Genomic DNA, 113,791 nt, shown 5'->3' with positions numbered 1-113,791 from the left:
CCACTACGCGGACACGGTCTACCGCTACATCTACTACCGGGTCGGCGGCCGGGCCACCGCCGAGGACCTCACCAGCGAGACCTTCCTGCGGGCCCTGCGGCGGATCTCCACCTTCACCTGGCAGGGGCGCGACTTCGGCGCCTGGCTGGTGACCATCGCCCGCAACCTGGTGGCCGACCACTTCAAGTCCAGCCGCTTCCGGCTGGAGGTGACCACCGGGGAGATGCTCGACGCCAACGAGGTCGAGCGCAGCCCGGAGGAGTCCGTGCTGGAGTCCCTCTCCAACGCGGCCCTGCTGGACGCGGTCCGCAGACTCAACCCACAGCAGCGCGAGTGCGTGACGCTGCGCTTCCTCCAAGGGCTCTCGGTCGCCGAGACCGCCCGGATGATGGGGAAGAACGAGGGGGCCATCAAGACCCTCCAGTACCGGGCGGTGCGCACCCTCGCCCGGCTGCTGCCCAGCGACGCCAGGTGACCCACGCGAGGATGAATCAGAGATCACATGATCGGGCGTGCGTAACCGACGCCCGAGGCTGCTCGTTGCCCAGCCAGAGCAACAGTCCGGCCGTCCGGGGTGTCGACAACGACGAGAGGAGGTGCGACCCGTGACAGCGAACGTGCTCGAGAACCGGCGGGCCAAGGCCTTCGCCGAGGTGCTTGCGGCGCACCAGAGCACCGACCGCCGGAACGGGGCCGTCGAGGGCGGCCCCGCACGCGGCCACTCCACCGCCATGGCGGAACTGCTGGCGGCAGCCGACACGCTGACGGCCGCCGCGGTCCCGGCGCCCGTCCTCGACGCGGAGGTGCGCGCGGTCCAGCGGGCGGAGCTGGTGGCCGCCTTCGAGCGGGAGTTCGCCGCGGGCACCGGCTCCGGCGTTCCGGAGCAGCGCGGCCGCGGCGCCCACCGGGCGGCCGCCGCCGTCGGCGGCGCGGCGGCCCGGCTGCGGCCGCGGTCCCGCTGGGGCCGCCGCCTCGCGGCGGGCGGCCTGGCTGCCGGCATCGCGGTCGGCGGCCTCACCGGGGTGTCGATGGCCAGCACCGGCGCCCTGCCGGGCGACACCCTGTACGGGATGAAGCGCAGCCTGGAGGGCTGGCAGCTGGACTGGGCCGGCTCCGACGGCGAGCGCGGCGCGCTGCTGCTGGACCACGCCTCCACCCGGATGCGCGAGGCGCGGGAGCTGGTGGTCCGCTCCGGCGGCGACGGCTCCTCCGCCCCCCTCGCCCCCGCCACCGTCGAGCAGATCCGCACCGCGCTGGCCGACATGCACGCGGAGGGGGCGACCGGCCGCCGGCTGCTCTGGGCCGTCTACCGCAGCAACGGCTCGCTGGACCCGATGCGCCGCCTGGCGGGCTTCGCCCGCTCGCAGGACGACCAGTGGACGCAGCTGCGGCGGCAGCTGCCCGAGCAGCTCGCCCCGGTCGCCTCGCAGGTGACCCAGCTGCTGCACGACATGACGGCGGACGCCACGCAGCTGCACATCCTCCCGCCGCAGGACCACGGCGGCGGCGGGGGGACCGGCACGCCGGGCGCCGGTCCGCGCTCGGGCGGCCCGGGCACCACCACCGGACCGGACCGGACCGGGACGACCGGGCGGCCCCCGTCCGACGGCCCGTCCAGCCCGGCCGCCGAGCAGCGTGACGACACCTCCCCGTCGGCCACCGCGGGGGCCTCCGCGACGCCGGGCAGCACCCCGGCCGGGGGCCCGGTCGGCGGCCTGGTGGACGGCATCACCGGCGGCCTGACCGGCCGCGGCTCCGGGGCGGACGGCAGCACCGGCACGGCGGCCCCGGGCTCCACCCCGGCGGACGGGTCCACCGCGACCGGCGGCGCCAAGCCCGGGCTGACCGTTCCACCGCTGATCCCGGGCCTGCTGCCCGGGGTCGGCCTCGGGCTCGGCTGACGGCGCGGCACACGCGCGGCACGGGGCCGCCGCCCGCACGGTTGCGCGCGGCGGCCCCTCGGCGTGCCCGGCCCTGCGGCACACCCGGCCCTGCGGCGCGTCCGGCCCCACGGCGCGTCCGGCGCCGGACCGTGTCCGGCGTGTCCGGCCGGTTCCGGGGCGTGTCCGCCCCCGGGGCGCGCCTGTCCCCGCCGGGACCGGCCGGCCCCGGGGCGGGAACGCGGAAGGGGCCGGGGGGACGGCTCAGAAGAAGACCGAGCGGCGCTGCACCAGCAGGCGGTAGAGCGTGTGCTGGATGGTCTCCCGGACCTCGTCGGTGAGGTCGAAGACCAGCATCGGGTCGTCCGCCGCCTCCGGCGGGTGGACGTCGGTCGCGATCGGCTCGCCGAACTGGATGGTCCACTTGGTGGGCAGCGGCACGGCGCCGAGCGGCCCCAGCCAGGGGAAGGTCGGCGTGAGCGGCACGTACGGCAGGCCGAGGAGCCGGGCGAGGGTCCGGGCGTTGCCGATCATCGGGTAGGTCTCCTCGGCGCCCACGATCGAGCAGGGCACGATCGGCACCTGCGCCCGCAGCGCGGAGGCGACGAACCCGCCGCGGCCGAACCGCTGGAGCTTGTAGCGCTCGGAGAACGGCTTGCCGATGCCCTTGAAGCCCTCCGGCCAGACCCCGACCACCTCGCCGCGCTCCAGCAGCCGCTGGGCGTCCTCGTTGCAGGCCAGGGTGTGGCCGGCCTTGCGGGCCAGCTCGTTGACGCCGGGGAGGACGAAGACCAGGTCGGCGGCGAGCATCCGCAGGTGGCGGCGGGCCGGGTGGTGGTCGTGGACGGCCACGTGGGTCATCAGGGCGTCCAGCGGGACCACCCCGGAGTGGTTGGCGACGATCAGCACGCCGCCCTCGGCCGGGATGTTCTCGATCCCCCGCACCTCGACCCGGAAGTACTTCTCGGCCAGCGGGCGCAGCAGCGACAGGAACACCTCCTCGGTGAGCTCCCGGTCGAAGCCGAACTCGTCCACCTCGTAGTCGCCCGTGATGCGGCGGCGCAGGAAGGCCAGCCCGTTGGCCGCCCGGCGCTCCCAGCCGCGGCCCAGCAGCCGCTCGGCGGCCCCGCCGAGCGGCCCGGCGAGGGCGTGGCCGACCGCGTCGGCGATCCGCTCGGCGGCCGCTCCGGCCCGGTCGGCGGCCCCGCCGACCGCCTCCCCGACGGCCGCCGCGCCCGCGGCGGCCGGACCGGGCAGCGGGCCCTGGGGCAGGGCGGAGAGCGGCGGCAGCCGCCGGTGGGCGGCGCGCCGGTCGTCCTCGGGCCCGGCCGCGGGCGGGCGCACCGGCCCCCTGGCGCGCCGGGCGTCGCGGCCCTGCGCCGGCGGCCTGGTGCCCGGCCGGGTCCGGTCGGCCCCCTCCCGGCCCGGGGCGGACCGGTCGGCGGTGGACCGGTCGGCGGCGGTCCGGTCGGCGTCCGGCTGCGCGGCGGCCTCGCGGTCGCGGGAGGGGGGCTGCGCCGCACCGCCGGTCCGGGCGGACTCGATCGGGATGACCTTGGCATCGCCCATGGCGTACTCCCTCGCGGCGCTCATCGCAGGTCCAGCTCCCATGTGCCCGATTCCGCGGGGCCCGCTCCCGCGGGGCCCCCTTCCGTGGTGCGTCCCGCCGCCGCGGGGGTGCGGCCGGCGGGCGGCAGCATCCCCGCCAGCCGGTCGGTGGCGGCCGCCAGGCGCTCCGTGGGGAGCAGGCCGGCCGCCGCGGCCGCCGCGAAGTCCGCGAAGGCCTCGGCGGTGCTGCGTACGGGCGTGTACCCGAAGGTCTCGTGAAGGTGCCTCACATCGACGACCCGGCCGTGGGTCAGGAGCCGGATCTGCTCCGGGGAGAAGTCCGCGACCCGGGTCTGCCGGATCAGTCCGGCGACCCAGCTGATGGCGGGGAGCAGCAGCGGGACGGTGGGGCGGGCGAGGCGGCGGGCGCACTGGGAGAGCAGCAGCACGCCCTCGCCGGCGACGTTGAAGGTGCCGCTGTTGGTGGTGCCGCGGCGTGGTTCGAGGGCGGCGAGCCGGAGCACCTCGACCGCGTCGTCCTCGTGGACGAACTGCATCCGGGGGTCGTAGCCGAGCACGGTGGGGAGCACCGGCAGCGAGAAGTACTCGTTGAGCGGGGTGTCCGCGGCCGGGCCGACGATGTTGGCGAACCGCAGGACGCAGACGGCCACGTCGGGGCGGCGGCGGGAGAAGCCGCGGACGTACCCCTCGACCTCGCAGGCGTCCTTGGCGAAGCCGCCGGAGGGCAGCGCCCGGGGCTGCATCTGCTCGGTGAAGACGGCGGGGTCGCGCGGGGCGGAGCCGTACACGCTGGTGGTGGACTTGACCACGAGCCGCTGCACGGTGGGGGCCTTCTGGCAGGCGCCGAGCAGCTGCATGGTGCCGATGACGTTGGTCTCCTTGACCGTGCCGCGGCCGCCGGAGCCCAGCGGGGTCGCGGTCACGTTCAGGTGGACCACGGTGTCGACGGAGTGCTCGGCGATGATCCGGGCCACGGCGGGGCGGCGGATGTCGGCGCGGGCGAAGACGTAGTCGGCGACGCGGCCGCCGGACCCCTCGGGGGGCGCCTGCTCCAGGCCGTACGGGGACGGCTGGACGTCGACGCCGACGACCAGGTCGACGTCCGGCTCCCGCCGGATCTCCCGGACGAACCGGGCGCCGAGGTGGCGGGCCACCCCCGTGACGAGCACGACCTTTCCCACGGTGGAAGTCCTCCCGTCCGAAAACCCCTGCCCGCACAGCACCGTATCGCCTGGTTGTTTCAGGGGGACGACCCGGCGTCACCGGTGTGGCGGCGATCACCGGGGCCGTGCCGCCCGGCGGCACGCCGTCTCCGTGATCCTACGACAGCGGAGGGTGTCCGGGGCGGAGGGCGTCCGGGCCTCCCCGGCGGGCCGGACGTCCCGGGGACCGGACCCGGGGGGTCCGGCCCGGCAGCGGCCCCCGGCGCGGAGGGGGCCGCCGGTGCAGGGGCGGCGGCCGGCCCGGACACGCCGACGCCCGCCCCGGCGGTGGGCCGGGGCGGGCGTCGGGCTGATCGGGGCGCTGCTTACTTCTTGTTGCGCCGCTGCACACGCGTCCGCTTCAGCAGCTTGCGGTGCTTCTTCTTGGCCATACGCTTGCGGCGCTTCTTGATGACAGAGCCCACGGAACAACCCTCGCTCACTGGGACTCTCTCGCGACCGCGGCGCGGTGCTCTGGAGTCCGGATACGACTGACGGAAGCCATAGCCTACCTTCCGCACCCCGCGTGCCGTAATCGAGTCGCACACACGGGTGCGGCGGACTCCCGCCGGGCCCGTCCCGGCAGCGCCGCGCCCCGGGTCCGCTAGGCGGTCTCCCTCCCGACGTAGGACTCCCGGAGGTAGTCGTGGACCGCCTGCTCGGGGACCCGGAAGGAGCGTCCCACCCTGATGGCGGGCAGCTCCCCGCCGTGCACCAACCGGTACACGGTCATCTTGGACACCCGCATGACCGCGGCCACCTCCGCCACGGTCAGGAAGTTCACCTCGTTCAGAGGCCTCTCACCAGACGCCATGTCAGCACCGACCTTTCGCATGTGCTGAGCACCGGCTTCCCCTCCGGTGACTGAAGCCAGCACACCCGTATCCCCAGAGTAGTTGCGGGTGGTGCGGGTGGGAAGAGGGGTGAGGCCGCCTCCGTCACCGTGGCCGCACGATCCGTCGCAGCAGGTGAGCGCCGGGCGGGCGGGCGCGGACCGGTGGCCCGGCGTCGCCGGGGGCCTCCCGCGCCCCCGGTCCCGGCGTCGGCTCGCGGAAGCGCGCGGCCCGCGCGGGAGCGCGGAGGGCGCGCCCCGGCCGCCGTCCGCGCGCCGGTCGCACGCCCGGCGCGCGGACGGCGGTGGGAACAGCGGTGCGGACGGCGGTGGGAACAGCGGTGCGGGCGGACGGCGGTGCGGCCGGACGGGTCAGGGGAGCAGGCCGTGGTACGGGAAGACCTCGCGGCGGGCCGCGAGGATCGCCTGGTCGAGCCGGTCGGCGGGGTCGTAGCCGCCCTCCGCGAAGTCGGGCCAGACCACCGGGTGGCGGCCGTCGGTCATCCGCAGCGGCGCCTGCCGCCGGGTGCGGCGGTACACCTCGGCGCGCCACTCGGCGGGCGTGTCGGACTCCGGGTCCAGGGGGCGCCCGGCGGCGATGGCCGTGAGGTGCGTCCAGATGCGCGGCACGACGTCGACGACGGCGTACCCGCCGCCTCCGAGCGCGACCCAGCGGCCGTCCGCGTACCGGTGGGCGAGGTCGTGGAGGGCCTCGGCCATGGCCCGCTGGGCGTCCAGCGAGACGGCGAAGTGCGCGAGGGGGTCCTCGGCGTGGGTGTCGGCGCCGTGCTGGGTGACCAGCACCTGCGGCCGGAAGGCGGCCAGCAGCTCGGGGACGGTGGCGTGGAAGGCGCGCAGCCAGCCCGCGTCGCCGGTTCCGGCGGGCAGCGGGACGTTGACCGCGCTGCCGGGCGCGTCCGGGCCTCCGGTCTCGCCGGGCCAGCCGGTCTGCGGGAAGAGCGTGGCGGGGTGCTCGTGGACCGAGACGGTGAGCACCCGGGGGTCGTTCCAGAAGACGTGCTGCACGCCGTCGCCGTGGTGGACGTCCACGTCGACGTAGGCGACCCGCTCGACGCCGAGTTCCAGCAGGCGGGCGACGGCGAGCGCCGCGTCGTTGTAGACGCAGAAGCCGGAGGCCCGCTCGGGCATCGCGTGGTGCAGGCCGCCGGCGACGTTGACGGCGTGCAGGGGGCGCGGCCGGTCGCCGGGGGTGCCGGGCGCGGGCCACACGGCCTCGGCGGCGGCGACCGACTGGCCGGCGATCAGCGCGGAGGCGGTGTGCATGGCGGCGAAGGCCGGGTTGTCCTCGGTGCCGAGGCCGCGCCGCACGTCCTGCCCGGCCGGGTCGTCCCAGTGCGCGGCGGTGCGGCGGACGGCGTCGATGTAGGCCTGGTCGTGCACCAGCCGCAGCGTGGAGTCGCCGGCGGGGGCGGCCGCCCCGACGGTGACGCCCGGCGCGTCGGGGATGCCGAAGGCCTCCACGAGCCGCATGGTGAGGGCGAGCCGCACCGGGTCCATGGGGTGGCCGGGGCCGAAGTCGTAGGCGGTGACGGCCTCGTCCCACTGCAGGCGGAGGCCGCAGGGGACGGTTCGGGGCCGGGCGGCGGGGGCGGACATGGCCGCCACGGTAGCGGAGGGGCCCGCGCCGGGCCGGTCAGCCCGCCCCGGCGACCGCGCCGGTCCCCGCGTCCGGGTCGGGGCCGGCCGGGGCGGCGGTGGGGGCGGTGGGGGCGGTGGGGGCGGTGGGGGCGGTGCCGGGGTCGGCGGCCCGACGCGGTGCGGGGCCGAAGGCCCGGGAGACCGGCAGGACGGCGAGGACGAGGACGAGCGGGATCGCGAGCGCCGCCCGGTAGGAGGCGGCGTCGCCGACCGCGCCGACGAGGGGCGAACCGACCAGGAAGCCGGCGTAGTTGAAGAGGTTGAGGCGCGCCACCGCCGTCTCCCGCGCGTGCGGGAGGCGCCGGGCCCCCGCGGCGAAGACCTGCGGCACGACGGCGCACAGCCCCGCGCCCAGCAGGGCGAAGCCCAGGACGCCGGTCCAGGGGCCGGGCGCGGTCGCGGCGGCCGCGAAGCCGAGCGCGGAGAGCACGGCGCCCGTCCGCACCACCGCGGGGGCGCCCCAGCGCTGCACGGCCGCGTCGCCGAAGGTCCGGCCCGCCAGCATGGCCGCCGTGTAGGCGTTGTACGGGACGGTGGCCAGGGCCTCGGAGGCGTGCAGGGTGTCGTGGAGGTACTTGGCGCTCCAGTTGGAGACGGTGGCGTCGGCGATGTACGCGGCGGTCATGGCGAAGCAGAGCGGCAGCAGCGGCCGCCAGGGGACGGGTCGGCGCGGGGCGGCGGACCCGTCCCGCGCGGCCCGGTCCTCCTGCACGGCCCGGTCCTCCCGCGCGGCCGGGGCGCCACCGGCGTCCGGACCGGCCGGCCCCAGGTGCCGGGTGCCCGCCGCCAGGACCACCGGCAGCAGCACCGCGGCCGTGCCGCCGAACAGCACCGGCAGCGGGAGGTGCCCGTGCGCGCCGGCCCAGGCCAGGGTGGCCCCGGCGATGCCGCCCAGGCTGAAGGCGGCGTGGAAGCCGAGCATGACGGAGCGTCCGCAGCGGCGCTGGAGGTCGACGCCGAGCATGTTCATCGAGGCGTCCAGCGCGCCGACGGCCAGGCCGAAGGCCGCCAGGGCCAGGGCCAGCTGCCACAGGGCGGTGCCCGCCCCGGTGCAGGCGAGGGCGAGCAGGGTCAGGGGCTGCGCGGTCCGCAGCACCGCGCGGGCGGAGGTGCGCCGGGCGAGGTGCTCCGAGGCGGCGCTGCCCGCTCCGGCGAGGACGGGCACCGCGGCGAGGAGGGCCGGGAGGAGCGCGTCCCCGACGCCGTACCGGTCCTGGACGGCCGGGATGCGGGTGACGAGCAGGGCGAAGGCCGCCCCCTGGCAGAGGAAGCAGGCGAGCAGGGCGGTCCGGGCCCGCCGCAGGCGGCGGGCCGCCTCCGCGGGCGCCGTCTCCCGGGGCGCCCCTCCCGCCGGCGCTCCTCCCGCGGGAGCTCCCTCGGCGGGAGCTGCCCCTGCGGGAACTCCCCCCGCGGGGGCCGCGCCCGCGGCTCCCCGCCCCTCCGTGGCGGGCCTCCCCTCCATGGCCGGGCTCCCCTCCGTGCCGCCGCCCCTCGTGCCGCCGTCCGGCGGGCGGTTCCGGCGTGAGCGTAGGGGCGCGGGGCGGGCCGCGGAAGGGTCCGGACGCGGCGGTTCCGCTGGATTCCGCCATCCCTTGTGACTCCCTTCGGGTGAGTTGCCATGTTTTGCGCTCATCGGTGCTTACGGTGAGAGTGTGTGCCGTAGGTGACGGCCCCCCGGGAGAGATGAGGACACGTCGTGGGGATGGTGCGCGCTCTCGGTCCCCAGCTCCTGCACGTCCGCCGCCGCCAGGCCGTCGACCGGACCCTCCAGGACCTGCTCACCGCCGTCCTGACGGCGCCTCGGCTCCCGCGGTCCGTCTTCGCCCCGGAGCTGCTGGAGCGGGTCCCCGTCGACCGGCTGCAGCTGATGGTGGACCAGCTCCGCGAGCGGCACGGCGCCGTGCGGTCGGTCCAGCCCCACGAGGGCCTGTGGCGGGTGCACTGCGCCGACGGCGGCGAGCTGCTCTGGGCCGGCCTGGACGGCGACGGCCTGCTCACCTCGCTGGTCCTCGGACCGGCCGCGCTGACGGCCCGCCGCACCGCCGCCGAACCCCCCGGCCCCCGGCGGGCCGCCGAGCGCCGGGTCGCCGGCCCGTCCACCCGTCCGGTCGCCGGTCCTGCCGCCGCCGCACGGCCGGCCGCCCCCGCGCCGCCCGCAGCGCGCCCGGCCCCCGTCTCCACCGCCGCGCAGGCCCGGCAGGAGGCCGCCCGCCGGTACGCGCTGGCCGCCGCCGGGACCGCCGGCTGGGCGGTGCTCCAGCTCGCCCTGGCCCTGGCCGCGGTCTCGGCCACGCAGTGGCTGCTGCTCCTGCTCGCCGCGGCCGCCGCCGCCTGGTGCCTGCTGCACGTCGGCCCCTGGCACGCCCTGCCCCCGTACGCCCGGCTGCTGCCCGGCGCCGCCGTGGCCGGGACCGCCGCCGCCGGCCTGCGCGTGCCCGCCGCCGACCTGGCCTGGGACCTGCGGGCGCCGCTCGCGCTGCTGCCGCCGCTGGCCGTCCTGGCCGCCGCCGCCTGGACCGCCGCCCGCTGCCGTCCCCGGACCGACCCCGCGGACCCGCCGCTGGTGCTGGCCTCGCCGCTGCGCGGCGGCACCCTCTGCCTGCTCCAGGCCGGCGGCCCCGCCCTCAACCGGCACGCGGCGGACGCCTACGGCCGCGCCGCCCGCCTCGCCGTCGACCTCACCGTGCTCGGCAGCGGCCTGCGGTGGCGCCGCCGCCGCGCCCTGGGCCTGATGCCGGCGGAGAACGACGCCTACGCGGCGTACGGGCACCCGGTGCGCAGCCCCTGCGACGGCGTGGTGGCGGTGGCCGTCGACGGGCTGCCCGACAACGAGCCGGGTGCCGTCGACCCCGCGCATCCCCTGGGCAACCACGTCGCCGTGGACACCGGCCGGGCGCTGGTGGTGCTGGCGCACCTGCAGCCGGGCAGCGTCCGGGTGCGGGCGGGGGCGCGGGTCTCGGCGGGGACGATGCTCGGCGCGGTGGGCAACTCCGGCGACACCGGGGGCGAGCCGCTGCTCCACCTGCGGGCGGAGACCCGGACCTCGACCGCCTCCCCCGGGTCCGGAACGGCCCTGCCGCTGCTCCTCGGCGAGCTGCGCGGGGCGCCGCTGCGCGGCCGCCGCCTCACCGTCGAGGGCTGAGGGCCGCGGGGGCCGGGAGCCCGTGGCCCGGGGGCGGCCGGACCGGTCCGCCGCCCGGTCGGGTACCGGTCCGCCGCCGGGTCAGGCCCCGGCCAGGCCCAGCAGTCCCGGCAGCTCCGCCATGTCGGCGAACAGGCGCGTCGCCCCGGCCGCGGTGAGCCGGTCGGCCGGGGTGAGCGCGGCGTAGCCGAAGACGTCCATCCCGGCCGCGCGGGCGGCGAGCACGCCGTTGGGGCTGTCCTCGACGACGGCGCAGCGGTCCGGCGGCGTGCCCAGGGTGCGGGCGGCGTGCAGGAAGAGGTCGGGGGCGGGCTTGCCCCGGCCGACGTCCTGGGCGCTGAAGATCCGGTCCTCGGGGAGGTGGCCGCGCAGTCCGGCGAGGTCCAGGGCGGTGCGGATCCAGGTGTGGTGCGCGGAGGACGCCAGGCAGTAGGGCGTCCCGGACGCGGCCAGGGCCTTGAGCAGCCCCTCGGCCCCGGCGACCGCGGTGAGCTCCGCCTTGAAGGCGGCGAAGACCCGGGCGTGGAAGAGGTCGTCGAAGCCGTCGGGCAGCGCCCGCCCCGACCGCGCGCGGACCACGTCGTGGATGTGGTGCGCCGCCGTGCCGAGGAAGTCCCGCACCGAGTCGTCGAAGGTGGTGGGGTGGCCGAGCTCGGTGAGGTACTCGGCCAGCACCCGGTTGGAGAGGGGCTCGCTGTCGCAGAGCACCCCGTCGTTGTCGAGGATCACCAGGTCGTAGCGCACCCGGACACCCTATGCGGCGCCGGCACGGGCGGGGGCGGGCTCCGGCGGGGGCGGGGGCGGGCGCCCCCGCCCGGGGCGGCGCTACCGCCCGCCGGCGGCCAGCTCCCGGGAGCGGTCCCGGGCGGCCTCCAGGGCGGCGAGGAAGGCCGCGCGCACGCCGTGGTTCTCCAGCTCGCGGATGGCGGCGATGGTGGTGCCCGCCGGGGAGGTGACGGCCTCCCGCAGTTTGACCGGGTGCTCGCCCGAGTCGCGGAGCATCGTGGAGGCGCCGACAGCCGACTGCACGATCAGGTCGTGGGCGACCGCGCGGGGCAGGCCGAGGAGGATCCCGGCGTCGGTCATGGCCTCGACGAGGAGGTAGAAGTAGGCCGGCCCGGAGCCGGAGAGGGCGGTGGCGGCGTCCTGCTGGGCCTCGGGGACCCGCAGCGTCCTGCCGACGGGCCGGAAGATCTCCTCGGTGCGGCGCAGGTGCTCCTCGGCGGCGTGGGCGCCCGCCGAGATGACGCTCATCGCCTCGTCGACCAGCACCGGGGTGTTGGTCATCACCCGCACCACGGGGGTGCCGGGCGCGAGCCGCTCCTCGAACCAGGCGGTGGGCACGCCCGCCGCGCCGGAGACCACGAGGCGGTCGGCGGGGACGTGCGGGGCCAGCTCGTCCAGCAGGGCGGCCATGTCCTGCGGCTTGACGGTGAGGATCAGGGTGTCGGCGGCCTTGGCGGCGTGCTCGTTGGAGACGGCCTCGACGCCGTACCGCTCGCGGAGCTCGGCGGCGCGCTCGGCGCGGCGGGCGGTGACCAGGACGTCGGCCGGGGCCCTGCCGGCGCGCAGCAGGCCGGAGACCAGCGCCTCGCCGATCTTGCCGGCGCCGAGGACGGCGACTGTCTGGGTCATGGGCGGCTCACCTCGTCGTGTTCCGGGGGGCGTGCGCCCCCGGTCGTCTTCCGGACGGTGTCGGGCCCATCCTCGCACCGGGGAGGCGGGGGCGGCGGGGGCGTCCGCCTGCCGGTCGGGGCCGCCGGCGCGGCCCCGGGCCCCCGGGGCCGCGCCGGGGCGTGCGGCCGCTCAGGGCGTCCGGCGGCGCAGGGTGGCGGCGCCCAGGGCGAGCGCGGCGGCGATGCAGCCCGCGGTGACGGACGTGTCGCGGACGAACGCCCCGCCGAGGTCCGCGTGCACGGTGACCTCGGTCATGGCGTCCACCGCGTAGGAGAGCGGCAGCACGTCGGAGACGGCGCCGAGGACGGGCTGCATCTGCCCGCGCGGCACGAAGAGCCCGCAGAGCAGGAACTGCGGCAGCACCACCGCGGGCAGGAACTGCACCGCCTGGAACTCGGTGCGGGCGAAGGCGCTGGTGAAGAGGCCGACGGAGGTGCCGAGCACCGCGTTGAGGACGGCCACCAGCAGCAGCGCCCAGAGCGGCCCGGCGACGTCGAGGCCGAGCAGTCCGACGGCGAGGGCCGTGGCGAGCCCGGCCTGGAGCACGGCGAGGCCGCCGAAGGCCAGGGCGTACCCCAGCAGCAGGTCGAGACGCCCCAGCGGCATGGAGAGCAGCCGCTCCAGGGTGCCGGAGGAGCGCTCGCGGAGGGTGGCGACCGAGGTGACCAGGAACATCACGGTGAACGGGAAGACGCCGAGCAGCGGCGCGCCGATCCGGTCGAAGACCTGCGGGGAGCCGTCGTAGATCCAGGAGAGCAGGGCGAGCAGCAGGCAGGGGACGACCAGCAGCAGGGCGACGGTGCGCGGGTCGTGGCGGAGCTGGAGCAGCACGCGGCGGGCGGTGGCGCCGGCGCGGGCGGCACCGGCGGCGAGGGGGCGCGGGGCGGCGGTCACGGCCGGACCTCCCGGGGGCGGCGGGCGGAGGGGGTCCCGGCGCCGCCGGGAGCAGCGGGACCGCCGGGAGCCGCGGGACCAGCAGGGCCCTCGGGGCCCGCCGGGGCCTCGACGAGGCGGAGGAAGGCGTCCTCGACGGTGGCGGCGCCGGTGCGGGCGCGCAGCGCGTCGGGGGTGTCCTCGGCGAGCAGCCGGCCCTCGCGCAGGAGCAGCAGGCGGTCGCAGCGCTCCGCCTCGTCCATGACGTGGCTGGAGACCAGGACGGCGGCGCCGTCGGCGGCGAGCCGGTGGAAGAGCGCCCACAGGTCGCGGCGGAGCACGGGGTCGAGGCCGACGGTGGGCTCGTCGAGGACGAGCAGCTCGGGGCGGTCGCCGGTGCCGGCGCCGAGCAGGGCGACGGCGAGCGAGACGCGGCTGCGCTGGCCGCCGGAGAGGCGGGAGGCGAGCGTGCCCGCGTACCCGGCGAGGTCGACCTCGGCCAGTACCCGGTCCACGGCCTCGGCGCGGGCCGCGCGGCGGGCGCGGCCGGGCGCGAGGACGGCGGCGTAGTAGGCGAGGTTCTCCCGCACCGAGAGGTCGGCGTAGACGGAGGGCGCCTGGGTGACGTACCCGACACGGCGGCGCAGGCCGGGGTCGCCGGCGGGCAGGCCGAGGACCTCGGCGGTGCCGGTGGCGTTGGCCTGGACGCCGGCCAGGACGCGCATCAGGGTGGTCTTGCCGCACCCGGAGGGCCCGAGGAGTCCGGTGACGGTGGACCGGGGGACCGTGAAGCCGAGGCCGTCGAGCACGGTGCGGCCGCCGCGGACGACGGTGAGGGCCTCGGCCCGCACCGCCACGGTGTTCGTCATGCGGAGAACATCCCCTCCGGGGAGGGCCGGGTCAAGGGAGGCGTGCGGGACAAATCAGGGTTGTCCCCTATGGTGCGGACCCCGCCGCAGGCGCACCGTGAAGGCATGACAGCACACGGAGACATGACCCCGGGTGAGAACCGCCAGCTCGCCGTCGCCTCGGCGACGCTCGGCCCCTGGCGGACCGCGGCGGCCGTCGGCACGCTGGGCGGCGCCGCCGCCCTGGGCGTCGACGTGCTCACCGGCGACTGGTCGCTCGGCATCCTCGCCGGGCCGGTCAGCCTCGCCCTCTTCCTCTTCTTCCTGGTCGGCGGCGTGGGCTCGGTCACCGGCCGCGCCGGCGGCGACCGGCGGCTGCGCCGCTGGGCCGCCGAGCACCCCTGGCGGGTGGCGGCCGTCCCGGCCGTCCTGCTGCTGGTGCTGGACACGGCGGCGCGCAGCCTGCTCTCCTCCGCGAGCCTCGCCGCCGCGCTCTGGGACGGCGTCTGGCACGCGGTCCTGCTGGCAGCGGTGGTCGGGGTCGTCGGCTCGGTCGCGGGGGCGCGCGCCCGCCGGTAGGCGGGGGCCGGGCCGCGGCTCAGCGGCGGGGCCGGCGCCCTCCCGGCGCGCGGCGGGCGCCGGGGCGGCCGCCGCGGGGGGTGCGGCGGCGCGCGTGGGCGGCGAGGGCCGCCTCGTGGCGGGCGCGGGCGACGCCCTCGCCGGGCGCCTCGACGAGGCTGCGGACGACGTACGCGGCCAGGGTGCCCGCGAAGCCGACGACCATGATCGGGGCGAGCGCACGGTCGTCGGCCATCCAGCCGTCCAGTGCGTCCCGGCCCCGGGACAGGGTCCGCCAGGTGCGCAGCCCCGCCATCAGCGAGCAGCCGCCGACGGCGGCCGCGAGCAGCACGTCGAGGAGGGGGCCGCCGGTGAAGGCGGAGAAGGCGAGCGACAGCGCCAGGAGGCCCGCCGCGAGCGCGGCCAGCGACCCGGCGGCGACGGCGGCGCGCCGCAGCGCGTAGCCGGGGCCGCGGTCCGCCCAGGAGGTGCCGAAGAAGCGGACGGGCTCCGGCCGGGGGGCGTCGGTCGGGGCGGCGGGGGCGCGGTCGTCGGTCACGGGGCCGATTGTCCCCGACGCGGGGGCGGGGCCGGGAGGACGGTCGTCCTCCCGGCCCCGCCGGTGCTCCGTGCCGTGCCGTCCCGGGCCCGGGACGGCACGGGCCTCAGCCCTCCAGCCGGGACAGGTCGCGGACCGCGCCGCGGTCCGCCGAGGTGGCCATGGCCGCGTAGGCGCGCAGCGCCGCCGAGACCTGCCGCTGCCGGTCCTTCGGCCGGTAGCCGCCGGACGCCTCCAGCCGGGCGCGGCGCGCGGCCAGCTCCTCGTCGGGGACCTCGAGCCGGATGGAGCGGTTCGGGATGTCGATGGAGATCGTGTCGCCGTCCTCGACCAGGGCGATGGTGCCGCCGGACGCCGCCTCCGGGGAGGCGTGGCCGATGGACAGGCCCGAGGTGCCGCCGGAGAAGCGCCCGTCGGTGACCAGCGCGCAGGACTTGCCGAGGCCCCGTCCCTTGAGGAAGGAGGTCGGGTAGAGCATCTCCTGCATGCCGGGGCCGCCCCGGGGGCCCTCGTAGCGGATGACGACGACGTCGCCGGCCTTGATCTGCTTGGCCAGGATCTTGTCGACGGCCTCCTCCTGGGACTCGCAGACCACGGCCGGCCCGGAGAAGGTCCAGATGGACTCGTCGACGCCCGCGGTCTTCACCACGCAGCCGTCCTCGGCGAGGTTGCCCCGGAGCACGGCGAGGCCGCCGTCCTTCGAGTAGGCGTGCGCGGCGTCGCGGATGCAGCCGTTCGCGGCGTCGGTGTCCAGCGAGTCCCAGCGCTCGGACTGGGAGAAGGCGGTCGCGGAGCGGACGCAGCCGGGGGCGGCGTGCCACAGCTCGACGGCCTCGGCGGAGGGCGAGCCGCCGCGCACGTCCCAGGTCTTCAGCCAGTCGGCGAGCGAGGGGCTGTGGACCGTGTGGACGTCCTCGTCGAGCAGCCCGGCGCGGTACAGCTCGCCGAGGATCGCGGGGATGCCGCCGGCCCGGTGGACGTCCTCCATGTAGTAGGTGCCGCCGGGGGCGACGTTCGGGGCGACCTTGGCCAGGCAGGGGACGCGGCGGGAGACGGCGTCGATGTCGGCGAGCCCGTAGTCCAGCTCGGCCTCCTGGGCGGCGGCGAGCAGGTGGAGGATGGTGTTGGTGGAGCCGCCCATGGCGATGTCGAGGGCCATGGCGTTGTCGAAGGCGGCGCGGGTGGCGATCGAGCGGGGCAGCACGGTGGTGTCGTCCTGCTCGTAGTGGCGCCGCGTGATGTCGACGACGGTGCGGCCGGCCCGCTCGTACAGGTCCCGGCGGGCGGTGTGGGTGGCGAGCACCGAGCCGTTGCCGGGCAGCGAGAGGCCCATGGCCTCGGTGAGGCAGTTCATCGAGTTGGCGGTGAACATGCCCGAGCAGGAGCCGCAGGTGGGGCAGGCGTTCTCCTCGATGCGGAGGATGTCCTCGTCGGAGACGTCCTCGTTGACCGCGTCGGAGATGGCGTTGATCAGGTCGAGCTTGCGGACGGTGCCGTCGACCAGGGTCGCCCGGCCGGCCTCCATGGGGCCGCCGGAGACGAAGACGGTCGGGATGTTCAGGCGCAGCGCGGCCATGAGCATGCCCGGGGTGATCTTGTCGCAGTTGGAGATGCAGATCAGGGCGTCCGCGCAGTGCGCGTTGACCATGTACTCGACCGAGTCGGCGATCAGGTCGCGGGACGGCAGCGAGTAGAGCATGCCGCCGTGGCCCATGGCGATGCCGTCGTCGACCGCGATGGTGTTGAACTCGCGGGGGACGGCCCCGGCCGCCTTGACCGCCTCGGAGACGATCCGGCCGACCGGCTGGAGGTGCGTGTGGCCGGGCACGAACTCGGTGAAGCTGTTGGCCACCGCGACGATCGGCTTGCCGATGTCCCGGCTGTCCACGCCGGAGGCCCGCATGAGGGCCCGGGCGCCCGCCATGTTGCGGCCGTGGGTGACGGTACGCGACCTCAGCTCGGGCACGGTGCTCCACTCCCTTCGCGCCGCGGCGGCGGTGTGTGCGACGCGGGCGGTCCTGCTCTGCGGCTTCTGCGGACCGGTGGGGCGCACCGGGTCCGTGACGGTCGAGCGTACGCCTCCGGCGCCGCCATCCGGACATGGCGTCCGGATGGCGGGACCGCGTCGCGGCGCGGGAGGGCGCGGGCCGGGCCGCGGGGGCGCGGGGTGCGCGGCGGGGGCGCGGGCGGGGGTCAGCGCTCCGTGAGGTAGCGCTGCAGCACCGGCGCGACCAGCCGGACCAGCTCCTCCGGGTCGGCCGAGGCCAGCGGCTCCACCCGGATCACGTACCGGGCGAGCGCGAGGCCGACCATGTGGGAGGCGGCCAGCTCGGCCCGCAGCTGCGGCTCGGGGACGTCCAGTCCGGCCGCGATCCGCTCCATCAGCTCGCGGGAGACGAACTCCCTGAGCATGACCGTGGCCTGGTCCTCCGTCAGGGCCGAGCGGATGACGGCGATCAGCCGCTCCCGGACCTCCGGCTGCTCCCAGAGCGACAGGAAGGAGCGGGCCAGCCGCTCCCCCACCCCCTCGGGGCCGCCCGCCACCGCGTCGTGGACCATCAGCGCCGGGGCGAAGGTGATCTCCAGTGCGGCGGCGAAGAGCTGATCCTTGCTGCCGAAGTGGTGGTGGACCAGCGCCGGGTCCACCCCCGCCGCCCGGGCGATGCCGCGGATCGACGCCTTGGCGTAGCCGCGGGCGGCGAACTCCGACCGGGCGGCGGCCAGGATCGCCTCCCGGGTCCGCGGCGCCCCGGCCCGCGAGCCCGCCGGGCGGCCGCGGCGGCGGGCCGGCGCCTCCTCCGCGCTCACCGGCGCGCACCCCCGTCCGCGTTCGCACTCCCGTCGGCGCTCCCGTCCACGGCACCGGCACCGGCACCAGCGACGACGCCGACCACGAGCTCCACCACGTACGGCTCCACGACCACGCCGTCGGGGAACGCGGCCAGCAGCGCCTCCCGCTCGGCGGCCAGCAGCCGCTCCCGGTCCGCGGGGGCGAGCACCGCCACGTACGAGCGCGACGCCTGGTCCAGCAGGGCGGTCCCGAGCGGCACCCGGCGCTCCCAGCGGACCGCGGCGGTGGAGACCCGCAGGCCGGAGCGGGACAGGTCCTCCGGGGGCCCGCCGTACGGCCGGTGCCCGTGGTACCGCGGGCAGGCCGCGCGCATCCGGGCGGACTGCTCCCGCACCCACGGGACCCCGCGGTCCTTGAGGTTCCACCACAGCGCCAGCGCGCCGCCGGGCCGCAGCACCCGGACCGCCTCGGGCACCGAGCGCGCCGGGTCGGTCCAGTGGAAGGCCTGGGCGTAGGTGACCAGGTCCGCGGAGGAGTCCCGGAACGGCAGGGCGTTGCCGTCGGCGCGCACCAGCGGCAGCCCCGGGCTGACCGCGCGCAGCCGCCCGGCCATGCCCGCGGTGGGCTCGACGGCGGTGACGCGGGCGCCGCGGGCGAGCAGGGCGCGGGCGGAGATGCCGGTGCCCGCCCCCACGTCCAGCACGTCGGCGCCGGCCAGCGGGCGGCCCGCCAGCTCCTCGACGGCGTCGAGGAGCGCAGCGGGGTAGGAGGGCCGGGCGGCGTCGTACTCGGCCGCGACCGCCCCGAAGGAGGAGGCGAGGTCAGCCCCTCCGTTGGCTCCCATCCGCCCGTCCCCTTCCCCTGCGGCGTCCGCCGCGGTGCTCCCCGCGGTCGTGCCTCAGCCTACGTGCGCCGAGGGGGCGAGGTGCTTGCGCGTGAAGGCCAGCGCCTCCGCCAGGTCGGCCTCGCGCTCGTCGGGGGTCGCGGCGCGGCGGGTGTTGACCTCCAGGACGACGTGGCCGTCGAAGCCGCCGGCGGACAGGCGGTCCAGCAGCTCGGCGCAGGGCTGGGTGCCGCGGCCGGGGATGAGGTGCTCGTCCTTGGCCGAGCCGCTGCCGTCGGCGAGGTGGACGTGCGCCAGCCGGTCGCCCATGCGGTCCACCATGGCCAGGGCGTCGACCCGGGAGGTGGCGGCGTGGGAGAGGTCGACGGTGAAGTGCCGGTAGTCCTCGTCCGTGGGGTCCCAGCCCGGCGCGTACGCGAGGACCTCGCGGTCGCGGTAGCGCCACGGGTACATGTTCTCCACCGCGAACCGGACGTCGGTCTCGTCCGCCATCCGCCACACGCCCTCGACGAACTCGCGGGCGTACTGCCGCTGCCAGCGGAACGGCGGGTGGACCACCACGGTCCCCGCGCCCAGCTTCTCGGCGGCGGCGCGGGCGCGCTCCAGCTTGGTCCACGGGTCGGTGCTCCACACCCGCTGCGTGATGAGCAGGCAGGGGGCGTGCACGGCCAGGATCGGGACGCCGTGGTCGTCGGAGAGGCGGCGCAGCGCCTCGATGTCCTGGCTGACCGGGTCGGTCCACACCATGACCTCGACGCCGTCGTAGCCGAGGCGGGCGGCGGCCTCGAAGGCGGCGGCGGTGTTCTCCGGGTAGACCGAGGCGGTGGAGAGGGCGACCCTGGCGCCCGGCCCGCGGCCGCCGGCCGGGGCGGGGGCGGCGGGGAGGCGGGGGGCGGCGGTCGCGGCGGGGCGGCCGGCCGGGGCCGGTGCGGGTGCCGGTTCCGGTGCCGGTCCGAGGACGCCCGGCGGCTGCGGCAGGGACCGCCCGTCGGGGCCGCGCAGGGTGCCGGGCGCGACGGCCGTGCCGGCGGGGCGGTCGGAGGCGGTGGCGGCGGGGGTGCCGGCGTCCGGGGGCGGCGTGGGCGCGGGCGCCGGGGCGGCGGGTGCCGGGGTCGCCGCGGACCCGGCGGCGCCGGGGAGCGCGACCGCCCGCGCCGCGCGCGCGGCGTCGGCGGCCTTCGCGGCGGCCCGCTTCACGGCGGCGGTCTGCTTCACCGCGGCCTGCCGGGCGGCGGCGGCCTGCTTCACCGGGACCCGTCCGGCGCCGCCGGTACCACCGGTGCCGCCGGCGCCCCCCGGGCCGTGCGGCCGGCCGCCGGCGTCGGCGGCCGCGTCGTCCGCGGACTCCGTGCCGCGCCGGGCGGCGGCCCGGCGGGCGCGGGCGGCCTCCAGGGCAGCGCCCGCGACCTCCCGGGTCGCGGCGGCGCGCTTGGCCACCACGCGCCGGGCGGCGCGGGCCGCGCGCCGCGCCTCGGTGTCGGGGCCGTCCGTGCCGGGGCCGCCGCTGCCGGGGCCGTCCGGGACCGGGCCGTCGCCGGCCGGGCCCCGCCGGTCCGGGGCGTCGCGGTCCGGCCCCGCCGTGTCCTGGTCCGCTGGGTCCGCCACGGAAGACAGACTATGCGGCTCCCGTGCGCCGCGGGACCCCGCCCGGCCGCCGGTCGGGGGTGCTGCGGCCCCGTCCGGGGCCTCGGATGGTCCGGTCATGCGCATGCCGCCGAGTCGTCGAGGGTCTCTCCTGCCGCCGGGTCCGGGCTCGCACCGGCCCCGTGCTCCTGCCCCCGGCGCCCGCCGGTGACCCGTGGCACGGACCTCAGGGGGTCGTCCCTTCACACGCCGCCCGACCCGGTGCCCGTCTCCGTCATCATGTCCAGGCGCCGCAGGATGACGCCCTCGCGCAGCGCCCAGGGGCAGATGTCGACCTCCTCCAGCCCGAAGAGGTCCATCGCGGCGTCGGCGACCAGCGCCCCCGCGAGGAGCTGCCGGGCCCGGCCCTCGGAGACCCCCGGTATGCGGGCGCGCTCGGCCTCCGTCATCGTGGCGATCCTCGGCAGCCACTCGCCGAGGCCGGCCTTGGTGAGCCGCCGCGGCACGTAGGGGCCGGCCTCGGAGCGGGGCGCGCCGGTCATCCGGGCGAGCTGCTTGAACGTCTTGGAGGTGGCGACCGTGTGCCCGGGCGGCCCGAGCCGGGAGACGCCGCCCACGACCCGGGCGATCTCGGCGCGGACCTGGCGCCGCACCTCCCGCACGTCCTCCGGGCTCGGCGGGTCGCCGGGCAGCCGCCCGGAGGTGAGCCGGCCCGCCCCCAGCGGCAGCGACACGGCGACGTCGGGGGACTCGTCCACGCCGCAGGCGATCTCCAGGGAGCCGCCGCCGATGTCCAGGACCAGCAGCCGGCCCGAGGACCAGCCGAACCAGCGGCGGGCGGCGAGGAAGGTCAGCCGCGCCTCGTCCCCGCCGGAGAGCACCCGCAGCGCGACGCCGGTCTCCTGCTCGACCCGGGCCAGCACCTCCTCGCCGTTGGCCGCCTCGCGGACGGCGGAGGTGGCGAACGGGAGCACGTCCTCGACGCCCTTGTCCTCGGCGACCCGCATCGCGGAGGCGACGGCCGCGACCAGGCGGTGCACGCCGTCCGCGGTGATGGCGCCGTCCGCGTCCAGCAGTTCGGCGAGGCGCAGCTCCTCCTTGGAGGAGAAGGCGGGCATCGGGCACGCACCCCGGTGCGCGTCCACCACGAGGAAGTGGACGGTGTTGGAACCCACGTCGAGTACGCCCAGTCGCATAGCGCTCCACGCTACCGGCACGGCGGCGCAGGTCGGAGGGGTTCCCGGACCCCGGGAGGGCGTCCGCGGGCGGGACGGGCGCCGCACGCGCCCCGGCGGCTGCGGCGGGGCCCCGGCCGGGAGGTCCCGCGGAAGCCCGGCAAACACTCCGCTAACGGGACGATCCGCTCCCCCGGGCAGGGCATAGGCTGGCCCCGTGGCAGCAGCAGAGAAGGACCGGGGACACGGCACCGCGCGCGGCACGGGAGCGGCGCGCCGCCGCGAGGTGCCGCTGGACTTCCCCCGGGCGTGGGTGGAGTTCCCCGACCCGGCCGACGAGGACCAGGTCTTCCGCTGCGACCTGACGTGGCTGACCTCCCGCTGGGCCTGCATCTTCGGCCGCGGCTGCCACGGCATCCGCCCCGGCCGCGGCGAGTCCGACGGGTGCTGCACCCTGGGCGCCCACTGGTCCGACGAGGACGACGAGCAGCGCGTGGCGGAGCACGCCGCCCGGCTGACCCCCGAGACGTGGCAGTACCACCACCTGGGCACCGGCCCGGACGGCTCGGTGCTGCTCGACGGCGGCATCACCCAGCTCGACGAGGACGGCGACCGGCAGACCCGCCGGGCCGACGGCGCCTGCGTCTTCCTCAACCGGCCGGGCTTCCCCGGGGGCGCCGGCTGCGCCCTGCACACGCTCGCCCTCAAGGAGGGCCGCGAGCCGCTGGAGACCAAGCCCGACGTCTGCTGGCAGCTGCCGATCCGGCGCACCTACGAGTGGGTGGACCGGCCCGACGACACCCGGGTGCTGGTGGTCTCCATCGGCGAGTACGACCGCCGCAGCTGGGGGCCGGGCGGGCACGACCTGCACTGGTGGTGCACCGGCAGCCCGGAGGCGCACGGCGGCTCCGAGCCGGTGTACGTCGGCTACCGGCCGGAGCTCACCGAGCTGATGGGCCCCGAGGGGTACGCGGTGCTGGCCGGGCTGTGCGAGGAGCGGATCGCCGCCCGCGCCGACCGGACCCTGGCGCCCCACCCGGCGGACCCGGAGCGGTAGGCGGGCGCCGCCGGGCCGGAAAACCGGTGGCGGCCCGGCCGCCGCGCCGCGCAGGCTCGTGGGGACGCACCCGGCGCAGAAGGCGAGGAGAGCGACCGTGACCGACGAGACCACCGCCCCCGACGAGGCCACCGCCCGCGGCGGGACCGGCGGGCACGGAGAACCCGGCGCGGAGGCGGCCGGGAGGCTGGCGCCCGGCAGCGAGGTGACGGTCCTGCTGGTGAAGCACCCCCGGCCGGACGTCCGCTACCCGGCCCTGGTGGACGGGGACGACGGGACGCGGATCACCGTCCGGGCCCCCTGGGCGGGGCCGCCGAGCCGCGACTTCGGCTTCGTCCGGTTCGAGCGGGGCGACGTGTTCACCGAGCACTACTGGCGGGACCGCTGGTACTCCGTCAAGGAGGTGCGCGACGGGCGCGGGGCGCTGAAGGGCTGGTACTGCGACGTCACCCGGCCCGCGGCGGTCCGGGACGGCGCCGTGGTGGTCCACGACCTCGACCTGGACCTGTGGCTGCCGGCCGACCGGTCCGCGGCGCTGCGGCTGGACGAGGACGAGTTCCTCGCGAGCGGCCTTGCGGAGCGCGACCCCGCCGCCGCGGCCCGCGCCCGCGAGGCCCTGGACGAGCTGGAGCTGCTCTCCCGGGACGGCTTCGCCGCCCTGCTGGGCGGCTGAGCGGTCCGCCCGGTGCCGGGCGCGGGGCGGACCGGCCGCCGCCCCGGTGCCGGGCGCGGGGGCGTCAGCCCGTGCCGGGCGCCGTCCCGGAGCCGGACGGCGTCGGGGACGCGGTCCCCGACGGCTGCCCGGACGGCCCGGACGTCCCCGGCGGGGAGGAGGGCGCCGGGGAGGAGGGCGCCGGGCCCGACGGCTGCGGGGACGGCGGCGCCGGGGAGGACGGCGGGCCGTCCGAGGGGGAGGGCCGCCCGGTCGGGCCGCCCGAGGGCGCGGGGGTGGACGGCGGGGAGGACGGCGTCGGGGGCCGGTGCGTGCCCGAGGGGGACGGCCGCGGGCCGCCGCTGCCCTCCAGGGTGACGACGGACTCGGAGGGCTGCAGGGCCACGTGGGCGGTCCAGCGGCCGCGGGGCACCCGGTCGGGGTCGACCGTGACGATGAGGGTGATCCGCTGCCCGGGCTCCAGCACCCCGGAGTCCCGGCTGAGACGGAGCCAGGAGGCGTCGGTGACGGCCCGCCAGAAAAGGCTGTGGGCGCCGGTGTTGGTGAGGGTGACGACGGTGCGGCTGCCGTACTCGCTCGCCGCGACCGACAGCCGGCCGGCCGCGGCCCCCGCGGCGGCGGGCCCAGCGGCGGCGGGCCCGGCGGCGGGCGGCCCGGCGGGGATCCGCAGGGCCACCGGCACGGCCGCCCGGCCCGGGGCCTGCGCGGTGGCCTGCGGCAGCGGCGCCGGCGCGCCCGCCGCCTGCGGGACCGGCCCGCTCCGCGACGCCAGCGGGCCGAACCTCCGGGCGGTCTCCCGGTCCACCGGTCCCGCCCCGGCCGCGGGGCTCGGACCGGCCGTGGCCGGGCCGCCGGCCGGCGTGGCGCCGACCGTGTCCACCCGCACGGAGGAGACGGCGGCCGGGCCGCCCGCGCCGTCGCCGCCCCGGTGCGCCACCCAGAGCGCGGCCACCGGGGCGGCGAGCACCGCCGCGAGGACCGTCGTGGTCACGGCCCGGTTGCGCAGGGCCGCCGCCAGGTCCGGGGAGTCCGCCCGGTGCCGGGGGAAGCCCTGCCGGTCGAAGCGCGGGTCGGCCGCCGGGGCGGGGGCGCGGTGCACCCGGCCGCGGGCGGGGCCGGGGGCCGGGGCCGGCCCGCGCCCGCGCCGCGCGGCGCGGGCCCGGCGGCCCGCCGAGGCTCCCGCGAGGAAGGCGGCGCCGGCGGTCCCGGCCAGCGCCGCGACGGGCGCGTCCACCAGGGGCAGGGAGACCCCCGCCCCGGTGCCGCCGTGCAGCAGGCCGGTGCCCGGCCAGGCGTCCCCGGGCGCCTGCCGCCCGGCCGTGCCGCGGCAGGTGGGGCAGTCGTCCACGTGCCGCACCAGCTCGCGCCGGAGCGCCGGGACGAGGAGCATCCCGCCGTGGCCGCCGGCCGTGCGGCCGCCGCCGAGCAGGTCCAGCTCGGGGCACTCCGCGGCGGCGAGGACCCGCAGGGCCGTCCGGGTGCGGGCCACCTCGGCGCCGGCCCGGACGAGCAGCGCGGACGCCTCCTCCGGGAGGAGGCCGAGGACCGCGGCGACCTCGGCGGGGGCGAGCCCGTGGCGCATGGCCAGCTCCAGGGCCTCGCGCTGCTGCGGGGTGGTGCCCGCCGCCTCCGGCCAGGCCAGCAGCGCGAGGCGGCGGCGCCGCTCTTCCTGCTGCCCGGGCGGCGGCGGGGGCGGGGCGGCGTCCGCGCCCGGCTCCGGGTCCGGCCGGCCGGGGGCGGCGGCGTCCTCCAGGCGGAGCAGGCAGGCGTACCGGGCGAGCGAGTAGAGCCAGGCGCGCTGCAGGGAGGGGTCGCGCAGCCGTCCGTGGTGCCGGACCGCGAGGTCCCGCACCGACCGCACGGCGGCCAGCGCCGCGTCGTGGTCGCACAGCACGGACAGGCAGTAGGTGAAGAGGCCGTCCACGTGCCGCGCGCACGCCTCGTCGGGGCGCTGCCCGCCGCGCGGCGCGCTCCCGGTGGCCGGGGGGATCCGGATGTCGGCACTGGTCGTCACCCTGCCGACGTTAGGGGCGGTGCCCCGCCCGCCCGGTCCGGTTGCGCCGGTCATACTTCTTTCGGGTCACACCTCCACCGCTGAGGGTGACGGAACGGCGGCGGGCGCGTTGTCGGACCCGCCTTGTACGGTTCGGGGCATGGCAGCCCGTACCTCCTCCGGCAAGTCCTCCGCCAAGGCGCGCCCCTCCTACCGCTGCACCGAGTGCGGCAACCAGCTCCCCAAGTGGGTGGGCCGCTGCCCCGAGTGCAACGCCTGGGGCACGGTGGAGGAGTACGGCGCCGTGCCCGTGCGCACCACCGCGGCCGGCCCGGTCAGCGCCCCGGCGCGGCCGATCGCCCAGGTGGACGGGCAGGTCGCCACCGCCCGCCCCACCGGCGTCGACGAGCTGGACCGCGTGCTCGGCGGCGGCCTGGTGCCCGGCGCCGTGGTGCTGCTGGCGGGCGAGCCGGGCGTCGGCAAGTCCACCCTGCTGCTGGACGTCGCCGCGAAGGCCGCGACCGACCGGAACCGCACGCTGTACGTGACCGGCGAGGAGTCGGCGGGCCAGGTGCGGCTGCGCGCCGACCGCATCGGCGCCCTCTCCGACCACCTCTACCTGGCGGCCGAGACCGACCTCGGCGCCGTCCTCGGCCACATCGACCAGGTCGGCCCCTCGCTGCTGGTGCTGGACTCGGTGCAGACCATCGCCTCGGCCGAGCTGGACGGCGCGCCCGGCGGCATGGCCCAGGTCCGCGAGGTCGCCGGGGCGCTGATCCGCGCCTCCAAGGAGCGCGGCATGGCCACCCTGCTGGTCGGCCACGTCACCAAGGACGGCTCCATCGCCGGCCCCCGGCTGCTGGAGCACCTGGTGGACGTGGTGCTGAGCTTCGAGGGCGACCGGCACGCCCGGCTGCGGCTGATCCGCGGCGTCAAGAACCGCTACGGCGCGACCGACGAGGTCGGCTGCTTCGAGCTGCACGACGAGGGCATCGCGGGCCTGCCGGACCCGTCCGGCCTCTTCCTGACGCGCCGCGCGCAGCCCGTGCCGGGCACCTGCCTGACGGTCACCCTGGAGGGCCGCCGGCCGCTGGTGGCCGAGGTCCAGGCGCTGATGGTGGACTCCCAGATCCCCTCTCCGCGGCGCACCACCTCGGGCCTGGACTCCCCCCGGATCGCCATGGTGCTCGCCGTGGTGGAGCGCCACGGCGGGGTGCGGCTGGGCAAGCAGGACATCTACACCGCGACCGTCGGCGGGGTCCGGCTGACCGAGCCCGCCGCCGACCTGGCCATCGCCCTGTCGGTGGCCAGCTCCGCCGCCAACACCCCGCTGCCGAGCAACCTGGTCGCGATCGGCGAGGTGGGCCTGGCCGGCGAGGTGCGCCGGGTCACCGGCGTGCAGCGGCGCCTCGCGGAGGCCCACCGGCTGGGCTTCACCCACGCCCTGGTGCCGCAGGACCCGGGGAAGGTCCCGCCGGGGATGCGGGTGGTGGAGGTCGCCGACATCGGCGAGGCGATGGCGGCGATCCCGGGCCGCCACCCCTCCGCGGGGTCGGGAGGATCCGGCCCCGCGGCGGAGGACCGCACCGCCGGGGGCGGGCGCCCCGCGCGCCGTCCGCGCTCCCGCGCGTCCGCGGGCGCCGGTCCGGACGCCGGTCCCGCCGCCGGTGCCGGACCCGCGGACGGGGCCTGGGAGCTGGTCGAACCCGAGGGGGCGCCGGAGCCCTTCTGACGCGCGCCGCACGCCGCTCCGCCGCGGTCTCCAGCGGTCCCCCGCGCCTTCTTGACCCGCCCTGCCCCGACCCGCCACCCTCGCGGGCCGCCCGACGGTAAACTTTGCCCTGATCGCAACAAGGCAGGAACGGCAGAACGTCGGCAGACCGCACCGCCGGCCGACCGAGGGAGTCCAGTGGCAGCCAACGACCGGGCGGAGAAGTCCCCCCGCGAGGAGGCCCTGCTGCGTGCCTCCCTGAGCGCCGTCGCCCCCGGCACCGCCCTCCGCGACGGCCTGGAACGGGTGCTGCGCGGCAACACCGGCGGCCTGATCGTGCTCGGCTTCGACAAGGCCGTGGAGCCCATCTGCACCGGCGGCTTCGTGCTGGACGTCGAGTTCTCGGCCACCCGGCTGCGGGAGCTGTGCAAGCTCGACGGCGCGGTGGTGCTGGACAAGGACATCACCAAGATCGTGCGCGCGGGCGTGCACCTGGTGCCCGACTCCTCCATCCCCACCGACGAGACCGGCACCCGGCACCGCACCGCCGAGCGCGTCAACAAGCAGACCGGCTACCCGGTCGTCTCGGTCAGCCACTCCATGCGGCTGATCGCCCTCTACGTCAACGGCCAGCGCCGGGTGCTGGAGGACTCCGCCGCGATCCTCTCCCGCGCCAACCAGGCGCTCGCCACCCTGGAGCGCTACAAGCTGCGCCTGGACGAGGTGGCCGGCACCCTCTCCGCCCTGGAGATCGAGGACCTGGTCACCGTCCGGGACGTCACCGCGGTCGCCCAGCGGCTGGAGATGGTCCGCCGGATCGCCGCCGAGATCGCCGGGTACGTGGTGGAGCTCGGCACCGACGGCCGCCTGCTCTCCCTCCAGCTGGACGAGCTGATCGCGGGCGTCGAGCCGGAGCGCGAGCTGGTCGCCCGCGACTACTTCCCGGAGCGCGCCGCCAAGCGGGGCCGCACCGTCGGCGACGTCCTCGCCGACCTGGACGCGCTGAGCCAGACCGAGCTGCTCGACGTGCAGGCCGTCGCCAAGGCGCTCGGCCACCCGGGCACGCCCGAGGCGCTGGACTCCGCGGTCTCCCCGCGCGGCTACCGCCTGCTGGCCAAGGTGCCGCGGCTGCCCAACACCGTGATCGAGCGGCTGGTGGAGCACTTCGGCGGCCTGCAGAAGCTCCTCGCCGCCAGCGTCGACGACCTGCAGGCCGTGGACGGCGTCGGCGAGGCCCGCGCCCGCTCCGTGCGGGAGGGGCTCTCCCGGCTCGCGGAGTCGTCCATCCTGGAGCGCTACGTCTGATCCCGGCCGGTGCCCGGCCCGCGCCCCGGCGCGCGGGAGGGGGTGCCGCTGCGGCATGCGTCACCGTGCGGCACGAAGCCCGGCGGGCCTGGGGCCCGCCGGGCTTCGTCGTGCGCGGGGGCCGGGCGGGCCGGCCTCCCGCGGTCAGCTCTCCAGGCGGAAGGAGGCGCGGGCCGTGACGGGGGTCCCGGCGACACCGCCCAGGCTGGCCTGGACGAGGTAGACGCCGTCGCCGGCCGTGCCCGCGGGCGGGGGGCTCGGGCACTGGGGGGTGCTGCGGGTCCGGTCCCAGACGAAGGTCTCGGTGACGGCGCCGCCGGCGGGTACGGCCACCCACTGGGAGGTGCGGTCGGTGGGGCAGTCGCCCGAGGACCAGACCCGGCCCGCGCTGGCCTCGCTCACGGTGAGCACCGAGGCCGTCCGGCCGAGGTCGGCCCGGCAGGCGGGGCCGGAGTTGCGGACCGTCAGCTCGAAGCGGGGCCGCTCCTTGGGCTGGTACGCGTTGCTGGTCGTGGCCAGTTCGAGGGAGATCTGCGAGGTGGGGCAGATCGGCAGGGCGCGGGCCGCGGGGGTGTTGACCTGCACGCCGCCACTGCCGCTGCCGCTGCCGCCACCGGTGCCGCTGCCGCTGCCGCTGCCGCCGCCGGAGCCCGTGCTGCCGGCGGCGTCGTTCGACGTGGAGCCGGTCGTGCCGCCGGAGAGGCTGACGTCGCTGCCGCCGGTGCCGCCCGCGCCGCCGCTGCCCCCGTCGGCGCCACCGGTGCCCCCGGCGGTGTCGGAGCCGCCGTCGGCGCCCGGGCTCTCCCCCGCTCCCGGGGAGCCCGTGCCGCCGGAGCCGGAGCCGGTGTCGCCGCCGGTACCGCCGGGGACGCCCGAAACGCCGCCGGGGCCGCCCGGCCGGCCGGTGACCGCCGGTCCGCTGGGTCCGGTCCCCGGGGTGATGGAGGGGACGGGCGCCGGGTGCTTCCCGCTGGCCCTGTCGTCGCCTCCCCCGCCCGTGGACAGCCAGACGACGAGAGCCGCGATCGCGAGCAGCACGACGAACACGGCGAACCGCCGCCGCCAGTAGATGGACGCGGGCAGCGGTCCCACGGGATGGCGCAGAGAGGGCACGCGCAAACTCTACGAGAGACCGCACGCGCCCCACTGCATCAACACCGCTGCCAGGCGGCTTCTTTCAGATCATCAGCCTGATCCACCGACCGGGCGGCGGCCGTTCGGCGGCCCGTGGGAGGATCGGGGGGAGATGTCCGGAGAAACCGCCCTGCCGCTGCCCCTGCTGCACTCGACCGTCCTCGACTGGTACGCCGAACACGCCCGCGACCTGCCGTGGCGTGCACCGGACGCCACGCCGTGGGCGGTGATGGTCAGTGAGTTCATGCTCCAGCAGACCCCCGTGAAACGGGTGCTGCCCGCGTACGACGCCTGGCTGGAGCGCTGGCCCACGCCCGCCGCGCTGGCCGCCGACCCCCCGGGCGAGGCGGTGCGGATGTGGGGCCGTCTGGGCTACCCCCGGCGCGCCCTGCGGCTGCACGCCGCCGCCGCCGCGATCACCGAGCGGCACGGCGGCGCGGTGCCCTCCGACCACGCGGAGCTGCTGGCGCTGCCCGGCGTCGGCGAGTACACCGCCGCCGCCGTGGCGTCCTTCGCCTTCCGGCAGCGCCACGCGGTGCTGGACACCAACGTGCGACGGGTCTTCGCCCGGCTGGTCGAGGGTGTGGAGTACCCGCCGACCGCCACCACCGCCGCCGAGCGCCGCACCGCGACCGCGCTGCTGCCGGACGACGAGGAGACGGCCGCGACCTGGGCGGTGGCCGTGATGGAGCTGGGGGCGCTGGTCTGCACCGCCCGCACGCCGCGCTGCGGCGGGTGCCCGGTGGCGGCGGGCTGCGCCTGGCGCCTGGCGGGCAGCCCGCCGCACGACGGCCCGCCGCGGCGCGGCCAGACCTACGTCGGCACCGACCGGCAGGTGCGCGGCCGGCTGCTCGCGGTGCTGCGGGAGGCGCACGGCGAGGTGGCGCAGGCCGCGCTGGACGCCGTCTGGGACGAGCCGGTGCAGCGGGCCCGGGCCCTGGACGGCCTGGTGGCCGACGGGCTGGTGGAGCCGGTGGGGCAGGGCCTGTACCGGCTGCCGGGGGCGGCTGCGGCGGACTGAGCCCCCGGAGGGCCGGGCCCCGAGGACCGTGCCCCGGACGGAGGGAGGGCCGGACACCCCGTGCGGGGTGTCCGGCCCTCCTGGCGCGGTGGGGCCGCCGGCGTCAGAGCGCCGCGGCGGGCTCGGGCACCGCGCCCTCGGCGCCGTCCGCCGCGGGGGCCCCGGACTCCGTCCCGGCGCCGCGGAGCGGCACCTCCTTGAGGAGGACGGCCGCGGCGATGCCGAGCACCGAGACCGCCGCGCCCCACAGGAAGACCGCGTGGATGCCGTTGGAGACGGCGTGGTGGTAGGCGTCCTGGAAGGCGGCGGGCAGGGTCCGCAGCACGGACGGGGTGAGCTGGGCGGTGCCGTCGGCGGCCCTGCCGCCCGCCGCGCCGAGGCTGTCCCGCATGGTGTCGGCGACCCGGTCGGTGAAGAGGGCACCGAAGAGCGCGACGCCGAAGGAGCCGCCGATGGTGCGGAAGAGGGTCGCGGTGGAGCTGGCGACGCCCATGTCCTTCGGTTCCACGCTGTTCTGCGCGACCAGCATGGTGATCTGCATGAGGAAGCCCATGCCGGCGCCGAGCACCACCATGTAGGCGCCGGAGGTGAACCGGCCGGTGTCGGTGGAGAGGGTGGAGAGCAGCAGTGCGCCGCCCGCCATGACGCCGGTGCCGAGGATCGGGAAGACCCGGTAGCGGCCGGTGCGGGTGACGGCCTGCCCGACGACCAGCGAGACCACGAGCATGCCCAGCATCATCGGCATGAGGAGCAGGCCGGAGTTGGTGGCGGAGGCGCCCTGGACGGTCTGCTGGTAGAGCGGCAGGAAGGTCACCGACCCGAACATGGTGAAACCGACCAGGAAGCCGATCACCGAGACGAGCGTGAAGTTGCGGTTGCGGAAGAGGCCCAGCGGCAGCACGGGCTCCTCGGCCCGGCGCTCGACGGCGGTGAAGCCGGCGAGGGAGAGCACGGCGAGCACGGCCATGCCGAGGATCTGCACGGACCCCCACGCGTACTCCTGGCCGCCCCAGGTGGTGATGAGCACCAGGGCGGTGATGCCGACGGTGAGCAGTGCGGCGCCGAGGTAGTCGATCCGGGCGGTGGAGCGGGTCCTGGGCAGGTGCAGCGTGGCGGTCACGACGGCGAGGGCCACGGCGCCCAGCGGCAGGTTGATGTAGAAGGTCCAGTGCCAGTTGAGGTGGTCGGTGATGAACCCGCCGACCAGCGGCCCGCCGATCATGGCGATGGCCATGACGCCGGCGAACATGCCCTGGTAGCGGCCGCGGTCGCGCGGGGGCACCAGCGCGCCCATGATCGACATCACGCCGACCATGAGGCCGCCGGCACCCAGGCCCTGGACCGCGCGGAAGCCGATCAGCTGGCCCATGGTCTGCGAGAGGCCGGACAGCGCCGAGCCCGCCAGGAAGACCACGATCGAGACGACGAAGACGCCCTTGCGGCCGTAGAGGTCGCCGAGCTTGCCCCAGATCGGGGTGGAGGCGGCGGTGGCCAGGGTGTAGGAGGTGACCACCCAGGAGAGGTGCTCCGCGCCGCCGAGGTCGCCGACGATGGTGGGCATCGCGGTGCCGACGATCAGGTTGTCGAGCATCGCCAGCAGCATGGTGATCACCAGGCCGACCATGACGACGCGGATCTCCCGCGGCGAGCGGGACTCGGAAGCGGCCGCCCCCTCCTGTCCGGCCGCCCTCTGCGGCGGTACCGACTGCTCCAGCGACGCCGCCTGTTTCCGCGACACGTTGCCCTCCCTGCGACGGCCGGCCGGCGGTGCCGCCCCCTGGTGACTTACTTGCCGACCGGCTAGTGAACTTTTCCTCCGCAAGCTAGGCTGCCTGCCTGCCGGCCGTCAAGTTGATTTCCGTCCAGCACCCTCCGCGCGGAAGACTGACCCCGGACACCCGGCCGGCATCCGCCGGCCACGCACGGACGAGGGACACGACCGAGGCGATGAACAAGCGATGAGCACCCGCACGCCGCGCGGCGACACCAGGGCCCGCATCCTCGACGTGGCCCTCGAACTCTTCGCCGAGCAGGGCTACGAGAAGACCTCCCTGCGCGAGATCGCGGACCGGCTGGGCGTGACCAAGGCCGCCCTGTACTACCACTTCAAGACCAAGGACGACATCGTCCGCGGCATCGTGGAGTCCGCCGCCGCCCCCCTCGACGAGGTCATCGCCTGGGGGGAGGGCCGGCCCTGGTCCCCGGAGATGCGCGACGAGGTGGTGCGCCGCTTCGCCGAGCGCATGGCCGAGCGCGTCCGGCTGCTCCGCTTCTTCCACGAGAACCAGCCCGCGGTCCGCGAGCTCAACGCCGGCGCCCTCTTCAAGCAGCGGATGATCTCGATGATCCGCCTGATCGAGGGCCCCGAGCGGACCTTCCAGGACCGCGTGCGGGCGGCCATGTCCCTGTTCGCGATCAACGCGGGGCTGTTCCTGCTGCAGGAGGACCCCGAGGAGCCGGACTCCGGCGACGCGGCCGAGCGGCAGGCGGCGGCACTGGAGGTGGCGCTGGAGATCGCCCGCCTCATCCGGCCGGGGACCGGCGGAGCGGGAGGCGGCGGGACCGGGGGCGCCGAGGCGGACGGGGACGCCGGGACCGCCTAGGAGCTGTCCGGCCGATCACGTGGAGGTGGAGGAAAAGGGCGGGCCCGGGGCTGTGGACCCCTGGTAGGACATGAGCCGATGGGTATTCAGGAACGTGACCGCAAGGTGTACCGGCCTCTGCGGCGAGCTGGCCTCGAGGTGATCCCCAACGCTGTGCCAGGGGACACGATGCCGTTCGTCCGCGGATACGGTGCGGAGGACGTGGCCGGAGGCTTCTCGCACCGGTACGACACCTTGCGGCTGGTCGAGCGGCTCAATGCGGACTGGTACGACCTGGCGGTCTCCTCGGGCCTCTTCGACCACCGGCGGGAGTTCCTCGTGCAGCTTCCGCAGGGCACCCGTTCGCACCGGGCCGCTCTGGAGCACCTGCACAGCGGCAACACTGCACCGGCGCTCTGGACCCGGGTCCGGCTGCTGGATCGCTGGGACATCATGGGCCGAGGCGCGGCATCGGCGTTCCTGGGCGTGCACTCAGGCCACCCGGGCTTCGGCATGATGGCTCTGGATGGCAGCGTGTACATCGAAGCCTCGACGGGCGAGACCGGCATCGACGTGCTCGCGGTGCATCACCCGGACCGCTCAGAGAACGTCCTGCGACACCTGGAGTGGATCACGCGTTACGACAGCCCTTACGCAAACCGCGAGGAAAAGCAGCGTGTTGCCGTCTGGCTCGCCGACCGCGCAGGGAGCCTTCCGGGTCGCTGATGACGAGGTCCCGGACGGTGACTGATCATGTGCGGAGCCAGATGACGAGGGCGGCCACGGTGATGGTGCCGAGGAAGACGTATCCGCGCTTGTCGTAACGGGTCGCGACGGCGCGGGAGTTCTTCAGCTTGTTGATGGCCCTCTCGACAGTGTTGCGCTTCTTGTACCGCTCCTCGTCGAATCCTGGTGGCCGTCCGCCTCGCGATCCTTTGCGCAGGCGGGCGGCTTGGCTGTCGGCCTTCTCCGGGATCGTGTGCCGGATGGCACGCTGCCGTAGGTACTGACGGCAAGGGCCGTTGCTGTAGGCCTTATCGGCCGCAACGCTGTCCGGCTTCTTGCGGGGCCTGCCAGACCCGAGCCGGGGGACCCGGATCTTCTCCGGTACCGGCGCGAACTGGGTGCAGTCGGCCCGCTGTCCTGGCGTGACGACCAGGGACAGCGGGCGGCAGAGGCCGTCCGCACTCAGGTGGATCTTGCTGGTGAAGCCGCCGCGCGAACGCCCCAGGCCCTCGCCTCCCGCACCACCTCCACCAGCCGGCCGACGAGACTCTGCCACGGACTTTCGTCCTGGTGTTCCACCATCTCGGCCCCCTTTGAGCCACCAAGGACCGGCGGCGGATCGATGCGAGCACCGGCCGCGTGCTGGTGCGCGCGCACGATGGTGGAGTCCACCGAGATGTCCCAGTCGATCTCGCCCGCCGCGTCGGTCGCCGCCTGGACTCGCTGCAGCAGAAGCTCCCAGGTGCCGTCCGCCGACCACAACCGATGGCGCTCATAAACGGTCTTCCACGGCCCGAACCGCTCCGGCAGATCGCGCCAGTGCACCCCGGTCCGAACCCGGTGAAGAATCCCATCGATCACCTGCCGGTGATCACGCCACCGCCCACACCGACCGTTACTCACCGGCAGGAACGGCCGCAGCCGCTCCCACTCCGCGTCCGACAGATCACCGCGCTCGCCCCGCCCCATACACGGGACAACGATCCGACCAACCGACAGTCACATGATCGTCCGGACAGCTCCTAGGGGCGGGGCAGCCCGGGGACGGGGCGGGAGCGGCTGAGGACGGGGGGCGGCCGCCGGGCCGGGAACAGCCGAGGGGCGGCCGGGTGTTCCGGCAGTGCCCGACGGCGGTCCCGAGCAGGGCCGGGAACAGCTGCGGGGGGGTCTCCCCCTCCGGAGCGGGGGCAAACCCGTGAGCCCGCTCACACGTATGCCGATGACTACGGGCACCGGTAGTAGCCGGTGCGCAGCCGTGTGGTGCCTGCTCACAGCAGGCAAATCGGCCATGCCTCCACCCACCGCACGGTCCGTATACGGACATGCGTAGTACAGCGGGCGTTTTGGGCCGCCTGCGGGCCTTTGTTACCACTGGTTCTGCCCGACGGGGAGCAGGTCGAAACATCGAAGTTCGGCCTCTCACCCGATCCGCTGAAGCCCCCGCTCAAAGTCGGGGCCCCGGCCCGCGCACCGGCACCTCACCGTGCCCTGCGGCAACCGGGCCGTCGAACCGATAGAGGACCCAGCGTGAAGCGCACCGCCCGTATCCGTCCCACCCGTCTTGCCGCCGCCATCGCCGGCGCCACCATGGCCACCGCCGCCCTCGGCGGCACCGCCTTCGCCGCGGACGACGTCAAGACCCTGAGTGCCCACGAGGCGCACGTGGCCCATGCCACGCACGCGGCGCACGAGGCCCACACCATCCACCTGGCCAACGAGGCCGCCAAGGCCGCCCGGGCCTCCGCCGGCGCCGCGAAGGCCCACGCCGCCCACGAGGCGCACACGATCGCCGCGGCCAACGCCGAGGCCCGCCGGAAGGCCGCCGCCGACGCCCGTGCCGAGGCCTCCGCCGCGCACAAGGCGCACCGGATCGCCGCCGCCAACGCCGAGGCCCGCCAGAAGGCCGCCGCCTCCCGCTCCTCCGAGCGGCAGCAGCTGCACGCCACCGCGGCCACCGCGGCCACGTCCGGCTACGCCTCCCCGGTCCCGGCCGGCACCCCGTTCAGCCAGTCCTTCGGTGTGCCGAACAGCGGCTACGCCGCCGGGTACCACACCGGCGCCGACTGGGCCGTCTCCACCGGCACCCCGCTGTACTCGATCGGCAACGCCACCGTCGTCTCCGCCGGCTGGGCGGGCGCCTACGGCAACTCCGTGACCCTGCGGCTCGCCGACGGCCACTACGCCCTGTACGCCCACATGTCGTCCGTCTCCGTGGGCGCCGGCCAGAGCGTGTCGGCGGGCGAGCAGATCGGCCGCTCCGGCAGCACCGGCAACTCCACCGGCCCGCACCTGCACTTCGAGATCCGCAACGTGAACTCCTACGGTTCCGTGATCGACCCGGTCTCGTACCTGCAGGGCAAGGGCGTCTCGCTCTGAGTCGCACCCCCCTCGCCCGCGGCCCCGCCGTCCCTCCCGGACGGCGGGGCCGCGGGCGTGTCCGCACGGCGTGGGGCCCGTCATCCGCGGCCCGGCCGGGCGCTCCCCCGCCGGGCGGTCCGCCCGTCGGCCCGCGAGCCGGCGGACGGCCGGTCCGGGCCGACGGGGGTGTGCGGACTCAGGAGGACAGGGTCGCCCGGTCACCCATCACCACGACCGGGTGCAGGGCCGGGTCCAGGGTGCGCAGCAGCTGCCGCATGGCCGCCAGGGGCAGGGTGACGCAGGCCGAGGAGCCGGCCCCGGGGTCGAGGTGGAGCCAGATCGAACCGCCCCGGGAGGCGCCCCGGGGGCGGCGGGGGTCCAGGGGGGAGGTGCCGGTCACCCGGTTGTAGTCGACGGCGATCACGTGGTCGAAGTCGTGCCGGTGGGAGGGGCCCCAGGCGGCGGGCGGGGTGAAGGCCGGGTCGTGGTGGTAAGGGAGCCTCGCCCCCGGGTCCGGCAGGACGCCGCCCGCGTCGTGCAGGGTGAAGACCCCCACGGGGCTGCGCTGGTCCCCCTCCCGGTGGTCGGGGGTCCAGCCGCGGCGGCCGTTGTGGGAGCGCCAGGACGCCTCGGCGGTCCAGGTGCCGCCGTGCCGCCGGTAGAGCACGACCCGGCCCGTGGGGGCGGAGGGGCCGTCGCCGTAGACCACGACGGCCTGGCGGGAACGGGCGGGGATGCGGGCCAGCCACCGGTCCGACAGCCCGGCGATCCGGCCGTCGGAGGCCGGTGCGGGCGGCGCGTGCGAGGCGGTGGCCGGGGCCGCGGACCGGGCACCCGCGGCGTCGCCCTGCGGGGCGGCGCCGCCGCCGCACGCCGTGAGCGCCGCGGACAGGACCGCAGGCCCCAGGAGCACCGCCGCCGTGCGTGCGCCGCCGACCCGCATTCCGGCCTCCCGCCCCTGTGTCCTGAACCCTGATGCACCGGTGCCCCGCTGCCCGGGCCTCCCGACGTTAGCAGTGCTGCGGCGGGGCGGCCGCGCGCCCCCCGGACCGGACGGGGGCGACCGGACCGGACGGGGGTGACCGGACCGGACGGGGGCCGGGCCCGGACACGCGGACGCCCCGCCGCCTCCGGAGAGGCGGCGGGGCGTCGCGCCGTGCGGGCCGTGCGCGGCCGCGGACCTACTTGGTGAGGTCCGGACCGGCGGTGGTGACCGGCGGGACGTCGGCGACGGGGACCTTCTCCTCACCCCGGAAGGTGAACTTGGTCTCCTTGCCCTCGCCCTCGGTGTCCACCACCACGATGTGACCGGGGCGCAGCTCGCCGAAGAGGATCTTCTCGGAGAGCACGTCCTCGATCTCGCGCTGGATGGTGCGGCGCAGCGGACGGGCGCCCAGGATCGGGTCGTAGCCCTTCTTGGCCAGCAGCTTCTTGGCCTCGGTGGAGAGCTCGATGCCCATGTCGCGGTCCTTGAGCCGCTCGTCCACCCGGGCGATCATGAGGTCGACGATCTGGATGATGTCGTCCTCGGACAACTGGTGGAAGACCACGATGTCGTCGACGCGGTTGAGGAACTCGGGCCGGAAGTGCTGCTTGAGCTCCTCGCCGACCTTGGCCTTCATCCGCTCGTATCCGGTCTGGACGTCGCCCTGGGCGGCGAAGCCCAGGTTGAAGCCCTTGGAGATGTCCCGGGTGCCGAGGTTGGTGGTCATGATGATGACCGTGTTCTTGAAGTCGACGACCCGGCCCTGGGAGTCGGTCAGGCGGCCGTCCTCCAGGATCTGCAGCAGCGAGTTGAAGATGTCCGGGTGGGCCTTCTCGACCTCGTCGAAGAGGACGACCGAGAACGGCTTGCGGCGCACCTTCTCGGTGAGCTGGCCGCCCTCCTCGTAGCCGACGTAGCCGGGGGGCGAGCCGAACAGCCGCGAGACGGTGTGCTTCTCGGAGAACTCCGACATGTCGAGCTGGATGAGCGCGTCCTCGTCGCCGAAGAGGAACTCGGCAAGGGTCTTGCTCAGCTCGGTCTTACCGACGCCGGACGGTCCGGCGAAGATGAACGAGCCGCCGGGGCGCTTGGGGTCCTTGAGGCCGGCCCGCGTGCGGCGGATGGCCTGGGACAGCGCCTTGATGGCGTCCTTCTGCCCGATGACGCGCTTGTGGAGCTCGTCCTCCATGCGCAGCAGGCGGGAGGACTCCTCCTCGGTGAGCTTGAAGACCGGGATGCCGGTGGCGGTGGCCAGGACCTCCGCGATCAGCTCCTCGTCGACCTCGGCGACGACGTCCATGTCGCCGGCCTTCCACTCCTTCTCCCGCTTGGCCTTGGCCTGCAGGAGCTGCTTCTCCTTGTCGCGGAGGGAGGCGGCCTTCTCGAAGTCCTGCGCGTCGATCGCGGACTCCTTCTCCCGGCGCACGTCGGCGATCTTCTCGTCGAACTCGCGCAGGTCCGGCGGCGCGGTCATGCGGCGGATGCGCATCCGCGAGCCGGCCTCGTCGATGAGGTCGATCGCCTTGTCGGGGAGGAAGCGGTCCGAGATGTAGCGGTCGGCCAGGGTGGCGGCGGCGACCAGGGCGGCGTCGGTGATGGAGACGCGGTGGTGCGCCTCGTACCGGTCGCGCAGGCCCTTGAGGATCTCGATGGTGTGCGGCAGCGACGGCTCCGCGACCTGGATGGGCTGGAAGCGGCGCTCCAGCGCGGCGTCCTTCTCCAGGTGCTTGCGGTACTCGTCGAGCGTGGTGGCACCGATGGTCTGCAGCTCGCCGCGGGCCAGCATCGGCTTGAGGATGCTGGCGGCGTCGATGGCGCCCTCGGCGGCGCCGGCGCCGACCAGGGTGTGCAGCTCGTCGATGAAGAGGATGATGTCGCCGCGGGTGCGGATCTCCTTGAGCACCTTCTTCAGGCGCTCCTCGAAGTCACCGCGGTAGCGGGAGCCGGCGACCAGCGCGCCCAGGTCGAGGGTGTAGAGCTGCTTGTCCTTCAGCGTCTCCGGGACCTCGCCCTTGACGATGGCCTGCGCCAGGCCCTCGACGACGGCGGTCTTGCCCACGCCGGGCTCGCCGATGAGCACCGGGTTGTTCTTGGTGCGGCGGGACAGCACCTGCATGACCCGCTCGATCTCCTTCTCGCGCCCGATCACCGGGTCGAGCTTGGCCTCGCGGGCGGCCTGCGTGAGGTTGCGGCCGAACTGGTCGAGGACCAGGGAGGTCGAGGGGGTGCCCTCGGCCGGACCGCCGGCGGTGGCGGTCTCCTTGCCCTGGTAGCCGGAGAGCAGCTGGATGACCTGCTGCCGCACCCGGTTGAGGTCGGCGCCGAGCTTCACCAGGACCTGGGCGGCGACGCCCTCGCCCTCCCGGATCAGGCCGAGCAGGATGTGCTCGGTGCCGATGTAGTTGTGGCCGAGCTGCAGGGCCTCCCTCAGGGAGAGCTCCAGCACCTTCTTGGCACGGGGGGTGAAGGGGATGTGGCCGGACGGGGCCTGCTGGCCCTGGCCGATGATCTCCTCCACCTGCTGGCGGACCGCCTCGAGCGAAATCCCGAGGCTCTCCAGGGCCTTCGCAGCGACACCCTCACCCTCGTGGATCAGGCCCAGGAGGATGTGCTCAGTACCGATGTAGTTGTGGTTGAGCATCCGGGCCTCTTCCTGGGCCAGGACGACAACCCGCCGCGCGCGGTCGGTGAACCTCTCGAACATCGTTATCGCTCCTCAGAGCGGTCGGGCAGTTAGGGGTCGGTCCCCTCCCTGTCCTTCCGCATGCTAGTCCCGCGCAGCGGGACAGCTCACTTCAACCGTCGACACCCGACGCGGGGCGTTCCCCCGCGGCAGCCGACAACAGTCCCAACCCGATGCTGCGAGACGATGTTCCCGCAGGCCAGCCGGATCCACCTGATACCGCTACGCCCGTGGCGAACGCGCCACGGTGTCACCGTGGTCATACCCGCTGTGACCGCGCTTCGACCCCCCGTCCCGGCGGCCGGGAAGGCCGCCGGGACGGGGGGAGGGCTCCGTCGGGCGGAAGGGCCGGGGCCGGTTCAGGCGTGGGCGTCCTCGTAGGCCTTGCGGACGTTGCTGGGCACCCGGCCCCGGTCGTTGACGGGCATGCCCTGCTCCTTGGCCCAGGAGCGGATCTTGGCCGTCTCCTGGCTGCTGCTCGCGGGCCGCGGGCCCGCGGCGGCGGGGCGGCCGCGGCCGGCGCGGGAACCGCCCACCCGACCGCTCTGCTTGCGGCCCTTCTCGACGAACGGCGCGAGCACCTCGCGCAGCCTGTCCGCATTCTCACTCTTGAGGTCGATCTCGTAGGCAACGCCGTCGAGAGCGAACATCACGGTCTCGTCCGCCTCACCGCCGTCGAGATCGTCGACAAGAAGAACCTGCACCTTCTGCGCCACGGGCTTCCCTTTCCACTAAACGACGGATTGCCTTGGGGAAAGGAAACCGCTTTTCCGCGGAAAACACAAACCCCCCGGCCCGCGGACCGGCGCGGCGGCGCCGGGCGCACGCCCGCGGCGACGGGAGCCACCGTACGGGACGATAACCGCCGCAGTCCCTTCACAGAACCAGGAGCATGCGGGAGTTCCCGAGCGTGTTCGGCTTCACACGTTCGAGATCCAGGAACTCCGCCACGCCCTCGTCGTACGAACGCAGGAGCTCTTCGTGGACATCGCCCTCCACCGGGGTGTCGCCGATCTCGACGAAGCCGTGTTTGGCGAAGAAGTCCACCTCGAAGGTCAGGCAGAAAATGCGCCGCACCCCCAGCCAGCGGGCGGTGTGCAGCAGTTTGTCGAGCAGGAGGTGCCCGATGCCGAGGCCCAGGCAGGACGGGTCGACGGCGAGGGTGCGGACCTCGGCGAGGTCCTCCCACATCACGTGCAGGGCGCCGCACGCCACCACCCGGCCGTCGCAGTCGCGCTCGGCGACCCAGAACTCCTGCACGTCCTCGAAGAGGGTGACGGTGGGTTTGTCGAGCAGAATCCGCTCGCGGGCGTAGCCGTCGATGAGTGCGCGCACGGCCCGCACGTCGCTGGTCCGCGCGCGGCGGATCGTGACCTCCATGACGGAGACGCTATCGCGCCGCATCCGGCGGCGGGCCGCCCTGTCCGGGACCGCGCTCCCCGGCGGCCGGCGCGGGCGGGGGCGAATGTCCGGGCGGAGGGCCGTCCGCGGGGCCGTCCGCCGCTTCCGTACCGGAGGTGCGGCCGCCGGACACGGCCGTGCCGGCCCGTGCGGTATCGGGCCCGCCCGTATCCGGCGTATCCGTATCCGGCGCACCCGTATCCGGCGGGGTGCGGTCGGAGTGCGCGGGATCGGAGGGGGCCGCCACCCGCAATGCGTCGCGCAACGCCTCCTGCTGTTCCGGCGACATCATCCCGAAGAAGTGCACAAGTGCCGCCGCGGGGTTGTCGCTCGTCGCCCACGCGTCGTTCATCAACGCAGCCGTGTACGCCTCGCGGGAGGAGACCGGTTCATATCGGTAGGCGCGCCCCTCGCGTTCCCGGCGCAGCCAGCCCTTCTGGAAGAGCTTGTCCATCACCGTCATCACGGTGGTGTACGCGATCTCCCGTTCCCGGTGCAGGTCCTCCAGCACCTCGCGAACGGTCACCGGGCGGTTCCACTGCCACACCCTCGTCATGACCTCGTTCTCGAGTTCGCCGAGTTGCCGCACCATCCGGAGCACCTCCCTCGGCCGAGTCGGCAGCGCGCCGTACGGAAGCAAGGCGGGCAAATACACCATAGACGGCAATGCGGACGGAGCGCGGCATGCGGCATCCGGCGGGCGGCGCTGCGGGGCGCGGTGCCGCGGTGCCGCAGGGCGCGCTGCCGGGGTGCGGTGCCGCGGGGCGCGCGGCCGGGGGTGAGTGCGGTGCCGGGGGTGCGGGGCTCAGGGGGCGGGAGGACGCCGGAGCCGCCACCGCGGTGCGGTGGCGGCTCCGGTGGGTCGTACGGAGGTCCGGCGGTGCCGGACGGGACCGGGCGGGGGCCCGGGCCCGGGGTCCGCTACTCGGCGGCGCCGCGGGGCGCGTGCGCCGCCTCGGCGGCGAGGGCGTCCGCGTAGGCGTCCTCCTTGGCCTTCTGGACCCCGCCCTGGCTGCGGATGATCGCACGGATGACGAAGCCGAAGCCGACCGCCATCACCAGCGGGGGCACGATCGCGCTGACGTAGTCCACCGTCGTCACACTCCTTCGGGCTTGACCAGGGGGAAGAGGACTGTCTCCCGGATGTTCCTGCCGGTGAGCAGCATGATGAGGCGGTCCACGCCGAGGCCCATGCCGCCGGTGGGGGGCATGGCGTACTCCAGGGCGCGCAGGAAGTCCTCGTCGAGCTGCATGGCCTCGACGTCGCCGCCGGCCGCCAGCAGCGACTGGGCGGTGAGGCGGGCCCGCTGCTCGACGGGGTCGATCAGCTCGGAGTAGGCGGTGGCGATCTCGGTCCCGAAGATCACCAGGTCCCACTTCTCGGCCACGCCGGGCAGGCTGCGGTGCGCCCGGGTGAGGGGGGAGACCTCGACCGGGTAGTCCTTGATGAAGGTCGGCGCGACCGCGTTCTCCTCCAGCAGCCGCTCGATCATCTCCAGGACGATCTGGCCGTGGCCCCACTTCTGCTCGTAGGGGACGCCCGCCGCGTCGGCGAGCTTGCGCAGCTGCTCCACCGAGGTCTCCGGGGTGACCTCCTCGCCGAGGCGCTCGGAGATGCCGGGGTAGACGGACACCTCGCTCCACGGCTCGGCCAGGTCGATCTCGTGCTCCACCCCGTGGGCGTCGGTGCCGCGCACCACGGTGGTGCCGAGGGCGTCGCGGGCCGCGTTGAGGATGATCTCCCGGGTCAGCTCGGCCTGGGTGCCGTAGTCGCCGTACGCCTCGTACGACTCCAGGGCGGTGAACTCCGGGTTGTGGGTCGCGTCGGCGCCCTCGTTCCGGAAGTTCCGGTTGATCTCGAAGACCTTCTCGGCGCCGCCGACCACCAGCCGCTTGAGGTACAGCTCGGTGGCGATCCGCAGGTAGAGGTCGATGCCGTAGGCGTTGATGTGCGTGGTGAACGGGCGGGCGTTGGCGCCGCCGTGGATCGGCTGCAGCATCGGGGTCTCGACCTCGGTGTAGCCGCGGTCCTCGTAGGTGCGGCGGATCGAGCGGACCACCTTGGAACGCAGGTAGAGCATCTCCCGCGCCTCGGGGTTGACGATGAGGTCCACGTAGCGCTGGCGGACCCGGGCCTCGGGGTCCGTGAGGCCCTTGTGCTTGTCCGGCAGCGGGCGCAGGCACTTGGCGGTGAGCTCCCAGCGGTCGACCATCACCGACAGCTCTCCGCGCCGGGAGGTGATCACCTCGCCCTCGACGCCCACGTGGTCGCCGAGGTCGATGTCGCGCTTCCACTCGGCGAGGCGCTCCTCGCCCAGCTTGTCCAGCGACAGCATGACCTGCAGGTCGCCGCTGCCGTCGCGGAGGGTGGCGAAGCAGAGTTTGCCGCCCGTGCGGCTCAGCACGACCCGGCCGGTCACGCCCGCCCGCGCGCCGGTGGCGGTGTCGGGGGCGAGGTCGGGGTGCTCGGCCCGCAGATCCGCGATAGTGGTCGTGCGCGGGAAGCCGACCGGGTAGGGGTCGACGCCGGCTGCGCGCAGCCGGTCCAGCTTCTCGCGCCGGACCCGCATCTGCTCGGGGAGGTCGTCCGGGGCGGCGGGGGCGGAGGTCTGCTCTGTCACCACACCAGGGTATCGACGCGCCGGGGGTGCGGTGCGACCGGATGACGGTCGCGCCGCACCCCCGGCGGAGTCCGCGGGTCAGGCCCGGCGGCGCCGGACGGCGACGAAGAGGCCCGCACCGACCGCCACGGCGGCGGCGCCGGCTCCGGCGAGCAGGCCGGTCCCGGAGGAGCCGGTGGAGGCGAGGTCGCCGCCGCCGGCGGACGATCCGCCGGTGGAGCCGGAGCCGCTGGCGCCCGCCGAACCGGTCGTGGAGCCGCCCGTGGAGCCGGAACCGCCGGTGGAGCCGCCCGTCGAACCGCCGGTCGAGCCGGACCCGCCCGTCGAGCCGCCCGTCGAGCCGGAACCGCCGGTGGAGCCACCCGTCGAGCCGGACCCGGCCTTCGCGGTGACGAGGACCGCCGCCTCGTTGTTGCGCTCCGTCGTCTCGGGTGCGAAGGCCTGGACGAGGAAGTCGCCGCGGGCCCGGTCGAGCGCCCGGGACGCCTTGACGGTGAAGGTCGTCGAGGCGGAGCCGCCCGCCGGGAGCTTGCCCTCGATCCAGCACAGGTAGACGCGCCCGTGCGCACCGGCCCGGGTGCGGGCCGAGCGGACCTCGCCCCGCAGCCGGTCGGCGAGCCGCCTCTGCACCGGGCCGCCCACGGAGGCGGCGAAGGCGCCGGCGGGCGGCTCGGCACAGTACCGGGGCGTCCTCTCCACGGTGACGCCGGCCGGCAGCGCGACCAGGGAGAGGGCGGAGACGGTGGCGGGGGTCCCGCCGGGGAGGCCGAGGTCGGCGGGGACCGCCTGGACGGCGGCGGTGCCGACGTTGCGGACGGTGAGGGTCAGGTCCGCCGGCCTGCCGACGGTGCCGGTGACGGCGGCGGGGAGGGCCGCCAGGTCCGTGGTGAGGCCGGTCTCCAGCGTGGTGAGCGTCACGTTGTCGTCGAAGTCGATGTCCTTGGCGGCGGACCGCACACCGGGCGCGGCCTCCAGGGTCAGCGCAGGGCCGGTGCCGGCGGTGCCGCCGGTGAAGTGTGCGGAGTCGATGTCCCCGCCCGCGACGTCGAAGGCGAGGCCGAGGAAGCCCGTGCCCGCGTCCTTGTCGGCCGCGACCGCCAGCGGCGCGGAGAGCCGGTGGACGGTCCCCGCCGGCAGGACGGCGGCGTCGAAGCGGCAGAGCACGGTCGTGCCGGGGAGCAGGGACTTGTCCTGGGCCGGGTGGACGCCGTAGCGGCAGTTGCTGTGGCTGCCGGCGAACCGGAAGCCGCTCTGCACCTCGGCGAGCATCACGACGCCCCTGGCGTCCTGGTCGCCGTTGTTCGCGACCGCGCCGGGCAGCGGGACGGTGCCGCCCGGGGCGATCCGGGTGGCGGAGGGGAGCTGCTGGACGGCCAGGTCGGGGCCGGAGGCGATGCGGAACCGGGTGGCCACGGCCTCGGGGTCCTGCGCGGCGTGGTCGGCGGTCACGGTGTAGCGGATCGAGCCGGAGGCGCCGGGCGCGGCGCCGGCGGCGGCGCGGATGCCGAGGCCGAAGTGCGCGAAGTCCTTGACGGAGGCGGCGGTGCAGTCGGCGCGCAGCCGGGAGGCGTCGGCGAAGGAGCAGCCGGCGGGGAGCTGCAGCTCGGCCCGGCCGGCCAGGGCGCCGGCGTCGACGGTCAGGCGCAGGCCGGTGACCCGACCCCCGCCCTCGTCGCCCACGGTGAGGTCGAGGGGCTTGAAGGCGTCCGCGGCGCCGGCTGCGGCGGGGCGCGGCGCGACGGTCACGGAGGGGGGCGCGTCGACGAAGAGGAGCGCGTCCGCACCGGACGGAGCGGTCACGCCGGACGTGCCGGCCGCACCGGCGGCGCCGGCCGTACCGGCCGTACCGGTCGCGTGGGCGGGTACGGCGGCGACGAGCCCGGCGGTGAGGAGGGCGGCGGCCGCGGCGGCCGCCGAGGCGGCGGACCGGGCGGTCCGCCGGGTGCGCTGGTGTCCCATGGGGGGTTCCCTGCAGCGGAGGAGTGGAGATCGGAGACCTCGGATCCAACCAGTCCGGCGCCGGGGGGCGAGTGCGCAGTCGGGGCGAATGGGACGACCCGTGAAGCTGTTGCGGAACTGTTGCAGCGATCTGTGGGTGTCCCGGGTGTTGCGCCGGGTCCGGGGCTGTCCGCGGCGCAGCCGGGCGGGGCGGGCGCCTCGGAGCCGGTGTCCCGGGGCGGGTGTCCCGGGGCCGGTGTCCCGGGGCGGGGTCCGCCCGGCCGCCGGACGGCGCGGCCGCGCCGGGGGCCCGGGGCGGTGCGCGGGAGGGGACGGGCGGAGGTGCGGCGGGCCCCGCCGCCGGGAAGGGCGGCGGGGCCCGGGGCAGGGGCCGGTCCGGTCAGCCGGTGCCGGTGGCGAGCTCGGTGTCGTCGTGGTCCTCCGGTGCGGCGGGGGCCGCGGGGCGGGAGCGGCGCGCGAAGAGGTCCGCAGGGGTGGGGACCGGACGGGGGCCGGACTGGCCGCCCCGGTCCCGCTCCGCCCCCTGCTCGGCGGCGGGCTCGGGACGGCGGGGCTCGGCGGTGCTCATCGGGATCGGTCCTCCGTGGCTCGTCGGGGCGTGGCTGGTCGGGGCGTGGCTCGTCGGGGCGAGGCTCGTCGGGGCGGCGCCGCTGAGGGCACGGCCGGTCGGGACGTGGCCGGCGAGGGCGCGGCCGGCGGAGGCCAGGCCGACCGTGGCGCGGCCCGCCGGGGCCGCGGGGGCCGGGACCGCGGGGACGGCGGTCAGGTGCCGCGGCGGCGTCGCCGCGGCGGCGGCCAGGCGCTCCCGCACGGCGGCCTCGGCCAGGGCGTGGCAGCGGCCGGCCAGCCGGGAGCGGCGGGCCTGCTCGCCCCGCCCGCAGGGCAGGGCGGCCAGCCGGCGGAGCGCGCGGAGGTCCTCCGGCCCGGGGAGGTAGCCGTCGGCGACGGCCTCCTCCAGCCGCTCCAGGTAGCCGGGGGCGCCGCCGGGCAGGGCGTCGCGGTAGCGGGCGAGGTCGGCGAGGAGGAAGGCGCGCAGCCGCCCGCCCTCGCGGACGGCCTCGTCGATGGACTGGGCCAGACGCAGGAAGTCCTGGACGTCCTCGGTCCACACGTCGCCGTCCCAGGGTGTCCGGACCACGCCGCTCTGCGAGGGGACGGCCGGATGGAGGACCTGGGTGAGGGCGCGGCGCAGGACCCGCAGCTCGTCGGAGCTGAAGGCCATGCCGCCCCGGGACCCGTGTGGCGTAGGCATGGCTTGACGGTACGTCGGTTATGCCCGGTTCGATGGCATTGACGCGAGGCCGTGTCCCGATTGGCGGATGGTGCGGTGATACGACCTTTCGCGTGACGTGACGGTGTGTCGGCCGCGCCCGGCGGGGTCAGCGGGCGGGTGCGTTGCGCTCGTAGACGAGGCGCAGTCCGATGAGCGTCAGCCAGGGCTCGTGCTCGTCGATGGAGGCGGCCTCGCCGAGGACCAGCGGGGCGAGGCCGCCGGTGGCGATGACCTGCACGTCGTCGGGGTCGTCGGACAGCTCGGCGGCCATCCGGCCCACCACGCCGTCGACCTGGCCGGCGAACCCGTAGAGGATGCCCGCCTGCATCGCCTCCACCGTGTTCTTGCCGATCACGCTGCGCGGCCGGGCCAGTTCGATCTTGCGCAGCTGGGCGCCGCGGACCCCCAGCGCGTCGACCGAGATCTCGATGCCGGGGGCGATGGCGCCGCCCACGTAGTCGCCGCGCTGGTTGACCGCGTCGAAGGTGGTGGCGGTGCCGAAGTCGACCACGATGCAGGGGCCGCCGTAGAGGTGGTTGGCGGCCAGCGCGTTGACGATGCGGTCGGCGCCCACCTCCTTGGGGTTGTCCATGAGGACGTGCACCCCGGTCTTCACCCCGGGCTCGACGAGGACGGCGGGGACGTCGCCGTAGTAGCGGCGGGTCACCTCGCGCAGCTCGTGCAGGACCGACGGGACGGTGGAGCAGATCGCGAGCCCGTCCACCGAGTCCTCGCCGAGCACCGGGTGGGCGCCCATCAGTCCCTGCATGAGCACCGCCATCTCGTCGGCCGTGCGCCGCGGGTCGGTGGAGACCCGCCAGTGCTCGACAATGTCCTCGCCGTCGAAGAGGCCGAGGACGGTGTGGGTGTTGCCGACGTCGATGGTGAGCAGCATGGGGCGAGTCCTGACGGGTCGTGGGGCCTGACGGGTCGTGGGACGTGGCGGGTCCGTGGGACGTGGGGCGTGTCGGACACGGCGGCGCGCGGGACGTGCGGGACGTGCGGGACGTGCGGGGGCGCCCCGCCCGGCGGGCCGCCGGGCGGGGCGGACGGTCAGGCGCGCAGGTCCAGGCCGATGTCCAGGACCGGGGCGGAGTGGGTGAGGGCGCCGACGGCGAGGTAGTCCACGCCGGTCTCCCCCACCGCGCGGGCGGCGGCCAGGGTCAGCCCGCCGGACGCCTCCAGCCGGGCGCGGCCGGCCACCAGCGCGACGGCCTCCTTCAACTGCGGCACGGTGAAGTTGTCCAGCAGGACCAGGTCGGCGCCGGCCTCCAGCACCGGCGGGATCTGGTCGAGGGTGTCCACCTCGACCTCCACCGGCAGGTCGGGGTAGGCCGCGCGGACCGCGCGGAACGCCTCCGCGACGCCGCCGGCCGCCACCACGTGGTTGTCCTTGACCAGGGCGGCGTCGGAGAGGCCCATCCGGTGGTTGAGGCCGCCGCCGCAGCGCACCGCGTACTTCTCCAGGGAGCGCAGGCCCGGGGTGGTCTTGCGGGTGTCGCGGACGGCCGCGCCGGTGCCCTCCAGGGCGTCGGCCCACGCGCGGGTGGCGGTGGCGATGCCGGAGAGGTGGCAGAGCAGGTTGAGCGCGGTGCGCTCGGCGGTGAGCAGGTCGCGGGTGCGGCCGCGGACGGAGAGCAGCACCTGGCCGGCCTCGACCCGGTCGCCGTCCTCCACGTGCCGCTCGACCTCGAACTCGTCCTCGCAGACCAGCGAGACCACGGCCTCGGCGATCCGCAGGCCGGCGACGGTGCCGGCGGCGCGGGCGGTGAAGTCGGCGGTGGCCTCGGCCTCGGCGGGCACGGTGGCGGCGGAGGTCACGTCCTCGCCCCCGGCCAGGTCCTCGGCCAGCGCCAGGGTGGCGATGTCCTCCACCTCGACCGGGTCCAGGCCGGCCCCGGCCAGCAGCTCGGCGAGGGCCGGGTCCAGGCCGCTCTCGTACGCCTCGCCGTCGCCGCAGGCGCAGCCGTCGCCGCAGCCGCCCGCCAGGGGGAGCTCTTCGAAGGGGTGGTCGTGGGACACGGTGCTCACTGCTCCTCGGGGGCGGTGACGGGGCTGTCGGCGGTGACGGGGGCGTCGGCGCCGGCCGGCAGGGTGGTGGTGAGGTGGCGGCGCCAGCGGGCGTCGTCGCGGTCGGGGAAGTCCTCGCGCCAGTGGCAGCCCCGCGTCTCCTCGCGGAGGGCGGCGGCGCCCACGAGCGCGGTGGCGACCAGGTGGAGGTTGGCGGCCTCCCAGGTCTCCACGCGCGGGTCCGCGGACTTCCCCTCGGCGAGCTGCCCGCGGGCCTCGGCGGCGAGCGCCGCCAGGCCGTCGGCGGTGGCGCGCATGGACGCGGCGGAGCGCAGCACGCCCGCCCCGGCCGTCATCAGGCGCTGCACCTCGGCACGGGCCTCGGGCGGCGGCAGCGGAACCGTGCGGGCGGCGCCGGCGGCGGGGGCGCGCTCCGGCAGGTCGCCCGCGGCGTGCCGGGCCGCGAGGTCGGCGGCGATCCGCTCGGCGAAGACCAGGCCCTCCAGCAGCGAGTTGGAGGCCAGCCGGTTGGCGCCGTGCACGCCGGTGCAGGCGACCTCGCCGCAGGCGTACAGGCCGGGCACCGTGGTGCGGCCGCGCAGGTCGGTGCGGACGCCGCCGGAGGCGTAGTGCGCGGCGGGGGCCACCGGGACCAGCCCGGTCACCGGGTCGATGCCGTGCGACCGGCAGGACGCCAGGATGGTCGGGAACCGCTGCTCCCACATCTCCGCGCCGAAGTGCCGCCCGTCGAGGAACATGTGGGGCGCGCCGGTCTCCTGCATCCGCCGCATGATGCCCTTGGCGACGATGTCGCGGGGCGCCAGCTCGGCCAGCTCGTGCTGCCCCACCATGAAGCGGACGCCGTCGGCGTCCACCAGGTGGGCGCCCTCGCCGCGCACGGCCTCGGAGACCAGCGGCTGCTGGCCCTCGGCGTCCGGGCCCAGCCAGAGCACGGTGGGGTGGAACTGCACGAACTCCAGGTCGGCGACCTCGGCCCCGGCGCGCAGCGCGAGCGCGACGCCGTCGCCGGTGGAGACCGCCGGGTTGGTGGTGGCGGAGAAGACCTGGCCCATGCCGCCGGTGGCCAGCACCACGGCGCGGGCGTGGACGGCTCCCACGCCGTCGCGCTGCCCCTCCCCCATGACGTGCAGGGTGATCCCGGCGGCGTGGCCGGAGGCGTCGGTGAGCAGGTCCAGCACGAGGGCGTGCTCGACGACCTCGATGCCGGGGTCCGCGCGGACGGCGGCGACCAGGGCGCGCGATATCTCGGCGCCGGTGGCGTCGCCGCCCGCGTGGGCGATCCGGCGGCGGTGGTGGCCGCCCTCCCGGGTCAGCAGGATCTCGCCGGCGTCCGTGGTGTCGAAGGAGGCGCCGGTCGCGATGAGGCGGCGGACGGCGTCGGGGCCCTCGGTGACCAGGACCCGGACCGCCTCCTCGTCGCACAGGCCCGCGCCCGCGACCAGGGTGTCCTCCAGGTGCTGCGCGGGGGTGTCGCCCTCGCCCAGCGCGGCGGCGATGCCGCCCTGGGCCCAGCGGGTGGAGCCGTCGTCGAGCATCGCCTTGGTCACCACCATCACCCGCCCGACGGCGGCGCGGGCGCGCAGGGCGGCCGTCAGGCCGGCGACGCCGGAGCCGACCACGACCACGTCGGTGGCGGCGGTCCAGCCGGGGGCGGGGGCGGTCAGTCTGTGGGTGGGGGGCATGGTGGCTCCGTGTCAGTGGGCGGCCGGGGCCGCGCCGTGCTCCCCGTCACCGTACGCCCCGCGCCCGGACGGGGCTGCGGGGGCCGGGACGCGGACGGCGTCCCCCCGCACGGTGTCCGTGCCGGGGAGGGCCTCCGCGGGGTCGCCGCCGAGGCCGGTGATGCGGTTGTCCGCGTCGACGAAGACGACCTTCGGCACGTACGCGCGGGCCTCGGCGTCCTCCATCTGCCCGTAGGCGATGAGGATCACCAGGTCGCCGGGGTGGACCAGCCGGGCGGCGGCGCCGTTGATCCCGATCACGCCGCTGCCGCGCGGGCCGGCGATGGTGTAGGTCTCCAGGCGGGCGCCGTTGTCGATGTCGACGATGTGGACCAGCTCGCCGGGGAGGAGGTCGGCGGCGTCCAGCAGGTCCTGGTCCACGGTGACCGAGCCGACGTAGTGCAGGTCGGCCTGGGTGACGGTGGCACGGTGGATCTTGGACTTGAGCATGGTGCGGAGCATGGGTCACGCCTCCTGTGGTGAGTGCATGCCGGAGTGGCTCAGAGCGCGATGCGGACGTTGTCGATCAGCCGGGTGGTGCCGACCCGGGCGGCGACCGCGAGGACGGCCTCCCCGGTGTGGCCGTCCCCCGCCTCGGTGAAGCCGGCGGGGTCGATGAGCGCCAGGTAGTCGAGGTCGACCGGCGGCGAGGCCGAGGCGGCCTGCGCGAGGACGGCCGCGGCCGCCTCCCGCACGGACCGCGGCCCCCGCGCGGCGGCGTCGCGGCCGGCGTGCAGGGCGCGGGAGAGGGCCAGCGCGCTGGTCCGCTCCTCCGGGGAGAGGTAGCGGTTGCGGCTGGAGAGGGCGAGGCCGTCGGGCTCGCGGACGGTGGGGACGCCGACGATCTCGACGGGGAAGTTCAGGTCGGTCGCCATGCGGCGGACGACGGCGAGCTGCTGGGCGTCCTTCTCCCCGAAGAACGCGACGTCGGGCCGGGTGAGGTGGAGCAGCTTGGCGACGACGGTGCAGACGCCGTCGAAGTGGCCCGGCCGCGAGGCGCCCTCGTACCGGTCCCCCATCGGCCCGGCGGCGACCCGCACCTGCGGCGCGCCGCCCGGGTAGACCTCCTCGGCCGAGGGCGCGAAGACCGCGTCGGCGCCCGCGTCCCCGGCGAGCCGCAGGTCGGCCTCCAGGGTGCGCGGGTAGCGGTCGAGGTCCTCGCCCGCCCCGAACTGGAGCGGGTTGACGAAGACGGTGACGACGACGAACCCCTCGCGCCCCACCCGCTCGCGGGCGGCCCGCACCAGCGTCGCGTGGCCCTCGTGGAGGGCGCCCATGGTCATCACCACGGCCGTGCGGCCGGGGGCGGCCGCGCGGGAGAGCAGGTGCTCCAGCGCGTCGCGGTCGGGGACCAGTGCCGCGGCGGGGTCCCCGCCGATCCGGGACATCATCGCTGCTCCCCTTCTCCGCCGGGCCCGTCGGCCAGCACGTCGAGCAGCGCCTCCGCCGCGTCCGCCTTGAGCATCCCCGCGGCCAGCGCGCGGTCGGCGGTGGCCCGCGCCATCGCCCGGTACGCCTCCGCCACCTGCGGCGAGACCCGGCGCAGCTGCTCCAGGTGGCGCCGCACGGTGCCCGCGTCGCCGCGGGCGACCGGTCCGGTGAGCGCGGCGTCGCCACCGCGCAGCGCGTTGTCCAGGGCCGCTCCCAGGAGCGGGCCCAGCATCCGGCCGGGCTCGGCGACACCGGCGGCGGCCAGCAGCTCCTTCGCCTGGGCGACCAGGGTGACCAGGTGGTTCGCGCCGTGGGCGAGCGCCGTGTGGTAGAGCGGCCGGACGTCCTCCGGCACCCACTCGGGCTCGCCGCCCATCTCCACCACCAGCGCCTCCGCGACCGGCCGCAGCTCCTCCGGGGCGGTCACCCCGAACGGGCAGCCGGCCAGCCGGGCGACGTCGACGGCGGTGCCGGTGAAGGTCATCGCCGGGTGCAGGGCCAGGGGCAGCGCCCCGGCCCGCACGGCGGGCTCCAGCACGGCGGTGCCGTGGGCGCCGGAGGTGTGCACCAGGAGCTGGCCGGGCCGCACCGCGCCGGTGGCCGCGAGGCCCGCGGCCAGGTCGGCCAGCGCGTCGTCGGGGACGGTGAGCAGCACCAGGTCGGCCGCCGCCATGACCTGCGGCGGCGTCACCAGGCGGACCCCGGTCAGCAGGGTCTCGGCGCGGCGCCGGGACGCGGCGGAGACGCCGGAGGCGGCGACGACCCGGTGGCCGGCCAGCTGCAGCGCGGCGCCGAGCGCCGGGCCGACGCGCCCGGTGCCGACGACGCCGACGGCCAGGCGGGCGGGCCGGTTGCCGGGGTCGGAGGGGTCGCCGAACTCGAAGTCGGGCAGCCCCGCCGGGCTCGCCCCCTCGTCGGGTGGGTTCACGGCTCTGAATCGACCTTCATCCGTTCCAGTCCTCTTCGGGTACCGGACGTACCCCGCCATCGTACGGAAGTACCGCCCGGGCGCCCACCTCCCCTCCCGGCGCCGGGCGGGGTGCGGTCCGGAACGGGCGCGACACGGCCGGGACCGGTGGGGGATGATGCCCCGCATGGACGGCGACACCGGCAGGGACGGCGACACCGGCGGGGACGGCGGGACCGGCAGGGCCCGGGAGCGGGAGAGGCGGACGGCGGCGCTGCGCGGCTGCGACCGGGTGCTCTCGCAGGGACGGCCGCGGACCGTGCGGGAGCGGCTGGCGGAGCTGGCCGCGCTGGCGGACCGGCCCGACACCGGCGGCGGGGACTGGGGGCTGGACGGGCCGCCGGACGTGTACGGCGACGGTCCGGTGGACCGGCTGGAGCGGCGCACCGCGGAGCTGCTGGGCTTCGAGGACGCCGTCTTCTTCCCCACCGGCACCATGGCCCAGCAGGCGGTGCTGCGCTGCTGGGCGGAGCGCACCGGCAGCCGCACCGTCGCCATGCACCCGCTCGCCCACCCGGAGGTGCACGAGCGGGACGCGTACGCGGTGCTGAGCGGGCTGCGGAGCGTCCACCCGACCACCGCGCCGCGGCTGCCCACGGCGGCGGAGGTGCAGGGCCTGGACGAGCCCTTCGGGACGCTCATGCTGGAGCTGCCGCTGCGCGACGCCGGGTTCGTCCTGCCCACGTGGGACGAGCTGTGCGCGGCGGTGGACGCGGGGCGCGGGCGCGAGGCGGTGGTCCACGTCGACGGCGCCCGGCTGTGGGAGACGACGGCGCACTTCGGGCGGACGCTGCCGGAGATCGCGGGGCTCGCGGACTCGGTGTACGTGTCGTTCTACAAGTCGCTGGGCGGACTGTCCGGGGCGGCCGTCGCCTGCCCGGCGGAGGTCGGCGCGCAGTGCCGGGCGTGGCGGCACCGGTACGGCGGGCAGCTGTTCCAGCAGTGGCCGACGGTGCTCTCCGCGCTGCTCGGACTGGAGCGGGAGCTGCCCCGGCTGCCGGAGTACGCGGCGCACGCACGGGTGGTGGCGGCGGCGCTGGGCGGCGCCTTCGCCGGGGTGCCGGGGGCGGTCGTGCACCCGGACCCGCCGCACACCCACCAGTTCCGGCTGTGGCTGCCGTACCCGGCCGGGATGCTGGAGGAGGCCGGGCTGCTGCTGGCGGAGGAGACCGGGCGGGCGCTGTTCGGCGGGTGGCGGGAGGGGCCGGTCCCGGGGCTGTCGGTGACCGAGGTGACGGTGGCGGCCTCCGCGCTGGAGTGGTCGGCGGAGGAGGTCGCGGAGTCCGCGGCGGGACTGCTGGAGCGGCTGGCGCGGGCGTGACCGGGGCGGAGGCGGGCGGCACGGGCGTGACCGGGGCGGGGGCGGACGGTGCGGGTGCGGGTGCGGGCGCTGCGGGCGTGACCGGGGCGGGCGGGGCGTCCGGTCAGGCCGCGCCGCCGGCCCGGACCAGCCCGGTCTCGTAGGCCAGCACCACGGCCTGCACGCGGTCGCGCAGGCCCAGTTTGGCCAGGATGCGGCCGACGTGGGTCTTCACGGTCGCCTCGGACAGCACCAGCCGCGCGGCGATCTCCCCGTTCGACAGCCCCTGCGCGACCAGCAGGAAGACCTCCCGCTCCCGCTCGGTCAGCCGGGCCACGGCGGGGGGCCCCGCGGCGCGGTGCGGGCCGGGCAGCACGTCGGCGAAGCGGTCGATCATGCGGCGGGTGGTGGTCGGCGCCACCACGGCGTCGCCCGCGTGGACGGCGCGGATCGCGGCCACCAGCTCGGCGGGCGGCACGTCCTTCAGCAGGAACCCGCTGGCCCCGGCCTTCAGCGCGGCGAAGGCGTACTCGTCCAGGTCGAACGTGGTCAGGATCAGCACCTTCGGCGCGTCCGGGCGCGGCGTGCCGTCGGGGGCGAGGCAGATGCGGCGGGTGGCCTCCACGCCGTCGGTCCGGGGCATCCGCACGTCCATCAGGATCACGTCGACCGGGGGCTCCGCCGCCGGACGGCCGGCCAGCACCTCCAGGGCGCGGGCGCCGTCGCCGGCCTCCGCGGCGACCTCGATGTCAACCTGCGACTGGAGCACCATGCGGAATCCCGTGCGCAGCAGCTCCTGGTCGTCGACGAGCATCACGCGGATGGTCATGGGGCGGTTCTCCTCGGTGGTGGCCGGCGGGGACGGTTCCGGGCGGGCGGGGCGGTTCGGGCCGGGCGGTTCGCGGCGGGCGGGTGCGGGCGGGGTCGTCCGGGGCGGTGCTCAGGCCGTGGTCGCCGCCCGGAGCGGCAGGACGGCGCGGATGCGGAAGCCCCCGCCCGGCCGCGGCCCGGCGTCCAGGCTGCCGCCGACCATGCCGACCCGCTCCCGCATGCCGATCAGCCCGTGGCCCTGCCCGTCGGCGCCGCCCTGCTCGTACAGCTCGGCGACCGCGCCGCGGCCGTCGTCCTCGACCCGCACGTCCACGGTGCCGTCGGCGAAGCGGATGCGGACCTCGGCGCGGGCGTCGGGCCCGCCGTGCTTGCGGACGTTGGTGAGCGCCTCCTGCACGATCCGGTACGCGGTGAGCTCCACCCCGCGCGGCAGCGGGCACGGGCTGCCCTCCAGCGCGAAGTCGACGGGCAGGCCGGCGCCGCGGACCTGCTCCAGCAGGTCGGGGAGCTGCTCCACCCCGGGCTGCGGCACGTACTCGCCCTCGCCGGGGTCGGCCGAGCGCAGCACCCCGAGCAGCCTGCGCATCTCGTCCAGCGCCTGGCGCCCGGTCGAGGCGATGGTGGCCAGCGCCTCCCTGGCCTGTCCGGGTGAGGCGTCCATGACGTAGGCGGCGCCGTCCGCCTGGACCACCATCACCGACACGTTGTGCGCCACCACGTCGTGCAGTTCGCGGGCGATGCGGGCGCGCTCGGCGGCGACGGCCACCTTGGCGCGGGCGTCGCGCTCGCGCTCCAGGCGGGCGGCGCGGTCCTCCAGCTCCGCGTAGTAGGCGCGGCGGACGCGGGTGAGGCGGCCCAGCGCCCAGCAGAGCACGAAGGGCACCGAGAGCAGCACGCTGACCAGCACGACCTGGCCGGGCTGGTTCAGGCCGGGGTCGCCGACGCCGCCGAACCGCCACAGCGTGAGGGGCCCCGCGGCCAGGCCGGCCGCCATCGCGGTCCGCGAGGCCCAGCGGGAGCCGAACGCGGCGGCCGTGTAGGCGAGGACCAGCAGGGCGGTGTCGGTGGGGTTGGGCTGCCACCCCGCGGCCACCTGGAGCAGGCCGACGGCGAGGCCGCCGGCCAGGGCCGCGTCCGGGAACCGGCGGCGCACGGCCATCAGTCCGGCGAGCACCGGGGCGACCACGAGGAAGGAGGCCGTGGAGTAGCGGTGCTCGGGGGCGGAGGCCTCGGACAGCACGCCCAGGCCCAGCACCAGCAGCGCCCACCCGGTGTCGGCCACCGTGGGGCGCCTGCGGAGCCACGCGTAGAGGTGCTGCACGCTCTCCAGCCTAGGCAGTCGGCGGGGTGCCCCCGGTCCACCGCCAGGCCGATCCGCCGTACTCCCCAGGTCGGAGAGAGGGCAGGCCGGGTCGGGGACGGCGGGGGGCTCCGGCGGTGCGGGCGGTGCGGATGGTGCGGGCAGTACGGGAGGTGCGGGAGGGCAGGGGGCGGGCGGACCGCCGCGGTGCGGGCGCCGCCGGGTAGCGTCCCGGTCATGACGTGGACGGGTTGGCGGGAGGCCGCGCAGCGGGCGCTGTACGGCGAGGGCGGCTTCTACCGGCGGCCGGAGGGCCCGGCCGGGCACTTCCGCACCTCGGTGCACGCCTCGCCGCTCTTCGCGGACGCCGTGGCCCGGCTGCTCGGCGAGGTGGACCGGGAGCTGGGACGGCCCGCGCGGCTCGACCTGGTGGACGTCGGGGCCGGCCGCGGCGAGCTGCTGTGCGGGGTGCTGGCGGCCGTGCGGCGCGGCGACCCGGCGCTCGCGGCCCGGCTGCGGCTCCACGCGGTGGAGGTCGCCGAGCGGCCCGCCGGGCTGCCCGCGGAGGTCGCCTGGTCGGCGGAGCCGCCGCAGGGGGTCTCGGGGCTGCTGTTCGCCAACGAATGGCTGGACAACGTGCCCGTCGACGTCGCCGAGGCCGACGGCGACGGGGTGCTGCGGTACGTCCTGGTCGACCCCGCCACCGGGGAGGAGCGGCCCGGCGGGCCGCTCTCCGCGGCGGACGCCGCCTGGGCGGCGCGGTGGTGGCCGGACGCGGCCGTCCCGGAGGCGGCCGTCCCCGGCGCCCGGGTCGAGCTCGGCGCCCCCCGCGACGCCGCGTGGGCCGCGGCGGTGGCGTCCCTGGAGCGCGGTGCCGCGGTGGCGGCGGACTACGCCCACGGCGCGGCGGACCGGCCGCCCTTCGGCACCCTCGCGGGCTTCCGCGACGGGCGGGAGGTGCGCCCGGTGCCCGACGGCTCCTGCGACGTGACCGCGCACGTGGCGCTGGACGCCTGCGCCGCGGCCGGGGAGGCGGCCGGGGCCGTCCACAGCCTGTGGACGACGCAGCGCGAGGCGCTCCGGGCGCTCGGCGTCGGCGGGGCCCGCCCCCCGCTCGCCCTGGCCTCCACCGACCCGGCGGCCTACCTGCGGGCGCTGTCCGCCGCCGGGGAGGGCGCGGAGCTGACCGACCCGGCGGGGCTGGGCGGCTTCGGCTGGCTGGTGCAGACGGTCCGCATGCCGGTACCGGGCGGCCTGCGGGGGGCCCGGGAGTGGCAGACTTGCCGCCCATGAGGGAGACCACGGTCGGCATCGGCTCCGGTGCGGAGAACGTCACCGAGCTCGGCACCAGCGACATGGTGCTCAACATCGGTCCGCAGCACCCGTCCACCCACGGCGTGCTGCGGCTGAAGCTGGTGCTGGACGGCGAGCGGATCGTCTCCGCCGAGCCGGTGGTCGGCTACATGCACCGGGGCGCGGAGAAGCTCTTCGAGGCCCGCGACTACCGCCAGATCGTCATGCTCGCCAACCGCCACGACTGGCTGTCGGCGTTCTCCAACGAACTGGGCGTCGTCCTCGCGGTGGAGCGGATGCTCGGCATGGAGGTCCCGGAGCGGGCGGTGTGGCTGCGGACACTGCTGGCCGAGCTCAACCGGGTGCTCAACCACCTGATGTTCCTCGGGTCGTACCCGCTGGAGCTGGGCGGCATCACCCCCGTCTTCTACGCCTTCGAGGGCCGCGAGACGCTCCAGCACGTGCTGGAGGAGGCCTCCGGCGGCCGGATGCACTACATGTTCAACCGGGTCGGCGGCCTCAAGGAGGACCTGCCGGCCGGCTGGACCGGCCGCGTCCGGGCGGCGGTCGCCCAGGTGCGCGCCCAGATGGGCCGGATCGACGACCTGGTGCTGGGCAACGAGATCTTCCGCGGCCGCACCGCGGGCGTCGGCGTGCTGGCCCCGGAGCTGGTCCACGCGTACGGGGTGAGCGGGCCCATCGCCCGGGCCTCGGGCGTCGACTTCGACCTGCGGCGCGACGAGCCGTACCTGGCCTACGGGGAGCTGGGCGACGTGCTGCGGGTGGCCGTCCGGGAGGAGGGCGACTGCCTGGCGCGCTTCGAGTGCCTGCTGGAGCAGACCCACGTCTCCCTCGACCTGGCCGACGCCTGCCTGGACCGGATCGCCGGCCTGGCGCCGGGCCCGGTCAACCTGCGGCTGCCCAAGGTCCTCAAGGCGCCCGAGGGCCACACCTACGCCTGGACCGAGAACCCGCTGGGCGTCAACGGCTACTACCTCGTCTCACGCGGCGACAAGACGCCGTGGCGGCTCAAGCTGCGCTCCGCCTCGTACAACAACATCCAGGCGCTGACCGAGTTGCTGCCGGGCACGCTGGTGGCCGACATGGTGGCGATCCTGGGGTCGATGTTCTTCGTGGTGGGCGACATCGACAAGTAGCCGGCGGGCGGCCCGCGGGGTCCCGCCGACGGCCCGCGGGCGGCCGGGCACGGCGGGGCCCGCGGACGGGCCGCGGACCCCGGCGGCCGCTCCCGGGCGGCGGACTACTGGACGGCGCGCAGCGCCCGCACGTCCATGTGCTCGGTCGCGTCGTGGGGCGTGAGGTCCACCACCGCGGGGTCCTCCGCCGTGCTCCCGGCGGCCGGCCCGGCCGGTGCGGCGTCCGCGTCCGCATAGCGGGCCTGCTCGGCGACGGCCTCGTCGCCCACGACGTCGGTGAGGTCACCCGCGGCGGCCGCCTCCGCGGCGCCCGCGGCCGCCCTCTGCGCGGTGCGGTCGAAGAAGCTGAAGCCCTCGGTACGGGCGACCACCGGGCGGGGCCGCTGCCTGGTGGCGGGCATGACCGCGGCGGCGGGTCCGGTCGGGGTGTGCGCGTGCTCGGAGCGGGCCGGCGGCAGCGCGGGGGCGGTGCGGCCCTCGGCGGCGGCGCGGCGGCGGGCGCTCTCGGCGTTCACCTGGGCGGCGACCCGCTGGGCCTGCGCCACCGCGGCGCGGCGCTCCAGGGTGCGCAGCACGGCCGCGGCCCGGACGTACGCGGTCGGCGTCACGGGGTGGCGGCCGGGCCGCAGGTCGGCGGCGCGGCGGCGGGACGCCTCGGCGTCCCTGACGGCCTGTTCGGCGGCGAGCACGGCGCGCTCGCGCAGCAGCCGGGCGTTCTCCGTCTCGGACCGCGCCAGCCGGGACTTCTCCACGGCCAGGCGCCGGCCGAGGCGGGAGACCCGCTCCTCGGCGACCTCCACCGCGTACTCCAGCTCGGCGACCTGCTCCTCGTGGCGCTCCTCCGCACGCTGCCGCGCGATGGAGGCGGCGTCCAGCGCCTGCTCCCCGGCCCGGTCGCGGCGGCGCAGCAGCACCGCGCCCGCGAGGGCGGCGGCCACGGCGGCGGCGCCGACCAGCCGGAGCAGCGCCGCGTCGTCGCTCAGCAGCACGACCGCACCGGCGGCACTGGTGACCGCCCCGGTGGAGAGCGGGGGGAGGAGCCTGCTGATGGTCGACGATTGACGGTGGCGTCCGCGTGGCATGGCCAAAAACTAGCGCGCCCCTCCGGGCCATGTCAGCCGCCGGAGCGGATCGTGTCGGGACGGGAACAATCGGTGACGCAGAGTGGTCGACACGTGACCCTTCGCAGGGGGAATGCCGCCCCTGCCGGGACCGCGCCCCCGCCGATCGGCGGGGTGGGGACGGGTGGGAGGGCCCGGCCGTCCGCGCGGGCCGGGACGGCCGCCGGTGACGTCGTCGTTGTGGAGGTGGCGCCCGCTCGTCCGCGCGGGGCCGGGACGGCGCGGACGGGCAGGCCCGCAGGGCACCGCGCACCGGCGGGCCCGCGGGCCGCCGCGGGGCGGGCGTCAGCGGACGGCCGGGGCCGCGGGGTCGTCGTCGTTGTCGTTGTCGTCGGGGAGGCGGCAGATCTGCTGCAGCCAGAGCGCGGCGACGACCACGGCGACACCCGCCAGCACGGCGAGGCCCGCCGTCACCGCCTGGGTCCTGCGGGCCGGCTGGTCCAGCAGGGACAGCAGGAAGACGCCCGTCCCCCCGTACACCCCCACCGCCAGGGCCGCGACCAGGGCGCTGGCCTGGCCCAGCACCACCGCGCGGGCCGCGCTCAGCGGGTCCACGCCCCGGGCGTCGGGCTCGCGGTCGCGCTGTGCCCGCAGCCGGGCGCGGATCGAGATCGCCGTGGCGAGCAGCACGACCGCGACCACCGCCAGCACCACCGGCGCGGCGGCGGGCACCCCGGGCAGCTCCCCGAGGGAGTCCCAGAGCTTGGCGCCCGCCCAGGAGAGCACTCCGGAGACCACGGCGATACCGGCCAGCAGGGCTGGGCGAAGCGGCTTCACGCGGAAGGCGTCCTTCCTGGGAGCGGGCGGCGGGCACTGCTTACCGTACTGGGCGGGAACGCGCGGCCCCCGCCGCCCGTTCCCCGCGGCGCTGCGGCGCCGTCCTACTCGGGGAGCCTGAGCTGCAGGTCGTCGCGGCGCCGCACGCCGTCGGTGCCGGCCTGCGCCAGCAGGTCCTCGACCCGGCCGCGGCCGGGCAGCTCGGCGCCGGGGTCGGCGTCGTGCCACGGCGCGAGGACGAAGCCGCGCTCGTGCGCCCGCGGGTGCGGCAGGGTGAGCGCCGGGTCCTCGGAGACCACGCCGTCGTAGGCGACGATGTCGACGTCCAGGGTGCGGGGGCCCCAGCGGACCTCGCGGGTGCGGCTGAAGGCGTCCTCCACCGCGCCGGCCCGCTCCAGCAGGGAGCGGGGGTCCAGGGTGGTGCGCAGCAGGGCCACGGCGTTGAGGTAGCCCGGCTGGCCGGCGGGGCCGCCCACCGGGTCGGTCTCGTAGACCGCCGAGACGGCCTTCACCCGGACGCCCGGGGTGTCCTCCAGCGCGTCCACCGCGCCCTGCAGGTTCTCCAGGCGGTTGCCCAGGTTGCTGCCGAGGGCGATCACCGCCGGCCGGGGGTTGTGCAGGGTGCTGTCCGCGGAGTCGACGGTGTGCTCGACGCCGAGCGGCACCGGCGACGTCGTCGGGTCGCTGCTCATCCGGTTACCTCGCTTCGTCCCGGAGCCGGGTGCCGCGGCGCGTCATCCGCGGCTCCGGTGGATGGTGATGGTCACGTCGTCGAACGGCACGGTGATCGGGGCGTCCGGCTTGTGCACGGTCACCTCCACCTCCTGTACCGGGTCGTGCTTCAGGCACTGGTCGGCGATGCGCTGGGCCAGGGTCTCGATGAGGTCCACCGGGTCGCCGGAGACGATGGCGGTGACCTCCTCGGCGACGATCCCGTAGTGCGCCGTGCGGGTCAGGTCGTCGGCCCCCGCGGCCGGACGGGTGTCCAGGTGGAGCACCACGTCGACGACGAACGTCTGGCCCTCCTCGCGCTCCCGCGCGAAGACGCCGTGACGGCCCCGGGCACGCAGGCCGCGCAGTGCGACACGGTCCAGCAATCGAATCACTCCAGAGACAGAACACCGGCGGGCCCCGTTGCCCGCCGGTACCGAATCTACCTCCGACCTCGGACGGTCCCGGGAGGCCGCCGACCGGGGGGCGGAACCGTCCTACCCGCGCACCGCGGCCCCCAAGCCGGGAACCCGGCCCGGCCGGGTGAACATCCGGTGCAGGGTCCCGCATTCCCCCGGGCGCGCCGCCGGGCGGCGGGCGTCAGCCCTCGTCCTCGGCATCGGTGCTGGTCAGGACGGGGGAACCGTGGTGCGACCAGAGACGCCAGCCGTCGGCGGTGCGGCGGAAGACGTTCGTCGTGACGACCTTGCCGCCGACCAGCGGCCCCAGCCCGCCCTCCTCCTCCGCCCCGCCCCCGGAGAGGATGTTCTCGGTGCAGGTGACGAGCGCCACATCCCCGGCGACCTGCGCCTCCACGTCGGTGAGGATGAACTGGATGTAGTCGGTGTCCGCCATCAGCAGCATGTACGAGCGCAGCACCCGCGCCCGCCCGCGCAGCACCGGCCACCCGGGGTGCACGCACACCACTCCCCCGGCGTCGTCGGCGTCCGCCGCCGAGAGCCAGACGTCGGTGAGGGCGTCCGCGTCGCCCCGCTCCAGCGCCTCGTAGAGCGCGGCGTTGGCCGTGAGGACCGCCGCACGGTCCGCCGCCGCACGGTCCGCGGCGCCGCCGTCGCCGGCCGCGCCGCCGCCCGTCCCCCCGGGCGGCGTCATTCGGCGGCCGCCCGCTGCCAGGCGGCGACGACCCGGACGGCGTCGGCGGTGGCCCGCACGTCGTGCACCCGCACCGCCCAGGCGCCCGCCTGGGCGGAGAGCGCCGAGACCGCCGCGGTCGCGTCGTCCCGCTGCCGGGCCGGGCGCGGCTCGCCGGTGGCCGGGTCGGCCAGCAGCGCGCCCAGGAAGCGCTTGCGGGACGCGGCCACCAGGACGGGCCGGCCGAGCGAGACCAGGGAGTCGAGGGCGCCCAGCAGGGCCCAGTCGTGCGCGGCCTGCTTGGCGAAGCCGAGCCCGGGGTCGAGGATCACCTGCTCGGGCCGGACGCCCGCGGCGACCACCGTCTCCATCCGCTGCTGCAGCTCCTTCACCACGTCGGTGACGACGTCGTCGTAGACCGCGAGGCTGTTCATGTCCGCCGAGTGCCCGCGCCAGTGCATCACCACGAAGGGCACGCCGGTCTCCGCCGCGACCCGGGCCATGTCCGGGTCGGCCAGGCCGCCGGAGACGTCGTTGACGACGGCCGCGCCGGCCGCCACCGCACGCTCCGCGACGGACGCCCGCATGGTGTCGACGCTGACGACGGCGCCGGCCGCGGCCAGTTCCCGCACCACCGGGACCACCCGGCGCAGCTCCTCCTCCTCGGGCACGCGGACCGCGCCCGGGCGGGTGGACTCGCCGCCCACGTCCACCAGGTCGGCGCCCTGCGCGACCAGGTCGAGGCCGTGGGCGACCGCGGCGGAGGGGTCGAGCCACCGGCCGCCGTCGGAGAACGAGTCGGGGGTGACGTTGACGACGCCCATCACGGCGCAGCGGTCCAGCGGGGGGAGGCCGGGAAGCGCCGAGGCGGTGGGGGTGCTCATGGGCCCATTATCGGCGGTGCGGACCGCCGTGCGCCGGGCAGGGCGGGGACGGCCGCCGCGCCCGGCACCGGGCGCGGCGGGGCGTCCGGGACCGGGCCCGTGCGCGGCGGGAGACGCCGCGGCCCGGACACGCCGGGCCCCGGACACGCCGCGGCCCGGACGGCGCTGCCGTCCGGGCCGCGGGGCGTCGGCGGTCAGGCCGCCAGCTGCGCGCGCTTCGGCTCCGAGGGACCGCCCTGCCCCAGCCCGCGGCGGCCGAGGCGGGGCATGCCGAGGGTGATGAAGGCCTCCGCCTGCATCGCGGCCAGGCCGATCCGCGGCAGGTCGCGGGCGGCCGGGTAGACCAGGAACCGCGGCTCCCACTCCGGCTGGAACTTGGCGTTGAACTTGTACAGCGACTCGATCTGGAACCAGCGGGACAGGAAGACCAGCAGCCCCCGCCAGGCGCGCAGCACCGGCCCCGCGCCGAGCCGCTCGCCGCGCGCCAGGGCCGAGCGGAACATCGCGAAGTTCAGCGACACCCGCCGGATGCCGAGGCCCGGGGCGGCCTGGAGCGCGGCCACGATCAGCAGCTCGTTGAGGCCCGGGTCCGCGGCCCGGTCACGGCGCATCAGCTCCAGCGAGATGCCGTCGCGGCCCCACGGCACGAAGTGCAGCACGGCCTTGAGGTCGCCCAGCGCCGGGTCCCCGGCCGGCTCCTCCGGACCGGCCTCCCGGTGCGCGGTCACCACCAGGCAGTCGTCGTCGGTGGGGTCGCCGAAGCGGCCGAGCGCCATGGAGAAGCCGCGCTCGGTGTCGGTGCCGCGCCAGCGGGCCGCGGCGAGCGTGATCCGCTCCCGCTCCTCCGGCTCCAGCTCCGCCACCCGCCGCACCTTGCAGGAATATCCGTTGCGCTCGATGCGCTTGACCATCTGCCGGACGTTGCGCATGGCCCGGCCGGAGAGGGAGAAGGCGTCGGTGTGCACGATGGCCTCGTCGCCGAGCTCCAGCGCGTCCAAGCCGGCCTCCCGGGTCCACACCTCGCCGCCGACCTCGCTGCACCCCATCACCGCGGGCACCCAGGCGTGGGCGCGGGCCTCGGCCATGAAGACCTTGATGGCGCCGGGCCACGCCTCGACGTCGCCGACGGGGTCGCCGGAGGCCAGCATCACGCCGGAGACCACCCGGTAGGAGATCGCCGCCTTGCCGGTGGGCGAGAAGAGCACGCTCTTGTCGCGGCGCAGCGCGAAGTAGCCCAGCGAGTCGCGGTCGCCGTGCCGGTCCAGCAGGGCCCGGACCTTCCGCTCGTCCTCGACGGTGAGCGCCGCCACCGGCTCGGACGGGCGCAGCGCCAGGTAGGCGGTGGTGAGCGCGGTGAGCAGGCCGAGCGCCGCCAGCGAGTAGCCGACCAGGTCGGAGGTGCGCTCGTAGGTGTAGCGGATCGGGCCCTCGAAGCCGAAGAGGCCGTAGACGACGTGCTGGATCCGCTCGCCGAGGCCGGGATTCCCGATCTCGCTGCGCGGGTGGACGCTCACGATGAGCAGGCCGAGCAGGAAGCTGACCGTGCCCATGCCGAGGAGGTTCCACAGGGCGCGCCACCGCGTGCGCGGGTCGGCCCGGGCGTAGAACTCGCGGCGGTGCGCCAGCATCACCACGAAGAGGATCAGCGAGACCGCGGCCGGCGCGGCGGCGTGCCACCGCAGCAGGTGGAGGGCGGCGCTGACCGGCAGCAGCACGACCACCGCCCGCCAGGCGCGCCGCTTGCGGCGGCGCAGGGCGTGGGCCAGGAGCACCAGCAGGATGCCGATCATCAGTGAGCCGGCGGTGGCCAGGGTGGTGACCCCGCCGGGCAGCATCCCGGCGAGCTCGTGCATCCGGGAGCGGCGGAACCGGGGGAAGACGGCGCCGGCGATGTCCAGCAGACCGATGACCAGCGTGGCGTACCCGACGGCGGTGGGCACCCACGCCTGCGGTGCGGCGGCGGCCTGGTGGCGCAGCGTCTGCAGGCCGAAGCGCCGGTCCTGCCGGGGGGACGGCTCAGTGGGCACGGGATCGCTCATGGTTCTTCAGCGTAGGCGTGAAAGCGGAACGCTCCGTAGACCTGAAGCATGAGACGCGATGATTCCCCATGACCACTCCCCCTTTGTACGTACCCGCCGTCCGTGTCCTGGGACGCGGCCGCCCCCGCACCGGTTCCCCCGAAGGGGGGAGCCCGCACCGGGGTGCGGGGGCGGGGGCGGGAGCGGGGGCGGGGGCGGGAGCGGGGCCGCAGGGGTCAGCGGGCCATGATGAGGCTCATCGCCTCGGCGCGGGTGGCGGGGTCGCGGAGCTGGCCGCGGACCGCGGAGGTGGTCGTCTTGGCGCCGGGCTTGCGGATGCCGCGCATCGACATGCACATGTGCTCGCACTCGAAGACCACGATGACGCCGCGCGGCTCCAGTATGCGCATCAGGGCGTCGGCCACCTGGGTCGTGAGCCGCTCCTGGACCTGCGGGCGGCGGGCGTAGACGTCCACCAGGCGGGCCAGCTTGGAGAGTCCGGTGATCTTCCCGCTCGCCGACGGGATGTACCCCACGTGGGCGACACCGTGGAAGGGGACCAGGTGGTGCTCGCAGGTGGAGTACACCTCGATGTCCTTGACCAGCACCATCTCGTCGTGGCCCAGGTCGAAGGTGGTGGTGAGCACGTCCTCCGGCTCCTGCCACAACCCCGCGAAGATCTCCCGGTAGGCGCGCGCGACCCGGGCCGGGGTCTCCCGCAGGCCCTCCCTGTCCGGGTCCTCGCCGACCGCGAGCAGCAGCTCGCGGATCGCGTTCTCGGCCCGCTTCTGGTCGAACGTCCCGACGGCGGTGGCGGCGTCGAGAGTCACCGGGTCGGTCATGCGGTCCTCGCTTCGTTTCGGGGCGGTTCACGGCGGATCGGTACACGGGGGACCGGTTCACGGCGGGGTGCACGGAACGCGGTGCGAGCAGCAGGAATGCCGCACCCCCAGCGTAGAGCGCCGGGGGTGCGGCAGGTCATTCCGGGTGCGGGCCCGGCCGGCGGGCGGTCCGGCGGCCGGGGCCCGGCGGCTCAGCCGGCGGAGGGGGGCTCCTCCAGCGGCGGGAGCTTGACCGTGTCCACCGGGGCGGTGTCCGTGACCGTGGGGGTCGCGGTCTGACTGCCGTTGGTGAGGGCCAGCTCCTTGGGGGACTGCACCGGCGGCCGGGTGGACGGGGTGCGCCGGGTGGAGCCGGTCCAGGCCGGGCGCGGCGGGCGCTTGACGATGGGCTTGAAGATCTCGGCGATCTGCTCCTTGTTCAGCGTCTCCTTCTCCAGGAGGGCCAGAACGAGGTTGTCGAGGACGTCGCGGTTCTCGACCAGGATCTCCCACGCCTCGTTGTGCGCGGTCTCGATGAGCTTCTTGACCTCCTCGTCGACCAGCGCGGCGACCTCCTCGGAGTAGTCGCGCTGGTGCGCCATCTCGCGGCCGAGGAACGGCTCGGAGTTGTCCGAGCCGAACTTGATGGCGCCGAGCCGCTCGGTCATGCCGTACTGGGTGACCATGGCCCGCGCGGTGGCGGTGGCCTTCTCGATGTCGTTGGCCGCGCCGGTGGTCGGGTCGTGGAAGACGAGCTCCTCGGCGGCCCGGCCGCCCAGCATGTAGGCGAGCTGGTCGAGCATCTCGTTGCGCGTGGTGGAGTACTTGTCCTCGTCCGGCAGGACCATGGTGTAGCCCAGGGCCCGGCCGCGCGACAGGATGGTGATCTTGTGCACCGGGTCGCTGTTCGGGGACGCCGCCGCGACCAGGGCGTGTCCGCCCTCGTGGTACGCGGTGATCTTCTTCTCCTTGTCGCTCATGATCCGGGTCCGCTTCTGCGGGCCGGCCACGACGCGGTCGATCGCCTCGTCCAGCGTGGTGTTGTCCACCAGCTTCTTGTCGGAGCGGGCGGTGAGGAGCGCCGCCTCGTTGAGGACGTTGGAGAGGTCGGCACCGGTGAAGCCGGGGGTGCGGCGGGCGACGGCCATGAGGTCGACGTCCGGCGCGATCGGCTTGCCCTTCTGGTGGACCTTGAGGATCTCCAGGCGGCCCTGCAGGTCGGGGCGCTCGACGGCGATCTGCCGGTCGAAGCGGCCCGGGCGCAGCAGCGCGGGGTCGAGGATGTCGGGGCGGTTGGTGGCGGCGATGAGGATGACGCCGCCCTTGACGTCGAAGCCGTCCATCTCGACGAGCAGCTGGTTGAGGGTCTGCTCGCGCTCGTCGTGGCCGCCGCCGAGGCCGGCGCCGCGGTGGCGGCCGACCGCGTCGATCTCGTCGACGAAGACGATGGCGGGGGCGTTCGCCTTGGCCTGCTCGAAGAGGTCGCGCACCCGGGAGGCGCCGACACCGACGAACATCTCGACGAAGTCCGAGCCGGAGATGGAGTAGAACGGCACACCGGCCTCGCCGGCCACGGCGCGGGCCAGCAGGGTCTTGCCGGTTCCGGGGGGGCCGTAGAGCAGGACGCCCTTGGGGATCTTGGCCCCGACGGCCTGGAACTTGGCGGGCTCCTGCAGGAACTCCTTGATCTCGTGGAGCTCCTCCACCGCCTCGTCGGCCCCGGCCACGTCGGAGAACGTGGTCTTGGGCGTGTCCTTGGTGATCAGCTTGGCCTTGGACTTCCCGAAGTTCATCACCCGGGAGCCGCCGCCCTGCATCTGGTTCATCAGGAACAGGAAGACGATGACGATGAAGACGATCGGCAGCATCGAGAAGACGATGCTGAGGAAGGCGTTCTGCTTCGTCGGGGAGACGGTGTAGCCGTCGGGCAGCTTCTTGGCCTCCTGGGCGGCCTGCAGCTTGTCGGCGATCGCGACGCCCTGGTTGCCGATGTACGACGCCTTGACCTTGTCGTTGCCGTCGATCTTCTCGCCCGGCTTGAGCTGGATCTTGACGGTGTTCTCGTCACCGGTGGTGAGCTGCGCCTGCTGTACCTTGCCGGCGTCGATGGCCGCGACCACGTCGCCGGTGTTCGCCGTCTTGTAGCCGTTCGACGAGGTGACGACCTGCATCAGCACGATGACGGCGAGGACGGCCAGCACGATCCACATGATCGGCGCACGGAAGTATCGTTTGACGTCCATCCATGCGGGGCGTCGCCGCCCCGTCCCTCCTGCCATTCGAGGGCGCCGGCCGGTCTGTGGCCCGCCGGCGCTTTCCGGTGAGTGCTTCGACCTTGCGGTCACCGCCCCCCGGTACGAAGAGCGGTTTATTGGACGGTACCGCAGCCGCCCACCTCGGGGACGAATGCCGACCGCTGGAAGTTCAAACGGCGGGGAACGGCGCTCTGTTCCCGCGCCGCTCCCCGCTCGTGCGGATCCCCGCCCCTCAGCCGCCGTACACGTGCGGCGCGAGGGTGCCGACGAACGGCAGGTTGCGGTACTTCTCCGCGTAGTCCAGGCCGTAGCCGACCACGAACTCGTTGGGGATGTCGAAGCCGACGTACTTGACGTCGATCTCCACCTTGGCGGCGTCGGGCTTGCGCAGCAGGGTGCAGACCTCCAGGGAGGCCGGGCCGCGCGAGCCCAGGTTGCCGATCAGCCAGGAGAGGGTGAGGCCGGAGTCGATGATGTCCTCGACGATGAGGACGTCGCGGCCGGCGATGTCGGTGTCGAGGTCCTTGAGGATCCGCACCACGCCGGAGGACTTGGTGCCCATGCCGTACGACGACACCGCCATCCAGTCCATGGTGACGGGCGTGTGCAGGGCGCGGGCCAGGTCGGCCATCACCATCACGGCGCCCTTGAGGACGCCCACGATCAGCAGGTCCCGGCCCGCGTAGTCCTGGTCGATCCGGCCGGCAAGCTCGGCGAGCTTGGCGTCGATCTCGTCCTTGGTGATCAGCACCTTGGCGAGATCGGTGCCCATGTCCTTGTCGTCCACCGCGCGGTACTTCCTCAAGCGTTCGGGGTCTGCGTCCGGAAGAACAGACTGCCACACCTGCGGCGCACCTCGACGCCCCCGGGCAGGTGGAGCGGGCCCTGGCCCCGCCATCCGGTGACCAGCTGCTCGACCGCCTCCACGTGCCGGGCGAAGAGGTCGCCGGGCGGGCTGCCCGCCCGGACGGCCGCGCGGCGCAGCACCCGGCGCCGCACGGCGGGCGGCAGGGCGGCGAGCCGGCCGGTGTCGAGGCCCCCGTCGGGGCCGCCGTCGGCGGTGCACGCCTCCCGGACCTCGCGCTCCGCCAGGTCGGCCCAGGCGTCGAGGGCGTCGGCGTCGTCGCGGAAGAGGCGGGCGGTGCGGGCGAGGGCCTGGACGACGCCGCCGCCGAGGTGCTTCTCCAGGACCGGCAGCACCTCGTGGCGCACGCGGGAGCGGGTGAAGGCGGGGTCGGTGTTGTGGGGGTCGTCCCAGACGGGGACGCCCTGGGCGGCGCAGGCCTGGCGGGTGGCGGAGCGGTCGACCTCCAGCAGCGGGCGGCGGTAGCGGCCGGTCGCGGCGGGCATGCCGGCGAGGGAGCGCGCGCCGGAGCCGCGGGCGAGGCCGAGCAGCACGGTCTCCGCCTGGTCGTCGCGGGTGTGGCCCAGCAGCACGGCGACCGCGCCGTGGCGGGCGGCGGCCTCGTCCAGGGCGGCGTAGCGGGCGGTGCGGGCGGCGTTCTCGGGGCCTCCGTGGCGGCCGACGCCCACGGCGGCGGTCTCGACGGGGTCCAGGCCGAGGGCGCGCAGCCGGTCGGCGAGGTCGCGGGCGCGGTCGGCGGAGCCGGGCTGGAGGCCGTGGTCGACGGTGACGGCGCCGGCGCGCAGGCCGAGCTTGGGGGCCTCGAAGGCGGTGGCGACGGCGAGGGCCATGGAGTCGGCGCCGCCGCTGCAGGCGACGAGGACGAGGGGGGCGCCGGCGGGGGCCTGGGCCCGGGGCAGCCGGGTGGGGTCGGCGGAGACCTGGCGCGGCGGGGTGGGGGGCGGGGCGGCGAAGGCGCCGCCGGGCACCGCGTGGCGGGCGAGGTCGGCGAGGGTGCGGCGGACTGCCAGGCGTATCGCTGCGACGGCGGGGTGCGGACCCACGGCGGGCTCCTCCTTCGGGACGGGTCGGGCCGCGCCCGGGCCGGCGGGGCCGGAGGGGCGTGCCGTTCCACGGGCGGCTGCGGCGGGCCGGGCCACGGCGCTCCCGGTACGCCGGCGCGGGGGCGTCGGGGCGTCGGGGGGTGGTGCCGGGTATGCCCCGCCTGACACAGATCGTCGCAGAAGTGCAGCGTCCGCCGGGGCGCCCGCGCCACCGGTACGACAACGGTCCCACGGACGGGTGAATGGAGAAACGGTCCGCCGGGCAGAACCGTTCACCCGGGCGGGCCCCTGCGGTCCCTTCCCGTCACGTCCGGGCAGGGCGCGCCCGGCGAGGCGCCGGACGGCCGCTCCGCCCGGGGCGCCGCCGGGCACCCGCGCCGTACGGTCCCGGCAGGCGGGCGGCGGACGGACGGCGGTCAGCGGACGGCGGGCGGGCGGCGGACTCCCGACGGACCGTCAGGAGTGCTGCGGGGCGGGCCCTGCGCGGGGGTCAGCCGTGCATGCGGGCGACCCAGGAGGCCGGGTCGTGGATCTCGTCGCGGGTCGGCAGGGTGTTGGGGGACGTCCAGACGCGGTTGAAGCCGTCCATGCCCACCCGGTCGACGACGGCCCGGACGAAGGCGGCGCCGTCCTGGTACTGCCGCAGCTTGGCGTCGAGGCCGAGCAGGCGGCGCAGCAGCACGTCGAGCCGTCCGGCGCCCCGGTCGCGGCGCTGCTGGAACTTCTCCCGGATCTCGGCGACCGAGGGGACGACGTCGGGGCCCACGCCGTCCATCACGACGTCGGCGTGGCCCTCCAGCAGCGACATCACGGCGGTGAGCCGGGAGAGGATCTCGCGCTGGGCGGGGGTCTGGACGGCCTCGAGGAGGCCGCCGGGCCCGGCGGGCCCCTCCTGCGGGCGCCGGTCGCCGCCCAGGCCGGGGACGGGGAGGCCGCCGGCGAGCCCGCGGGCCGCCTCGACGAGGCGCTCCAGCAGGGTGGCGGGGTCGATGTCGGTCTCGGCGAGGAACGCCTGGATCTCCGACTCGACGTGGTCGCGCAGCCAGGGGACGGCCGAGAACTGGGTCCGGTGGGTCTCCTCGTGCAGGCAGACCCAGAGCCGGAAGTCGTGCGGGTCCACGTCGAGCTCCCGCTCCACGTGGACGATGTTGGGGGCCACCAGCAGCAGCCGGCCCGCGGCGGCTCCCCCGGCGGGCCGCTCGCCGGGTCCGCCGAAGAGCGGGGCGGGGCTGTCGGGCGCCTCCGCGGGGGCGAAGGTCTCGTACTGGCCGAGCACCTTGGAGGAGAGGAAGGCCAGCAGGGCGCCGACCTCCACCCCGGTGACCTTCTCGCCGACGCCGCCGATGAGGGCCGCGCCGGGGACGTTCTGCCGGCGGGCCTGGAGCTTGGCGACCAGCGGCTGGACGACGGTGCGGAACCCGGCGACGTTCGCCCGGACCCAGCCGGGCCGGTCGACGACGAGGACCGGCGTCCCGCCGCCGGGCGAGGAGAGGCCGGTGAACGACCTGACGTGCTGCTCGGAGTCCCGGGCGTGGCGGCGCAGCTCCGCCACCACCTCGCGGGCCTCCTCGCGGGTGATCTCCGGCCCGGGGCGCACCAGCCGGGTCGCCGTCGCGACTGCGAGGTTCCAGTCGACCATGTCAGGACTCGCGCTCGTCATGTCTTCACCGTACGTGCTGCCGACCGCTACCGGCAGCCGCATGCGGCGACCCGTACCGCGATCCGGTCCAGGGCCGCGCGGACCGAGGGCGCGTCGGCGCCGCCCCGGGCCATGAGCGCGAAGGAGAGCAGCCGCCCGTCGCGGTCGACGACCAGCCCGGCGAGGGTGTTGACGCCGTTGAGGGTGCCGGTCTTGGCGCGGACCAGTCCGGCCGCGGCGGCCGATCCGGCGGCGGCGGAGTAGCGGGCGCCGAGGGTGCCGGTGAAGGCGGCGACGGGGAGCCCGGTGAGGACGGGCCGCAGCTCGGGGTGGCGGGGGGAGGCGGCGAGGGCGAGCAGGGAGGTGAGGACCCGCGGCGGGATGGCGTTGTCGCGGCTGAGGCCGCTGCCGTCGTGCAGGATCGTTCCGCCGAGCGGCACGCCCAGGCGGGTGAGCGTCTCGCGGACGGCGCGCGCGGCGCCCTCGAAGCTCACCGGCCGGCCGGCGGCCGCCGCGGCCTGGCGGGCGACGGCCTCGGCGAGGTCGTTGTCCGAGTCGGTGAGCAGCCGCTCGACCAGCCGGGCGAGGACGGGCGACTGCACGCGGGCCAGCTCCGCGGCGTGCGCGGGCGCGGTGGCGGGACGGACGGCGGAGACGGTGACGCCGTGGCGTCCCAGCAGCTCGGCGAAGGCCTGCGCGGCCTGGCCGGCGGGGTCGCCCCAGCGGGCGGCGGGACCGGAGGTGTGCGGGTCCGTGCGGCCCTCGTCGACGGTGAGGGCCGTGATCGGGGCGATGTTGAAGCCGTCGTGGTAGGGGTGGCGGACGGGCCCGGAGTACGCGGAGGTGTCGTAGCCGAGGCGCACGGAGGAGGTGCCGGACGCCCTCAGGGCGGCGGCGGTGCGGTCGGCGAGGTCCCGCAGCGAGGCGGGGGCGGTCCGCGGGTCGGCGCCCGCCGGGCGGGGCAGCACGGTGAGGGTGGGGTCGCCGCCGCCGACCAGTACCACCTCGCCGGGGGCGGCGCCGCGCACGGCCCGGGTGGTGATCCGGTGGTCCGGGCCGAGGAGGGCGAGGGCGGCCACCGAGGTGCCGATCTTGGTGGTGGAGGCGGGGGTGGCGGGCACGGTGTCGCCCGAACCGTAGAGCAGCCGGCCGGTCGCGGCGTCGGCGACCGCCGTGGTGAGGGTGCCCAGGGCGGGGTCGGCGACGGGGCCGGCCAGCGCGGCGCGCAGGCCCGCCGCGGTCGGGACCGGGGCCGGACCGCCGGCGGGTGCGGTCCCGGCGGCGAGGAGGACCGGGACGGCGGGGCGGCGCCGGGGCGCCGCGGCCGGCGGCGCGGCGGGACCCGCGACAGCGGGGCGCGTGACGGCGGGGCGCGGGGCGTCGGCGGCCCGTTCGGCGGTGCGGCGGCCGCCCTCCCAGGGGCCTGCGGCAACGGCGGAGGCCAGCGCGAGGGCGAGGCCCAGCACGCCGGCGACCGCCGCGGTGCGGGCCGGGGTGGCGGCCGTCAGCCGGCCGGCGCACACCCGGGCCGTGCGCCCGGTGGCGCTCCCGGCGGCGCGCAGGGCCGGGCGCAGGGCCGGGCCTCCCGCCCGTCCGGCGGCCCGCCCGGCCTCCAGGGCCGCACGCGCCGCCCTGCCGGCCGCCCTGCCGGCCGCGCGCCCCGCCCGCCCCGCCGCCCGCACGGCCCTCCCCGCGGCCCGCGCGGCGTCTTTCGCCCGACCCGCCCACTGCCCCGCCCCGTCCACCCGACGGCCCCTTTCCCGAGCACTCCGTACCGTAGGAGACACTTGATTCTGACAGTGCCGAATCTTGGAGGACCCGTTGGAGTTCGACGTCACCATCGAGATCCCGAAGGGCTCGCGGAACAAGTACGAGGTGGACCATGAGACGGGCCGTCTCCGCCTCGACCGGATGCTCTTCACCTCGACCCGCTACCCGGCCGACTACGGCTTCGTCGAGGGCACCCTCGGCGAGGACGGGGACCCGCTGGACGCACTGGTGATCCTGGAGGAGCCGACCTTCCCCGGCTGCCTGATCAAGTGCCGCGCCATCGGCATGTTCCACATGACGGACGAGGCCGGCGGCGACGACAAGCTGCTCTGCGTCCCGGCGTCGGACCCGCGCTGGGAGCACCTGCGCGACATCCACCACGTGTCGGAGTTCGACCGCCTGGAGATCCAGCACTTCTTCGAGGTCTACAAGGACCTGGAGCCGGGCAAGTCGGTCGAGGGCGCCCACTGGGTCGGCCGGGTCGAGGCCGAGGCCGAGATCGAGAACTCGGTCAAGCGCCTGAAGGAGTCCGGCCACGCCCACTGAGGCACGGACGGAAGGAGGGCCGAGACCCGCGGAGAGCCTCTCGCGGTCCCGGCCCTCACTGCTGTCCGGGCGCTGCCGCACCGCCGCACCCCGCCGGGGCGGGGGCGGGGCGGCCTCAGCGGCGGGGGTGGGGCTGGTGCAGCGGGCGGCGCGTCGGCCGGGGGGCGGCGTCGCGGGGCTCGGGCCTGCGCGCCGCGGGGGCGAGCTCGGCCTCCAGGCGGGCGGCGATGCGGCGGGCCGCGTCGGCGTCCGCGCCCGGCTTGGAGGTCAGTCCGCCGTGCGCCGGGGGCACCACGCGGGGGGTCACGGCGCGCCGGACGGCCTTGACGACCTCCTGCGCCAGCTCCTCCAGCTCCTCGCCGGTGGCGGCGAGGCAGTGGTCGGCGGCCCAGGCCTCGATGACCCGTGTCGCCGCGCGGCGCGCCTCGCCCGGACGGGGGCGGCGGCCGCCCGGCTCGGTCCGTGCACCGATGGTGGTCTGCATGGTTCCTCCCCGGGACGGGCGGTCCTGTGCGGAGTCCTACGCATCCGGGCCCGAAGCTGTTCACGGGCGACCGATCCGGGACGGGGGACGACCGGTGCCGGGCGGCGGAGGCGGGCGGACGGCAGGGGCGCGCAGGCGGGGACCGGCCGCTCCCGGGCCCGGGCCGGGAACCGCGGGATTCGAAGGGCCGGGGCCGAGGCCGGGACCGGGACCGGAGCGGGTCAGCGGGGGGTGCGGGGGCCCCGCCGCAGGGTGCGGGTCCGGCCCGCGGCGACGGTGCGGCGGCGGGCGGCGGACAGGTCCCGGCGGGCGGCGGGCGGCGCCGGCGGCCGGCCGTCGGCGGTACGGCCGGGCGGGAGGGGCGCGGACGGGGAGGGCGCGGGCGCGTCCCGGCCGGCCGGGGCACGGCCGGCGGGCACGCGGCCGACGGGTCCGCGGCCCGCGGGTCCGCGGTCGGACCGGCGGGCGGCGAGCAGGGCCAGCCGGCGCGCCTCGTGGGCGTCCAGGTGGGCCGTCATCCGGGCGGCCATCCGCTCGGCGACCCGCCGGGTGGCGGCATGGTGCGGCGCGACCTTGTCGGGGGCCCCGGCGATCAGGTCGAAGAGCCGGGTGCGGGCCAGGTCGGCCCGCCGGTGGAGCCGCCGCTCCCGGCGCCCGGCGCGGGCCGCGCGGCGCGGCCGGGTCCGGTAGCGCCACCGCGCCCACGGGCTGGCGGGGCGGGCCAGCCGGACGGCGCCGACCAGGGACAGGCCGGGGACGAGGATGCCGAGCAGCCCGGTCCACACCTTGCCCTTGAGCAGGGTGACCACGGACAGCAGGGCGTTCACGGAGAGGCCCACGACCAGGCCCCACCGGGTGGACTCGCTAGGCACGACGCCCAGCGGGACGTACCCGGTGAGCAGCAGGCCGGTGACGAGGATCCCGATGATCACGGCGTCCACCGACTTGCGGCCCTGCTCGCTCCAGTAGACGTCCTCCAGGTGCAGGAGCAGCGCGAACTCGTCGAGCACCAGCCCGCAGCCGATGCCGAAGAGCAGCCCGAACAGGCCCAGCCGCGCCCCGCCGGTGGTGAACACCCCGAAGCCGCCCGCGAGGAGGAATCCGAGGCCGAAGACGACGTGGTGGATGTGGAGCCCGCCCGGCGTGACGTTCCCCGGCCACCAGCGCACCCCGCGCCGGATCATGCGCACGCTGAACCGGATGAACAGGAACGACCCGATGAACCCCACCAGCAGCAGGAACAGCGGCTCCTTGCCCTGCTCCAGGATGTGGTGGCGGTAGGCGTCCACCAGGCCGCTCCAGTGCACCGGCGGCCTCAGAAGCCCCGGGTGCGCTTGGCGGCCGGCCGCTGCGCGGCGCCCACGCCCGCGCCCACGCCGGCCGGCATCCGCATGAACAGGCGGGCGACCTCGCCCCCGAGGTTCACCCCGACCGCGAGCGCCAGCGCGAGGGCGGCGGCGCGGCTGACCGCGACCAGGCCCTCGGTGGCGTCGCCCTGCGCGACGGAGAGCATGCCGAGGTACATGGCGGAACCGGGCAGCAGCGGGCCCAGCGCGGCGGTGACGTACGGCAGCGCGGAGGCGTAGCGGTAGCGGGAGGCCAGCTGGCCGAAGAGGCCGACGATGCCGGCCGCGACGCCGGTCGCGACCACCGGGGAGACGTCCGCGTCGACGGTGAGCGCGCCGTACACGGCCCAGCCGACGCCTCCGTTGAGGGTCACCAGGAGCAGCGTGCGGCGGTGGCTCTGCAGCATGACGGCGAAGGCGAGGGTGAGCAGCATCGCCGCGGCGAGCTGCAGCACGGGGTAGCTGTGGGAGAGCAGGCTCTGCTCCGGCCGCAGCTCGGCGCCGAAGCGGACCCCCACGTACAGGACCAGCAGGACGCCGGTGATGATGCCCGCGACCAGGTACAGGACCTCCAGCAGCCGGGCCGCGGCGGTGATGTAGAAGCCGGTGAGGCCGTCCTGCACGGCGGAGACCAGGGCCCGGCCGGGGATCAGCGCGAAGAGGCCACCGGTGATCACCACCGATCCGCGCAGGCCGGTGCCCGGACCGGCGAGGGCGAGGATCACGCCGGTGCCGGCGGCGGGCATGGCCGCCAGGACGAACTGGTAGAACTCCGGCAGGCCGCGTCCGGCGACCAGCCACGCCAGCCGGTCGCCGAGGACCGCCGCGGTGAACGCGGTGGCGAAGACCAGCCACGCCCGGGCGTCGAGCTGGCCGCCGACGAGGAGGGAGGCCGCGCCGGCCAGCCCGCCCGCGCACAGGGAGAGCAGCCAGCCGGGGTAGGGGTGGCGGTTGCGGCGGATCTCGGCGAGCCGGCGGTAGGCGTCGTTGACCCCGGCGCGCTCGGCGGTGATGTCCGCGACCAGGCGGTACACGGCGGCGAGCCGCGTGTAGTCGGAGGCGCGGCGGCGGACCGTGCGGTCGGCGGTGACGGGGGCGTCCACCAGCGACGGCTGGTAGGAGATGGAGATCATGATGAACGTGACCTGGGGCTCGCACCGGTCCAGGCCGTAGGCGTGGGTGACGCCGAGCATCGCGGCCTCGACGTCCTCGGCGCTCTCGCCGCTGGCGAGCAGCAGCTCGCCGATGCGCAGGGCGAGGTCGAGGACCCGGGGCACGTTCGGGCCGGAGCCCTCCGGCTTGTCCTCCTGCTGGGTGCGCTCGAAGAGGGGGCGCTCCGACATGGGGGTGCGCAGCAGGGTGCGCATCCGGTCCGGCCAGGGGGCGGCGCCGGGGGCGCCGATCTGCAGCGAGGGCACGGGGATGCCGGACGGGGGGGTGTAGCCGAGGGTGCGCCAGTCGTCCCCGGCGGGGGCGGGGTCGCCGACCGGGCCGAGCAGGCCCTGGGTGGGGGGCGCCTCGGAGGGGTGCGGCAGTCCGGCGGGCGCGGGCCCTGCGGGTTCGGGCCCGGAGGAGCGGGGCCCGGAGGAGCGGGGCCCGGAGGGCCTTGCGTCGGAGGCGGGGGCGTCGGAGGGGGACGGCCCGGAGGGGGACGGCCCGGCGGGGGACGGCCCGGCGGCCCGGGTCCGGACCGCGTCCGCCCGCCGGTCCTGCCCCGTGCGCCCGCCGCGTCCGTGTCCGGCCGGGCCGCGCCCGTCCGTCCTGCTGCTCTCCGCCTCCCGCTCGCCGTCCGCCTGCCGGGTCGTCCCCCGGCCCGTACGGTCCGCCGCCTCCGGCACCTGCCCGCTCCTCGCCGCTCCGGCGGACGGCTCCTGCCGGGCCGCCCCCACCGGTTGTGATCTTTTCCTACACTTTGCCTGATCACCGGCGGGAATGCACACACCCCTCGTGGGCGGTGCGGCCGGGCCTGCGGACGGGGCGCCCGTCCGCCCGGGGACGGGCGGACGGACGGCCGGGGACGGGCGGACGGACGGGGCGGGCTCAGAGGCCGTAGCGCTCCACGGTGTCGCGGTGGGGCGCCGTGTCCGCGCCCGCCGCCTCGGCCAGGCCGGGCCAGGCCAGCGGGTGCTCCCACCCGGCGGTCAGGCGCGCCAGGTGGGCGTCGGCCTCGGCCGCGGAGGCCAGGGGCGGCACGCCCACGGCGGCGTAGAGGCCGGGCAGCGGCTCGCCGCCGCCGGGGTCGGTGACCCGGTACCCGCCGCCGCTCCAGGCCCAGACGCCGTAGCCCAGCCCCCGCAGCCCGTCGCGGAGGGCGGCCCACGCCTCGTCGCCGGGCCAGGCCCCGTCGATCCAGTACGTGGTGTACCCGGCGGGGTCGAGGAGGGCGACCATGCCGAAGAGCGGCCGCCAGTGCCGCAGCTCCTCCTCGGTCTGCGGCCGGGGCTCCAGCAGGCTGGGCTCGAAGACCACCGTGTCGCCGTGGTTGACCGGCACGTCGTCGCCGGTGACCGGGAGGATCCGGGCGGTGGCGGGGCCGGTCCGGACCGCCGGGAGGTCGGTGTGGGTGCCCCGGTCGCCGGTCACCCGGACGGCGACGACCTGCCACTCCTCGTCGACGGGGCCCTCGTCGGAGTCGAACTCCATGCCGAGGCGGCCGGCCGCCGCGCGCACGGCGGCCCAGTCCCGGTTGACGGTGGCGGCGACCACCAGGGCCCACAGGTCGGCCCCCTGGACGGTCCGGTGCTCCTCCTCCGGCCCCGCCCCGCCGTCCGGCAGCGCGTGCTCGAGGATCTCCTCGCAGAGCCGCTGGACCGCGGCGTGGTCGCCGAGCTCGGCGGCGGCGCGGGCCCAGAGCCGGCGGGTGTTGATGCGGTCCGGGGCGCGGGCGACGATCGCCGCGCACTCCTCGGCCACCTCGCTCCAGCGGGCCTCGGCGGCCGCCCAGCGGGCGCGGGTCCAGTGGGCCTCCTCGGCCCGCCCGGCCGCCGCCAGGCGGTCGGCGAGGCGGCGCACGCCGTCCCCGTCGCGGGCCTCGACCAGGGCGCCGGTCAGCGCCCCCGCGAGGTGCTCGTCGTCCGGGTGGGCGTCCAGCCCGCGCCACATCAGGTCGGCGGCGGGACGCGCCAGGCCGAGGGCGCCCAGCAGGGACGCCTGCGCCACCAGCAGGCCGGAGTCGCCGGGGCGCTGCGCGCGGGCCGCGGCCACCAGGTCGAGGTGGGCCTCCGGGTCGTGCGGGGTCCGGGCCCCCGGGCCGTCCCCGTCCTCCGCCGCGGCGTCCTCCGCCGCGGCGTCCTCCACGGGCCCGTCCTCGCCCGGCCCGTCCTCGCCCGGCCCGTCCTGTGCGGACAGCCACGCGAGCAGCCCCTCGGCGGGCACGGGGAGCCCGGGCACCGGCAGCGCCTCGGCGGCGGCGCGCAGCGCGGCGGTCCGGTCGGCGACGCCGTCGGTGCAGCGCAGGTCGGCGAGCTTGCGCTCCGCGGTGTCCGCCAGCGCGAGGGCGACGGTGCGGGCACCGCGGGCGACGGCGAGCCGTCCGGCCACGAGCACCAGGTCCAGGCAGGGGCGGTGGGAGCCGACGTCGTCGAGGTACCCGGCCCAGCGGGCGAGGCGGGCGCCGAGCGCCGCGTCGGCGGGCACCGCGCCGAGCCCGGCCAGGACCTCCACGGTCTCGGCCCAGTGGGCGCGCAGGTCGGGGTACTCCTCGGCGTCCTCCGCGGAGGGCAGCAGCTGCGCGGCCTCCTCGGCGCGGCCGAGGGCGGCCAGGGCGCGGGCGCGGGCGAGCGCGAGGGAGCGGCGGTCGTCCTCGTCGGGCTTCAGGCCGCGGGCGAGGCGGCCCTTCTCCGCCTCGTCCAGCGCCGTCAGCACCTCCTCGTGGCGGCCGAGCAGGTGGAGCGCGCCGGCGCGGGAGAGGTGGAAGTCCAGGGAGGGGTGCTGGCCGGCGGCGTGCATCCGGGCGGCCGCGGCGTCCAGGTGGGCCAGGGCGTCCGCGGGGCGGCCGTCGTCCTCCAGGGTGTCGGAGTACTCGCGCGACAGGCAGTCGAAGCACGCCCGGGAGGGCTCGACGCGCTCCAGCGTCTCGTCCAGGACCGCGAGGCGCTCGGCGACGTAGCCGGGGCCGTCGATGCGGGCGTGGCAGATGGCGAAGTCCTGCACCGTGCAGACGGACTGCGGGCAGTCCGCGGTCTCCTCGCGGTGGGCGAACTCCAGCAGCGAGACGGCCTCGGCGAGGGCCGCCTCGCCCTGCTGGCGCTTGTTGAGGAGGCTCTGCAGCCGCCAGTGCCGCAGGTAGACCTCGACCCAGGGGAGGTCCAGGGCGCGGGCGGCGGCCAGCGCCTCGGGGTGGACCGCGTCCAGCTGGGCGCTGCGGCCGTCGGTGGCGTGGCCGGGTATGTCGACGATGGCCTGCGCCAGGCGGTGGTGGCCGGCCTCGGCGAGGCTGCCGTGGGTGTCGCGGACCCAGGCCCAGATGTCGGTGCCGCTCATACGGTGTCCTCCCCGTGGTCGGTGGCGGTGGCGGTGGCGGTGGTGGCGGTGGCGGTGGCGACGGCGGGCGCCGCGGCGGGTGCGGTGGGCGCGGGCGCCGCCGGGGGCGCGGGCGCGGTGAGGGCGGCGACGGCGTCGCCGAGCGCGGCCAGGGCGCCGGTGAGGTCGCCGCGCCCCTCCCCCGAGGCCGCGGCCATGACCACCTTCATCGAGCGCAGCAGCCCGGCCGCGGTGGCGGCCCCCGGGTGGCCGGCGCGGTAGGCGTCCAGCAGGCTCCGCACCGCGGGGCTGTCCAGGTTGAGGTGGAGCCGTGCCGTCACGCCGCCGTCGGTGCGGGCGGTGAAGGCGCGGGCGAGCCGGAGCGCGGCGCCGGGGATGCGGGCGTCGGCCCGGTCGTCCTCGATCCGCTGCTTGAGCTCGGCCTCCCGGTCGGGCACCAGGACCAGCGGCAGCTCCGCGGGGGCGAAGCGGACGGGGACGAGCTGCTCGCCGTCGTCGGCGAGGGCGGCGGAGAGCCAGGCGGCCTCGTCGGCGGCGAGCGGCCGGTCCGGGTCCCGGAAGAGCGCGCGGTTGCCGTCCTCGCTGCCGAGCTCCACGACCCGGCAGCCGCGCAGCTGCCCGTAGCGGCGCAGGAACGGCAGCACGGCGTAGCGGTCGCCGCGGGCGATCGGCACCTGCATGGCCCGGTACAGCATCTCCTCGAAGCCGCCCGAGGAGCCCAGCGCCACGTGCACGGTGCCGCCGCCGGCGGCGCGGAGCGCGCCAGCGGTGAGGTCGCCCTGCGAGGTGGGCACGGGCACGTCGTCGGCGAGCAGGGCGAAGAGGCGGTCGTCGCAGAGGGCGGCGCCCAGCAGCTCCTGGCCGTGCCGGGCCAGGATGCGGCGCCAGGCGCCCGGCTGCAGGCGCGCGGTCTCGTACAGGCCGTCGACGACGGCGTCGGCGAGGGCGGCCTGCACGGCGCGGTAGTGGTCGTCGCGCTGCAGGTCCTCGCGGCTGGCGGTGGGGGTGAGGCGGGCGGACTCGACCACGCCCCCGACGAACCCGGCCCAGCGGGGCAGCAGGTCGCGGGCGTCCTCGGAGAGGAGCATGCCGCGCAGGTAGACGGCGAGGTCGCGGTTGTCGCTGGTGCCGTAGGTGGAGCCGTCCTGGACCCAGAGCAGGCCGGTGGCGTCGGAGTCGCCGCGCGGGGTGACGGGGAGGGTGGCGAGCGGTTCGAAGCGGCGGCCGAAGCGGGCCGCGAAGGCGGTGCGGGCCTGCTGCGGGTCGGCGGGCTGCGGGTCGAGGCGCCACGGGACGGGGACGGCGTTGAGCGGCTGCGGGTCGTCGCCCAGGTGCACGGGGACGGGCAGCAGCACGCAGTACCGGGTCAGCACCTCGCGCAGCACGTCCTCGTCGGCGACGTGGGCGTGCTCGGACTTCAGGCGCAGCTCCACCAGGGTGCCGGGGGCGCGGGGCGGCACGGGCGCCACCTCGTACCGCTCGCCGCCCACGCTGCGGTAGCGGTGGCCGGCGGCGGGCTCGCGGTGCGAGGTCGTGGTGACGGTGACCTCGTCGGCGACGGCGAAGGCGGAGAGGAAGCCGAGCCCGAAGGCGCCGATCAGCTCGTCGCTGCCGGTGACCTCGCGCAGCAGCCGCGTGTAGCCGGTGCCGACGGTCGCCAGGTAGGCGTGGATCTCGGGCTCGGTGAGTCCGGCGCCGTCGTCCTCGACGGAGACGGTGCCGCGGGCGCGGTCGCCGCGCACCGTGATCCGGCCGGCCCCCGGGTGGGCGGGGTCCTCCAGGCGGCGGCGGGTGAGGGAGTCGTGGCCGTTCTGCACGAGCTCGCGCAGGGCGACCAGCGGGGTGGAGTAGAGGTGCGAGGCAAGCACGGTGACGAGGCCGCCGAGGTCCACCTCGGTGGCACGCAGGCCCTGGGACATGGGGCCACAGTGTGCCAGGACGGCACCCGGACGACCAGCGGTTTCGGGGCGGTGCGGATCTTGCCCGCCGCCCTCCCCGAACGAGGCGGGGCGGGGAGGTTTGGACGTCCCGCCATGACACGGTCGGGCGAACGGGGGCCGGACCGGTGGTGCCGGTCCGGTCCCTCGGTGGAGCCTTGCGGTGCGACGCCGACAGGACCACCTCCACCAGCACAGGGAGAACGCGTGTCACGCTTCCGCACACCGGCGGCCCTCGCCGTCGCCGCCCTCCTCACCGCCCTCGGCCCGGGATCCGCCCCGGCGTCCGCCGCTCCCCCGCCCGCGGCGGGGAGGGGCTCGGCCGGCAGCGCCGTCGTCGGCGGCGGCTGGGGCAACCTCGTCGGCCCGCTGCAGGGCGACGCCGCGGGCCTGCTGCAGACCGCCACCGGTTCCCAGGCGTCCGACCAGGGGAACACGGCCGCCGTCGACGGGAGGTCCGGCACGGTCGGGTCCGTCCAGGGGAACGGCAACGTCACGGGCCTGCTCCCGCCGGCCGCCCCGAACTGAGCCGCACGCACGGCGCCGGGGGCGGGCGGGGGTCCCGTCCGCCCCCGGCGTGCGCCCGCGGGTCCGGGTCCGGTCCCTCCCCGCCCCGCCGGTCCCCCGTCAGCGCAGCAGGCCGTGCAGCCGGGTGCGCCACGGGTGGCGGCGGGCGGCCACGATCCGCACGACGGTGGCCCCGACGCCGGCGGCGCCCACCACCGCCGCGGCGGCCAGCAGGGTCCTGCGCCGCCCCAGCCGGTCCGCCGCCTGCTCCACGGCGTCCGTCAGGTCCTCCACGGTGTCCGGCAGCCCGGAGCCCCCGTCCTCCGCCACCGCGCCGGGGGCGGCGCCGCGGTCCGCCCTGACGGCGGCCGCGCCGTCGCCGCCGGGCAGGTCCGTGCCGTCGGGTCCGGCGCCGTCCAGGGGATCGGCGTGGCGCCTGGCGCCTGCCTCGTTCATGGGGGTCCCTCCCGTCGCCGGATCTCGTCCGGCAGGGCGCGTACCCGCCCTTCCCCCCACCAAGGGTGACGGTCCGCCACCGGAACGGGACAGGGGCGGACGCCCCCGCGGCGGTACCGGGGGCGGCGCCCCGTGGTGCTCCCGGGCCGTCCCGGCGCGGCTCAGGCACCGGAACGGGACAGGGGCGGACGCCCCCGCGGCGGTACCGGGGGCGGCGCCCCGTGGTGCTCCCGGGCCGTCCCGGCGCGGCTCAGGCCGCCTCGGGGATCCCGGCGACCGCTCCGACCCCCGCCTGGCCCGGGATCTCGGCCAGGCCGGACGCCCCCGCGGGACGCTCGTCGTGGCGGACGACCACGAAGGCGTCGAGGGCCGGGTCGTAGTGGTCGTGGTGCGCCAGCCCGGTCAGCTGCGCCTCCTGGTGGGCGCGGGCGGACGCCTTGGCGGCGGGCGCGTCACCGGGGTACCTGGCCACCACCGTGCCCCCACCGGGCGGACAGAGGCGGCAGGTGGATGTCTCGGCGGTGACGGGGGCCATGGTCGTGCTCCTTCTCGGTGTCGTACGGGACGACCGGACCGGCGGCCGTGGTTCCCGCCGGCCGTGGCCGGCGCGGTCACCCGCGGCGCCCTCGACGTCCGTACTGAGCGTGCAGCGTACAGAAGAGTCCCCGAGTGCAGGGAGTGATCTGCAGGGGGGCACGCGAACGGGTGAACGGGGAGGGGCGGCCGGGACGCCCGGTGCGGGACCGGCCCGGGGCGCCGCCGGGCGCCGGGGCCCGCCGGCCACCGGGACGGCCTGCCGGGGGGCGCGGGCGGCCCCCCGGCGGTCCGGCAGGTCGCCGCCCGCGCCGCGCCCCGGGAGGTGCACACTCGAACAGTGCAGCAGGACACGGGCGCAGATCCAGACGGACAGCAGGCCGGCACCGGGGCCGGGGCCGGCGGCCCGGCGGCGGACGGCGGCGGTGCGGCGGACCGCGCCCGGGCGGCGGACGGCGGTACGGACGGCGGCGGCTCGGACGGCGGCCGGGCGGCGGACCACGACGAGCCGCACCGGGCGGGCGGTCTCGGCACCCGGCTGAACTGGCTGCGCGCCGCCGTCCTCGGCGCCAACGACGGCGTGGTCTCCACCGCGGGGCTGGTCGTCGGCGTCGCCGGCGCGACCGACTCCCGCGCCGCCCTGCTCACCGCGGGCCTCGCCGGCCTGCTCGCCGGGTCGCTCTCGATGGCCGTGGGCGAGTACGTCTCGGTGAGCACCCAGCGGGACTCCGAGCGGGCCGCACTCGCGACGGAGCGCCGGGAGCTGGCGCAGGAGCCCGACGCGGAGCTGGCCGAGCTGGCCGCGATGTACCGGGGCAAGGGCCTCTCCCCCGGACTGGCGCAGGCCGTGGCCGAGGAGCTGACCCGGCACGACGCCCTGGGCGCGCACGCCGAGACCGAGCTGGGCATCGACCCGGACGAGCTGACCAACCCCTGGCACGCGGCCTGGGCCAGCTTCGGCGCGTTCACGGCGGGGGCGCTGCTCCCGCTGCTCGCCATCGTGCTGCCGCCGCCCGCCGTGCGCCTGTGGATCACGGTCGTGGCGGTGCTGGCGGCCCTCGCCGTCTGCGGATGGACCAGCTCCCGGCTGGGCGGGGCCCGGGTGCGGCCCGCGGTGCTGCGGAACGTGGCGGGCGGCACCCTGGCGATGGCCGTCACCTACGCGGCGGGCTCCCTGCTGGGCGCGGCCGGGATCTGACGGCCCGGTACCCGACGGCCCTGTACCCGACGGTCCGGAACCTGACGGGCCAGGATCCGACGGGACGGGGCCCGGCAGAACAGGGCTCGGCGGGACGGGGCCCGGCGGAACAGGGCTCGGCGGGACGGGGCCCGGCGGCCCGGGTTCCGCCCCCACGGCCCGGGCCGCCCGCACGGGCCGGGCCGCGCCGGTCCCGGTCAGACCGCGTGCAGCAGGGCGCTGACCTCACGGGCGGTCAGCTCGGCCCCGTAGAGCCTGCTGCCGGGCTGGTGCCTGCGGCCGCCGCGCCCCAGGTAGCCGGCGTCGACCGGGTCGAAGCCGATGTCCCGGATCAGGCCCGCCACCACGGCCTTGGCCTCCTCGTCGCCGCCCGAGACCGGGATGGCCAGCCGCTCGGGGTCGCCCTTGGGGCGGCCGCGGTCGCGCAGGTTCTGCCAGTGGATGGCGTTGAACGCCTTGACCACGTCGGCGCCGCCCAGGTGGTCGCGGATCTTCTCGCTGGAGGTGGTGGCGTCGGAGTCGAGGTCGGGGTCCTGCCCGTCCCGCTCCGGGTAGTAGTTGCAGGTGTCGACCACGATCCTGCCCTCGTAGCCGGTGGCGGGCAGCTCCCGGTACCGCCCGTACGGGACGGACACCACGACCACCTCGCCGAACGCGACCGCCTCGGCCGGGGTGACCGCACGCGCACCGGCGTCGAGCTCCCGGACGAGGTCCTGGAGGGTCTCGGGGCCGCGGGAGTTGCTGACCGCGACCTCGTGCCCGATCCGGGCGAAGTGCTGGGCGAGCGTGGCCCCGATGTGTCCGGCTCCGATGATCCCGATGCGCATGTGCGGTCCTCTCCCTGCTCGGCCTGCTCGGCGCCCCGGCGGCAAGCCGTGCCCGGACGGGCGGCGGCGGAAACCTCCGCCCGTCGGCACCGCCCGACCGGCCCACCGGCCTCGCGGGCCCCGCCCGGGTGGGGCACGGTGGACGGGCCGCACCCCCGCGGGGCCGTGCCCCGGGCGGGCCGTGTCCCGCGGGGCGGCGCACGACGAGTCCGCGCCCCACGAGTCCGGGAGACCGCCATGTCCGACCACACCTACCGGGTGACCGAGATCGTCGGGTCCTCGCACGAGGGCCTGGACGCCGCCATCCGCAACGGCGTCGGCCGCGCCGCCGAGACGCTGCGCCACCTGGACTGGTTCGAGGTGGTGCAGATCCGCGGCCACCTGGAGAACGGCCGGGTCGAGCACTACCAGGTGGGCCTCAAGGTGGGCTTCCGCCTCGAGGCGGGCGACTCCGCGGGCTCCTGACGGCGCGTCCCCGACGGCATGTCGGGGACGCACCGGCACGACGCGGCGGCCTCCCGCAACCGGCCCGCCCCGGCCGCTACCGTGCCTTCGGGGGACGGCCCGGTGTGGAGGCGCGATGGCTCGGCTGGTCGTGGAGGACGGCGAACTCGTCGTGCGCCTGGTCTGGTGGGAGCGGGTGGCGGCCCGCCGGGGCGAGGTGCGGGTGCCCCTCGACGCGGTGCGGGAGGTCGCGGTCGAACGGTTCTGGTGGCGGGCCCTGCGCGGGACGCCGCTCCGGGGGACCTGCGTGCCCGGCCTGTCCTGCACGGGCACCCGGCGCCACGCGGTGGGGGTCGACTTCACGGCCGTCCGGGCCCGCCGCCCGGTGGTGCGGGTGGAGCTGGCCCGGGGGGCGCCGTTCGCCCGGCTGGCGGTCTCCGCCGACGCCCCGGAGGCGGTGTGCGGCGCCGTGCGGAGCGCCGCGGGGCTCCCCGCCGGTTAGGGTCGGCGCATGGCCACTGCCCTGCCCCGCGACCGCGCCGACCTCCCCTACGCGGCCCACCTGGAACCGGCCGACGGACCGCTCTCCCGGGAGGGGGACTACGACACGGTCCTCTTCGAGGACGTGGAGTTCGACGGGCCCGAGGCCGGCGGGGCCCGCTTCACCGAGTGCGCCTTCGCCTCCGTGTCCTTCACCGGCGGCAGGATGCGGCGGGCCCGGTTCAACGACGTGTGGCTGCACACGGTGCGGTGGGTGGGCACCGACCTGGCGCAGTCGGGCTGGCTGGACGCCGAGGTGGTCGGCGGGATGCTGGCGGGCCTGGAGGTGTACGACGCGGAGCTGCGCCGGGTGGCCTTCCACCACTGCAAGTTCGACTCGGTCAACCTGCGGGGCGCCGTCCTGCGCGACGTGGTGTTCCACGACTGCGTGCTGCGCGACGTGGACTTCGCGGGCGCCTCGCTGACCGGGGCCGCCTTCCCCGGGTCCGTCCTGGAGGGCGTGCGGTTCGACCGGGCGCGGCTGAGCCGGGTGGACCTGCGGGGGGCGGCGGCGCTGGGCATCGCGGGCGGGCTCGACGGGCTGCGGGGGGCGACGGTCAGCAGTGCGCAGCTGGTGGAGCTGGCGCCCCTGCTGGCCGACACCCTCGGCATCGCCGTGCGGGACCGCTGAGGCAGGCCGGCGGGGCGCGGTGTCCGGCGGGCTGCGGCGTCCGGCGGGACGCCAGGCGCCCGCGGGCGGGGGAGGCCCCGCCCGCAGACGCACCGGTCAGGGGTAGGAGACCACGTTGCTCGGCCGGGTGTCGGCGCCCTGCGCCGGGCCGCCGGTGTCGTTGACCACGTGGTCGATGACGCCGACGCCGCCGAGCGAGACGGTGAGGACGTCGTGCAGCCTGACGCCGGGCCGGTCCGGCACCTCGAAGCCGCGGGCCGCGTGGACCGTCGGGTCGACGTTGAAGTAGCAGTAGCTGCCCAGGCCCCAGGCCTCGTGCCGCTTCACCGAGTCGGCCACCTTGTAGGCGGCGTACCCCTTGACGCCGTCGTGCGACCAGGCGGCCTGGTTCGGCGGGTCGTACGGCATCTCGTTCTGGAAGAAGACGGTGCGGCCGCGCTCGCCGTTCCAGACCAGCTGGTACTTCTGGTAGTGCTCGACGAAGAGTCCGTACGCGGTGACGTCGTCCCCGTTGACCACCACCCCGGTGTCGGCGGTGTTGACGTCCCAGCCGACGCCCGTGCCGTGGTCGGCGCGCCAGGCCCAGACGTGGTCCAGCAGCACGTCGTCGCTGTTCACCACCAGGCTGGTGGCGGCGCGGCCGGGGCCCGCGCCGCCGACGCGGAAGTAGACGTCCTGGACGGTCGTCGGGTCGGCCGGGTCGCTGTGGCGGGAGTGCCGGGGGCCGACCTGCAGGAGGACGGGCGAGGTGACCGGTCCGGCGTCGAAGAGCAGCCCGGAGAGCTTGACGCCCGCCGTGTCGGCGACCTTCATCGGCACGACGCCGTGCTCGGGCACGAGCGTCGGGTACCCGAGGCCGAGGACCACGGTGCCGGACCGCCGGACCTCGAGGGAGCGGTCCAGGTGGTAGATGCCGGGGGTGAGGACGAGGTCCCTGCCGCGGGCCAGCTCGGCGTTGATCCGGGCGGCCGAGTCGGTCGGTTTGGCGATGAAGAACCGGTCGATGGGGAGGGACGAGCCGGCGGGGGTCCCGCCCGTCCAGGACGGGCCCGACGAGTCGCGGCGCACGGCCGGCACGAAGACCCGGTAGCGGTCCTGGGAGTCCACGTACAGGAACGGCTTCTCCCGGCTGACCGGGGAGGTGTCCAGGGTGGTGTAGGGCGGGGGGTCGTAGGGGGTGGTGGAGAAGGACTGCGGCGGGGCGCCCTGGACGCCGGAGAAGACCTGGTTCCAGACGCCGTTGGACCACCCGCCGACGGAGCTCCCGCGGGTCAGCCACTGCTGCTGCGAGGCGTTGACGACGGTGCCGTCCACCTTCGAGTCGGCCAGGTAGCCGCCGCTGGCGTACCCGCCCTGCCGGGGGAAGAGGAAGAGGCCGCCGCGGACGTGCACCCGCCGCAGCGGGGCGGCCTGCGACACGGCCCACCAGTCGATGCCGTCGGCGGGGGTGACGGAGAGGTTCTCTGCGGAGCGCCAGAAGTTCTCCAGCGCGCTGTAGCTCCCGTCGGGCTGCCGCTGCCCCTCGACGCGGACCTCGCCGGTGACGTCCACGTCGTCGGGCGACATGCCGAGGCCGTAGACGGAGGTGTAGTAGCCGAGCTGGGCGTCCACGTCGTAGTGGCCGGGCTTGAAGAGGAACGCGTGCCGGCCCGTGCCGAACTGGGCGGACTCCTGCGTCCTCAGCACCCCGTCCAGCGCGGCCTGGATGTCGGCCTTCGGGGTGCCGGGGTCGAGGACCGTCACATTGGGGCCGAAGTCGGGCTGCCCCCCGGGGCGGTGGTGCGCGGGCGCCGCTCCGGCGGGCGCGGCGAGCGCCACCGTGACGGCGGTGGCCGCCGCGGCGGCGGCCAGGCGGCGGGCGGTCCGGAGGGCCGGTCCTCCGCGACATCTTTTGAGAGCGCTCTCATCACGGTCGTGCAGCATGAGAGGTATCTGCCTTTTCAGGGTGGAAGGGTCCTCGGGGGCCGGTCGACCCGGGTCGCGCAGCGCGCGGCTCCTCCGGATCCACCGCGTGCGTTTCTACACGCCGTGGAAGAAGGGGGTCAATGCCTGCGGCAGGAGAGCGCTCTCCGGCCCTGGTCGGAGTGCGCCCTGCGGCGACGGGCGGGCATCACGGGCCCCGCAGCCGCCGACGGCCGGCGGGACACCCGCGGTCCCGCGGCACCGCCGCGCCCGGCGGGCGCACGACGCCCCCCGCCCCGGGCAGGGGACCGCCGGCATCAGACCTTGACGACCGCGAGGCGGCCGCCGCACAGGGCGGCGAGGTCGTCGGGGTCCGACGTGAGGATCGTGACCGGTCCGGGGGCGGCGAGGGCGGTGGCGGACAGCATCGCGTCGACGGCGTGCTTGTGCCCGTGCAGCCCGGCGTCGGCAAGGAGGGCGGCCGCGTGGCGGGCGATCGACTCGGTGACCGGTTCGACCACGAGACGGGACAGCGTCCACTCGAGGGCGGGCCGGTTGATGCGGGGATGGACGGCCTCCACCAGGGCGGCCGCGCTGGTGACCACCCGGAGGTCGTCCGCCAGGGCCATCGCCAGCCACGCGGTCACCTCGCGGTCCCGGAGCACCGCCTTGGCCAGCCCCTCGCTGTCCAGGACGAGGGTGCCGGCGGGCACGGCGGCACCGCGGGTCACGCCGCGTCCACCCCGGAACCGCGCCGCTCCCCGTGGGCGCGCCGCAGGAGGTCGCGCTTCTGCTGGACCTCCTCGGGCGTGATCGGGCCGTGCTCGGCCTCCGCCACGGCGATGAGCTCGCCGAGGTTGTCACGCTCGATCTGGCGGGCGACCGCTGCGGCGACGTACGCGGAGAGACCGGACGGGCCGCTCCGGGCACGGGCGGCCTCGGCGATGTCCCGGGGCATGGTGATCGAGTACTTCCGGGTGGGCTCGCTCATACCCCTTATGCTACCGCCGATGCCACCCTCGCGGCGGAGGGGCTTCCGGTGCACCGGCCGTCGGAAGCGCCGTCCACCGCCCCCCGCACTCCGTCTCCTCAGGCCGTCGGCGAGGGCGGAGGCCTCGGCCGATACCGCGGGCGGTCCGCCGGGTCGGCCCGGTCCGCTCACCCACGACGGCCGTGAGGGCCGGTCAGGCGTTCGTGCGCGGCAGGCGGCCGGGGAGGTCGGTGAGCCGTTCGATGCGGAGGACCGCCCCGTCCGCCGTCGGCGACGGTCCGCCGGTGGCGAAGTCGACGCCGCGGTCCAGCCAGATGCCGGTGAGCCCGGCGCGGGCGGCTGCGTTCACGTCGCTCTCCAGCATGTCGCCCACGTTGACCGCCTGCGCGGGGTCCGTCCGCATCCGCCGGCAGGCGGCGGCGTAGGCGGCGGGCTTGGCCGCGCCGAGCTCGGTCGGGGTCAGGACGCCCTCGAAGGACTCGAGGAGGCCGAAGCGGGCGAGATTGGCGCGCTGCTGCCCGGGGTCCCCGTTGGTGAGGACGGCCAGCCGCGGTCCCCGGGGAAGCCGCCTCAGGGCTTCCAGGCACGGCTGGACGTCGGGGTAGCACCGCCAGGACTCCTCGAACACGGGGAGGTAGCGCTCGGCGATCCAGGCGTCCAGGAGGCCGGGACTGTCGGGGACCGGCTCGCCGAGCGCCGGCAGGAAGGAGCGGAGCCTGCGCCGGTGGTGCTCGGCGAAGGAGCACCGGCCGGACAGGTACTCCCGCATGTGGCGCGCCTCCAGCGCCCACCACGACGCCACCAGCTCCTCCGGCGGGGCCGTCGCGTTCGGCGCGGCCCCGACGATCCGGCCGATCGCCTCCAGGACCGCGCTGCGATGATCGACCAGGGTGCCGTCCAGGTCGAAGAAGACCACGTCTGCCACGGGGTGATCATTCCGTGGTGCCCGCCCCTGACGCCAGACGGCAGGTGCCGCGGTCCTCCTTTCGGGACGGCCGTCCAGGTGGTCACAGCAGGGCGGACGCCGTCCGGTGCGGCCGCCGGTACCGGGCCGCTTCGACCACGGCCGAGGGCCGCACGCAGGTCCCGGGACGGCCGGACCCTCACGGAGATCCCCGGGTGCCGCCGGCTCCGCACGGCCCGGCGCTGCGCCCACGCGGCAACGCCCCTCACGCGGGAGGCGGCGCGCCGGACGGGGACGGCCCTCCGGCCGCACACGGGACCACGCCCGGGACCGGCACCGCCCGGGAGGCGCACGCCCGGCGCCGCCGACGCGCGAGGTGAGGCAGAAAGGCCCGGGACACCACTGGTGTCCCGGGCCTTTCGCAGCTGAGCCGCCTAAGGGAATCGAACCCTTGACCTACGCATTACGAGTGCGTCGCTCTGGCCAACTGAGCTAAGGCGGCAGTGCCGACGGGAACACCGCGGGTGGTCCGTGCATCGGCAACGCGGGACAGTCTACACAGTTCCGCGGGTGCTTCCGGTGCGGGGCGCGACGGGTCCGCCGCGCCCCGCACCGCCGGGGTCAGACGCCGGAGGAGGCCAGGAGCTTCAGGGCGAAGCCGCCGAACAGGACGGCGACGCCGCCCGTCAGCCCCGCCGACAGGCGGCGGCGCCGGCGGAACGCGTTCGCGAGGGCGGTGCCCGCCAGGATCAGCGCGGACAGGTAGAGGACGCTGAAGGTCTGCAGGATGCCGCCCAGCAGCGCGAAGGAGAGGACCGGCCTGCCGTAGGAGGGGTCCACGAACTGGGTGAAGAAGCTCAGCAGGAAGAGGATCGCCTTGGGGTTGAGCAGGCTGACCACCAGCGCCCGCCGGAACGGCCGCTCCCGGCGCTCCTCCATGCCGCCCGCGGCGGTCGCGGGCGCCTCCGCGGGGCCGTCGGCGGCCGCCGGGCGGTCCCGGGCGGCGCGGCCCGCCAGGGGGATGTACGAGCGCAGCGCCGCGAGGGCGGCGGCGAGGGTGCGCCGGGCGGGGCCGGGGGTCCCGGGCGCCGCGGCGGCGGTGTCGGGGGCGGCGTCGGCGCGGTGCTCGCGCCAGAGGGCGCGGGCCGAGCGGAGCATGTTGGCGCCGATCCAGACCAGGTAGGCCGCGCCGCCGTACCGGACGACGTCGAAGAGCGCGGGGTTCGCCTCCAGGAGGGAGGCGGCGCCGGCGGCGGTGAGCGCGATCAGGGTGGTGTCGCCGAGGAAGACGCCGAACGCCGCCCGGTAGCCGGTGCGGATGCCGCGGCGGGCGGCCACCGAGAGCACGTAGAGCGAGTTGGGGCCCGGGAGCAGCACGATGACGAGTGCACCGAGGGTGTAGGTCGCCAGGTCGGTGACTCCCAGCACGGCGGCTCCCTTCCTGGTCGGGTGTTCGGGGCGGCCAGGGAATTGTGCCATCCGGGGGCGGGGATGGGCCGGGGCCGGGGAGGAGCCGGGGCCGGGGACACCGGGCGGACGGGGCGGGGCCGCCCGGGGGGGCGCGGGCGGACGAAGGCGCGGGCGGGCAGGGACACCGGGCGGACGGGGGCGGCGGTACGGGCCCGGCACGGCGGGACGCCCCGGTCCGCTGCGGTGGGCGGGCCGGGGCGTCCGGGGGCGAGGGCGGGTGGCGCCGGTTCAGGAGGCGCAGGTCTTGTCCTCCGGCGGCGCCTGTCCCTCCAGGAGGTAGGTGTTCACCGCGGTGTCGACGCAGTCGCTGCGGTTCCCGTACGCGGTGTGGCCGTCGCCCCGGAAGGTGACCAGCCGGCCGGAGGAGAGCTGGGCGGCGAGGGAGCGGGCCCAGGCGTAGGGCGTGGCCGGGTCGCGCGTGGTGCCGACGACGACGATGGGCGGGGCGCCCGCGGCGGTGACGGTGCGGGGGCCGCCGACGGACTTGACCGGCCAGTAGGCGCAGGTCAGCGACATCCAGGCCATGGCGCGCCCGAAGTGCGGCGAGGCGCGGACGAAGGCGGGGACGGCGGCGGCGACCTGCTGCGGTCCGGGGAAGGGTGCGGACATGTCCAGGCAGTTGACCGCCATGTTGGCGTACATCAGGTTGTCGTACCCGCCGTCGCTGCGGCGCTCGTAGTACGCGTCGGCGAGGGCCATGAGCGCCTTGCCGTCACCGCGCTGCGCGTCCTTGGCCGCGGTGCGCAGCTGCGGCCAGAGGAAGTCCGCGTACATGGCCTGGATGACGCCGGTCGTGGCCAGCGCCTCGGTGAGGCGGCGGCCGCCCCCGGCCGGCAGCGGCTTGCGGTCGATCGAGCGGAGCAGGGCGTCGAGGCTGCGTCCGGCGGCCGCGGTGGTGCGGCCGAACGGGCAGTCGGCGTGCGTGACGCAGTCGCGGGCGAAGGACGACCAGGCCGTCTCGAAGCCGGACGCCTGGCCGAGGGCGGCCCGCCGCGCGTCGAGGGAGGGGTCGAGGGCGCCGTCCAGCACCATGCGGCCGACCCGGCCCGGGAAGAGTCCGGCGTAGACGGCCCCGAGGTAGGTGCCGTACGACTTGCCGAGGTAGTGGAGCTTCGCGTCGCCGAGCAGGGCCCGCAGGACGTCCATGTCGCGGGCCGCGTCGACGGTTCCCACGTGCGGCAGGCTGCGGCCGGAGCGCTGCTCGCAGCCGGCGGCGAACTCCCGGTCCAGCCGGACGAGGGCGTCGACCTCCGCCGGGGTGTCGGGGGTGGTGTCGGCGGCGGCGTAGGCGTCCATGCGGGGGCCGGCGAGGCACTGCACGGGGCTGCTGCGGCCGACGCCGCGCGGGTCGAACCCGACCAGGTCGTAGGCGGCGCGGACCGGCGCGGCGAAGGTCCCGGCGACACCCTCCAGATAGGAGACGGCCGAGCCGCCGGGGCCGCCGGGGTTGAGCAGCAGCGAGCCGACACGGGCGTGGCCGGCGCCGGTGGCCTTCTTCCGGGCCGCCGTGAGGGTGAGGTCCCCGGCCCCGGGGCGGGCGTAGTCCAGCGGCACTCTGAAGGTCGCGCACTCGAACGAGCCGTCGCAGGCGTGCCAGGCGAGCTTCTGCCGGTAGTACGGGAGCAGGGCGGCGGGGGTGGCGGCCGGGAGCGGCCGCAGGGCGGTGGGCGCCGCGGAACCGGGGGTGACGGAGTCGCCCGCGGTGGAGCGGGGGGCCGGGCGGCCCCCGGCGGGCGCCTGCGGGCCGCCGCCGGAGGAGCAGCCGACGAGCAGCAGCCCGCAGGCGGCCAGCAGCGCGGCACCGCCCCGCCGTGCTCGCCACGCTGCCCGGTGCACGCTCCGTGCGCTGCTCATCGCGGTGTCCCTCCATGTCGGCGGTGCGGCCTGCACCGAGCGTAACCGTCCGGCACGGAGCGGCACGGGTGCGCCGCCGCCCGGGGGCGTGTCGGCGGCGGCAGGGGACGCGGGGACCGTCCGGAGGGGCCGACGGGGCAGGTCCGCCTGCCCGGGGCAGGGGCGCAAGCGGGGCGGGCCCGCTCAGCGCACGCGCGGACCCCGGGCCGGGCGGGCCGCGCCGGGCAGGGCCTCGGCCAGGTACTGCACCGCGACCCGGACCAGGCGCAGCCGCTCGCGGTCCGGCGCGAAGTCCCGGACCACCTCGGAGACGCGCACCCGCGCCCCGGCCGCCCGGCCGCCCGCCGCGTGCAGGGCGTCGCGCAGCGCGCGGGCGGCGGCCCGGCCCGCGGTGTCCCGGCGGGCGGCGGCCAGGAGCAGGCGGGGGGCCTCGGGTGCGGGACGGCCGTCGGCGGCGGTGCGGGCGAGGACGGCGGCGGCGTAGCGGCCGGTGAGGGCGGCCGCCGCGCCGTACAGGTCGGGGCGGGCGAGGCCGGCGGCCGCCGCGCAGGGGGCCCCGCCGCCGACGCCGAGCGTCTCCCAGCCGCGCGGCCCGGGGGGCAGGGTGCGGAAGCGGGCGGCGACGGCGGAGCGCAGCACGGCGTCGTCCGGCACGGCCTCGGGGGCGGCCGCGAGCAGGTCGCAGGGGTGGCCGGTACCGGGCGGCGCCTGCGGGGCGACGACCACGAACGGCACCGCGCGGTGCTGCCGCACCGCGTCGGCGAAGCCGTCGAAGAGGTACGGGGCACCGGCGTCCGCGGTGCGCCCCGGGGTGTCCGGCTGCAGGACGACCACCGGGAACCGGGCGCGGTCGTCCTCGGCGTACTGCGGGGGGAGCCAGACGTGCACGGCGCGCCGGCCGCCGTCGGCAGCGGGGAGCGTTCCCTCGAGGAGCGCGCCGCCCGCGGGGCTGCCGACGGTGGTGAAGGCGGAGGCGGCGGCGTCGGCGGGGGGTGCGGCGGGGGGCGGGCCGCCGCGCGCCCGCAGGGCGTCACCGGGGGCCTCGGGGGCGGCGGCGGGACCGGCCGCGGCGGTGGCTCCCCCGCCGCCGCCTCCGCCCGCGCCGCCTCCGCCCGCGCCGTCGGCGAGCGCGGCCAGGAGGGCGAGCGCGCAGAGCGCGGCCGCCGCAGCGCCGGCGGCGTGCCGCAGCGGGCCGCGGCGGTCGGCGGGCAGGCCGTACGCCTCCCCCGCCGCCTGCTCGCGCCAGCCCGCGGCCGCGGTGCGGCCGAGCCGGACCGCGGCGGCGCCGGCGGCGAGGAGGACGAGGACGAGGACCGGACGGACCATGGGCGCAGCACCTCCGGGACGGGGTCGGCGCCCCGGGGTCCGCGTCGGCCGCGTCGGGCGCGCGGGAGACCCACCCTCCAGGACCGGCGGGCGGTCGCGGCGGACTGCTCCGGCGGGGCCGCCCGGACCACCCGTACGGGTGAGGAGGGTGTGGGCCGTACGGCGGTGCGGGGGGACCGTCGGCCGGACCCGGGGCGCGGGGCCCGGGGCCCGGGGCACGGATGCCCGGTGCCCGGGGCGCGGAGGTGCCGCGGGGCGGGTGTCAGCCCGCGCGGAGGGCGAGCGTCATCGCCTCGACCGCGAGGAGCGGGTCCACGTTGCGGTCGAGGGCGGTGCGGCAGGCGAGGACGGCCTCCATGCGGCGCAGGGTGGACTCCGGCGGACCGGCGGCAGCGACCCGCTGCAGGGCCGGCCGCTGGTCCTCGTTGGCCAGTTCGCCGGTGCTGCCGAGCTGGAGGGCGAGCACGTCGCGGTAGAAGCCGAGGAGTTCGCCCAGCGCCACGCCGAGGGTCTCGCGGCGGGTACGGGTCGCGCGGCTCTTCTGCCGCTTCTCCAGCTCCTTGATCGCGCCGGCCATGCCGCGCGGGGCCCGGCCGCCCAGGCCCTCGGAGGCGCCGTAGGCGGCCTTGAGGTCGTCGGTCTCCTTGGCGTCCCTGGTCCCGGCGAGCTGCTCGGCGTCCTGCTTGGCGGTGTCGACGAGGCGCTGCGCGGCGGTGAGGCAGCCGCCGACGTCCGCGACCTCCAGGGGGATCCGCAGCACGTCGGCCCGGCGGGAGCGGACCTGCTCGTCCACCGCCAGGCGGCGGGCGCGGTCCAGGTCGCCCTGGGAGGCGCGGGCGGCCAGGCCGGCCAGCGCCGGGTCGACGCCGTCGCGCCGCACCAGCATGTCGGCGACCGCGGCCGCCGGCGGGGTGCGCAGGACCAGCAGGCGGCAGCGCGAGCGGATGGTGGGCAGGACGTCCTGCACGGAGGGCGCGCAGAGCAGCCAGACGGTGCGGGGCGAGGGCTCCTCGACGCCCTTGAGCAGGGCGTTGGCGGCCTGCTCGGTGAGGCGGTGGGCGTCGTCGAGGAGGATCGCGGACCAGCGGCCGCCGGTGGGGTAGCTGGAGGCCCGCAGGACCAGTTCGCGCATGTCGCGCACGGGGATGGAGAGGCCGTCGTTGCGGACGGTCTTCACGTCGGCGTGGCTGCCGGCGAGCACGGTGTGGCAGCCGTCGCAGAAGCCGCAGCCGGGGGTGCCGCCGAGGTCCAGGTCGGGGCTGGTGCACTGCAGGGCGGCGGCGAAGGCGCGGGCGGCGGTCGCCTGGCCCGCGCCGGGCGGTCCGGTGAAGAGCCAGGCGTGGGTCATCGCCGAACCGGAGCCGGGACCGGTCGGGGCGCCGCGGCCCGCGGCCACCACGGCGCGCGCCGCGACGGCGGCGGTGGTCAGCTGCTCGACCGCCCGCTCCTGGCCGACCAGGTCGTCCCACACGCTCACGGCGCCATCTCCACGCTTCCGCCTCTGCCGGTTCCGTGCCCCGAGCTTAGCCCGGGGGTGCGACAGGCCGGCCGGGCCAGGCAGGGGAGGGGCCCGGAGCCGTGACGGCTCCGGGCCCCTCCCCTGCCTGGCCGGCGGACCCGGTCCACGGGCCGGCGGACCGGGTCGGCGGTCAGCGGCGGCGCTTCCTGCCGCCGTCGGCGTCGTCGGCGTCGTCCCTGGCCGACTCCCACCGCTCCCACTCCTCGCGGCTGCCCAGCAGGCGGTCGGTGAGGCTGGGGAGGTCGTCCATCGGGGTCCCCTCGGCCCAGTCCGGGCGGGAGCGCTCCGCCGCCCCGGCGGTCCCGCCGCCGGGCTCCCCGAGGTCGAGGGCGGGCATCTCCCGGGTGCGCTCCACCGGCTCCACCCACTCGACCGGCTCCACCGGCTCCTGTGCGGCGGCGGAGGGCCCGCCGGGGCGCCGCACCGGGCGGGGCGAACGGTCCGCAGGGCCGTCGGAGATCCGGGGCAGCACCGCCGTCTCGTCCGGGGCGCCGGAGATCCGGGGCAGCACGGCCGTCTCGTCGGCGGCGCCACCGGGCCGGACCCGCGGCAGGGGGGCGGTCCGCTCGGCGTCCGGGACGCGGGGCAGCCGGGCGGTCACGTCACCGGGGGCCGCGTCCCGCTCCGGGGCGGACCCGGCCGGTGCGGCCTCCTGCCGGAGGCCGACCTGCGGCAGCTCCGCGGTGGTCTCGTCGGTACCGGGCAGGGCGCCCGCCCCCGCGGCGGCCGCAGCGGCCTCGGCGCGCAGCCGGGCCTCCTCCGCCCGCTGCAGCGCCTCCTCGGCGCGGCGGCGCTGCTCGGCCCGCTGGACCTCGCGCTGCCGCTGGAGCTCGGCCTGCCGGGCGGCCTCCGCCTCGATGCGGAGGCGCTCCTCCTCCTCGGCCCTGCGGCGGGCCTCCTCGGCGGCGCGGCGGCGCTCCTCCTCCTCGGCCCTGCGGCGGGCCTCCTCCTCGGCAAGACGGCGGGCGGCCTCGGCGGCCTGGCGCTCCTCCTCGGCCTTGCGCTGCCGCTCCCGCTCCTCCTCCTCGGCGCGCAGCCGGGCGAGCATCTCCTTGCGCCGGCGCTCGGCCTCCTCGGCCTCGGCCTTCAGGCGGGCCTCCTCGGCGGCGCGCCGCTCGGCCTCCTCCCGGGCGAGCCGCTCCTGCTCGGCGCGCTGCGCCCTCTCCTGCTCGGAGAGGGGCAGCTCGCGGTCGAGCCGGTGGCGGATGGAGGTGGTGACGGCGGCGGCAGGGCGGGCGGCGTCGACGACCAGGTACCGGGAGGGGTCGGCGGCGGCCAGCCCGAGGAACCCGGCGCGGACCCGCCGGTGGAAGTCGTCCGGCTCGGACTCCAGCCGGTCGAGCGCCTCGGTGAAGCGCTCCCGGGCGGCCTCGGGGTCGACGTCCAGCACCACGGTGAGGTCGGGGACCAGGCCGCCGGTGGCCCAGCGGGAGATGCGGGTGACCTCGTCGGCCGACAGGTCCCGTCCGGCGCCCTGGTAGGCGATGGAGGAGTCCATGTAGCGGTCGGTGATCACGACGGCGCCGCGCCGCAGGGCGGGCACGATGACGTTCTCCACGTGCTCGGCCCGGTCGGCCGCGTAGAGCAGGGCCTCGGCGCGGTGGGAGATGCCGGTGTTGCCGACGTCCAGGAGCATCGAGCGCAGCCGCTGGCCGACGGGGCTGCCGCCGGGCTCGCGGGTCAGCACGACCTCGTGGCCCTTGCTGCGGATCCACTCGGCGAGCGCCTGGGCCTGGGTGGACTTGCCCGCGCCGTCGCCGCCCTCCAGGGCGATGAAGTAGCCGGTGCCGGCCCGGTGCGGCGGCCGGGCCGGGCCGCCCTGCAGGGCGTGCCACAGGTCGCGGCCGAAGGGGGCGGTGGAGCGCCGGTCGTCGGTGCGCAGCAGCACGGCCGCGGCGACGGCCAGGACGAGCAGGCCGACGGCGGCCAGCGCGAGCCCGGCGCCGCCCTGGCTGAACGTGAAGGTGCCGGGGGTGCCGTCGCCGTGGCGGCGGGCGTCGATGGCGGCGGCCAGCAGCGGCACCCCGACGAGGGCCGCGCCGACGGCGGCGCGCAGGACGGCGTGCAGGTGCTCGGTGACCTTGGGCTGCCGGGCCTCCTCGGTCTCCTGGGCGAGCAGGGTGCGGCCGGTGGCGACCGCCGTGCCGGCGGCGGTGCCCGCGAGCGCGGTCAGGAGGAGGACGAGGACGAAGTCGGGGACGAGCCCGGCGAGGACCAGCGAGGCCCCGAGGACGCCGAGGGCGAGGACCAGCAGCCGGCGCCGGGACAGGGCGGGCAGCACCGCCCGGGCGGTGCGGACGCCGAGGGCCGGGGCCCCCGCGGCCGCCAGCACGAGCAGGCCGTAGCCGACCGGGCCCGCACCGCGGTCCCCGGCGTGCAGCAGCGCCACCGAGGCGGCGCCGGCCGTGGCGGCGCAGGCGGCGGCGGTCGCGAGGGTGAAGAACGGTGCGGAGCCGGTGCGGCCGCGGGAGAGCACGGGCCCGGCGGCGTCCGCGGGGGCCCGCAGGCCCTGCAGGGGCGAGCGGGGGGCGGCCGCGGTGCGGCCGGAGGGCAGGGTCTGCAGGTACAGCAGCACCGCGGAGGCGGCGAAGAGCAGCGCGGCGCCGAGCGCGGCGACGGTGTACTGGTGGGCGCGCAGCCAGTCGGAGCCGGTGGCGGCCAGGTTGGCGGCCAGGGTGGACACGACGAGGGCGGCGGCGCCCAGCGGCACGGTGGCCCAGCCGGTGGTCCGGTCGAGGGTGCGCAGGGTGTCGAGCTGGGCACCGGAGGGGCGGGCCTGGGCGGCCGGGGCCCACGGGTCGGCCGCGGGGAGCAGGCCGGGGGCGGTCGCGTCCTTGGCGACGGCCCACACCCGCTCGGCGGCGCCGGAGAGGAGGACCGCGGCGAGGAGCCAGACGGCGGCGCGGTCCCCGGTCCAGACGATCCACCAGGGGGCGGTGCCGACCAGGACGGCGCGCAGCAGGTCGCAGCCCAGAAGGGTCCACCGGCGGTCGGGTCGGCCGGCGAGCAGGCCGTGCAGCGGGCGCAGGAGCGCCGCCCCCACGAGCAGGGTCGCGGCCAGGCGGACGGCGAACACGAGGGCGACCGTCAGGGCGAGGCCCCGGTAGCCGCCGCCGAGGAGCCCCGCGGCGGCGGACGCCTGCACGGTGAGCGCGAGGAGGACGAGCAGGGAGAGCCGGTCGGCGGTGCCTCCGACGAGCTGGGCGGTCCACAGGCGGCGGTAGGGGCGCAGGCGCAGCAGGGCCCGGACCCGCTCGCCGGGGGTGCCGGCGGGGGCGGCCTCGGGTGCGGACGCGGATGCGGACGACGCTCCGGCCCCGGGCGCGGAAGCGCCCTCGGGCGCTCCCCGCTCCGGGGGCTTCGGCCCCGTGGCCTGCGGCCCCGTGGCCTGCGGCTCCGGGGTCTGCGACTCAGGGGTCTGGGGCCCCGGGGTCCGGGGCTTCGCGGCCTGCGGCTCCGGGGCCGCGGGCTTGCGGAGCTCCGGCTTCGCCGGCCGCGGCCCGGCGGTCTGCGGCTTCCGGCCCTCCGGCTGCGGCTGCGGCTGCGGGGTGCCGGACGCCGGCTCCCCCGGCCCGGCCGTTCCGGGCGGTACCTGCGATGACGTGGGCGGCTGCTTCGCCGCCGCGGCCTCGGCACTGGGCTGTGGCTGCTCGTCACGCGTCATGCGGCCAGCCTAACCGTCCGGCTCCGGTTCAAACCGGGGGGTGACCATCCGTACGCGCGTTCATGACACCGCTGTGACCGGCGGGACCCCGGCGGGTGGGCGGACCGGCCGGTGCCGGTCCGCCCACCGGGGCGTCAGACCTGCCCGGAGACCGGAAGCCCGGCGGTGTCGGGCTCGGCCGGGGCAGCGGTCCTCCCGACGGCGGCCTTCTTCGCCGTCGCGGTCTTCGCCGTCGCGGTCTTCGCCGCCGCGGTCTTCGCCGCCGCGGTCTTCGCCGCCGCGGTCTTCGCCGCCGCGGTCTTGGCCGCCGCGGTCTTCGCCGCCGCCGTCTTGGCTGTCGCCGTCTTGGCCGTGGCGGTCTTCTTGGCGGCGGTCTTCTTCGCCGTCGCCGTCTTCTTCGCGGCCGTCTTCTTCGCCGGGGCCTTCTTCGCCGCGGTCTTCTTCACCGGCCCCTTGGCGCGCTTCTCGGCGAGCAGCTCGAAGCCCCGCTCGGGCGTGAGGGTCTCGATCTCGTCGTCCTTGCGCAGGGTGGCGTTGGTCTCCCCGTCGGTGACGTACGGGCCGAAGCGGCCGTCCTTGACCACGACCGGCTTGCCGCTGACCGGGTCGGCGCCCAGCTCCTTCAGCGGCGGCGCGGCGGCGCGGCGGCCGCGCTGCTTGGGCTGGGCGTAGATCGCCAGCGCCTCGTCGAGGGTGATGGTGAACATCTGCTCCTCGGTCTCCAGCGACCGGGAGTCGGTGCCCTTCTTGAGGTACGGGCCGAAGCGGCCGTTCTGCGCGGTGATCTCCTGGCCGTCCGCCGGGTCGGTGCCGACGGTGCGGGGCAGGGTGAGCAGCCGCAGCGCGTCCTCCAGCGTCACCGTGTCCAGCGACATCGACTTCAGCAGCGAGGCGGTGCGCGGCTTGACCGCGTTCTTGCCGGTCTTCGGGGTGTCCTCGGGGAGGATCTCGGTGACGTAGGGGCCGTAGCGGCCGTCCTTGGCCACGATCGGCCGCCCGGTGGCGGGGTCGGTGCCCAGCTCGTAGTCGCCGCTGGGGCGGGCCAGCAGCTCCTCGGCGAGCTCCGTGGTCAGCTCGTCCGGCGGCAGGTCGTCGGGGACGTCGGCGCGCTGCTCGCCGCGCTCCACGTACGGGCCGTAGCGGCCCACGCGCAGCATGATGCCGTCGCCGACCGGGAAGGAGCTGACCTCGCGGGCGTCGATGGCCCCGAGGTCGGTGACCAGTTCCTTGAGGCCGCCGAGGTGGTCTCCGTCGCCGTTGCCCGCGTGGGCGGCCGAGGAGGCGTCCACGTCGCCGTCGCCGAAGTAGAACCGCCGCAGCCACGGCACGGACTTGGCCTCGCCGCGGGCGATGCGGTCGAGGTCGTCCTCCATGCGGGCGGTGAAGTCGTAGTCGACCAGGCGGCCGAAGTGCTTCTCCAGCAGGCCGACGACGGCGAAGGAGAGGAAGGAGGGGACGAGGGCCGTCCCCTTCTTGAAGACGTAGCCGCGGTCGAGGATGGTGCCGATGATCGAGGCGTAGGTGGAGGGGCGGCCGATCTCGCGCTCCTCCAGCTCCTTGACCAGCGACGCCTCGGTGTAGCGGGCCGGGGGCTTGGTGGCGTGGCCCTCGGGGGTGATCCGCTCGGCGGCGAGCGGGTCGCCCTCGGCGACCTGGGGCAGCCGGCGCTCGCGGTCGTCGAGCTCGGCGTTGGGGTCGTCGGCGCCCTCGACGTAGGCCTTGAGGAAGCCGTGGAAGGTGATGATCTTGCCGGAGGCGGCGAACTCGGCGTCCCGCCCGTCCGCGCTGCGCCCGCCGACCCGGACGGTGACGGACTGGCCGACCGCGTCCTTCATCTGGGAGGCGACGGTGCGCATCCAGATCAGCTCGTAGAGGCGGAACTCGTCGCCGGAGAGCCGGGTCTCCGCCGGGGTGCGGAAGCGGTCGCCGGAGGGGCGGATCGCCTCGTGCGCCTCCTGGGCATTCTTCACCTTGCTGGCGTACGTGCGGGGGGCGTCGGGCAAGTACGCCTGCCCGTACAGCTGCGTCACCTGGGCGCGGGCCGCCGTCACCGCCGTCTCGGAGAGCGTGGTGGAGTCGGTGCGCATGTAGGTGATGAAGCCGTTCTCGTACAGCTTCTGGGCGACCTGCATGGTGCGCTTGGCGCCGAAGCCCAGCTTGCGGCTGGCCTCCTGCTGGAGCGTGGTGGTGCGGAAGGGCGCGTAGGGGGAGCGCCGGTAGGGCTTGGACTCCACGCTGCGCACCGCGAAGGCGGCGTCGGCGAGGCCGGCGGCCAGGGCGCGGGCGGCCTGCTCGTCCAGGTGCAGCACCTGCGCGGAGGCGGCCCTCAGCCGGCCGTCGGCGCCGAAGTCGCGGCCGGTGGCGACGCGGCGGCCGTCGACGGCGGTGAGGCGGGCGGCGAAGGACTCCGGGTCGGAGGCGTCGCCGGCGCGGCCGGTCGCGAAGGTGCCGGTGAGGTCCCAGTAGGAGGCGGAGCGGAAGGCCATGCGCTCGCGCTCGCGCTCGACCACCAGGCGGGTCGCCACGGACTGCACCCGGCCGGCGGAGAGGCCGCGGGCGACCTTCTTCCACAGCACCGGGGAGACCTCGTAGCCGTAGAGGCGGTCGAGGATGCGGCGGGTCTCCTGGGCGTCCACCAGGCGCTGGTTGAGGTCGCGCGGGTTGCGGACGGCCTCCTGGATGGCGTCCTTGGTGATCTCGTGGAAGACCATCCGGCGGACGGGCACCTTGGGCTTGAGGACCTCCTGCAGGTGCCAGGCGATGGCCTCGCCCTCGCGGTCCTCATCGGTGGCGAGCAGGAGCTCGTCGGCCTCGGCGAGCAGCGACTTGAGCTTGGCGACCTGGCTCTTCTTGTCGGAGTTGACGACGTAGATCGGCTCGAAGTCGTGCTCCACGTCGACGCCGAGGCGGCGCACCTCGCCCGTGTACTTGGCGGGCACCTCGGCCGCGCCGCTGGGGAGGTCCCGGATGTGCCCGACACTCGCCTCGACGACATATCCGGGGCCGAGGTAGCCCTTGATCGTCTTCGCCTTGGCCGGCGACTCGACGATGACGAGTCGACGTCCGTCGCGGGCGGTCTCGCTGGTCGGGGACACCTTCTGCTCTTCTCTCCCGGTCGTGGGTGGTGGGCCGGCCGGTGGTGCGCGGCTCCTGTGTCGGCCGCGCCGTTCGACCCGGCCTCCGCCGGGGCCCGCCGCGCTGCACGACGCGCCCCCAACTGCGGAGTGTGACCGTACCCCGGCCACCCTTGTCAAACGGACGGATCCCGCTTTTTCACCGGCGGGGTCCACCGACGCCACTCGAACGGTAACCCGATGGCGGGGGTTCGTGCCGCGCGGACCGCCCTCACGGCGGAGGGGAAGGGGCCGTCTTGGCACGGTCTTCGCCCGGGGAACGGCCCGCCGGAGCGGGCGGGAAGCGGGCGCGGACCGGGCGCGGACCGAATGCGGACCGGGTGCGGGCAGGCGGTCCGGGACCGCTCAGCGGCCGGCGGCGGAGAGGACGAGGGCGAGGCCGGCCGCGAGGGAGGCCGCGCCGAGGACCGTCCAGAAGACGTCCGTCGGCGCGGTGCGCAGCCCGTCCGCCACCGCCGTCCGGCCGGGGTGCAGCGGATCGTGGACGACCGGGACCAGCGTGCCCGGGGAGAGCCGGGCGGGACGCCGCAGCGGGGTGCGCCCGCGGGGGCGGGAGACCACGGGGGCGTCGCGGTCGGCGGTCGCGTACGCCAGGGCGGGCGCCGGGTCGTCGGCCTCCGCCGGGCCGCGGTCGGCCAGGACGCGGGCGACGGCGGGCACCCCGTGGCGGCGCAGACGGCGGCGCAGGAGTGCCTCGGCGGCGCACCACCACAGCAGCGCGCCGCCGAAGAGCACGAAGACCGTCCCCACCGCCACCGCCGTCGGCGTCTCCACCCGTCGCCTCCCCGTCCGCGGTCCGCCGCACCCGGGAGCCGCCGGATCCGCCGAAGCGCCCCGGCCGGGGCCGGCGGCCTCCGCGGCCCGTGGCGGCCGTTCTCCGCCGGCGCGGGCGCGGGGTCCAGCATCCGGCGGCCGGGCCAACGCCGCACCGATCCGGGGCGTCCCGCGGGCGAATCCCGGGCGACGCACGGATGAACCGGCCCACCGCCCCCGCCGGGGCCACACCCGGACCTCCGTACCGCGGGTCCCCCGGAGCGGGACGGGCGGCCTCCGCCGCGCGGCCGGCACCGGGCGGGAGCAACGGCGGGGGCGGCTGCGGGGGCGGCCGTCGGAGGCCGGGGACCGCCGGTGCCGCCCGGGCCGGCACCGGCCCGGGGCGGCGCGCCCGCGCCCGTACCGCCGGATCAGGCGCCGGCGGCCTCCCCGGACCCGACCGGCTCGACGAAGCCCTGCTCGACCAGCAGCCGCAGCGACTGCGGCACCCGGTCGCGGAGCACCACCCGGTCCTCGCCGAGCAGACGGGCGATGGCGTCCACGATGTCGCCCGCGGCGAGGGTGCCGTCGCAGACGCCCGCGAAGCCCGCTCCGACCGTGTCGACCTTGGTGGCGCGCCGCATGCCGCGGTTCTGGCGCAGGATCACGTGCTCGGGGTCCTCCGCGCCCGGGGCGCCGACCTGCTCCTGCACCACCTCGGGGGCGAGCCGGTAGCGGGCGGCCAGCAGCGCCGCGTCGTCCCGCGTCCGCAGGAAGTCCTGGCGGTCGAACCACCGCTCGACGTGCGGCCCCAGCGGCTGCTCCACCGGGTGCGGCCACTCCTCGACGTGGACGGCGGGCCGGTCGGAGCCGGAGGCCCGCAGCGTGATCCAGCCGAAGCCGACCCCCTCGACCTTGGACGCCTCGAAGGCGTCCAGCCACGCGTCGTAGCGGGCGTTGTAGCGGACGCGGGCCTCCTCCGCCGTCTCGCCGGGCTCCGCGCCGACCCGATGGTCGCCCGCGTCGCGCAGCCACAGCTCCGCGTACTGGGCGGTGTCCTGCACCTCGCGCTGCACCACCCAGGCGTCCAGGCCGGTGCCGGCGACCCAGCCGGCGAGCCGCTCGTGCCAGTCCTCGCCCCGTACGTGCTGCCAGTTGGCGAGGAGCTGGCAGTAGCCGCCGGGCGCCAGGTGGTCCGCGGCGCCGCGCACCAGGCGCCGGCACAGCTCGTCGCCGGGCAGGCCGCCGTCGCGGTAGGTGAACCGGCCGCCGGGCGAGATCACGAACGGCGGGTTGGAGACCACCAGGTCGAACCGGCGGTCCGCGACCGGCTCGAAGAGGCTGCCCCCGGCGGTCTCCACGTTGTCGAACCCGGAGAGCGCCGCCGTCAGCCGGGTGAAGTGCAGGGCCCGCGGGTTGACGTCGGTGGCGGTGACCCGGCCGGAGTGGCGGGCCGCGTGCAGGGCCTGGACGCCGGAGCCGGTGCCCAGGTCGAGCGTCTCGCGCACGGGCCGGCGCACCGTGATGCCGGCGAGCGTGGTGGAGGCGCCGCCGACCCCCAGGACGAGGTCGCGGCGGTCCACGCCCGTCGCGGCGCCGGCGGCGCCGATGCCGCCGGCGCCGCCGACGGCGCAGCCGAGGTCGGAGACCACCCAGGCGTCGGCGCTGTCGGCCCCGGCGACCTCGTTGGCGTACGGGCGCACGTCCACGGCGGCCCGCACCGCGCCGCCGTCGCGCAGCAGCCAGCCGCCGGCCAGGCAGTCGTCGGCCGGCAGGGCCGCCGCGGCCTGCGCCCAGGGCACGGGCTGCTGCAGCAGGAAGAGCCGGACGAGGGTCTCCAGGGGGCTTCCGCCCCGGGTGGCGCGCAGGGCGGGCGCGGTCTCGCTGCGGGCGAGGGCGGCGTACGCGGTGGCGCCGAGGAGCTCCAGGCAGCCGTCGGCGGTGAAGTCGGCGGCCGTGAACGCCTCCCGGAGCCGGGCGGCGCGGGCCGGGTCGGGGGCGGGGAGGCGGGGGTCGGCGGGGGCGTCGCTGGTCGTCACGCGCCCATTCTCCCCGGCCGCGCGCCGAGGACCCACTCCGCGGCGCCCGGCCCCTGCCCCCGGCGCCGGAACCCTGCCCTCCCGGCACCGGCACCGGCGTCCCGCTCCGCGCCCGTCCGCGCCGCGCCTGTCCGCACTGCGGGGTCCGTCCGGCGCCCCGGGGTCCGACCAGCGCCCGGGGGGCTCAGCCCTGGGGGGCGGCGGACGACGGGGACGCGGCGGGGGAGCCGGACGGCGCCTGGGCGGGGGCGGAGCCCCCGGCGGGCGCCAGGCAGCCGGGCTGCCTGGCGATGGACTCGCCCGTCCTCCCGGCCTGCAGCCTGCGGACGGCCGAGCCGTAGAGCTGGGCCGGCTGCTGTATCTGGTCCTTGACGCTCCTCAGGCCGTCGGCGAACCTGGCCTGGTCGTCGGTGGGCAGCGAGTCCACCTTCTGCTGCACCTGCCCGAAGCCGGCGGCGGCGTCGCGCAGGCCCCGCAGGACCTGCTGCTGGAGCTGCGCGCCGCCGTCGGCCTTCGGTGCCCCGGCCCCGTCCAGGGCGGCGGCGATCTGCCGGGCCGCCTGCGCCTGGGCCGCCATGTCGGCGGAGAGCCGCTTGCGCAGGTCGTCCGGGCTCTCGCCCTGCCGGACCCGGCCGAGGTCGGCCTGTGCGTCCTGGGACCGGGCGTAGGGGGCCCCGGCGGTGCCGCAGAGCTTCTTGGCCCAGGCGTCCAGCTGCGCGGTGTCGTCGCTGCCGCCGGTGCACGCCGCCGCGCCGAAGGCGAGGAGGGCGCCCGCAGCGGGCAGGGCCAGCAGCTTGATCTTCACCGGAGTGTTCCCCTTCGGTTCGGCGGCGGGTGCGGGTGCACCGCCTGGGAACCTACACGGCGGAGCGGTCGCGGCGGGGGGCCGGGAGGCCGGTCCCGGGCCCGCGCGAGGTTCGGCACCCCCCTCGGCGCGCCCTTCGGCGCACCCGGCTCAGCGCACCCGGCGCTGCTCGTGCCACCGGTCGATCAGGGCGGGCATCTCGCGGAGCATGTAGGCGTAGAAGTCGCGCATCTCCCGCAGCCGCAGCCCCGCGGGGCTGTCCTCGCCCACCTCCTCGATGCCCTCGTCGGCGGTCCGCAGCATGGTGTCGAGGAGGTGGTCCCGGCTGGACGTCATGACCGCCCAGCCGTCGGGCCGCAGCCGGTAGTGGTCGCGGCGGTCGCCGGCCGGGGCGGGCATCCGCTCCGCGAGCCGGAGGGAGACCAGGGTCTTCAGGGCGCCGGAGACCGCCCCGGCGCTGGCCCCCAGCTGCTCGCAGAGCTCGGGCGCCGTGGTGGTCTCCTCCTCGCAGAAGAGCAGGGCGCACATGACGCGGGCCGCCATCCGCTGCATGCCCGCCTGGGTGAGGACCAGGGCGAGCCGCTCGGCGGTCGCGGACATGTCGGTCATGGTGGGCCCTCCCTCGGCCGGGCTGCGTACCGGATCGCGTACCGGAATCCTAACGCTTCCGAATCTTCAATAATTACTGAAACTTCACTAGGATCGGATCCATGGACAAAGCGATCCAGCTGGAGAGGCTGGCCAAGACCTACGGCCGCAGACGCGGCCTGGTCGACCTGACCCTCGACGTCGGGCGCGGCGAGGTGTTCGGCTTCCTGGGGCCGAACGGCGCGGGCAAGTCCACCACGATCCGGCTCCTGCTGGACCTGATCAGGCCCAGCGGCGGGAGGGCCGTCGTCCTCGGACTCGACCCCCGCCGCGACGCGGTGGAGCTGCACCGCCGCACCGGCTACCTGGCCGGCGACTTCACCGTCGACGGACGGCAGACCGTGCGGGAGTGCCTGGCCTTCCTGGCGGCGCTGCGCGGCGGGGTGCCCGAGCGGCGGGTCACGGCACTGGCGGAACGGCTCGGGCTGGAGCTCGCCCCGCGGATCCGCTCGCTGTCCAAGGGCAACCGGCAGAAGCTGGGGCTGGTGCAGGCCTTCATGCACGAGCCGGAACTGCTGGTGCTGGACGAGCCGACCTCGGGGCTCGACCCGCTGGTCCAACAGGTCTTCCTGGACCTCGTCCGGGAGGCCCGCGCGGAGGGCCGCACCGTCTTCATGTCCTCGCACGTCATGAGCGAGGTGCAGGCCGTCGCCGACCGGGTGGCGATCATCCGCGAGGGGCGGCTGGTCACCGTGGACACCGTCTCCTCCCTGCGGGAGCGCGCCGTGCGGACGGTGGAGCTGCACTTCGACGGACCGGCTCCGGCCGGGGAGTTCGAGGGGCTGCCCGGCGTGACCGACGTCGTGGCCGAGGGGTCGCGGCTGCACTGCCGGATCGCCGGCAGCCCGGACGCCCTGGTCAAGGCCGCCGCGCGGCACACCGTCACCGGGCTGCTGTGCGAGGAGCCCGACCTCGAGGAGCTGTTCTTCGCGTACTACCGGAACGGAGGCGGCGATGACCGCGTCACGGATGCCTGAGGCCACGGAGGCGGCCAGGACGCCGGAGGCGCCCGAGGCCCTGCCGCACGGCCGGCTGCCCCGCACCGTGTGGAGCCAGGCCCTGCGCGACAACCGGCGCGCCCTCGCCGGATGGACCGCGGGCACCGCGCTCGCCGGGGCGATGTACGCGAGCTTCTACCCGCAGATCGGCGGCTCCATGGGGGACCTCACCCGGAGCTTCCCCGAGGGCCTGCGGCAGGCCTTCCACATGGAGGACCTGTCCAGCGCGGCCGGCTACCTCGGCTCCACGCCGTTCGGGCTCGTCGTCCCGCTGCTGGCGCTCTTCCACGGGGCGGCCGCCGGCGCCCGCGCCGTCGCCGGCGACGAGGAGTCCGGCTACCTCGACCTGCTGCTGGCGCACCCGGTGGGCCGGGTGCGGCTGGTCCTCCAGCGGTACGCGGCGCTGGCCACCGGGTCCGCGGCCGTCGCCGGCGGGGTCCTGCTGATGATGCTGGCGGTCCGCGGGCCCGCCGACCTCGGCGGCATCCCGGTCACCGCCTTCGCCGCGCAGTGCCTGAACCTGGCGCTGTTCGGCGCGTTCTTCGGCGCCCTCGCGCTCTGCATCGGCTGCTTCGTCGGGCGGCGCGGCACGGTCTTCGGGGCGACCGCGGCCGTCGGCGTGCTGTCGTACGCGGCGAACGCCCTGGGGCCGCTGGTGGGGCTGGGCTGGACGCGCCGCTTCTCCGCGTTCCACTACTACATCGGCGGCGACCCGCTGCGGAACGGCTTCCAGTGGGCGCACGCCGGGGTGCTGGCGGCCGCCAGCGCCGTGCTGGTGCTGCTGGGCGCCTGGGCCTTCCGGCGCCGCGACATCGGGGTCTGAGGGCCCCGCACGGAGCGGGCCCCGCCGCACCGGGGGTGCGGACGGGCCCGCTCCGTGCGCCGGGGCCGGGGGCCGGGCCGGTCCGGGGGCCGGGCCCGTTCGGGTGCCAAGCCGATCCGGGTGCCGGGCCCGTTCGGGGGTCAGGCCCGTTCGGGGGTCAGTGCACCGCCGCCGGGTCGGCGGACCGGGTGACGTGGCCGCCGTCGCCGCCGTCGCCGTCGCCCATGGCGATGCCGCGGCGCTTCGAGACGTACACCGCCGCCACCACCACGGCCAGCGCGAACGCCGCCACGCCGATCCGCAGGCCCGTGCTGGCGTGGGCGCCGAAGCTGAACCGGACGATCGCCGGGGCGATGAGCAGCGAGACCAGGTTCATCACCTTGAGCAGCGGGTTGATGGCCGGGCCCGCCGTGTCCTTGAAGGGGTCGCCCACGGTGTCGCCGATGATCGTCGCCGCGTGGGCCTCGCTGCCCTTGCCTCCGTGGTGGCCGTCCTCGACGAGCTTCTTGGCGTTGTCCCAGGCGCCGCCCGAGTTCGCCAGGAAAACCGCCATCAGCGCACCCGCGCCGATCGCGCCCGCCAGATAGGCGCCGAGCGGCCCGACGCCGAGGCCGAAGCCCACCGCGATCGGGGCGAGGACCGCCAGCAGGCCCGGCGTGGCCAGCTCGCGCAGCGCGTCCTTGGTGCAGATGTCCACCACCCGGCCGTACTCGGGCGTCTCGGTGCCGTCCATGATCCCCGGGTGGTCGCGGAACTGGCGCCGCACCTCGAAGACCACCGCGCCCGCGGACCGGGACACGGCGTTGATGGCCAGGCCCGAGAAGAGGAACACCACGGCCGCACCCAGCAGCAGGCCCACCAGGTTGTTGGGCTGCGCGACGGAGAGCGAGAGGCTGTTGCCGTGGGCGGCCGGCCCCACGTCGTCCACCGCCGTGGCGATGGCGTCCGTGAACGAGCCGAAGAGCGCGGTCGCCGCCAGCACCGCCGTGGCGATCGCGATGCCCTTGGTGATCGCCTTCGTCGTGTTGCCCACCGCGTCGAGCTCGGTGAGGACCTGCGCCCCGGCGCCGTGCACGTCGCCGGACATCTCGGCGATGCCCTGGGCGTTGTCCGAGACCGGGCCGAAGGTGTCCATCGCGACGATCACACCCACCGTGGTGAGCAGGCCGGTGCCGGCCAGCGCCACCGCGAAGAGCGCCAGCACGATGGAGCCGCCGCCCAGCAGGTAGGCGCCGTAGACGGCGGCGCCGATCACCACCGCCGAGTAGACCGCCGACTCCAGGCCGATCGAGATGCCGGAGAGGATGACGGTGGCCGGGCCGGTCAGGGAGGTCCGGCCGATGTCGCGCACCGGACGGCGCGTCGTCTCGGTGAAGTAGCCGGTCAGCTGCTGGATGACCGCCGCCAGGACGATGCCGACGGCCACCGAGCCCAGGGTGAACAGCCTCGGGTCGCCGTCGTGGCTGCTGATCGCCGCCGGCACGTGGTGGAGGTCGGCGAAGCTGGACGGCAGGAAGGCGAGGACGGCGGCGGCCACCAGCAGCAGCGAGATCGCCGCCGAGATGAAGAAGCCGCGGTTGATCGCGGTCATGCCGCTGCGGTCCCTGGTGCGGGGCGACACCGCGAAGATGCCGATCACCGCGGTGACCACGCCGATCGCCGGGACCACCAGGGGGAAGGCCAGGCCGTCGTCGCCGAAGGCCGCCCGGCCCAGGATCAGGGCGGCGACCAGCATGACCGCGTAGGACTCGAAGAGGTCCGCCGCCATGCCGGCGCAGTCGCCGACGTTGTCGCCCACGTTGTCGGCGATGGTGGCGGCGTTGCGCGGGTCGTCCTCGGGGATGCCCTGCTCGACCTTGCCGACCAGGTCGGCGCCGACGTCAGCCGCCTTGGTGAAGATGCCGCCGCCGACGCGCATGAACATCGCGAGGAGTGCGGCGCCGAAGCCGAAGCCCTCGAGCACCTTGGGCGCGTCGGCCCGGTAGATCAGGACCACGGCGGACGCGCCCAGCAGGCCGAGGCCCACCGTGCACATGCCGACCACCCCGCCGGTGCGGAAGGCGATCCGCATCGCCCGGTGGGAGACGAGCCGCACGTCGGGGGCGGCGTTGGGGCCGCCCGCGGCCGCGGGTGCGGCGGGCCCGGCGGGAGGGGCGGCGGGCGTGGCGGCGCGGGCGGCCGCGGCGACCCGCACGTTGCTGCGGACCGCCAGCCACATGCCCAGGTATCCGGTGGCGGCCGAGAACGCGGCTCCCACCAGGAAGAACAGCGAGCGCCCGATGCGCTGGCTCCCGGTGTCCGCGGGAAGCAGGAGCAGCAGCAGGAACACCACGACGGCGAAGACGGCGATGGTGCGCAACTGGCGGGCGAGGTAGGCGTTGGCGCCCTCCTGGACCGCGGCGGCGATCCGCTTCATGGCGTCGGTGCCCTGGTCGTTGGCGAGCACCTGGCGGACCAGGACCGCGGCGACGCCGAGGGCGGCGAGTGCGACGGCGGCGACCACGACCACGAGGGTCAGGTTGCGTCCGGTGAGAGCGGCCGTGACGCCCGAGGAGGCGTCGGCGAGTGGTGGGTGGAAGGTCCGGGTCGTTGCGTACGTGCTTGCCGTGTCATTGAGCCCCGCCATCAGTCCTCCTTGACGTCTGGCACGTCGGCGCCGCCGGCCGCGTCGGGCCGGGAGGTCGGGGCGGAACCGCTGGAACAGCCGCGACCTGAGCGGTGCGCACAAAACTGCTCGGCAGTGCGGGCGTTGCAACACATCCGGCCGGACCTGTGCGGTACCGGCCGAATGCCGAGGATTGTAAGGACCAACCCTTGATCACAACAGACCAGCGGCACCGGCGACGGCGTCGTCGGCGGCAGTCGCCACCACTGGGGACATCCTCCAATGGCGTGCTGATCCGGGCCATCGGGGCGGACGGCCTTCACACCGGGGGACCAACGGGCCGGCGGGGCGGCGGACGGGACCGGCGCGCGGCGGGCCTGGTCCGGGGCGGACCCGGACGGGACGGGGGAAGCGGGCGGGGTGCGGGCAGGGGACGCGCGGACGGGGCAGACGGGGCGGACAGGGCGGACAGGGCGGACAGGGCGAGAGAAGCGAGAGGGGCAGGAAGCGAGGAGAGGGGCGGGAGGGGCAGGGCGGGGACGAGAGGCGGCCGGTCCGGCACTCGCTGCCCCCGGGCCCCGCAGCCCCCGGGCGTGGGGGGGGGGGGGGGGGGCGGCGGGGGGGGGGGGGGGGGCGGGCCCCCCCGCCCGCAGCGCCGCCTGACCCCGCCGCCCGCGGCGGCCGGGGGCGCCCCGGGGCCGCCGCGGGGGCGCGGGTAGCAT

The 113,791-nt window shown here is 76.7% G+C and carries 95 protein-coding genes, 1 tRNA gene and 1 pseudogene (1 of these 97 only partly in view); 23 read left to right on the top strand and 74 right to left on the bottom strand.

What is annotated here, in order from left to right:
- Positions 1-475 carry the 3' portion of an ECF subfamily RNA polymerase sigma factor, BldN family gene (locus tag ACFY07_RS13940; protein ID WP_390868863.1) on the top strand. 302 nt of this gene lie to the left of the window's left edge, so only the last 475 of its 777 coding nucleotides appear in the window; the start codon falls outside the window, past its left edge; the stop codon is at positions 473-475.
- A 130-nt stretch (positions 476-605) separates the two neighbouring features.
- The gene (locus ACFY07_RS13935) at positions 606-1,901 is read left to right on the top strand and encodes a DUF5667 domain-containing protein (protein WP_390868862.1); all 1,296 of its coding nucleotides are present in this window, start codon (positions 606-608) and stop codon (positions 1,899-1,901) included.
- 243 nt (positions 1,902-2,144) lie between these two features.
- Here the strand turns inward: ACFY07_RS13935 and ACFY07_RS13930 are convergent, their stop codons facing one another.
- The 6 genes from ACFY07_RS13930 to ACFY07_RS13905 all read right to left on the bottom strand — a co-directional run bounded on the left by ACFY07_RS13930 (position 2,145) and on the right by ACFY07_RS13905 (position 8,604).
- The gene (locus ACFY07_RS13930) at positions 2,145-3,449 is read right to left on the bottom strand and encodes a 1-acyl-sn-glycerol-3-phosphate acyltransferase (RefSeq protein WP_390868926.1); all 1,305 of its coding nucleotides are present in this window, start codon (positions 3,447-3,449) and stop codon (positions 2,145-2,147) included.
- Positions 3,450-3,469: 20 nt separating this feature from the next.
- The gene (locus ACFY07_RS13925) at positions 3,470-4,630 is read right to left on the bottom strand and encodes an NAD-dependent epimerase/dehydratase family protein (RefSeq protein ID WP_230746146.1); all 1,161 of its coding nucleotides are present in this window, start codon (positions 4,628-4,630) and stop codon (positions 3,470-3,472) included.
- 347 nt (positions 4,631-4,977) lie between these two features.
- Complete coding sequence (locus ACFY07_RS13920; RefSeq protein WP_003948845.1) at positions 4,978-5,076, bottom strand: 30S ribosomal protein bS22; 99 nt, start codon at positions 5,074-5,076, stop codon at positions 4,978-4,980.
- A 179-nt stretch (positions 5,077-5,255) separates the two neighbouring features.
- On the bottom strand, positions 5,256-5,465 hold the full coding sequence (locus tag ACFY07_RS13915) for a helix-turn-helix domain-containing protein (protein WP_230746143.1): 210 nt from the start codon (positions 5,463-5,465) through the stop codon (positions 5,256-5,258).
- A 390-nt stretch (positions 5,466-5,855) separates the two neighbouring features.
- On the bottom strand, positions 5,856-7,100 hold the full coding sequence (locus ACFY07_RS13910) for an acetoin utilization protein AcuC (protein ID WP_390868861.1): 1,245 nt from the start codon (positions 7,098-7,100) through the stop codon (positions 5,856-5,858).
- A gap of 37 nt (positions 7,101-7,137) precedes the next feature.
- Positions 7,138-8,604: an MFS transporter gene (locus ACFY07_RS13905; protein WP_390868860.1), complete on the bottom strand. Its 1,467-nt coding sequence runs from the start codon at positions 8,602-8,604 to the stop codon at positions 7,138-7,140.
- Positions 8,605-8,844: 240 nt separating this feature from the next.
- Here ACFY07_RS13905 and ACFY07_RS13900 point away from each other — a divergent pair, with 240 nt between their 5' ends.
- Positions 8,845-10,284 carry a M23 family metallopeptidase gene (locus tag ACFY07_RS13900; protein ID WP_390868859.1) on the top strand — a complete coding sequence of 480 codons (1,440 nt, stop codon included), beginning with the start codon at positions 8,845-8,847 and terminating at the stop codon, positions 10,282-10,284.
- A gap of 81 nt (positions 10,285-10,365) precedes the next feature.
- On the opposite strand, the gene ACFY07_RS13895 is transcribed toward ACFY07_RS13900, so the two are convergent.
- The 4 genes from ACFY07_RS13895 to ACFY07_RS13880 form a co-directional block, all read right to left on the bottom strand.
- Positions 10,366-11,028 (bottom strand): HAD family hydrolase, encoded by a 663-nt coding sequence (locus ACFY07_RS13895; RefSeq protein ID WP_390868858.1) that lies wholly within the window; start codon positions 11,026-11,028, stop codon positions 10,366-10,368.
- Positions 11,029-11,109: 81 nt separating this feature from the next.
- Positions 11,110-11,919, bottom strand: coding sequence for a pyrroline-5-carboxylate reductase (proC, locus tag ACFY07_RS13890; RefSeq protein WP_390868857.1), 810 nt, complete (start codon positions 11,917-11,919; stop codon positions 11,110-11,112).
- Between the two features lie 171 nt (positions 11,920-12,090).
- Positions 12,091-12,855 carry an ABC transporter permease gene (locus tag ACFY07_RS13885; protein WP_230746118.1) on the bottom strand — a complete coding sequence of 255 codons (765 nt, stop codon included), beginning with the start codon at positions 12,853-12,855 and terminating at the stop codon, positions 12,091-12,093.
- A complete protein-coding gene (locus tag ACFY07_RS13880) occupies positions 12,852-13,703 on the bottom strand; it encodes an ABC transporter ATP-binding protein (RefSeq protein WP_390868856.1) in 852 nt (283 codons plus the stop codon). The genes ACFY07_RS13885 and ACFY07_RS13880 overlap by 4 nt, the downstream gene beginning before the upstream one ends.
- Positions 13,704-13,808: 105 nt before the next feature.
- Here ACFY07_RS13880 and ACFY07_RS13875 point away from each other — a divergent pair, with 105 nt between their 5' ends.
- Positions 13,809-14,261 carry a hypothetical protein gene (locus ACFY07_RS13875; protein ID WP_230746107.1) on the top strand — a complete coding sequence of 151 codons (453 nt, stop codon included), beginning with the start codon at positions 13,809-13,811 and terminating at the stop codon, positions 14,259-14,261.
- 19 nt (positions 14,262-14,280) lie between these two features.
- Here the strand turns inward: ACFY07_RS13875 and ACFY07_RS13870 are convergent, their stop codons facing one another.
- The 6 genes and pseudogenes from ACFY07_RS13870 to ACFY07_RS13845 form a co-directional block, all read right to left on the bottom strand.
- Complete coding sequence (locus tag ACFY07_RS13870) at positions 14,281-14,799, bottom strand: hypothetical protein (RefSeq protein ID WP_390868855.1); 519 nt, start codon at positions 14,797-14,799, stop codon at positions 14,281-14,283.
- A 106-nt stretch (positions 14,800-14,905) separates the two neighbouring features.
- The gene (ilvD, locus tag ACFY07_RS13865; RefSeq protein WP_390868854.1) at positions 14,906-16,765 is read right to left on the bottom strand and encodes a dihydroxy-acid dehydratase; all 1,860 of its coding nucleotides are present in this window, start codon (positions 16,763-16,765) and stop codon (positions 14,906-14,908) included.
- 227 nt (positions 16,766-16,992) lie between these two features.
- Entirely contained in the window at positions 16,993-17,607 is a 615-nt protein-coding gene (locus tag ACFY07_RS13860; protein ID WP_390868853.1) for a TetR family transcriptional regulator, read from the bottom strand.
- A complete protein-coding gene (locus tag ACFY07_RS13855) occupies positions 17,604-18,434 on the bottom strand; it encodes a class I SAM-dependent methyltransferase (protein ID WP_390868852.1) in 831 nt (276 codons plus the stop codon). The genes ACFY07_RS13860 and ACFY07_RS13855 overlap by 4 nt, the downstream gene beginning before the upstream one ends.
- A 54-nt stretch (positions 18,435-18,488) precedes the next feature.
- Positions 18,489-19,289 (bottom strand): annotated as a pseudogene (locus tag ACFY07_RS13850) (sugar phosphate isomerase/epimerase family protein); the annotation flags it as partial.
- A 971-nt stretch (positions 19,290-20,260) separates the two neighbouring features.
- Positions 20,261-21,214, bottom strand: a complete 954-nt coding sequence (locus tag ACFY07_RS13845; RefSeq protein ID WP_390868851.1) for a Ppx/GppA family phosphatase — start codon at positions 21,212-21,214, stop codon at positions 20,261-20,263.
- 196 nt (positions 21,215-21,410) lie between these two features.
- Here ACFY07_RS13845 and ACFY07_RS13840 point away from each other — a divergent pair, with 196 nt between their 5' ends.
- On the top strand, positions 21,411-22,250 hold the full coding sequence (locus tag ACFY07_RS13840; protein ID WP_390868850.1) for a hypothetical protein: 840 nt from the start codon (positions 21,411-21,413) through the stop codon (positions 22,248-22,250).
- 187 nt (positions 22,251-22,437) lie between these two features.
- The gene (locus ACFY07_RS13835) at positions 22,438-22,923 is read left to right on the top strand and encodes a DUF402 domain-containing protein (RefSeq protein WP_390868925.1); all 486 of its coding nucleotides are present in this window, start codon (positions 22,438-22,440) and stop codon (positions 22,921-22,923) included.
- Positions 22,924-22,987: 64 nt separating this feature from the next.
- On the opposite strand, the gene ACFY07_RS13830 is transcribed toward ACFY07_RS13835, so the two are convergent.
- Positions 22,988-24,937 carry a hypothetical protein gene (locus ACFY07_RS13830; protein ID WP_390868849.1) on the bottom strand — a complete coding sequence of 650 codons (1,950 nt, stop codon included), beginning with the start codon at positions 24,935-24,937 and terminating at the stop codon, positions 22,988-22,990.
- Positions 24,938-25,076: 139 nt separating this feature from the next.
- On the opposite strand from ACFY07_RS13830, the gene radA reads away from it, so the two are divergent.
- Positions 25,077-26,648: a DNA repair protein RadA gene (gene radA / locus ACFY07_RS13825; protein WP_390868848.1), complete on the top strand. Its 1,572-nt coding sequence runs from the start codon at positions 25,077-25,079 to the stop codon at positions 26,646-26,648.
- A gap of 177 nt (positions 26,649-26,825) precedes the next feature.
- A complete protein-coding gene (disA, locus tag ACFY07_RS13820; RefSeq protein WP_230748120.1) occupies positions 26,826-27,932 on the top strand; it encodes a DNA integrity scanning diadenylate cyclase DisA in 1,107 nt (368 codons plus the stop codon).
- Between the two features lie 144 nt (positions 27,933-28,076).
- Here disA and ACFY07_RS13815 read toward each other — a convergent pair whose 3' ends face one another.
- Positions 28,077-29,045: a hypothetical protein gene (locus tag ACFY07_RS13815; protein WP_390868847.1), complete on the bottom strand. Its 969-nt coding sequence runs from the start codon at positions 29,043-29,045 to the stop codon at positions 28,077-28,079.
- 133 nt (positions 29,046-29,178) lie between these two features.
- Here ACFY07_RS13815 and ACFY07_RS13810 point away from each other — a divergent pair, with 133 nt between their 5' ends.
- Entirely contained in the window at positions 29,179-30,087 is a 909-nt protein-coding gene (locus ACFY07_RS13810; protein WP_390868846.1) for an A/G-specific adenine glycosylase, read from the top strand.
- A gap of 103 nt (positions 30,088-30,190) precedes the next feature.
- Here ACFY07_RS13810 and ACFY07_RS13805 read toward each other — a convergent pair whose 3' ends face one another.
- Positions 30,191-31,711, bottom strand: coding sequence for an MDR family MFS transporter (locus ACFY07_RS13805; RefSeq protein WP_390868924.1), 1,521 nt, complete (start codon positions 31,709-31,711; stop codon positions 30,191-30,193).
- A 334-nt stretch (positions 31,712-32,045) separates the two neighbouring features.
- Between ACFY07_RS13805 and ACFY07_RS13800 the strand changes: the two genes are divergently transcribed.
- Positions 32,046-32,690, top strand: coding sequence for a TetR/AcrR family transcriptional regulator (locus ACFY07_RS13800; RefSeq protein ID WP_390868845.1), 645 nt, complete (start codon positions 32,046-32,048; stop codon positions 32,688-32,690).
- Positions 32,691-32,768: 78 nt separating this feature from the next.
- Positions 32,769-33,395: a hypothetical protein gene (locus ACFY07_RS13795; RefSeq protein ID WP_390868844.1), complete on the top strand. Its 627-nt coding sequence runs from the start codon at positions 32,769-32,771 to the stop codon at positions 33,393-33,395.
- A 25-nt stretch (positions 33,396-33,420) separates the two neighbouring features.
- Here ACFY07_RS13795 and ACFY07_RS13790 read toward each other — a convergent pair.
- A protein-coding gene (locus tag ACFY07_RS13790; protein WP_390868843.1) for an IS5 family transposase occupies positions 33,421-34,364 on the bottom strand; the annotation gives its coding sequence in 2 pieces (ribosomal slippage) (positions 33,421-33,972 and positions 33,975-34,364; 942 coding nt in all).
- Positions 34,365-34,922: 558 nt separating this feature from the next.
- Between ACFY07_RS13790 and ACFY07_RS13785 the strand changes: the two genes are divergently transcribed.
- Complete coding sequence (locus ACFY07_RS13785) at positions 34,923-35,771, top strand: M23 family metallopeptidase (RefSeq protein ID WP_390868842.1); 849 nt, start codon at positions 34,923-34,925, stop codon at positions 35,769-35,771.
- 178 nt (positions 35,772-35,949) lie between these two features.
- Here ACFY07_RS13785 and ACFY07_RS13780 read toward each other — a convergent pair whose 3' ends face one another.
- The 15 genes from ACFY07_RS13780 to ACFY07_RS13710 all read right to left on the bottom strand — a co-directional run bounded on the left by ACFY07_RS13780 (position 35,950) and on the right by ACFY07_RS13710 (position 52,786).
- Entirely contained in the window at positions 35,950-36,696 is a 747-nt protein-coding gene (locus tag ACFY07_RS13780) for a hypothetical protein (RefSeq protein WP_390868841.1), read from the bottom strand.
- Positions 36,697-36,934: 238 nt separating this feature from the next.
- Positions 36,935-39,442: an ATP-dependent Clp protease ATP-binding subunit gene (locus ACFY07_RS13775; protein WP_230748129.1), complete on the bottom strand. Its 2,508-nt coding sequence runs from the start codon at positions 39,440-39,442 to the stop codon at positions 36,935-36,937.
- Positions 39,443-39,780: 338 nt separating this feature from the next.
- Entirely contained in the window at positions 39,781-40,137 is a 357-nt protein-coding gene (locus ACFY07_RS13770) for an Lsr2 family protein (RefSeq protein WP_390868840.1), read from the bottom strand.
- Positions 40,138-40,297: 160 nt separating this feature from the next.
- Positions 40,298-40,801 (bottom strand): amino-acid N-acetyltransferase, encoded by a 504-nt coding sequence (locus ACFY07_RS13765; protein ID WP_230649440.1) that lies wholly within the window; start codon positions 40,799-40,801, stop codon positions 40,298-40,300.
- A gap of 10 nt (positions 40,802-40,811) precedes the next feature.
- Positions 40,812-41,414, bottom strand: coding sequence for a BlaI/MecI/CopY family transcriptional regulator (locus ACFY07_RS13760; RefSeq protein ID WP_390868839.1), 603 nt, complete (start codon positions 41,412-41,414; stop codon positions 40,812-40,814).
- 329 nt (positions 41,415-41,743) lie between these two features.
- Positions 41,744-41,914: a hypothetical protein gene (locus ACFY07_RS13755; protein ID WP_390868838.1), complete on the bottom strand. Its 171-nt coding sequence runs from the start codon at positions 41,912-41,914 to the stop codon at positions 41,744-41,746.
- A 5-nt stretch (positions 41,915-41,919) separates the two neighbouring features.
- Entirely contained in the window at positions 41,920-43,443 is a 1,524-nt protein-coding gene (gene lysX / locus ACFY07_RS13750) for a bifunctional lysylphosphatidylglycerol synthetase/lysine--tRNA ligase LysX (RefSeq protein WP_390868837.1), read from the bottom strand.
- Between the two features lie 78 nt (positions 43,444-43,521).
- Positions 43,522-45,402, bottom strand: a complete 1,881-nt coding sequence (locus tag ACFY07_RS13745; RefSeq protein WP_390868836.1) for an LPXTG cell wall anchor domain-containing protein — start codon at positions 45,400-45,402, stop codon at positions 43,522-43,524.
- Between the two features lie 379 nt (positions 45,403-45,781).
- Positions 45,782-46,654, bottom strand: a complete 873-nt coding sequence (locus ACFY07_RS13740) for a hypothetical protein (RefSeq protein WP_390868835.1) — start codon at positions 46,652-46,654, stop codon at positions 45,782-45,784.
- 127 nt (positions 46,655-46,781) lie between these two features.
- Positions 46,782-47,570 carry a type III pantothenate kinase gene (locus tag ACFY07_RS13735; protein ID WP_230649432.1) on the bottom strand — a complete coding sequence of 263 codons (789 nt, stop codon included), beginning with the start codon at positions 47,568-47,570 and terminating at the stop codon, positions 46,782-46,784.
- Positions 47,571-47,728: 158 nt separating this feature from the next.
- On the bottom strand, positions 47,729-48,706 hold the full coding sequence (nadC, locus tag ACFY07_RS13730) for a carboxylating nicotinate-nucleotide diphosphorylase (protein ID WP_390868834.1): 978 nt from the start codon (positions 48,704-48,706) through the stop codon (positions 47,729-47,731).
- Positions 48,703-50,388, bottom strand: a complete 1,686-nt coding sequence (locus ACFY07_RS13725) for an L-aspartate oxidase (protein ID WP_390868833.1) — start codon at positions 50,386-50,388, stop codon at positions 48,703-48,705. The genes nadC and ACFY07_RS13725 overlap by 4 nt, the downstream gene beginning before the upstream one ends.
- 12 nt (positions 50,389-50,400) lie before the next feature.
- A complete protein-coding gene (gene panD / locus ACFY07_RS13720; RefSeq protein WP_390868832.1) occupies positions 50,401-50,889 on the bottom strand; it encodes an aspartate 1-decarboxylase in 489 nt (162 codons plus the stop codon).
- Positions 50,890-50,927: 38 nt separating this feature from the next.
- Positions 50,928-51,818: a pantoate--beta-alanine ligase gene (gene panC / locus ACFY07_RS13715; RefSeq protein ID WP_390868831.1), complete on the bottom strand. Its 891-nt coding sequence runs from the start codon at positions 51,816-51,818 to the stop codon at positions 50,928-50,930.
- Complete coding sequence (locus tag ACFY07_RS13710; protein WP_390868830.1) at positions 51,815-52,786, bottom strand: Rossmann-like and DUF2520 domain-containing protein; 972 nt, start codon at positions 52,784-52,786, stop codon at positions 51,815-51,817. The genes panC and ACFY07_RS13710 overlap by 4 nt, the downstream gene beginning before the upstream one ends.
- A gap of 166 nt (positions 52,787-52,952) precedes the next feature.
- Here ACFY07_RS13710 and ACFY07_RS13705 point away from each other — a divergent pair, with 166 nt between their 5' ends.
- The gene (locus tag ACFY07_RS13705; RefSeq protein WP_390868829.1) at positions 52,953-54,146 is read left to right on the top strand and encodes a threonine aldolase family protein; all 1,194 of its coding nucleotides are present in this window, start codon (positions 52,953-52,955) and stop codon (positions 54,144-54,146) included.
- Positions 54,147-54,249: 103 nt separating this feature from the next.
- Here the strand turns inward: ACFY07_RS13705 and ACFY07_RS13700 are convergent, their stop codons facing one another.
- Positions 54,250-54,954 carry a response regulator gene (locus ACFY07_RS13700; protein ID WP_390868828.1) on the bottom strand — a complete coding sequence of 235 codons (705 nt, stop codon included), beginning with the start codon at positions 54,952-54,954 and terminating at the stop codon, positions 54,250-54,252.
- A 111-nt stretch (positions 54,955-55,065) separates the two neighbouring features.
- A complete protein-coding gene (locus tag ACFY07_RS13695; RefSeq protein WP_390868827.1) occupies positions 55,066-56,277 on the bottom strand; it encodes a sensor histidine kinase in 1,212 nt (403 codons plus the stop codon).
- A gap of 216 nt (positions 56,278-56,493) precedes the next feature.
- Between ACFY07_RS13695 and ACFY07_RS13690 the strand changes: the two genes are divergently transcribed.
- Positions 56,494-57,549 carry an SAM-dependent methyltransferase gene (locus tag ACFY07_RS13690; RefSeq protein ID WP_390868826.1) on the top strand — a complete coding sequence of 352 codons (1,056 nt, stop codon included), beginning with the start codon at positions 56,494-56,496 and terminating at the stop codon, positions 57,547-57,549.
- The gene (locus tag ACFY07_RS13685; RefSeq protein WP_230649418.1) at positions 57,537-58,706 is read left to right on the top strand and encodes an NADH-quinone oxidoreductase subunit D; all 1,170 of its coding nucleotides are present in this window, start codon (positions 57,537-57,539) and stop codon (positions 58,704-58,706) included. The genes ACFY07_RS13690 and ACFY07_RS13685 overlap by 13 nt, the downstream gene beginning before the upstream one ends.
- A gap of 104 nt (positions 58,707-58,810) precedes the next feature.
- Here the strand turns inward: ACFY07_RS13685 and ACFY07_RS13680 are convergent, their stop codons facing one another.
- The 13 genes from ACFY07_RS13680 to dacB form a co-directional block, all read right to left on the bottom strand.
- Complete coding sequence (locus ACFY07_RS13680; RefSeq protein ID WP_390868825.1) at positions 58,811-59,788, bottom strand: hypothetical protein; 978 nt, start codon at positions 59,786-59,788, stop codon at positions 58,811-58,813.
- Positions 59,789-60,112: 324 nt separating this feature from the next.
- A complete protein-coding gene (locus tag ACFY07_RS13675) occupies positions 60,113-60,604 on the bottom strand; it encodes a DUF3180 domain-containing protein (RefSeq protein WP_390868824.1) in 492 nt (163 codons plus the stop codon).
- Positions 60,605-60,708: 104 nt separating this feature from the next.
- A complete protein-coding gene (folK, locus tag ACFY07_RS13670; protein ID WP_230649413.1) occupies positions 60,709-61,296 on the bottom strand; it encodes a 2-amino-4-hydroxy-6-hydroxymethyldihydropteridine diphosphokinase in 588 nt (195 codons plus the stop codon).
- A gap of 42 nt (positions 61,297-61,338) precedes the next feature.
- Entirely contained in the window at positions 61,339-61,698 is a 360-nt protein-coding gene (gene folB, locus ACFY07_RS13665) for a dihydroneopterin aldolase (protein WP_390868923.1), read from the bottom strand.
- A 217-nt stretch (positions 61,699-61,915) separates the two neighbouring features.
- The gene (locus tag ACFY07_RS13660) at positions 61,916-62,428 is read right to left on the bottom strand and encodes a nuclear transport factor 2 family protein (protein WP_390868823.1); all 513 of its coding nucleotides are present in this window, start codon (positions 62,426-62,428) and stop codon (positions 61,916-61,918) included.
- Positions 62,425-63,291, bottom strand: coding sequence for a dihydropteroate synthase (gene folP, locus ACFY07_RS13655; RefSeq protein WP_390868822.1), 867 nt, complete (start codon positions 63,289-63,291; stop codon positions 62,425-62,427). The genes ACFY07_RS13660 and folP overlap by 4 nt, the downstream gene beginning before the upstream one ends.
- Positions 63,292-63,485: 194 nt before the next feature.
- A complete protein-coding gene (locus ACFY07_RS13650) occupies positions 63,486-65,330 on the bottom strand; it encodes a phosphatidylglycerol lysyltransferase domain-containing protein (RefSeq protein ID WP_390868821.1) in 1,845 nt (614 codons plus the stop codon).
- Between the two features lie 215 nt (positions 65,331-65,545).
- A complete protein-coding gene (gene folE, locus ACFY07_RS13645) occupies positions 65,546-66,151 on the bottom strand; it encodes a GTP cyclohydrolase I FolE (protein ID WP_230649405.1) in 606 nt (201 codons plus the stop codon).
- Positions 66,152-66,342: 191 nt separating this feature from the next.
- Positions 66,343-68,373 (bottom strand): ATP-dependent zinc metalloprotease FtsH, encoded by a 2,031-nt coding sequence (gene ftsH, locus ACFY07_RS13640; protein WP_230649403.1) that lies wholly within the window; start codon positions 68,371-68,373, stop codon positions 66,343-66,345.
- A gap of 244 nt (positions 68,374-68,617) precedes the next feature.
- Entirely contained in the window at positions 68,618-69,172 is a 555-nt protein-coding gene (gene hpt, locus ACFY07_RS13635; protein WP_230649539.1) for a hypoxanthine phosphoribosyltransferase, read from the bottom strand.
- A gap of 14 nt (positions 69,173-69,186) precedes the next feature.
- On the bottom strand, positions 69,187-70,293 hold the full coding sequence (gene tilS, locus ACFY07_RS13630) for a tRNA lysidine(34) synthetase TilS (RefSeq protein WP_390868820.1): 1,107 nt from the start codon (positions 70,291-70,293) through the stop codon (positions 69,187-69,189).
- Between the two features lie 490 nt (positions 70,294-70,783).
- A complete protein-coding gene (locus ACFY07_RS13625) occupies positions 70,784-71,953 on the bottom strand; it encodes a zinc-dependent metalloprotease (protein ID WP_390868819.1) in 1,170 nt (389 codons plus the stop codon).
- A gap of 26 nt (positions 71,954-71,979) precedes the next feature.
- Positions 71,980-73,614 carry a D-alanyl-D-alanine carboxypeptidase/D-alanyl-D-alanine-endopeptidase gene (gene dacB / locus ACFY07_RS13620; RefSeq protein WP_390868818.1) on the bottom strand — a complete coding sequence of 545 codons (1,635 nt, stop codon included), beginning with the start codon at positions 73,612-73,614 and terminating at the stop codon, positions 71,980-71,982.
- 139 nt (positions 73,615-73,753) lie between these two features.
- Between dacB and ACFY07_RS13615 the strand changes: the two genes are divergently transcribed.
- Positions 73,754-74,248 carry an inorganic diphosphatase gene (locus ACFY07_RS13615; protein ID WP_230649537.1) on the top strand — a complete coding sequence of 165 codons (495 nt, stop codon included), beginning with the start codon at positions 73,754-73,756 and terminating at the stop codon, positions 74,246-74,248.
- Positions 74,249-74,363: 115 nt separating this feature from the next.
- On the opposite strand, the gene ACFY07_RS13610 is transcribed toward ACFY07_RS13615, so the two are convergent.
- From ACFY07_RS13610 to ACFY07_RS13590, 5 genes are all read right to left on the bottom strand, one after another.
- On the bottom strand, positions 74,364-74,732 hold the full coding sequence (locus ACFY07_RS13610) for a hypothetical protein (protein WP_390868817.1): 369 nt from the start codon (positions 74,730-74,732) through the stop codon (positions 74,364-74,366).
- Between the two features lie 221 nt (positions 74,733-74,953).
- Positions 74,954-76,039 (bottom strand): hypothetical protein, encoded by a 1,086-nt coding sequence (locus ACFY07_RS13605; RefSeq protein ID WP_390868816.1) that lies wholly within the window; start codon positions 76,037-76,039, stop codon positions 74,954-74,956.
- 8 nt (positions 76,040-76,047) lie between these two features.
- Positions 76,048-77,916 (bottom strand): threonine/serine exporter family protein, encoded by a 1,869-nt coding sequence (locus tag ACFY07_RS13600; RefSeq protein ID WP_390868815.1) that lies wholly within the window; start codon positions 77,914-77,916, stop codon positions 76,048-76,050.
- 202 nt (positions 77,917-78,118) lie between these two features.
- The gene (locus ACFY07_RS13595) at positions 78,119-80,560 is read right to left on the bottom strand and encodes a hypothetical protein (RefSeq protein ID WP_390868814.1); all 2,442 of its coding nucleotides are present in this window, start codon (positions 80,558-80,560) and stop codon (positions 78,119-78,121) included.
- Complete coding sequence (locus tag ACFY07_RS13590; RefSeq protein WP_390868813.1) at positions 80,557-82,479, bottom strand: ATP-binding protein; 1,923 nt, start codon at positions 82,477-82,479, stop codon at positions 80,557-80,559. Before ACFY07_RS13590 ends, ACFY07_RS13595 begins: the two co-directional genes overlap by 4 nt.
- 225 nt (positions 82,480-82,704) lie before the next feature.
- Between ACFY07_RS13590 and ACFY07_RS13585 the strand changes: the two genes are divergently transcribed.
- A complete protein-coding gene (locus ACFY07_RS13585; RefSeq protein ID WP_230649382.1) occupies positions 82,705-83,025 on the top strand; it encodes a hypothetical protein in 321 nt (106 codons plus the stop codon).
- 99 nt (positions 83,026-83,124) lie between these two features.
- Here the strand turns inward: ACFY07_RS13585 and ACFY07_RS13580 are convergent, their stop codons facing one another.
- Positions 83,125-83,460, bottom strand: coding sequence for a hypothetical protein (locus ACFY07_RS13580; RefSeq protein WP_390868811.1), 336 nt, complete (start codon positions 83,458-83,460; stop codon positions 83,125-83,127).
- A gap of 250 nt (positions 83,461-83,710) precedes the next feature.
- The gene (locus tag ACFY07_RS13575) at positions 83,711-83,995 is read right to left on the bottom strand and encodes a hypothetical protein (protein WP_390868810.1); all 285 of its coding nucleotides are present in this window, start codon (positions 83,993-83,995) and stop codon (positions 83,711-83,713) included.
- 537 nt (positions 83,996-84,532) lie between these two features.
- On the opposite strand from ACFY07_RS13575, the gene ACFY07_RS13570 reads away from it, so the two are divergent.
- The gene (locus ACFY07_RS13570) at positions 84,533-85,192 is read left to right on the top strand and encodes a VIT family protein (protein ID WP_390868922.1); all 660 of its coding nucleotides are present in this window, start codon (positions 84,533-84,535) and stop codon (positions 85,190-85,192) included.
- A gap of 197 nt (positions 85,193-85,389) precedes the next feature.
- Here the strand turns inward: ACFY07_RS13570 and ACFY07_RS13565 are convergent, their stop codons facing one another.
- Positions 85,390-86,019, bottom strand: a complete 630-nt coding sequence (locus ACFY07_RS13565) for an NADPH-dependent F420 reductase (protein ID WP_390868809.1) — start codon at positions 86,017-86,019, stop codon at positions 85,390-85,392.
- Positions 86,020-86,256: 237 nt separating this feature from the next.
- On the opposite strand from ACFY07_RS13565, the gene ACFY07_RS13560 reads away from it, so the two are divergent.
- The 3 genes from ACFY07_RS13560 to ACFY07_RS13550 all read left to right on the top strand — a co-directional run bounded on the left by ACFY07_RS13560 (position 86,257) and on the right by ACFY07_RS13550 (position 87,634).
- Positions 86,257-86,484, top strand: a complete 228-nt coding sequence (locus ACFY07_RS13560) for a dodecin (protein WP_230649374.1) — start codon at positions 86,257-86,259, stop codon at positions 86,482-86,484.
- 115 nt (positions 86,485-86,599) lie between these two features.
- Entirely contained in the window at positions 86,600-86,965 is a 366-nt protein-coding gene (locus ACFY07_RS13555; RefSeq protein WP_390868808.1) for a hypothetical protein, read from the top strand.
- 9 nt (positions 86,966-86,974) lie between these two features.
- On the top strand, positions 86,975-87,634 hold the full coding sequence (locus tag ACFY07_RS13550; protein ID WP_390868807.1) for a pentapeptide repeat-containing protein: 660 nt from the start codon (positions 86,975-86,977) through the stop codon (positions 87,632-87,634).
- A gap of 96 nt (positions 87,635-87,730) precedes the next feature.
- On the opposite strand, the gene ACFY07_RS13545 is transcribed toward ACFY07_RS13550, so the two are convergent.
- The 15 genes from ACFY07_RS13545 to ACFY07_RS13475 all read right to left on the bottom strand — a co-directional run bounded on the left by ACFY07_RS13545 (position 87,731) and on the right by ACFY07_RS13475 (position 108,604).
- Entirely contained in the window at positions 87,731-89,557 is a 1,827-nt protein-coding gene (locus ACFY07_RS13545; RefSeq protein ID WP_390868806.1) for a coagulation factor 5/8 type domain-containing protein, read from the bottom strand.
- Between the two features lie 296 nt (positions 89,558-89,853).
- Positions 89,854-90,267, bottom strand: a complete 414-nt coding sequence (locus tag ACFY07_RS13540) for a DNA-binding protein (protein WP_390868805.1) — start codon at positions 90,265-90,267, stop codon at positions 89,854-89,856.
- Positions 90,264-90,527 carry a CopG family transcriptional regulator gene (locus tag ACFY07_RS13535; RefSeq protein WP_390868804.1) on the bottom strand — a complete coding sequence of 88 codons (264 nt, stop codon included), beginning with the start codon at positions 90,525-90,527 and terminating at the stop codon, positions 90,264-90,266. The genes ACFY07_RS13540 and ACFY07_RS13535 overlap by 4 nt, the downstream gene beginning before the upstream one ends.
- A gap of 193 nt (positions 90,528-90,720) precedes the next feature.
- The gene (locus tag ACFY07_RS13530; protein ID WP_390868802.1) at positions 90,721-91,452 is read right to left on the bottom strand and encodes an HAD family hydrolase; all 732 of its coding nucleotides are present in this window, start codon (positions 91,450-91,452) and stop codon (positions 90,721-90,723) included.
- A 407-nt stretch (positions 91,453-91,859) separates the two neighbouring features.
- A tRNA-Thr gene (locus ACFY07_RS13525) sits at positions 91,860-91,933 on the bottom strand.
- A 119-nt stretch (positions 91,934-92,052) separates the two neighbouring features.
- Positions 92,053-92,859 (bottom strand): LysE family transporter, encoded by an 807-nt coding sequence (locus tag ACFY07_RS13520; RefSeq protein ID WP_390868801.1) that lies wholly within the window; start codon positions 92,857-92,859, stop codon positions 92,053-92,055.
- 270 nt (positions 92,860-93,129) lie between these two features.
- A complete protein-coding gene (locus ACFY07_RS13515; RefSeq protein WP_390868800.1) occupies positions 93,130-94,755 on the bottom strand; it encodes an alpha/beta hydrolase in 1,626 nt (541 codons plus the stop codon).
- 183 nt (positions 94,756-94,938) lie between these two features.
- Positions 94,939-96,081 carry a hypothetical protein gene (locus tag ACFY07_RS13510; protein ID WP_390868799.1) on the bottom strand — a complete coding sequence of 381 codons (1,143 nt, stop codon included), beginning with the start codon at positions 96,079-96,081 and terminating at the stop codon, positions 94,939-94,941.
- Positions 96,082-96,343: 262 nt separating this feature from the next.
- Positions 96,344-97,558 (bottom strand): DNA polymerase III subunit delta', encoded by a 1,215-nt coding sequence (locus ACFY07_RS13505; RefSeq protein ID WP_390868798.1) that lies wholly within the window; start codon positions 97,556-97,558, stop codon positions 96,344-96,346.
- A gap of 172 nt (positions 97,559-97,730) precedes the next feature.
- Positions 97,731-101,264 (bottom strand): dTMP kinase, encoded by a 3,534-nt coding sequence (gene tmk, locus ACFY07_RS13500; RefSeq protein WP_390868797.1) that lies wholly within the window; start codon positions 101,262-101,264, stop codon positions 97,731-97,733.
- Positions 101,265-101,398: 134 nt separating this feature from the next.
- Entirely contained in the window at positions 101,399-104,359 is a 2,961-nt protein-coding gene (topA, locus tag ACFY07_RS13495) for a type I DNA topoisomerase (protein ID WP_390868796.1), read from the bottom strand.
- Between the two features lie 384 nt (positions 104,360-104,743).
- Complete coding sequence (locus tag ACFY07_RS13490; RefSeq protein WP_390868795.1) at positions 104,744-105,172, bottom strand: DUF3592 domain-containing protein; 429 nt, start codon at positions 105,170-105,172, stop codon at positions 104,744-104,746.
- A 410-nt stretch (positions 105,173-105,582) separates the two neighbouring features.
- On the bottom strand, positions 105,583-107,190 hold the full coding sequence (locus ACFY07_RS13485) for a methyltransferase (protein ID WP_390868794.1): 1,608 nt from the start codon (positions 107,188-107,190) through the stop codon (positions 105,583-105,585).
- Positions 107,191-107,374: 184 nt separating this feature from the next.
- On the bottom strand, positions 107,375-107,995 hold the full coding sequence (locus ACFY07_RS13480) for a hypothetical protein (protein ID WP_390868793.1): 621 nt from the start codon (positions 107,993-107,995) through the stop codon (positions 107,375-107,377).
- A gap of 150 nt (positions 107,996-108,145) precedes the next feature.
- On the bottom strand, positions 108,146-108,604 hold the full coding sequence (locus tag ACFY07_RS13475) for a GbsR/MarR family transcriptional regulator (protein ID WP_230649347.1): 459 nt from the start codon (positions 108,602-108,604) through the stop codon (positions 108,146-108,148).
- 101 nt (positions 108,605-108,705) lie between these two features.
- On the opposite strand from ACFY07_RS13475, the gene ACFY07_RS13470 reads away from it, so the two are divergent.
- Both ACFY07_RS13470 and ACFY07_RS13465 read left to right on the top strand, forming a co-directional pair.
- Positions 108,706-109,620 carry an ABC transporter ATP-binding protein gene (locus ACFY07_RS13470; protein ID WP_390868792.1) on the top strand — a complete coding sequence of 305 codons (915 nt, stop codon included), beginning with the start codon at positions 108,706-108,708 and terminating at the stop codon, positions 109,618-109,620.
- A complete protein-coding gene (locus ACFY07_RS13465; RefSeq protein WP_390868791.1) occupies positions 109,613-110,464 on the top strand; it encodes an ABC transporter permease subunit in 852 nt (283 codons plus the stop codon). Before ACFY07_RS13470 ends, ACFY07_RS13465 begins: the two co-directional genes overlap by 8 nt.
- A 157-nt stretch (positions 110,465-110,621) precedes the next feature.
- On the opposite strand, the gene ACFY07_RS13460 is transcribed toward ACFY07_RS13465, so the two are convergent.
- Positions 110,622-113,090, bottom strand: a complete 2,469-nt coding sequence (locus ACFY07_RS13460; RefSeq protein ID WP_390868790.1) for a sodium-translocating pyrophosphatase — start codon at positions 113,088-113,090, stop codon at positions 110,622-110,624.
- Positions 113,091-113,791 lie beyond the last annotated feature (701 nt).

The sequence above is a fragment of the Streptomyces sp. NPDC001380 genome (assembly GCF_042895785.1).
Taxonomy (GTDB): Bacteria; Actinomycetota; Actinomycetes; order Streptomycetales; family Streptomycetaceae; genus Peterkaempfera.
This window is presented reverse-complemented; position numbering and strand designations above follow the sequence as displayed.

Bases quoted from the DNA above. Each gene is read 5' to 3' on its own strand.
- ACFY07_RS13775 (WP_230748129.1), bottom strand. From the start codon at position 39,442: ATGTTCGAGAGGTTCACCGACCGCGCGCGGCGGGTTGTCGTCCTGGCC.
- ACFY07_RS13475 (WP_230649347.1), bottom strand. From the start codon at position 108,604: ATGACCGACATGTCCGCGACCGCCGAGCGGCTCGCCCTGGTCCTCACC.
- ACFY07_RS13535 (WP_390868804.1), bottom strand. From the start codon at position 90,527: ATGAGCGAGCCCACCCGGAAGTACTCGATCACCATGCCCCGGGACATC.
- ACFY07_RS13700 (WP_390868828.1), bottom strand. From the start codon at position 54,954: ATGACCATCCGCGTGATGCTCGTCGACGACCAGGAGCTGCTGCGCACG.
- ACFY07_RS13465 (WP_390868791.1), top strand. From the start codon at position 109,613: ATGCCTGAGGCCACGGAGGCGGCCAGGACGCCGGAGGCGCCCGAGGCC.
- folP (WP_390868822.1), bottom strand. From the start codon at position 63,291: ATGAGCACCCCCACCGCCTCGGCGCTTCCCGGCCTCCCCCCGCTGGAC.
- ACFY07_RS13855 (WP_390868852.1), bottom strand. From the start codon at position 18,434: ATGGGAGCCAACGGAGGGGCTGACCTCGCCTCCTCCTTCGGGGCGGTC.
- ACFY07_RS13595 (WP_390868814.1), bottom strand. From the start codon at position 80,560: ATGAGCGGCACCGACATCTGGGCCTGGGTCCGCGACACCCACGGCAGC.
- ACFY07_RS13810 (WP_390868846.1), top strand. From the start codon at position 29,179: ATGTCCGGAGAAACCGCCCTGCCGCTGCCCCTGCTGCACTCGACCGTC.
- ACFY07_RS13565 (WP_390868809.1), bottom strand. From the start codon at position 86,019: ATGCGCATCGGGATCATCGGAGCCGGACACATCGGGGCCACGCTCGCC.
- folE (WP_230649405.1), bottom strand. From the start codon at position 66,151: ATGACCGACCCGGTGACTCTCGACGCCGCCACCGCCGTCGGGACGTTC.
- ACFY07_RS13805 (WP_390868924.1), bottom strand. From the start codon at position 31,711: ATGGTCGGCCTGGTGATCACCATGCTGCTGGCGATGCTCGACAACCTG.
- ACFY07_RS13735 (WP_230649432.1), bottom strand. From the start codon at position 47,570: ATGCTGCTCACCATCGACGTCGGCAACACCCACACCGTCCTCGGCCTC.
- ACFY07_RS13515 (WP_390868800.1), bottom strand. From the start codon at position 94,755: ATGAGCAGCGCACGGAGCGTGCACCGGGCAGCGTGGCGAGCACGGCGG.
- panC (WP_390868831.1), bottom strand. From the start codon at position 51,818: ATGATGTCCCGGATCGGCGGGGACCCCGCCGCGGCACTGGTCCCCGAC.
- ACFY07_RS13575 (WP_390868810.1), bottom strand. From the start codon at position 83,995: ATGGCCCCCGTCACCGCCGAGACATCCACCTGCCGCCTCTGTCCGCCC.
- ACFY07_RS13765 (WP_230649440.1), bottom strand. From the start codon at position 40,801: ATGGAGGTCACGATCCGCCGCGCGCGGACCAGCGACGTGCGGGCCGTG.
- ACFY07_RS13725 (WP_390868833.1), bottom strand. From the start codon at position 50,388: ATGCCCCCCACCCACAGACTGACCGCCCCCGCCCCCGGCTGGACCGCC.
- ACFY07_RS13560 (WP_230649374.1), top strand. From the start codon at position 86,257: ATGTCCGACCACACCTACCGGGTGACCGAGATCGTCGGGTCCTCGCAC.
- ACFY07_RS13880 (WP_390868856.1), bottom strand. From the start codon at position 13,703: ATGACGAACACCGTGGCGGTGCGGGCCGAGGCCCTCACCGTCGTCCGC.
- ACFY07_RS13625 (WP_390868819.1), bottom strand. From the start codon at position 71,953: ATGACGAGCGCGAGTCCTGACATGGTCGACTGGAACCTCGCAGTCGCG.
- ACFY07_RS13800 (WP_390868845.1), top strand. From the start codon at position 32,046: ATGAGCACCCGCACGCCGCGCGGCGACACCAGGGCCCGCATCCTCGAC.
- ACFY07_RS13590 (WP_390868813.1), bottom strand. From the start codon at position 82,479: ATGTCCCAGGGCCTGCGTGCCACCGAGGTGGACCTCGGCGGCCTCGTC.
- ACFY07_RS13915 (WP_230746143.1), bottom strand. From the start codon at position 5,465: ATGGCGTCTGGTGAGAGGCCTCTGAACGAGGTGAACTTCCTGACCGTG.
- radA (WP_390868848.1), top strand. From the start codon at position 25,077: ATGGCAGCCCGTACCTCCTCCGGCAAGTCCTCCGCCAAGGCGCGCCCC.
- panD (WP_390868832.1), bottom strand. From the start codon at position 50,889: ATGCTCCGCACCATGCTCAAGTCCAAGATCCACCGTGCCACCGTCACC.
- ACFY07_RS13680 (WP_390868825.1), bottom strand. From the start codon at position 59,788: ATGCCACGCGGACGCCACCGTCAATCGTCGACCATCAGCAGGCTCCTC.
- ACFY07_RS13510 (WP_390868799.1), bottom strand. From the start codon at position 96,081: ATGGTCCGTCCGGTCCTCGTCCTCGTCCTCCTCGCCGCCGGCGCCGCC.
- ACFY07_RS13460 (WP_390868790.1), bottom strand. From the start codon at position 113,090: ATGGCGGGGCTCAATGACACGGCAAGCACGTACGCAACGACCCGGACC.
- ACFY07_RS13660 (WP_390868823.1), bottom strand. From the start codon at position 62,428: ATGACGCCGCCCGGGGGGACGGGCGGCGGCGCGGCCGGCGACGGCGGC.
- ftsH (WP_230649403.1), bottom strand. From the start codon at position 68,373: ATGGACGTCAAACGATACTTCCGTGCGCCGATCATGTGGATCGTGCTG.
- ACFY07_RS13910 (WP_390868861.1), bottom strand. From the start codon at position 7,100: ATGTCCGCCCCCGCCGCCCGGCCCCGAACCGTCCCCTGCGGCCTCCGC.
- ACFY07_RS13690 (WP_390868826.1), top strand. From the start codon at position 56,494: ATGACGTGGACGGGTTGGCGGGAGGCCGCGCAGCGGGCGCTGTACGGC.
- folK (WP_230649413.1), bottom strand. From the start codon at position 61,296: ATGAGCAGCGACCCGACGACGTCGCCGGTGCCGCTCGGCGTCGAGCAC.
- ACFY07_RS13930 (WP_390868926.1), bottom strand. From the start codon at position 3,449: ATGGGCGATGCCAAGGTCATCCCGATCGAGTCCGCCCGGACCGGCGGT.
- ACFY07_RS13610 (WP_390868817.1), bottom strand. From the start codon at position 74,732: ATGCAGACCACCATCGGTGCACGGACCGAGCCGGGCGGCCGCCGCCCC.
- proC (WP_390868857.1), bottom strand. From the start codon at position 11,919: ATGACCCAGACAGTCGCCGTCCTCGGCGCCGGCAAGATCGGCGAGGCG.
- ACFY07_RS13760 (WP_390868839.1), bottom strand. From the start codon at position 41,414: ATGGTGCGGCAACTCGGCGAACTCGAGAACGAGGTCATGACGAGGGTG.
- ACFY07_RS13705 (WP_390868829.1), top strand. From the start codon at position 52,953: ATGGACGGCGACACCGGCAGGGACGGCGACACCGGCGGGGACGGCGGG.
- ACFY07_RS13545 (WP_390868806.1), bottom strand. From the start codon at position 89,557: ATGCTGCACGACCGTGATGAGAGCGCTCTCAAAAGATGTCGCGGAGGA.
- ACFY07_RS13555 (WP_390868808.1), top strand. From the start codon at position 86,600: ATGGCTCGGCTGGTCGTGGAGGACGGCGAACTCGTCGTGCGCCTGGTC.
- ACFY07_RS13900 (WP_390868859.1), top strand. From the start codon at position 8,845: ATGGTGCGCGCTCTCGGTCCCCAGCTCCTGCACGTCCGCCGCCGCCAG.
- ACFY07_RS13745 (WP_390868836.1), bottom strand. From the start codon at position 45,402: ATGGGACACCAGCGCACCCGGCGGACCGCCCGGTCCGCCGCCTCGGCG.
- ACFY07_RS13905 (WP_390868860.1), bottom strand. From the start codon at position 8,604: ATGGAGGGGAGGCCCGCCACGGAGGGGCGGGGAGCCGCGGGCGCGGCC.
- tmk (WP_390868797.1), bottom strand. From the start codon at position 101,264: ATGACGCGTGACGAGCAGCCACAGCCCAGTGCCGAGGCCGCGGCGGCG.
- ACFY07_RS13470 (WP_390868792.1), top strand. From the start codon at position 108,706: ATGGACAAAGCGATCCAGCTGGAGAGGCTGGCCAAGACCTACGGCCGC.
- ACFY07_RS13650 (WP_390868821.1), bottom strand. From the start codon at position 65,330: ATGAGCGATCCCGTGCCCACTGAGCCGTCCCCCCGGCAGGACCGGCGC.
- ACFY07_RS13795 (WP_390868844.1), top strand. From the start codon at position 32,769: ATGGGTATTCAGGAACGTGACCGCAAGGTGTACCGGCCTCTGCGGCGA.
- ACFY07_RS13780 (WP_390868841.1), bottom strand. From the start codon at position 36,696: ATGCGGGTCGGCGGCGCACGCACGGCGGCGGTGCTCCTGGGGCCTGCG.
- ACFY07_RS13875 (WP_230746107.1), top strand. From the start codon at position 13,809: ATGACAGCACACGGAGACATGACCCCGGGTGAGAACCGCCAGCTCGCC.
- ACFY07_RS13740 (WP_390868835.1), bottom strand. From the start codon at position 46,654: ATGCCTACGCCACACGGGTCCCGGGGCGGCATGGCCTTCAGCTCCGAC.
- ACFY07_RS13845 (WP_390868851.1), bottom strand. From the start codon at position 21,214: ATGCGACTGGGCGTACTCGACGTGGGTTCCAACACCGTCCACTTCCTC.
- ACFY07_RS13550 (WP_390868807.1), top strand. From the start codon at position 86,975: ATGGCCACTGCCCTGCCCCGCGACCGCGCCGACCTCCCCTACGCGGCC.
- ACFY07_RS13580 (WP_390868811.1), bottom strand. From the start codon at position 83,460: ATGAACGAGGCAGGCGCCAGGCGCCACGCCGATCCCCTGGACGGCGCC.